Origin of the sequence: Stenotrophomonas indicatrix (genome assembly GCA_041545745.1) — a bacterium.
GTDB classification, from domain to species: Bacteria; Pseudomonadota; Gammaproteobacteria; order Xanthomonadales; family Xanthomonadaceae; genus Stenotrophomonas; species Stenotrophomonas indicatrix_A.
The window spans coordinates 4,345,738-4,459,665 of sequence record CP168152.1 but is presented as its reverse complement, the minus strand read 5'-3'; the positions used below and the strand labels follow the sequence as shown (position 1 = coordinate 4,459,665).

Sequence of the window (113,928 nt, the reverse complement as noted above, 5' to 3'; positions counted from 1 at the left end):
CAGATCGAACACATCCACCGAGTCGATCAAGCGGTTCGCCTGCTGTTCCAGGCTGCGCGCCGCCGCACTCGCTTCTTCCACCAGCGCAGCATTCTGCTGGGTGGTGCCGTCCATCTGGATGATGGTCTGGCTGACCTGCTCGATGCCGGCCGACTGCTCCTGCGAGGCAGCCGAAATCTCAGCCATGATGTCGGTCACGCGCTGCACCGAAGCGACGATCTCAGCCATGGTGTCGCCGGCCTGGCGCACACGCTGCGCACCGTGGCCCACCTGTTCCACCGACGCCTCGATCAGCGATTTGATTTCCTTGGCCGCTGCCGCCGACCGCTGCGCGAGCGTACGCACTTCACTGGCGACCACCGCGAAGCCGCGGCCCTGCTCACCGGCACGCGCCGCTTCCACCGCCGCATTCAACGCCAGGATGTTGGTCTGGAATGCGATGCCGTCTATCACACTGATGATGTCGGCGATCTGCCGCGACGAGCCTTCGATCGCATCCATCGTCGCCACGACCTGGCCGACCACTTCACCACCATGCGAGGCCACGCTGTGCGCACCGATCGCCAGCTGGTTGGCCTGCCGCGCATGCTCGGCGTTCTGGCGCACCGTAGAGGTCAGTTCTTCCATCGACGCGGCGGTTTCTTCCAGGTTCGCCGCCTGCTGTTCGGTGCGGCGTGACAGGTCGTTGTTGCCGGCGGCAATCTCGGCGGCGGCGGTGTGGATGTTGCCCGAGGCGTGCTTGATGTCGGTGACGATCGTGGCCAGTTGTGCCGCCGTGGTGTTGGCATCGCCGGCAATGCGGGCGAACACGCCCTGGAAATCGCCGTGCATGCGTGCACCCAGGCGGCCATCGGCAATGGCACGCAGCATCGTCGAGACGTCGCCGAGGTTGTATTCGGTGGTCTGCATCAACCGGTTCAGGCCCTCGACCATCGCGCGGAAATCATGCTCGAAGCGCGCGCTGTCGCCGCGCTGGCTGAAGTCGCCTGCGGCAGCGGCTTCGGCCAGGCGGCGGATCTCGCCGTTGATCGCACCGAGGTTGGATTTGACCGCATCCAGCGCTTGGGTGATCACGGCTTTTTCGCCCGGCAGGCGCTCCATGTCCAGGCTGAGATCGCCCACTGCATAGCGGCCCATGATCGTAATCGCGCGCATTTTCACCTGGATGTGGGCATCGACCAAGGTGTTGGTGTCGGCCACCATCGTGCCGTAGGCGCCGGGGAAGGCGCTGCTATCCATGCGGTGGCTGATCGTGCCTGCGTCGTGTGCCCTGGCCATCGCGGTCTGCGCATCAAGCACACCACGCAGGGTGCTCTGCACGGCCTGCATCGCCTGTGCCAGGCGACCGATCTCGTCGCGGCTGCGCACCTGCACCACGTGGTCGAGGTCGCCGGCGGCGACCGCACGCGCGGCCGCTTCCACCGCCAGCACCGGCTGCACCACGGCGCGCCGCAGCCACCAGCCAAGGGCGATCAGCAGCAGCACGGCGGCGCCGATGGTCAGCGCGGCGCACGCCACCAGCACCTGCCGGGAATCCTGCGAACGCGCCGTCACTGCAGCCTCGGCCACCTCGGTGGCACGCACGCTCAAGGCATCCAGTGCACTGGCCACCGGACGGTCCTTGCCACGCACCAGTGAATCGCCCACCGCAGGGTCGTAGCTGGCGTCAGCGAAGGCCTGCAACGCCGCGTGGTAGTCCTGCTGCAACTGTGCGTGCAGTCCGGAAAACGCTTGAGCCAGTTCCCGCGTGCGCGCATCGGGGCTGGCGGCCAGGCCTTTGGCCAGTTTGGCAACGAGGCGGCCTTCGCTGTCGAAGGCCTGCAGGTGGTGCCGGCGCAACGCGTCATCGTGGCCACGCAGCAGCACGTTCTTCCATTCCTGCACCTGCCCGCGGAACTCACGCTGCAGGCGCTCGGCGTCGCGGCTGTGGGCGACCTCCGGAGGGACTTCGGTGGACAGCTTCAACCAGGCCGACGCCAGGCCCGCCAAGGCGCATATCAGGACAACAGCCAGACCAACAGAAACGGCACCGAGCAGCTTCGACTGCAGCCGCGGCGCATGGGAAGAGGCTTTCATGGGACGAGATCTCGGAAGGGGTGCGATGCGGTATCGACCATCCTTTAGGTCTCTGAAGTGCGATGTTTGTCACATTTCCGTTCTGTTTAACGATGTGAAGAATGTGTTTCATAGGACAAATGTGTCCATATGGAACGAAAGCAGACCCTCGACAGCTGGTTTAAATGTAACTATTGTAGTTACATGAAATCCGCGAACCCCCTTTCCGACGCTCTGCACGTGATGGCCCATCTGGTCGGCCAGCCCGGGCCGCGAACCTCCGAACAGCTGGCCACCTGCCTGCCGACCCATCCGGTGGTGATCCGCCGCCTGCTGGCGCAGATGCACAGGGCCGGCCTGGTCCGCAGCACGCGCGGCCACGGTGGTGGCAGCCAGCTCGCCCGCGATGCGGCGACGATCACCCTGCACGACGTCTACCAGGCCATCGGCGCGCCGCCGATGGTCCAGGTCGGTACCCGCGAAGGCATGGGCGGCTGCCCGATCCAGCAACTGGTCAACCAGGCCCTGCTGGAGAGCGCCCGCGAAGCGCAGCGCCTGCTCGAGCAGCGGCTGCAGGCAACCACCCTCGACCAGCTTGGCGCCGACTTCGCCCGCCATCTTGCCCATCACCGTTCCCTGGAAGCTCACCATGAATCCTGATGTCCTCATCGTCGGCGGCAGCTACGCCGGCATCGCCGCCGGACTGATCCTGGCGCGTGCGCGTCGGCCGGTCACGATCATTGACGCGGGTTCGCCGCGAAACCGCTTCGCCAGCCATTCGCACGGCGTGCTGGGCATGGACGGGATCAGTGGCGCCGAGTTGCTGAAGAACGCGCGCCAGCAGTTGCTGGACTACCCGACCGTGCGCTGGCTGAATGCCGAAGCCGTGCGGGCCACGGCCAGCGCCGATGGTGTGGAGGTGCATACCGCCGACGGCCAGGTGCTGACCGCGCGCAAGCTGCTGCTGGCCACCGGCATCGCCGACCAGCTGCCCGAACTGCCCGGCATCGCCGAACGCTGGGGCAGCACCGTGCTGCATTGCCCGTACTGCCACGGTTACGAAGTGGGCGGCGGTTCGATCGGCCTGCTCGGCGGCCATCCGATGTCGGCCGGCAAGGCGCCGCTGTTCGCCGATTGGGGCAACGTCACCTTCTTCAGCCAGGGCCTGCCGATCAGCGACGAGGAGCTGGCCGCCATGCAGCAGCGCGGCGTGCAGATCGAAACCAGGCCGGTGGTGGGCGTGCACGGCGATCAGCCCACCTGGCTGGAGGTCGAACTGGCCGATGGCCGCCGCATCGCCCAGCGTGCGCTGTTCGTGCCTGCCGGCCAAGCGATGGCCACGCCGCTGGTACAGCAACTGGGCTGCGCGTTGGTGGAAAGTCCGCTGGGCGTGCTGATCGAGGTGGACATGATGAAACAGACCTCGGTGCCGAACGTCCATGCGGCCGGTGATGCGACCACAGTCGGCAACATCACCCTGGCCATGGCCGAAGGGGTGCGCGCGGGTATCGGCGTGCACCACGCGCTGGTCGGCGAAGACAGCCTGCCGCGTTGAGCTGCTGCATCCACGCGTGGCGTGGATCTACTGAATGGTGCCGACGTTGGTCGACACCGTCCTTCCTCAACCTTCCACGCTGGCCGCATCCAGCTGCGCCACGTCCTGCGCGCTCAACGCTACGTTCGCTGCCGCCAGCAGGTCGTGCAGCTGTTCCACACTGGTGGCACTGACAATCGGTGCGGTGATCGACGGCCGTGCGATCTGCCAGGCCAGCGCGATCTGCGCGGCAGTGGCGTTGTGCTTGCTGGCCACGTCATCCAGCGCCTGCAGGATGCGCAGGCCGCGCGGGTTCAGATAGCGCTTGACCACCGTGGCGCCACGCGCGCTGCTCTTGCCGGCATCATCCGGTGTGCGGTACTTGCCACTGAGGAAGCCGCTGGCCAGTGCGTAGTAGTTGATCACGCCGATCTGCTCGCGCTGCACCAGCGGTTCCAGTTCCTTCTCGTAGCCGGCGCGGTCGTACAGGTTGTACTCCGGCTGCAGGGTTTCATAGCGCGGCAGCCCGTAGTCGGTAGAGACCTTCAAGGCATCGGCCAGACGCGTGGCGCTGTAGTTGGACGCACCGATCGCGCGCACCTTGCCCGCCTCGATCAGGCGACCGAACGCAGCCAGGGTGGCTTCCAGCGGCGTGGATTCATCGTCCTCGTGGGCTTGGTACAGATCGATCACATCGGTCTGCAGGCGACGCAGCGAATCTTCCACCGCTGCGTTGATGTTGTCCGGGGTGAGGCCGGGCCGCTCGGCCCATTTGGCCACCTTGGTCGCCAGCACCACCTTGTCACGCTTGCCGCTGCGCACGAACCACTTGCCGAGCAGCGTCTCCGACTCGCCACCCTGGTTGCCCGGCACCCACGCCGAGTACACATCGGCGGTGTCGACCAGGTTGAAGCCGGCATCAACGAAGGCATCCAGCAGGGCGAAGCTGGCTTTCTCATCGGCGCTCCAGCCGAACACATTGCCACCGAAGGCGAGTGGAGCTACATGCAGGCCGGAACGGCCCAGTTCGCGAATTGCCGTCATGGGCACGGACTCCTTGGGGGAAGTCCTTCAGGATAGAGCGCGCTGTGTGACCGCGCTGCGGCGCTGACCACAAAACTGTGTTCCGCGACGCGCACGCGGCTAACGTTTTGTGAACACCTGCGGCGCGGCGGCTGCTAGTCTCGCCGCATCTTCCGCTGGAGTCGCCCCGATGATTGCTGCCTCATCCCTGCGTGGTTGCCGCGTGCTGCTTGCCTCGGCGCTGCTGGTCGCCGTTCCCGCATTCGCTGCACCGGCCACGGTCGCACCGGCAAAGATCCAGGTGTCGCCGGCGATCGATGCGGCGGTGAAGGCCTCGACCCGCGACCCGGCCAACGTCAAGCGTGACGGTTTCCGTCATCCTGCGCAGACGCTGGGCTTCTTCGGCGTGGCGCCGGAGAAGACCGTCATCGAGATCACGCCCGGCAATGGCTGGTACTCGGAAATCCTGGCGCCGCTGCTGCGCGACAAGGGTCATTACATCGCCGCGGTGGTCGATCCGCAGGCCGTGGCGGAAGGTCGTGGCCGCGACTACCAGCAGCGCAGCCGCGACAGCCTGGAAAAGAAGTACGCCGCCGCACCGGCACAGTTCGACAAGACCGCCGTGGTCGCCTACGACCCGGCCAAGCCGGTGTTCGGTGCAGCCAACTCGGTCGATGTGGTGCTGACCTTCCGCAACGTGCACAACTGGCGCAAGGCCGGCCAGGCGCAGGGCATGTTCCAGGGCTTCTTCAACGTGCTCAAGCCGGGCGGCGTGCTCGGCGTGGTCGAGCACCGCGCCAAGGCCGACGTGGCCGACGCTGACGACACCGGTTATGTGGGCCAGCAGCAGGTGATCGCGATGGCCGAGGCCGCCGGTTTCAAGCTGGACGCGCGCACCGAGGTCAATGCCAACCCGCGCGATACCAAGGACCATCCGAATGGCGTCTGGACCCTGCCGCCGACCAACCAGCATGACAAGGCGGACGACGCCAAGTACCAGGCCATCGGTGAAAGCGACCGCATGACCCTGCGTTTCGTGAAGCCGTGACCCGGTAGCGCCGGGCCATGCCCGGCGAGCACGCGGCGTGGCATGGGACAATGCCCTGCCCGCCGCCTGCCGTCCCCGCGATGCTGATTGCCTTCAACAAGCCATTCAACGTGCTCTGCCAGTTCACCGACCGCAGCATGCCGCCGCGGCCTACATTGGCCGGTTTCGGCTTGCCGCCGCGCGTCTACGCTGCCGGCCGCCTCGACCATGACAGCGAAGGCCTGCTGCTGCTGACCGACAACGGCACGCTGGCGCACAAGCTGACCGACCCGAAGCACAAGGCGGACAAGCTCTACTGGGTGCAGGTGGAAGGCACGCCCAGCGACGAGCAGCTGCAGCAGCTGCGCGATGGCGTGGTGCTCAATGATGGTCCGACGCTGCCGGCGAAGATCGAGCGCCTCGATCCCGCGCCTGAGCTGTGGCCCCGCGATCCACCGGTGCGTTTCCGCAAGACGGTGCCCGACAGCTGGCTGGCGATCACGATCCGCGAGGGGCGTAACCGCCAAGTGCGGCGGATGACCGCTGCGGTGAACCTGCCGACGCTGCGGCTGGTACGCGCTGCAATGGGGCCGTACCGGCTGGATGACCTGCAGCCGGGGCAGTGGCGGCAGATAGGCTGAAAGAAAAAAGGCCGGAGGCCTTGCGGCGTCCGACCCTCGTGCAGCGTCATGGGGTCAGAGCCCTTCCTGCGGAAGGCATCCGACCCCGGACAATCAGGCGTCGCTGCCGATATCGCTGTGCTCGTCGACCACGGTGTCATTGCGGCGGTCGCGCGCATTGATGCGCTGGGCCTGGCCGTTCACGACATGGCCATTGGCGGCCTTCTTCTTCTGCTGCTTGCGGTACAGCGCGTAGCCCAGCAGGCCCACGCCCACGGCAGCTGCCGCGATGGTCACCGCCGGATTGCGACGGGCGAACTTGGTGGCGACCTTGCCGCCGGTCTTCACGGCGCCAAGTGCAGCGCCGGTCTTGATCCAGTCGCTGGCCTGCGGGCCGAGGTGACGCAGGCTGCCGCCAGCGCTCTTCAGGCCATCGCCCGCGGTGTGGGCCAGGTCGAGGGCGCGCTCCAGGGCGCGGTCGGTGATTACGGTCAGTTTGCTCATGCGGGGGTGTCCTTGCCTCGGGTCGAAGTCCAGTGTCGCCTGTTGCCCGTAAACGGTATGTCAGTCAGGCGGGCGCGTGGTGTGACTCTACCGCAGCCATTCAGGAACGGGCGGGCTGGGGTCGGATCCCTTTCCGTTGGGAAAGGGCTCTGACCCCGGCGCGCATCCTTGGGGTCAGAGCCCTTTGCCATGCAAAGGGATCCGACCCCGCCACTCAGGTCCCGCGTGGCTTGGCCCGGTGGGTCGCCGTGGCCGTCCACGGATCGTCCGGCCACGGGTGGCGCGGGTAACGGCCCTTCATCTCCTTCTTCACCTCGGCGTAGGTGTTCTCCCAGAAATTGCGCAGATCCTGGGTCACCTGCAACGGCCGGCCACCCGGTGACAGCAGGTGCAGGGTCAGCGGCACCCGGCCATCGGCGATGCGCGGCGTGTCGGCCAGGCCGAACAACTCCTGCAGCTTTACCGCCAGCACGGGCAGCAGCGGCTCGCCGGTTTCACCGTCCAGCGCGTAGGTGACCGGCCGCTCCAGCCCTGACGGCACGGTGATCCGGGTGGGCGCGTGGCGTTCGATCAGCTGCCGCTGCGACCACTCCAGTGGCGCCTTCAGTGCTTCACCGAAACTGGCCTCGTCCAGCGCATCCAGACGTGTCCTGCCCGCGAACGCCGGCTGCAGCCACTGCGCACGGTTGGCCAGCAATGCGACGTCACTGCAGTCGGGCAGGCCCAGCTCCGGCATCCAGCGCCGCAGCGATTCCACCCGCGCCTGCCACTGGCGCAGGCCCTCGGTCCAGGGCAATGCCTGCAGGCCGAGCTCGGCAACGGCATCGGTCAGCGCCTGTGCCGCCAGCTGCGGATCAACCCGGCCAGCCGAACGGCTGTCCATCACGATGCGGTCGAAGCGTGTTTCGCGCAGCGCGACCAGGGCGCGGCGGGTGTCATCCCAGCGCACCGCGTCTTCGGACACGAAGCGGTCGGGCCAGCTCCGGCGCAGATAGCCTTCATCCACCGGTGCGGCGCGCAGCAGCAGCGCGTCGCGCGCCTCGAAGCGCAGCTCGCTGGCCACCAGCCACGGTTCGCCCCGCAGGTCGCTCAGTTCATGCAGCCTGGCACTGCGGCCGTTGGCCAGCAGGTAGCGCAGCGGATCGTTCGGATGCTGGAAGGCAATGCGGTCGGGGAAGGCATGGGCCAGCAGGTCGCCCAGTTCGTGGGCCTCGATGCTGGCGGGCGGTGTGGCGTCACAACGCAGGCGGCGGCGCCATTGCCTGGCGGCGGCGTCGATGGCGGCCAGGCCACTGCGATTGGCATCGGCCGGCGCACGGCCGTTGCGGAAGGCCGCCAGTGCGCGCCAGCGTGCGGCCAATGCATCACCGCCTTGGCGCAATGGGTCACGAGCTTCCAGCAATGCCGCCAGATCGGCTGCCAACGCCTGCGCGCGGGCATTGGGTGCGGCCAGCAGCATCGCGGCCATCCGCGGATGGGTGCCCAGCGCCAGCACGCGGCGGCCGAGTGCGGTGATCGCGCCGCTGCTGGACAACGCACCCAGACGCTGCAGCAGTTCGCGTGCGGCGGCCATTGGCCCCGTCGGTGGCGGGTCGAGAAAGCGCAGGTCACTGCTGCCCCAGGCGGCCAGTTCCAGCGCAAGGCCGGCCAGTTCAACCTGGTCGATCTCGGCGCGACGCTGCGGTTCCAGCCGTTGCGACTGCGGCCACAGCCGCCACGCCACGCCCTCGGCCACACGGCCGGCACGGCCGGCACGCTGGTCGGCCGAGGCCTGCGCGATGGCCACCACGTCCAAGCGGGTGAAGCCACTGTTGGGGTCGTAGCGTGGCTCGCGTGCCTGACCGCTGTCGATCACCACGCGCACGCCGGGCAGGGTCACCGAGGACTCGGCGACGTTGGTGGCCAGTACCACGCGGCGGCGGCCGTCGTTGGAGGCCTGCAGCACGCGTGCCTGCTGTTCCACCGGCAGTTCACCGTGCAGGGCCAGCACCTCCACCGCAGCGCCATCAAGACTGTCCTGCAGGCCGGCCTGCACGCGTGCGATCTCGCGCTGGCCGGGCAGGAACACCAGCAAGTCACCCGGGTGCTCGGCCAGCACCTGCTGTACCGCGCGCCGCACCTGCAGCTCCAGTGCCTCGTCACGCCGGGCAGGGAAGTGGCTGATCGCCACCGGATAGCTGCGGCCCTCGCTGCTCAACCGTGGTGCATCGAGGAAGCGGGTCAGGCGCTCACCGTCCAGCGTCGCCGACATCACCAGCAACCGCAGGTCGTCGCGCAGCTGCGATTGCACGTCCAGGGCCAGCGCCAGGCCCAGATCGCCGCTGAGGTGGCGCTCGTGGAATTCATCGAACAGGATCGCGCCGACAGTTTCCAGCATCGGGTCATCCTGCAGCATCCGGGTCAGGATGCCTTCGGTGACCACCTCGATGCGGGTGCGCGCCGATACCTTGTTCTCGAAACGGATGCGGTAGCCGACGGTACCGCCGACCTCCTCGCCGAGCTGGCGCGCCATGAACATCGCGGCACTGCGCGCGGCCACCCGGCGCGGTTCCAGCAGGATGATCCTGCGGCCCTGCAGCCACGGCGCATCGAGCAGCGCCAGCGGCACCTGGGTGGTCTTGCCGGCGCCGGGTGGGGCTTCCAGCACCAGCCGCGGGTGCGCGGTCAGGTGCTGCTGGATCTGCGGCAGCAGCGGCGAAATGGGGAATTGCGGGGCGTTCATGTGCAAAGGATAAGGGGCCATGGCGGGCACGGGTACAATGCGCGGGTTTTCCTGTCCCTGCTGCCCCCATGCATCTGATCGATATCGGCGCCAACCTGACCCACGACTCCTTCGACCGCGACCGCGACGCCGTGCTGGACCGCGCTCGGCAGGCCGGTGTGGTGCAGATGATCATCACCGGTGCCAGCCGCGAGCATTCGCCGCTGGCCCTGCAGCTGGCGCAGCAGCACCCGGGGTTCCTGTACGCCACCGCCGGCGTGCACCCGCACCACGCGGTGGAGTACACCGACGAGTGCGATGCGGAGATGCGCGCGCTGCATGCCCACGCTGAAGTCGTGGCGGTGGGTGAGTGCGGGCTGGATTATTTCCGCGATTTCTCGCCGCGCCCGGCGCAGCATCGCGCGTTCGAGCGCCAGCTGCAGCTGGCTGCAGACAATGGCAAGCCGCTGTTCCTGCACCAGCGCGACGCGCATGCCGATTTCATGGCGCAGATGAAGAACTTCGAAGGCCACATCGGTCCGGCCGTGGTGCACTGCTTCACCGGCGAGCGCCAGGAGCTGTTCGATTACCTGGACCAGGACTGGTTCATCGGCATCACCGGCTGGCTGTGCGACGAGCGCCGTGGCGGGCACCTGCGCGAGCTGGTGAAGAACATTCCGGCCAATCGCTTGATGATCGAGACTGATGCGCCGTACCTGCTGCCGCGCACCCTGAAGCCGATGCCGAAGGACCGCCGCAACGAACCGGTGTTCCTGTCGCACATCGTGGAAGAGCTGGCGCGGGACCGTGGCGAGGATGTGCAGACCACGGCGGCGAACGCCACGGCCGCAGCGCGTGCGTTCTTCCGCCTGCCCGACGCTGCCTGATCGGCAAACGGTAGTGCCGGCCGCTGGCCGGCAATCAAATTGTGCTGCCGGCCAGCGGCCGACACTAGCCGTCAGCCGGGAACGCCCGGATCCGGTAGCGCCGGGCCATGCCCGGCGAGCGAAGCGACAAGATCCGTCAGCCCTTCCCGATACGTTGGAAACCGCGGCGTCCACTCCAGCGCCTCGCGCGTGCCCCGGCTGTCGATGCGCTTGTTGCTCTGGTAAAAGCGCCGCAATGTCGCGCTGAGCGATGGATCATCCCAGGCTACCGCGGGTGGCATGGCGAACCCGCCCAGCTGCGCGGCGAAGGCCAGTACATCCTGCGACGGCGCCGGCTCGTCATCGCTCGGCAGATACAGCGCATTGGCCATGGGGCGCCGGATCGCGGCGATCACCACGGCAGCCAGATCTTCGACGTGCAGCCGATTGAACACCAGCCCTGGTCGCACCACGTGCCGCGCGCGGCCTTGGGACAGCTGCAGCAGCGCATTGCGCCCGGGCCCATAGAGGCCGGGCAGGCGGAACACCGCCGATGCGATGCCGCGCGTATCCGCCAGCGCACGCCACTGCGCTTCGGCGAGTTGTCGCTGCATGCCCACGGGTTCTGTGGCATCGGCAACGCTGCTCTCGTCGATCCAGCCACCGTCGCGGTCGCCGTAGACCGAGGTCGATGACAGGTAGCCGAGCCATCGCAATGAATCGCTGTCGCGCAGCGCGGCATGCAGCAGTCGCAGTGCCGGGTCGCCCTCGGCATCGGGTGGCACGCTGCACAGCACCGCGTCGGCGTGTGCGATGGCAGCGAGCAGGGCGGGTGAGAGCGCAGCGTCGGCATGCAGCTGATGGCGCTGCAGGCCATCGTCAGGTGCTGACGCCGGATCGCGCACCGTGCCTTCCACCTGCACGCCCTGGGCCTGAAGGTGCGCAGCCAACACGCGCCCACTCCAGCCCATGCCGAGGATCAGTACCCGCTTCGGCAACGGGCCAGGCATGTTCATCGGCTTCAGCTCGGGCGCTGGGCCTGGTAGGCCTGCAGGCTGCTATACGCCACCTGCAGCAGCAACGCTTCCTGGCCCGCGGCGCGCGCACGCGCCAGCATGTCGCCGACGATCTGAGCGGCTTCCACCTGCTGGCCCGCTTCCAGGTCGCGCAGCATCGACGCCTTCAACGCCGAACCGGCCTGGGTCAGGGTGCCACGCGCGGTGTCCTGCGCAGCGTCCGGCACCGGTTCGCCCGCAGCTTCGGCCACCGCCAGGCATTCGTCGTACAGGCCGCGCACGATAGCCTCGCCGTCGTCGGTAGCCACGATGGTGCCGATGTCCGCACGCAGCAGGCAGGTGGCCGCCGCCAGTGCGGTGAGGAACGTGTACTTGATCCACTGTTCCTGGCCGATGTGTTCGCTGGCCAGATGATCGAGATTCGCCTGTGCACAGGCTGCAGCGAATGCCTGCACGCGCGCGGAGACCGCACCGCCATCGCGTTCGCCGAAGGTCAGCTTGGCCGGCTTGCCCAGGTGCAGCACGGCACCATCGGGCGCCTTGGTCGCACTGATGAAGCACAGCCCACCGAGCACTGCATCGCGACCGAAGCGCGCGTCAAGCGCGTTGTAGTGATGCAGGCCGTTGAGGATCGGCAGCACGGTGGTGTCCGCACCCACGGCCGGTGCGATGGCATCGATGGAGCTGTCCAGGTCGTAGGCCTTGCAGCTGAGGATTACCAGATCGAACGGCGTGTCTGCAGCCAGCGTTGCCAGGGCATCTGCGGTGACATGCTGCACCGGGAACGTGGCATCGCCCACCGGACTGCGCAGCACCAGGCCATCACGATCCAGTTGCGCGGCGCGGGCAGGGCGCACGAGGAAGGTCACGTCCACGCCCGCCTGGGCCAGGCGACCACCGAAGTAACCGCCGGTACCGCCGGCGCCGAGGATCAGGATACGCATTGCACGCTCACCGCAGTTGGGGGATTCACTGCTGTGATTGTGCCGGAGTTTGCAGCCAACGGCTGCGCCCCTCGTGGTGGTTTGAAGCTCAAGCCGTGTTTGGGTCGGGCGGGGTGGGCTCGCGGGGGCGCCGTGAATACGTCCTTGTAGGCTTGGCCGCCGCATCCATGCGGCGGACACCCCCGCGAGCCCACCCCGCCCGACCCCTGACGGTTTCCGTGTGCGTCCACCACGGAAAACAAAGAAGAAAATCAAAAGCAACAGCGGGTCGCTCCGCTCGTTCCACGCGATCATCTTTCCGATGGATCCATATCCATCAGTTCACAAACGAAAAGAGCCGAGCAGATGCTCGGCTCCATCGCGAATGCTTCATCCACGCATGGCGTGGATCTACTGTGTCGACCAGGGTCGACACCCACCAACAGCAGCAAAGACCGCCGTTCCAACAGCATCGGGAAACTGTCGAAGGCGGGGTGGTGTCGGGTTGCGGGGTGTCCGCGCCATGGATGGCGCGGCCAAGCCTACAAGGACGTACTTGCGGCGTCCCCGCCACCCGACACCACCCCGCCAACCCACGGATAGCTCGCTTTTGACGTTGACGTTGACGTTGCCGGCCAGCGGCCAGCACTACCACCGGGGGTGCAGGGCCGCAGGCCCTGCAGAACATCCTCAGCTGCGCATGCCTACGCCACGCTTCAACAACCACAGCGCCAGCGCCGTCAGCACCACCACGAAACCGATCATCAGCGCATACGCCACCACCACCGGCACGTCGCTGCTGCCCAGCAGGCCATAGCGGAACGCGTTGACCATGTAGAAGATCGGGTTCGCGTGCGTGGCCGCTTCCGCCCATGGCGGCAGCAGCTTCACCGAATAGAACACGCCGCCCAGGTAGGTCAGCGGGGTCAGGATGAAGGTCGGCACGATCGCCACGTCATCGAACTTCTTCGCATACACCGCGTTGATGAAGCCGGCCAGCGAGAAGATCGTCGCGCCCAGGATCACCGTGGTCAAGGTCACCAGCGGATGCGGAATGCGCACCGGGGTGAAGAACATCGCGATGATCAGCACGATCACGCCGACCATCAGGCCGCGCAGCACTGCACCGGCCACGTAGCCCCACAGGATTACCCAGTTCGGCATCGGGCTGACCAGCAGCTCTTCCACGTGGCGGCCGAACTTGGCGCCGAAGAACGACGAACTGATGTTGCCGTAACTGTTCTGGATCACACTCATCATCACCAGGCCCGGCACGATGAACTGCATGTAGGTGTAGCCGCCCATGTCGCCCACGCGCGAACCGATCAGGCCGCCGAAGATCAGGAAGTACAGGGTCATGGTGATCGCCGGCGGCACCAGGGTCTGGCCCCAGATGCGCATGATGCGGGCGACTTCGCGGCGCACGATGGTCATCAGTGCGATGCGGTTGCGCTGGCCGTCGGTCAGGACCGGGGTCGGGGTGCTGCTCATGCGGACGTCTCCTGGTTGCCGGTGAGGCGCACGAACAGTTCCTCCAGGCGGTTGCTCTTGGTACGCATCGAACGCACGCGGATGCCCGCTGCGTTCAGTGCCTCGAACACGCGGTTCAGATCCATCGCGCGCGGCATGTCGATGTCCAGCGTATGACTGTCGGTGGCGATCAGGGTCGCACCCTCGATCACCGGCAGCTGGGCGGGCAGGGCGCCGTCGATGTCCAGCAGGAAGCCTTCCACATCAAGCTTGGCCAGCAGCTCGCGCATCGGGCCCTGGGTGACGATCTGGCCATGGTCGATGATGGCCAGGTTGCGACACAGATGCTCGGCTTCTTCCAGGTAGTGGGTGGTGAGGATGATCGTGGTGCCGGCGGCGTTGATCTCCTTCAGCACCCGCCACATGTCGCGGCGGATTTCGATGTCCACGCCGGCGGTCGGTTCGTCCAGGATCAGCAGGCGCGGCCGGGTCATCATCGCGCGGGCGATCATCAGCCGGCGCTTCATGCCACCGGACAGGGTGCGGCTCATCACCTGCGCTTTCTCCCACAGGTGGGCGCGCTTGAGTTCGACCTCGGCCATCTGCTCGGCTTCCGCGCGCGGCACGCCGTAGAAACCGGCGTAGTTCACCAGGATGTCGAAGGGCTTTTCGAACAGGTTGAAGTTGATTTCCTGCGGCACCAGCCCGATCAGGCGCATGGTGGCGCTGCGGTTGCGCACCAGGTCGCTGCCGAACACGTCCACCTGGCCCTCGCTGAGGTTGACCAGGGAGCTGATGATGCCGATCAGGGTGGACTTGCCGGCGCCGTTCGGGCCCAGCAGGGCGAAGAAGTCGCCCGGGGCCACTTCCAGCGAGACCCCTTTCAGGGCCTGGGTGCCGTTGTCATAGGTTTTACGCAGGTCGCGCACGCGCAGGGCGGGCGCCGTATCGTTCTGGGAAGCCAAGCTCGAAGCCTTCGCGCCCATGGGCTGGCGCTGGAGAGGGGCGGGGAAGGTCTATTATAGAAGACCCCGAGGGCTTGCCCCGGCTACACACTGTCCCGAAAAGTCGTGCCTGTCCAATTCCCCATCAAACTGGTCGACCGCCGCATGCTGGCGCCCTCCATCGGCCATTACCAGTTCGTGCGTGACGACGGCCAGCCGCTGGATTTCCAGCCCGGCCAGTTCATCCAGGTCCATTTCAGCTACGCCGATGGCACCGAAACCAAGCGCAGCTATTCGCTGGCGACCATCCACGACCACGCGCTGGGGCCAGGCGAGGCGGTGGATATCGCGGTCAGCTTCGTACCCGGTGGCGCCGCCACGGCGCTGTTCGAGGCGCTGGACATCGGCGGCCAGGTCAGCGCGTCCGGTCCCTACGGTCGGTTCTGCCTGAACCCGGGCGACCACAACGGCCGCTACCTGCTGATCGCCACCGGTACCGGCGTCACCCCGTACCGCTCGATGCTGCCGTTGCTGGCAACGGCGATGGCCGAGCGTGGCGTGCAGGTGGTCCTGCTGCAGGGCGCACGCAGCCCGGGGGAACTGCTGTACAGCGAAGACTTCTACAGCTTCGCCGAAAAGTACCCGAACTTCCGTTATGTGCCTTGCCTGTCGCGGGAACTGCCGGCCGAGCCGCACCCGGACGTACACCATGGCTATGTGCAGCAGGCGCTGGCGGCGTTCACGCCGGACCCGGCCACCGACATCGCCTACCTGTGCGGCAACCCGGACATGGTCGACGCCTGCGCCGAAGCGCTGAAGGCGGCGGGCCTGGGCAATCCGCAGATCCGCCGCGAGAAGTACGTCAGCAGCAAGTAGGCCGAAGGGTAGTGCCGGCCGCTGGCCGGCAATCCCACGAACCCGGGTAGTGCCGTCCGCTGGCCAGCAACCCCAGCCGAGGCGGCCCTTCACCGCCCCCTGGACCATGCCTCAGTACGGCACCCAGGCATCGCGCCAGGCCGAACCCACACCCGGCCGGTACGCCTCGGCATTGACGTTGCACCACGCGCCTTCCGGGAACGGGCGGCAGGCGTACAGCTTGCCGTCGCTGCTCTTCACCACGGTCTGCCCGGGCACGTAGCTGCCGATACCGGCCGGATACACATGGTCGAAATCACCGCCGGGTGACGGCGTACCCGGATCTGGCACCTTGGTGTCCAGCTGGAAGCGATTGCCATCCTTCAGGTACACGCGGTTGTCGGTGGCCGAGGCGGTGGGCGTGATCGCGCCGTTGCTGAGTACGCCGACGCGCGCATGCTGGGCAATGGCGTTGACCTTGCGCGCAAGCGCCAACGGCCACTGCGCCGGCGTGGTCTGGCCTGCGGCCAAGGTGGCTTCCACGCGTTCCACGTCGTTGCCGTTGGCATTGAACACACGCAGCGCCAGGGTGGTGCCCACCGGCAGCTCGGTACGTGCAGTCACCGGCCCGGCATCCTGCCACTGCGGCACCGGCGTGGTACCGCCGCCGCCATCAAAGCGCACGTCCATGCAGGTATAGAACGCTTCGGTCGAATCGGCGCGCTGCCAGGTGTTGTAGATCACATGCTGGCCGCTGCGCTGCGGCAGCGTGCACTGCAGCTTGTAGGTGCCATCGGCCGACAGCGGCGTATTGCCCAGCGAGCAGAATTCCTGCAGGTCGGCCCAGCGCAGCGGGCTGCCCGGCTGCCAGCCGGCGCGGGTGACGAAGAACTTCCAGTCACGCGTGGCATGCGGGGCGGTGGCCTTGAACACGAAGGTGAACTTGCCGTTCGCATCGGGCTGGATCGGCGTGGTCTGCCAGTCACTGCGATCCAGGTCCAGGCCGCGGAAGGTCGGGTTGTTGCCGCTGCACAGCTTGCCGTCGGGCACCACGGCCTGATGGTTGCCGTTGGCATTGGCCTGGTTGATGCCGTTCCAGTCGTAGAACGCCTGCGAGCCGGCCACTGCCTTGGCGGCCGCGCAGGCCGGGTTGGTGGGGTTCTCCGGGTTGCCCTGGAAGCAGGCATAGACGCGGCTGACCGGGGTGATCATCGTGCCGTGTGCAGCGGCGTTGCCGGCAACGCCAACACCGGCGCCAACGAAGACGGTGGCCAACAGCAATGGGGTGTATCGCAGAGACATGGCGCATCCTTGTGGTCGTCGAAGGGAGCGGTGACCGCAGCACCCACGCCGTATCGCGCGACGGACGATGAGCGGTACCGCCGCGAGTATCGAGCTGCAACACGCAGTGGGAAACCACGTCAACGCCGATCCGTGACTACGTGTGTGAAGCCCTTCCCGCAGGCTTCACGCCACACTGAACGAATGCGTTGGCGGTCACGCCGGCAGCGCGGCAACGATCACGTTCGCGCGCACCGTCATGACCGTTGATTGCCGACCCGATCCACCTGGCACGAAAAGCATCCATGCCCTGCGTTGTGCAGTTGCACGAAGGCGACCGTTGTATCGGCGAACAGCCGGTCCAGGTGCGCGGCAACCTCGGTGCCCTGGCAGACCAGGCCGCTCAGCATGAAGTCCGCGCTGTCATAGGCGCGCACTGACATCAGCCGACGGTGCACGTAGGCAGGTACCACGCCTGCCGGCAGCACGCAGCGGGTGGCACCGCGCTGCACGAAGATCGGGCCCGAGGCGCGGTATGGCGAATGCGTGGCCAGGTGTGTGTAGGGCAGCAGAAGCAGTTCCGCACCCGCAGGCGCGTCGGTCAGGCTGACCCTGCAGGGGTAGCCACCACTGTCGCCGGCGCGCCGGCGCACGATTCCCCGCGCGGCCAGCGCATCGTCGCTGGATTCGAAAAGCGTCTCGAACGGCTGGTGGTCGATGCCACTGAGTTGCCACGGATGCATGGAGTGTCTCCTGGTTCTGCGCGCATTCTGCCGGCGCCACGGGCCGCCTGCTCGCCATTTTCCGCCACCTGATCGCGCTGGCCGATACCGCCCTGTACCGGGCCAAGGCCGAGGGCCGCAACCGCCTGGTGGCGGTGCCGACGCCGGCCCAGGGCATCCGCCTGTCGCCGCCAGCGCCCGGCGCGTGTAAGTTGGGTCACATCTGTTTGGTCACATCTGCCGCGGCACACCGTCGTGGTGGGCAGGAACATTCCCAGGGGAATCACGCACGATGCAACGACACCATTTCGCGCGGGCCGGGTTGCTGGCCAGCATGCTGATTGCCGGCTGCAGTGCACCGCCGCAGGCAGGGTCCGACGGCGCGGGCGATACACCCAGCCGCCGCTACGGCCAGATCGATTTCCGCCCCTGCACGCTGGCCACCGAAGGTGCCAATGCCAACGTTGAGGCGCAGTGCGGGACGTTCCAGGTGCCCGAAGACCGGAGCAGGCCGGATGGCCGCAGGATCGATCTGCGCGTGGCCTGGCTGGAGTCGGGCAACAGCGGTTCGGGCCTGCCGGACCCGGTGTTCTTCCTGGCCGGCGGACCTGGCCAGGCGGCCAGCGAGGTGGCCGTCATCGTCGATACGGCACTGCGCCAGGTGCGCAAGCAGCGCGACATTTTCCTGATCGACCAGCGCGGTACCGGCGGCTCCAATCCGCTCAGCTGCCTGGGCGCGGACGGCAAGGAGCTGCCGATGGATGAAGACGCTGCGCCCAGCGAGGCACTGCTGCGCGAGTACGCGGAGCGCTGCGCTGCGTCGCTTAAGGGCCGTGCCGACCCGCGTTTCTATACCACCGCCGAGGCCATCGCCGATCTGGACGCGGTACGCCAGGCGCTCGGCGCCGATACGCTCAACCTGGTGGGTGGCTCGTATGGCACCCGCGTTGCCCAGCGCTACGCGGCCACTTATCCGCAGCACACCCGCAGCATCGTGATCGATGGCGTGGTACCGAACGATCTGGTGGTAGGCGGTGATTTCGCCAGTACCTTCGACAACGCGATCACCCTGCAGTCCGAGCAGTGCCGCAAGGACGCTGTCTGCAGCAAGCGCTTTCCGGTGGACACCCGTGCGCAGCTGCGCAGCGTGGTGGAAACCCTGCGCCGCGCACCGGTCACGGTCGACTACCGCGACCCGGGCACCAACGCACCGCAGCAGGACGTGCTGACCCCGGACAGCGTGGTCGGCCTGGCCTTCGCCTTCTCCTACGTGCCGCAGTACTCCTCGCTGCTGCCGCTGGTGCTGGATGAAGCCGCACAGGGCCGCTATGCACCGCTGGCGTCGCTGGCGCGCGGCGCCACCCGCAGCATGGATTTCCAGATCAACCGCGGCATGCAGTGGTCGGTGATCTGCAGCGAAGACGCTCCGCGCTATCAGGCGCCGGTCGAAAGCAGCGACAGCCTGGTCGGCCCGGAAGTGGCGCGCGCGTTCTTCGCCGCCTGTCCGGTGTGGCCGCACCAACCGGCACCGGCGGCAGCGGCAGTGCCACTGCACAGCGACCTGCCGGTGCTGCTGCTGTCCGGCGAACTGGACCCGGTGACGCCGCCGCGTTACGCCGAACAGGTGCTCAAGGGGCTGCCGAAGGGACGTGCGCTGGTTGCCCGTGGGCAAGGCCACGGCACCCTGACCGCCGGTTGCATGCCGCGCCTGCTTGGCCAGTTCATCGACACCACCGATGCCAAGGCGCTGGATGCCAGCTGCCTGGACACGCTGAGCTACGTGCCGGCGTTCACCTCGTTCAACGGATGGGCCCCATGATCGTCGCCGACAACCTGCACAAGGCCTTCAACACCCGCACCGGCCGTATCCAGGCGGTGGCCGATGTCGGCTTCCGCGCCGAGGATGGCCGCATCACCGGCCTGCTCGGTCCGAACGGCGCCGGCAAGACCACCACCATGCGCATGCTGTACACGCTGATGACGCCGGATGAAGGCAGCATCACCGTCGATGGCATCGACGCAGCCCGCGATCCGGTGGAAGTACGTCGCCATCTTGGCGTGCTGCCCGACGCGCGTGGCGTCTACAAGCGGCTGACCGCGCGCGAGAACATCGCCTACTTCGGCGAGCTGCATGGCCTGTCCGCGTCGCGCATCCGCGAACGCATCGAAGTGCTGTCGCATGCGCTGGACATGGCCGACATCCTCGACCGCCAGACCGATGGCTTCTCGCAGGGCCAGCGCACCAAGACCGCCATTGCCCGCGCGCTGGTGCACGACCCACGCAACGTGATCCTCGACGAACCCACCAACGGCCTGGACGTGATGACCACCCGTGCACTTCGCCGCTTCCTGCTGGGCCTGCGCGAGGAAGGGCGCTGCGTGATCCTGTCCAGCCACATCATGCAGGAGGTAGGTGCGCTGTGTGACCACATCGTGATCATCGCCAAGGGCACGGTGATGGCCGCCGGCAGTGCCGATGAACTGCGCGCGCAGTCCGGCGAGCCCAACCTGGAGGATGCGTTCGTGAAACTGATCGGCAGCGAAGAGGGCCTGCACGCATGAGCATGATGTCGACCATGATGACGGTGATGCGCAAGGAACTGCGCGACCTCTCGCGTGACCGCCGCACCCTGCTGCTGACCCTGCTGTTTGGTCCCCTGCTGTACCCGCTGCTGATCCTCGGCATGGGCAAGCTGGCCGAAAGCCGTGTGCGCATCCAGATTGAACAGCCGCTGCAGATCCCGACCATCGGTGCCGAGAATGCGCCGAACCTGGTGCGCTTCCTGGCGGCGCAGGGGTTGAACACCGCGCCGGCGCCGAAGGATCTGGCCGAGGCGATCCGCTCGCAGGAGATCGACGTGGCCCTGCGCATCAGCCCCGATTTCGGCAAGGACTGGGCCGATGGCAAGCCCGCGCTGGTGGAAGTGATCCGTGACAGCACCCGGCGCGCCGCCGAGGTACCCAGCGCCCGCCTGCAGGCGGCCCTGGCGACCTACAACGGTCAGGTCGGTGCGTTGCGGCTGATGGCGCGTGGGGTCGACGCGCAGGTCGCGCGACCGCTGGATGTAGCCACCCAGGACATGGCCAGTGCCGAGGCCAAGCGCGGCATGATGCTGTCGATGCTGCTGCCGGTACTGCTGACGCTGACCTCGTTCATCGGTGGCGCCTACCTGGTGATGGATGCCACCGCCGGTGAGCGCGAACGGCAATCGCTGGAGCCGCTATTGGCGACACCGGGTTCGCGCAGTGCCATCGTCAGTGGCAAGATCGCCGCCGCGTGCGTGGTCGGCTTCGCCTCGTTGCTGCTGACGTTGATCGCGTTCAAGGCCAGTGCGCAGATCGCGCCCGGCAATGTCGGCCGGCAGCTCAACATGAACATCGGCTCGATGCTGCAGATGCTGCTGGTGATGGTGCCGATGCTGCTGATCGGCACCTCGCTGCTGACCTTCCTCTCGGCCGCCGCCAAGAGCATGAAGGAAGCGCAGAGCCACATGACCTGGCTGGTGCTGCTGCCGATGCTGCCCGGCTACGCGTTGATGGCCTACCCGGTGAAGAGCGAGCTGTGGCAGTACGCCGTGCCATTCCTGTCGCAGAACCAGATGCTGTTGAAGGTGATCCGCCACGAGGCGATCAGCCCGACCATCTGGGCGGTCTATCTCGGCGCAAGCCTGGGCCTGGCCGCAGTGCTGTGGTTCGCTGCCGTGCGTCGTTACCACAACGAACGGCTGGCGATTTCCGGCTGAGCGGAACCGGTAGCGCCGGGCCATGCCCGGCGGATATCGAACGATGCCCGGTCATCCCGGGCTTCGTCCATTTCAGCGCAGTGAAGCGTTTCCGTCCGCATACCGCGCTGGCGTCACTCCCATCTCGCGCTTGAACACGGCGATGAAGGCACTGGGCGTGTCGTAGCCCAATGACAGTGCGACGGTGGTGACCGGTTCGTCGGCCAGCAATCGCGGCAGCGCCAGCAGCACGCGCAGGCGTTGTCGCCAGTGGGTCAGGGTCATGTTGGTCTCGGCCTGCCAGCGGCGGGCGAGGCTGCGACTGGACAGGCCGCTCGCTGCGGCCCAGTCCTCTACGCTGCGTGCATCATGTGGTGTGCGTGCCAGGGCCGAGGCGATGCGGCGCAGGCGGCGGTCGCTGGGTTGTTGCAGGGCCAGCGGCAATGGCGTGCCGGCGGCGATCTCATCGATGATCACCGCGGCCAGGCGCTGTTGCACCGCATCCAACGCCTGCCCGGACCACTGCAGTGCCCGCGGCACCGCCGCCTGCAGCAGGTCGCTGGGCTGGAAGATGCGCGGTGCGGTGGGCAAGCCCGCGCAGGCTTCCCTGCTGAAGTACAGGCTCCAGCCATCGAAGCTGCCGATGCTGGAAAGCGCGTGCGGGTGCTGCGGCGGAAGCCACGCCACGTGCCCCGCCGGAAGCAGCCAGTGGACGTCACTCGCCTCGATCCGCAACAGACCCGTGTGGGCGCCCAGCAGTTGTCCGCGCGCGTGCTGGTGGCGGGCAGTGCGGCGCGCACCCGGCATTGCCAGTTGCGTGCCGAACAGGGCGGGCCCTGCGCTGGCATCAGCCAGTGCTGGATCGATCAGGGGTGTCTGGACTGTCTGTTCTGCCATATCCATTGGCAGTTATACGGCAGAACGGTCGGCCACGAGCGTCGACACTGAGCATCCATTCCCCAGGAGCAGGCTATGCAACCGCAGGACATCCTTCCCGATCACCAGAACGACGTGCACGTGAACGGTGTCACCGTACGAAAAGGCAGTGTCGGTGCCTTCCTCGCCAGCGTCCGCGACTGGCAGGCCCCAGCCAGTGACGATGCCACCCGTGCCGCCGCCGAAGCCGATCTGCGCAGTCTGCTGCCCGGGCTGCACGCACTGGGCCTGTTCCAGGTGCTGGCCGCACGTGATCCGGCGCTGCAACGGTTGATCGACGGCGCAGCCTGAAACGGGCAAGGCCCGGACATGCCGGGCCTTGCTTCAGAACCGCCGGGTGCGGCCGGCGCTACCGCCTTGGGCATCAGCCGCCCGGTGCGAACACCAGCGTGCGGCGGGTGGTGACCGGGGCGTTGACCGGCTCGAAGCGCCAGCGCTTGACCGCGTTGAGTGCTTCGCGATCAAAGACGCGCGAGGGCGTTGCACGCAGCACGCGCGCATTGGTCACCGAGCCGTCGGTGCCGACGGTGATTTCCACCAGTACTTCGCCCGAGGTGCCCGAACGCAGCGCATCGGCGGGGTAACGCGGTGCCGGCGTGCTGACCGGGCGCAGGCTCGGCGCGGCGGCGGTCGCTGCCTGGCGGGCGGCGTTGGCCTGCTGCGCCGCGGCCTGCTGCTGCTTCTGTTCGGCATCGCGGCGGGCGGCGGCCTGGCGCTCGGCTTCCTGGCGCTCGCTGTCACGACGGGCAACATCCTGCTGCGCGGCAATCTGCTTGGCCGCCTCGGCTTCCTTGGCGCGCTGTTCGGTCAGGCGCTGCTGTTCGGCCAGCTGCTTGGTGCGGTCTTCAGCGTCCTTCTTGACCTTCTCGGTCTCGTCTTCGGTGCGCTTGGCCGCAACCTGCACGCCCTTGCTCAGGCCTTCCTTCAGGCGCGGCAGGGCCGGGGCCGAGGCGTCGACCTTTTCGATCAGGGCGACCAGCCGCTGCGCTTCGGCGAAATCTTCGCGGCCCAGGTGCTGCTCGGCGGCGATCAGGGTGTAGGGCAGCAGGTCGGTCAGCGCGCTCTTTACCGAGGCGTCGTCCGGGGTCTTGTCGCGCAGTGCCAGGTAATACTCGATGGCGTTGTCGCCGGCCGGGGCGTACATGCGGTTCTCGCGCAGTGCCTGGCTGGCCGATTCGCGCAGCTGTTCGGTGCCCATCGACTGCACCTTGGCGGCCACGGCCGGTGCGGCAGGCGCCGCAGCGACGGGGGCGGCGGCACCCTGCGCGGCCGGAGCCGGTGTTTCTTCCTTGCCCGAGCAGGCAACCAGGGCCAATGCCAGAGCGACCGGCATCCACCGGCGCGCGGCGGCGATCATTGCGACGTGCGACATCCTGCTCCCCTCTAAGAAGACGACGTTACGACAAACGTAGACAAGCCTGCCGGGACTGGAGGTCCGGGCGCGGTCGATGACGTTTCCCGACGCCATCGCCGATGACGGCGAGGGTGCAATCTAGCATCCCGGCCTCACCTGCGCACAAGGGCAGGTGAGGCCAGGCCGGTGGCGGCACTGGTACCGCCACCGGGATCGGGATCAATGTGCGGCGGACTTGCCGTGGCCTTCCGGCTTGTCGTGGCTGCCGGACATCAGTTTGTCGGTCCATGCGATACCGATCGCCGACAGGATGAACACGCAGTGGATGATGGTCTGCCACAGCACGCCGTCAGCCGTCAGCATCGAGCAGCGGGCCACGCCGATGTTGGCGGCAGCCACGCTCATCTGCTCCGGGGTGCACAGCGGGATACCGCCTAGTGCGCCGGTGGCGATGAACGTCTTCAACAGGTGGATCGAGGAGATGCCGATGATCGCCATCGCCAGCTTCACCTTCAGCACGCTGGCGTTGACGTGGCTCAGCCATTCCGGCTGGTCCGGGTGGCCCTCCAGGCGCAGGCGCGAGACGAAGGTTTCATAGCCGCCGACGATCACCATCACCAGCAGGTTGGAGATCATCACCACGTCGATCAGGCCCAGCACGATCAGCATGATCTGCTGCTCGCCCATCGACACCGAGTGCGAGATCAGGTGCCACAGTTCCTTGCCGAACAGGAACACGTAAACGCACTGGGCAACGATCAAACCCAGGTACAGCGGCAGCTGCAGCCAGCGGGTAGCGAAGATCAGGCTGGACAGCGGGGACAGTAGCGGACGGTTTGCACTCATGCGGAGGATGCTGCGTTTCGGGGGAGAGGCGAGGTTACCGGCCCGCCATGACGGTGCCAAGCCAACGCACGCACTAGACTTCAGGTTCCCTTCCGTACCCCAGAGCCGCCGCCATGATCGATCTGTATTACTGGCCTACCCCGAACGGCCACAAAGTGACCCTGCTGCTGGAAGAAGCCGGCCTGGAGTACCGCATCCACCCGGTCAACATCGGCACTGGCGACCAGTTCAAGCCGGAATTCCTGGCCATTTCACCCAACAACAAGATGCCGGCGATCGTCGACCACGCCCCGGCCGACGGCGGCGCCCCGCAAAGCGTGTTCGAGTCCGGCGCGATCCTGCTGTACCTGGCCGAGAAGACCGGCCGCTTCCTGCCGGCCGACCCGCGTGGCCGCGTCACCACCCTGGAATGGCTGTTCTGGCAGATGGCCGGGTTGGGCCCGATGAGCGGGCAGATGGGCCACTTCAACGTGTACGCGCCGGAGAAGATCCCGTACGCGATCGAGCGCTACGACAATGAAGTGCGCCGCCTGCACGGGGTGATGGACAACCGCCTGGCCGAGCACGCCTTCCTGGCCGGCGAGGACTACACCATCGCCGACATGGCCAGCTACCCGTGGGTTGGCGCCTACGACAAGCTGCCGGCGGACTTCGACGCCTTCCCCCACCTAAAACGCTGGCACCGGGCCATTGCCGACCGTCCGGCCACCCAGCGCGCCTATGCGCTGCGCACGCAGGTGAACCCGGATGCCGGCAAGCCGCTCAGCGACGAAGAGCGCAAGCACCTGTTCGGCAAGCGCTGACCCGGCACGGTGGGTGCCGACCGTTGGTCGGCACTCATCATGGGAAGACCTCATGGGCAGAAGGTCATGCTGTCTTCCCGCACCGGCTTGGTTAGGATGGAGGCTGACCGTCCCGCGCCTGCCGCGGTGACGGACCTGCCGTTTGCCGGGATCCTCCATGCGCCATCTGTTCGCCTCGCTCGCCCTCATGCTCGCCACCAGTACCGTCGCCCACGCTGAAAAACTCACCCTGGAAGCCATCACCGGCCCGCTGCCGCTGTCCGGCCCGACCCTGATGAAGCCGAAGGTGGCGCCGGATGGCTCGCGCGTGACCTTCCTGCGCGGCAAGGACAGCGACCGCAACCAGCTGGACCTGTGGAGCTACGACATCGGCAGCGGCCAGACCCGCCTGCTGGTGGATTCGAAGGTGGTGCTGCCGGGTACCGAAACCCTCAGCGATGAGGAAAAGGCCCGCCGCGAGCGCCAGCGCATCGCCGCGATGACCGGCATCGTCGACTACCAGTGGTCGCCGGACGCGCAGCGCCTGCTGTTCCCGCTGGGCGGCGAGCTGTACCTGTACGACCTCAAGCAGGAAGGCAAGGCAGCGGTGCGCCAGCTGACCCATGGCGAAGGCTTTGCGACCGATGCCAAGCTGTCGCCCAAGGGCGGCTTCGTCAGCTTCATCCGCGGCCGCAACCTGTGGGTGATCGACCTGGCCAGCGGCAGGCAGATGCAGCTGACCGGTGATGGCAGCACGACCATCGGCAACGGTATCGCCGAATTCGTCGCCGACGAGGAGATGGATCGCCATACCGGTTACTGGTGGGCACCCGACGATTCGGCCATCGCTTACGCCCGCATCGACGAAAGCCCGGTGCCGGTGCAGAAGCGCTACGAAGTCTATGCCGACCGCACCGATGTGATCGAACAGCGTTACCCGGCCGCGGGCGATGCCAACGTGCAGGTGAAGCTGGGCGTCATCTCGCCGGCGGAACAGGCGCAGACGCAGTGGATCGACCTCGGCAAGGAGCAGGATATCTACCTGGCCCGCGTCGATTGGCGCGATCCGCAGCACCTGAGTTTCCAGCGCCAATCGCGCGACCAGAAGAAGCTGGACCTGGTGGAAGTCACCCTGGCCTCGAACCAGCAGCGTGTGCTGGCCCACGAAACCAGCCCGACCTGGGTTCCGTTGCACAACAGCCTGCGTTTCCTCGACGACGGCAGCATCCTGTGGTCGTCCGAGCGCACCGGCTTCCAGCATCTGTACCGCATCGACAGCAGGGGCAAGGCCACCGCGCTGACCCACGGCAACTGGTCGGTCGATGAACTGCTGGCGGTCGATGAAAAGGCTGGCCTGGCGTACTTCCGCGCCGGCATCGAATCGGCGCGCGAAAGCCAGATCTACGCCGTGCCGCTGCAGGGCGGCCAGCCGCAGCGCCTGTCGAAGGCACCGGGCATGCACAGCGCCAGTTTCGCACGCAACGCCAGCGTGTACGTGGACAGCTGGTCCAACAACAGCACCCCGCCGCAGATCGAACTGTTCCGCGCCAATGGCGAGAAGATCGCCACCCTGGTCGAGAATGATCTGGCCGATCCCAAGCATCCGTATGCGCGCTACCGCGACGCGCAGCGCCCGGTCGAATTCGGCACGCTGACTGCCGCCGACGGCAAGACCCCGCTGAACTACAGCGTGATCAAGCCGACCGGCTTCGATCCGGCCAAGCGCTACCCGGTGGCGGTATACGTGTATGGCGGCCCGGCCAGCCAGACCGTCACCGACAGCTGGCCCGGCCGTGGCGACCATCTGTTCAACCAGTACCTGGCCCAGCAGGGCTACGTAGTGTTCTCGCTGGACAACCGCGGCACCCCGCGCCGTGGCCGTGACTTCGGCGGTGCGCTGTATGGCAAGCAGGGCACGGTGGAAGTAGCCGACCAGCTGCGTGGCGTGGCGTGGTTGAAGCAGCAGCCGTGGGTGGACCCGGCGCGCATCGGCGTGCAGGGCTGGTCCAACGGCGGCTACATGACCCTGATGCTGCTGGCCAAGGCATCGGACAGCTACGCCTGTGGTGTGGCCGGTGCACCGGTTACCGATTGGGGCCTGTACGACAGCCACTACACCGAGCGCTACATGGACCTGCCGGCGCGCAACGATGCCGGCTACCGCGAAGCACGCGTGCTGACCCACATCGAGGGCCTGCGCTCGCCGCTGCTGCTGATCCACGGCATGGCCGACGACAACGTGCTGTTCACCAATTCGACCAGCCTGATGAGCGCGCTGCAGAAGCGTGGCCAGCCGTTTGAGCTGATGACCTATCCGGGTGCCAAGCACGGTCTGTCCGGTGCCGACGCACTGCATCGCTACCGCGTTGCCGAAGCCTTCCTGGGACGTTGCCTGAAGCCTTGATCATCATCCGGGAAGGAGCCCGCCCATGACCCTGCCGCCGCCGATTCCTGCTCCCTCCGACCTGGCCTCCGGCTGGTGGTGCCGGCATTGGCGCTGGGCGATGCCGTTGGCGGTGCTGCTGTTCCTGGTCGCACTGGGCGGCGCCATCGCCTGGAGCGTGCTGCGCTGGACCGAGGCCGCGCACGACAGTGCACCGATGCGCGAGGCGATGCGTCGTGCCGGCTGCAGCGTCGAACTGGTGCAGGTGTTTGGTGAACCGCTGCAGGCCGGCACGCTGCCGCTGGGTAGCATGCAGACCGCCATCAACGGTGAGCGCGATGTCGGCCTGACCGTGGCACTGGAAGGACCGCATGCGCACGGCCGCTTGTTCGTGAAGGGCACCCGCAGCGACGACGTGTGGGATTACCCGGTGATGTACGTGCTGGCCGAAGACAAGCAGACCTTCGACCTGAGCGCGCTGGATGATGCCGAGGCGGCCGGCGAATGCGAACTGCAGGCCTGTCGCGCGCGCGGAGAGTGTGCGCTGACGGCCGCGCTGTAGAGGGCGTGACCTCCGGCCGATTGTCGACACCGCCATGAGCGCGTAGGGTGCGGGCAACCCTGTCCTGGAGTGCTCCATGAAGCCGATCGCGCTTGCCATCGCCCTGGCCCTGACCGCCGCCCCGCTGCTGTCGGCCCCACCGGCCCTGGCCGCACCGGCCGCCAAGGCCTCCACGCCGGCCAGCCCGGCCTGGGTCGCACGCAGCAACGCGCTGGCGCAGATCCTGCTGGATGCCCAGGGCCCGTTCCAGCCCGAGGAAACCGGCTTCTTCGGCGTGCCCGGCTACGACGACAAGGTTGCCGATCTCGGCCCGGACAATGACCAGCGCTACCGCGCCGCGATGGCCAAGGCCCGCGACGAACTGAAAGCCAAGCTGGCCAGCGAGAAGGATCCCAACGTCCGCCAGGACCTGGAGATCATGATCGCCGCCGCCAACCAGAATATCGAAGGCAGCGAGCTCAACCAGAAGTACCTGCTGCCGTGGCGCGATGCGCCGCAGAGCGTGTTCAGCGGCCTCAACCTGCTGCTGTCCGACCAGGTACCGGCCGAGCGCCGGGCCAAGGCGGTCGATCGCCTCAAGGCATACGCGGGCCTGCAGCCGGGTGGCACCGCGTTCACTACGCTGGCCCGTCAGCGCTACGAAGAGCGCCTGAAGGACAGCACGCTGCTGCAGCCGACGAAGATCGAAGTGCAGCAGTCGCTGGACAACGTCGAGACCTATATCACCGGTATCGAGTCGCTGCTGAAGAAGTACCAGGTCGCCGGTGCCGACGAGGCGATGAAGGCGCTCGCCGCACAGATGAAGGACTACGCCGCATGGACCCGCAAGGAGGTGCTGCCGAAGGCACGTGCCGATGCGCGCCTGCCGGCCCCGCTGTACGCCTATCAGCTCAAGCAGGTCGGCATCGACATCGACCCGAAGCTGCTGATGCAGCGCGCGCAGCTGGAGTTCATGGAAACGCGCTCGGCGATGCGCCAGCTGGCACCGCTGGTGGCGAAAGAGAAGGGCCTGAAGGTCAGCGATCCGAGCGACCCGGTGGCGGTGATCCGCGCGCTGAAGGGCGAGAAGATCGCCGATGACCAGCTTGAGGGCCATTACCGCAAGGTGATCGATGCCATCGATCCGCTGATCCGCGAACACCGCATCGTCGATGTGCCGCAGCGTGCGATGCAGATGCGCCTGGGCTCGGCCGCCGAAAGCGCTGCCAGCCCGGCACCGCACTTCCTGCCCGCGCCGCTGGTCAACAACACCGGGCAGCAGGGCACGTTCGTGCTGCCGCTGGGCAACCCTGCAGCCGGTGCGGGCGCGCAGTACGACGACTTCAACTTCGGTTCGGCGGCTTGGACGCTGAGCGCGCATGAAGGCCGCCCGGGCCACGAACTGCAGTTCACCGCGATGGTCGAGCGCGGCGTGTCGCTGGCGCGCACGATGTTCGCGTTCAATTCGGTGAACGTGGAAGGCTGGGCGCTGTACGCCGAAGCGGAGATGGTGCCGTACGAGCCGCTGGACGGGCAGATGATCGCGCTGCAGTTCCGCCTGCTGCGTGCCGCCCGCGCGATGCTGGACCCGATGCTCAACCTCGGCCTGACCGACCGTGCCAACGGCGAGCGCGTGCTGATCGAGCAGGTGGGTCTGTCCAAGGCGATGGCCACCCAGGAACTGGACCGCTACATGGTGCGCATGCCGGGCCAGGCGGGCAGCTACTTCTACGGCTACACCCGCATCCTCGAACTGCGCATGCAGACCGAGCTGGCACTGGGCGCGAAGTTCGACCGCCTGGCGTTCAACAACTTCCTGCTCGACCAGGGCCTGTTGCCGCCGGACCAGCTGGCTGAAGCGGTGCAGCAGCAGTTCGTGCCGAAGTACCGGTAGCGCCGGGCCACGCCCGGCGAGCGCAGCGGAAGGGAAGAGACGCCGGGCATGGCCCGGCGCTACCTGCGGTGATCCGTGTGGGTCACCGCTGCGGGGTGATCGTCTGCGTCGGCAGGCGTGCCGGCGGCGCCGGATTCGGTACCCAGATCGCCACGCCGGCCGCGCGTTTCTGCGTGGTCGGTATGCCGATGCCCACGCCACCGCCCACGTGTGAACCGTAACTGCCGGCACCCACCGACATGCCGACCGGTGAGCCACTGCTGCCTACGCCCATCAGGATCACGCCGTTGGCACCGAGCGCAGCGGCTTCGCGCTTCAGGCGAGCCACGGCAGCATCGGTCTGGCCCTGCGTACCGAAGCCCACCGCCGAAGACGACTCCAGCTGGGCAATTTCCTGCGAACCGGCGGGCGGCGTCGAATAGATCTGCACCTGGGCCGGATCGATCGGCGCGCGGGCGCGGCCCAGCATGACCTTGGAGGTGCTGGCGCAACCGGCGACGGTCAGCAGCATGGCCGCCAAGGCGACCCAACGGATGTTCATGGCGTATACCCCTGTAGGACTGGTTCGGATCATCAGCCGGGCACTCTGAATCGGCGCCAACATCGCTGCTCGACCCACGGCCGCACGCTAGCACGGTGCCGGTGAGGTTGACGCCAACGGCGGTAGGCGGCGCTGCCGGGAACGGCTATGGTTGGGAGCAAGAACAAACCACGGGAGCGCGCTATGGGTGTGATCAGTCTGTTGTGGGGCGTACTGGCACTGCTGTGGATGATCCTGGCGCTGATACCGCTGCTGGGTTGGGGTAACTGGTTCCTGATCCCGTTCGCCGCGGTCGGCGCGATCATCGCCGCGCTCGGCATCCTGTTCACCCACCCCAGCAAGCGCGGCCGGGCCTGGACCGGGCTGATCCTGAACGGCATCGTGGTGGTGGTCGGCATCCTGCGCCTGGGGCTGGGCGGCGGCGTCATCTGAGCCGGCCGGGCCGGTGCGACCGGGCGTCGCAGGGGCACGGCCGCTGGCCGGGCAGGGAGTAGAATGGGCGGCTGCGCGAGCCCCCCGCGCGCCTGTTGAACTGCGCCCGCGCGGCTGCTCCCATGATCATTCGTTCCCGTCCCCACGGCTGGCAACTGCTGTACATCCTGCGTGGCTCCATCGTTCCGGCGATCGCGCCGAAGGTGCTGGCCATTCTCATCCTGTCCATCGCGGTCGCCGCGGTGGTGGAACTGGCGCCGCCGATCGGCATCGAGCGCGTCTCGGTCACCCCGTTCACCCTGCTCGGCCTGGTCCTGTCGATCTTCCTCAGCTTCCGCAACAGCGCCTGCTACGACCGCTGGTGGGAGGGCCGCAAGCTGTGGGGCCAGCTGGTGTTCGAATCGCGCTCGCTGGCGCGGCAGGTACAGGTGCTGCTGGCCGACGACGCACCGCGCCGCCAGCGCATCGGTTACCTGACCACCGCCTTCGCCCATGCATTGGCCGCGCGCCTGCGCGCCCGCGACGTCGCGGTGGTGGCGGTGCCATGGCTGGACGAGGAGCAGCGCGGGCAGCTCGCCCAGCGCGGGAACGTGCCCGATGCGTTGCTGGCGATGATCGCCGCCGAACTGGCCCAGGCCCGTCGCGAAGGCGCGCTCGATTCCATCCTCTACGTCCAGCTGGAAGAGCGCCTGCACGCGATGTCCTCGATCCAGGCTGGCTGCGAACGCATCCTGACCACCCCGCTGCCGTTCGCCTACACCCTGCTGCTGCACCGCTGCGCGTGGATGTTCTGCGTACTGCTGCCGTTCGGCCTGGCCAGCTCGCTGGGCTGGGCCACGCCGGTGCTGTCGGCGGTGCTGGCCTATGCCTTCTTCGGCCTGGACCAGCTGGGTGAAGAAATGGAAGACCCGTTCGGCCTGGAGCCGAACGACCTGCCGCTGGACGCGCTGGTGCGCACCATCGAGATCGACCAGCTCGACGCCCTCGGCGAACGCCCGTTGCCCACACCCCTGCTGCCGCAGGGCTACCTGTTGCAATAGCCACTCCCCGGAGCCTGCCATGCCTCATCCCCATTACCGCCCGCGGCGCATGCGCCATGACGAATTCTCGCGCCGCCTGATGCGCGAGAACACGCTGACCACCGACGACCTGATCTATCCGGTGTTCGTGCACGAACCGGCCGGCCGCGTCGCGGTGCCGTCGATGCCGGGCGTGGAGCGATTGTCGATCGAAGAACTGCTGAAGGTGGCCGAGGAAGCGCTGGAACTGGGCATCCCGGTGATCGACCTGTTCCCGGTGCTGGATGCCTCGCAGAAGTCGCTGGACGCCTCGGCGGCGTGGGCCGAGGACGGCCTGGCGCAGCGTGCGATCCGCGCGCTGAAGTCGCGCTTCCCGGAGCTGGGGGTGATGACCGACGTGGCCCTGGATCCGTACACCACGCACGGCCAGGACGGCATCATCGATGACAAGGGCTACGTGCTCAACGACATCACCGTCGAAGCACTGGTCAAGCAGTCGCTGTCGCACGCCGAAGCGGGCGCGGACATCATTTCACCGTCGGACATGATGGACGGCCGTATCGGTGCGATCCGTCGTGCGCTCGATGCCGACCACCATCTCAACGTGCGCATCATGGCCTACTCGGCCAAGTACGCTTCGGCGTTCTACGGCCCGTTCCGTGACGCGGTGGGCAGCGCGGCCAGCCTCGGCAAGGCCGACAAGAAGACCTACCAGATGGATCCGGCCAACGGTGACGAGGCGATGCGCGAGATCGCGCTGGACCTGGAGGAGGGCGCGGACATGGTGATGGTCAAGCCGGGCATGCCGTACCTGGACCTGGTGCGGCGGGTGAAGGAGACCTTCGGGGTGCCGACCTTCGCCTACCAGGTCAGCGGCGAGTACGCGATGATGAAGGCGGCGTTCGCCAACGGCTGGCTGGACGAACGCGCCTGTGTGCTGGAATCGCTGCTGGGCTTCAAGCGTGCCGGCGCCGATGGCGTGCTGACCTATTTCGCGCCGCAGGTGGCGCGTTGGCTGCGCGAGCGCTGACAATAGCGCCCACGACGGACGGAGGAACACGCGATGGGACCTGAAATGGGTTGGATGCAATGGTTGATCTGGGGCACCGGTACGCTGGTGTTCGGGGCCATCATCGTCGGCGTGTTCGTCGCTGCCTGGCGTGCCGCACGACGGCCGCCCGAGCAGCTCTCCGCTGCGGCCCGGGTTGCCCGCGAGCAGGCCGTGCCGGAGAGCGTGCAGGCCGAACTGGCCGCGCTGAACCGGCGCAAGGACAACGGCCAGCTCAGCGAAGCGGAATACGAGCAGCAGCGCGCGAAGGTGCTGTCGCGCTGATCTGATGTTCTGGTAGTCGCCAACCTTGGTTGGCGCTCAGGGGGCCGACCAAGGTCGGCACCTACCGGAGGGGGCGATCGGCACCCACCGAACCATCATCCACGCATGGCGTGGATCTACTGGTGGGGCCAACCCTGGTTGGCGGTCCGGAGCGGGGGGCGGTCGGCGCCCTCCAAACGATCATCCACGCATGGCGTGGATCTACCGCACGCACCCCGGCTCTGCCACCACCTTCGGCACCGCCAGCCGGTACACATCCACGCCACCCGCCCGTGGCGACTTCGCCGCACTACTGGCCACCATCATTTCGCCCGGCTTGGCGTTGTCGACCACCGGCGTGCCGGTCCAGCCGCTTTCCTGATTGAACGACAACCCCAACGGCTGCAGGCCAGCGCCCGTCCATGCGCAGCCACTGGTCCAGACCTGCGCAGTGCCACCGCTGCCACGGCTGAAGGCCACCGCGCCAGCACTGCCCAGCCAGTCGCCATCGGTTTCATCGGCAGCGCTGTTCAATGCCTGCAAGGCCGACGCCGGCCCGCGCATGCCCTGCGCGTCCAGCGTGGCCACAAACAGATCCCAGCCGGCACCACGGCCCTGCTGGCGGGCAAACAGCAGCAGCCGCCCGTCCGCGCTCAATGCCGGGCCGCGCTCTTCATGGCGCCCGCCATCGCCAGCCAACAATTGCGGCGTCCCCACGCTGCCATCGGCGGCGATCGCCGTCCGGTACAGCCCCGACCGGCCCTCGCGACCTGCGGCGAACAGCAGCCAGCGGCCGTCGCGGCTGAAATACGGATCGCGCACCTCGCCGGACACCGCCAGCGGCAAGGCCTGCGCCTGCTGCCAGCGGCCATCGACCACGCGCGCCTGCCACAGCCCCCAGCCGGCCTCGCCACGGCGGGCGAAGACGATGCGCTGGCCATCGGCGCTGATCGTGGCCCGGCCTTCATCGGCACGGGTGGAGACCACGCCCATGCCCTCGATGCCGTACTCGTTCAACGCCATCGCCACCGGGGCAGAGAGTAGACTGGCGGCGAGCACCAGCAGGGTCGGGGCGATACGCATCATCCAGGTCCATGCACGAAAGAGCACCAGTCTAGCCAGCTTGAGGATTCCATGACCGATCGTTACGCCGTCTTCGGACACCCCGTCGCCCACTCGAAGTCGCCGCAGATCCATGCGGCGTTCGGTCGCCAGGAAGGCATCTCCCTCGACTACCGCAGCATCGATCTCGCCCCGGACGCATTCCTGGCCGGGCTGGAGGCGTTCGCCTCCGAGGGCGGTGTCGGTGCCAACGTCACCTCACCGCACAAGGAAGCGGCGTTCTCCGTGTGCACCACGCTGACCGCACGCGCGCGCCGCGCCGGCTCGGTCAACACCCTGCTGCGCAAGGGCGACCGCTGGCACGGTGACACCACCGATGGCATCGGTCTGGTGCGCGACCTCACCGACCGCCACAGCCTGGACCTGCGCGGCCGCCGCGTGCTGCTGCTGGGCGCCGGTGGTTCGGCGCGCAGCGTCGCGCCAGCGCTGCTGGATGCCGGCATCACCGAACTGGTGGTGGTCAACCGCACGCCGGAACGCGCCGACGAACTGATCGATGCCATGGGCGAGCCGGGCCGCGCGCTCAGCCGCTACTGGGACGATCTGCGCGACCTCGGTGATTTCGAGCTGATCCTCAACGCCACCTCGGCCGGGCGCGATCGCGACGCCGAGTTCAAGCTGCCGCTGTCGCTGGTCAATTCGATGACCACGGCGGTCGACCTGAACTACGGCGAGGCCGCCATCGCCTTCCTGGCCTGGGCGCGCGCCGCGCAGTGCCGCAACACGGTCGATGGCCTGGGCATGCTGGTCGAGCAGGCGGCCGAGAGCTTCCTGCAGTGGCATGCCGTACGCCCCCAGACTGACGAGGTCTACCAGCAGCTGCGTGCTGGCGCCGGTGCCTTCACAGGGCAGGACTGATCGATGGATACCCAGGCTCTGATGGTCTCCCTGCTGACCATGGTCGGCGTGCGCCTGCCGGTGCTGATTGCCCTGTGCGTCGGCCTGGTCTGGGTGATGGGCGCGCCGCGCGATCCGGCACGTACCGGCGCGCTGACCGGCCTGCTGCTGTTGCTGGCGTCCAGCATGGGCAGCCTGCTGGCCAACCTGGTGCCGATGTGGATGGTCAGCAACGGCGACTTCGGCGCGATCTCGCAGTTGAGCACCGTGCTGGGCGTGGTGCACTTCGGCCTGGCGATGCTGGATGCCGTCGGCACTGTCCTGCTGGTCTGGGCACTGGTACGGTTGCTGCGGCGGCGCGCCGCGACGCCCTGACTCCGATGGCGGCCTTGGCCGCGTCGGTAGTGTTGCGGGGCGCGCATCCAGCCATGGTGCGACGCTGCTGACCCTGTTCAGCGCCCGCGCATCGGAGCCCGTGGCCGGCCATGCGACAATGGCCGGCCTGACCCCGCTACGGTAGTTCTGGCGTGACCGAAACCGTCGCCGCTCCACGCAAGCTCGATGACACCTTGAAGGACGCGATCCGCAAGGCGTACACGACGCTGCAGGCCAATACCCCCGGCTTCTCCACCCGCCGCTCGCAGAGCCAGATGATCGGCGTGGTGTCGCGTGCGCTGTCCACCAGCGGTGGCGTGGGCGTGGTCGAGGCGCCGACCGGCGTTGGCAAGAGCCTGGGCTACCTGACCGCCGGCGTGCCGATTGCCCTGGCCAGCAAGAAGAAGCTGGTGATCAGCACCGGTACCGTGGCGCTGCAGTCGCAGCTGGTCGAGCGCGATATCCCGAACTTCCTCAAGGCAACCGGCCTGGAGGCGACCATCGCACTGGCCAAGGGCCGTACCCGCTACCTGTGCACGCGCAACGCCGCCGAAGCGCATGGCGAGGGCGCGCAGAACGGCATGTTCGACGACGAGCAGCCGCTGTTCGACCGCCCGCTGGCGCCGATCGAGATGGACATCGCCAAGCGCCTCACCGTGGCCTTCAGCAACGGCAGCTGGGACGGCGACATCGACAACGCACCGGAAACCATCAGCCCCGGCCTGCGCGGGCGCATCACCACGCCGGCCTCGGGCTGTGCGGGGCGACGCTGTGCGTACTCGGCGCAGTGCGCGGTGCTGCGTTCGCGCAACACCGTGCGTGATGCGCAGATCGTGGTCACCAACCACGCGCTGCTGCTGTCGGCGCTGTCCATTGGTGACAGCGACAACGGCCAGCCGATGATCGCCGCGCCGTCGGACATGCTGCTGGTACTCGACGAAGGCCACCACGTTGGCAACGTGGCCATCGACCAGGGCGCGGCCAGCCTGGCATTGGATGAAATGGCCAAGCGCACCGGCCGCCTGCAGATCCTGATCGCCGGTGCCTACCGTGCGGTCGACAAGGATCGTCTGGGCAACCTGCTGCCGAACGAAGCCATCGACGCGGCCAGCAACGTGGCCAAGGGCCTGCGCATGTTCCGCGACCACGTGGAAGCGGTGTGGATGCCGGCGCCGGCCGACGAGGAGCCGATGTGGCGCGCCGCCAACGGGCGCCTGCCCGAGGCCTGGCGCGAACCGATCGAGGCGCTGGCCGACGATACCCGCAGCCTCTACAACTGGGCGCACGCGGCCACCGCGCAGGTCGCCAAGGGCAAGCCGGACGATCCGGCACGCGAGCGCCTGCAGCGCAACTTGGGCATGGCGCTGGAGATGATCGAGCAGCAGTACAACCTGTGGCAGGTCTGGCGCCGCGAGGACAAGGAAGGCGCGCCGCCGATGGCGCGCTGGGTGACCGCCACCCGCGACGGCGACCTGGTGCTGCATGGCTCGCCGGTGTCGGCCGCGCACGTGCTGCGCAAGCTGCTGTGGGATGAAGTGGATTCAGTGGTGCTGACCTCGGCGACGCTGACCGGCGGCGGCGATTTCCAGGCGCTGGCGATCGACAACGGCATTCCTGAAACCGCCGAGATGGTCTCGCTGTCTTCCCCGTTTGATCTACCCAACCAGGCCGAGCTGATCGTGCCGCCGTTCCCGGTCACGCCCGATGACCGCGAAGGCCATCCGCGTGAAGTGGCGCGCTACATCGGCAAGGAACTGGATTGGACGAAGGGCTCGATGGTGCTGTTCACCTCGCGCTGGAAGATGGAGAAGGTGGCGGGCCTGATGCCGGCCGCCAAGCGCAAGCAGGTGCTGGTGCAGGGCGAGATGTCGAAGACGCGCATGATCGACGAACACCTGCGCCGGGTGGCTGCCGGCGAGGGCTCGGTGCTGTTCGGGCTGAACTCGTTCGGCGAAGGCCTGGATCTTCCCGGTGAGGCCTGCACCACGGTGGTGATCACCCAGGTACCGTTCGCGGTGCCGACCGATCCGCAGACCGCCACGCTGAGCGAGTGGGTGGAAGCACGTGGCCTCAATGCGTTCAACCTGATCGCGATTCCGCATGCGTTGCGCACGCTGACCCAGTTCGCCGGCCGCCTGATCCGCACCTCCACCGACACCGGGCGCGTGATCATCCTCGACTCGCGGCTGCTGACCCGTCGTTACGGCAAGCGCATCATCGACGCGCTGCCGCCGTTCAAGCGCACCATCGGCTGAGGGCGGGGTCGGATCCCTTCCACAGGAAGGGCTCTGACCCCATGCATCTCAATCACCGAGCAGGGCGGTGTTGCGCACGGCGCCCTTGTCGGCGCTGGTGGCCAGCAAGGCGTAGGCCTTCAGCGCGCTGGTGACCTTGCGCGGGCGCGGTGCACGCGGTTTCCAGCCACGTGCATCGGCGTCGGCGCGGCGTTTTGCCAGCGTGGCGTCGTCCAGCAGCAGATCGATGCGGCGCGCCGGGATGTCGATGCGGATGCGATCGCCATCTTCCACCAGTCCGATCACACCGCCGCTGGCCGCTTCCGGCGAGACATGGCCGATCGACAGGCCCGAGGTGCCACCGGAGAAACGACCATCGGTCAGCAGCGCACACTGCTTGCCCAGCCCCTTCGACTTCAGGTAGCTGGTCGGGTACAGCATTTCCTGCATGCCCGGGCCGCCCTTCGGGCCTTCATAGCGGATCACCACTACGTCGCCGGGCTTCACTTCATCGGCGAGGATGCCGGCTACCGCCGCGTCCTGGCTTTCGAACACGCGCGCATTGCCTTCGAACACGTGGATCGATTCGTCCACGCCGGCGGTCTTCACCACGCAGCCGTCGACGGCGAGGTTGCCGCGCAGCACGGCGAGCCCGCCTTCCTGCGAATAGGCATGCTGCAGCGCACGGATGCAGCCCTCGGCGCGGTCAACATCCAGCGACGGCCAGCGTGTGGCCTGGCTGAAGGCTTCCTGGGTGGGAATGCCGGCGGGACCGGCCTTGAAGAAGGTGTGCAGGGTGTCGTTGTCGCTGCGCATCACGTCCCAGCGATCCAGTGCTTCACCGAGCGTGCTGCTGTGCACGGTAGGCACGGACGTATCCAGCAACCCGGCGCGGTCCAGCTCACCGAGGATGCCGAACACACCACCAGCGCGATGCACATCTTCGACGTGGTACTTGGGTGAGTTCGGCGCCACCTTGCACAGCTGTGGCACGCGCCGCGACAGTGCATCGATGTGGGACAGGTCGAAGTCGACCTCCGCTTCCTGCGCGGCAGCCAGCAGGTGCAGGATGGTATTGGTGGAGCCGCCCATGGCGATGTCCAGGGTCATCGCGTTGGCGAACGCGGCCTGGGTGGCTATGCCACGCGGCAGTGCACGCGGATCCTCGCCGCCATACCAGCGATGGCACAGCTCGACGATCAGGCGGCCAGCACGGCGGAACAGCGCTTCGCGGTCGGCATGCGTGGCCAGGGTGGTGCCGTTGCCGGGCAGCGACAGGCCCAGGGCTTCGGTCAGGCAGTTCATCGAGTTGGCGGTGAACATGCCCGAGCACGAGCCACAGGTGGGGCAGGCGCTGCGCTCGTACTCGGCAACCTTCTCATCCGAGGCGCTGTCATCGGCGGCGACGACCATTGCATCAACCAGATCCAGCTTGTGCTCGGACAGCTTGGTCTTGCCGGCTTCCATCGGGCCGCCGGAAACGAACACCACCGGAATGTCCAGGCGCAGCGCGGCCATCAGCATGCCGGGGGTGATCTTGTCGCAGTTGCTGATGCAGACCAGCGCGTCGGCGCAGTGCGCGTTGACCATGTACTCCACCGAGTCGGCGATGATCTCGCGGCTGGGCAGCGAGTACAGCATGCCGTCGTGGCCCATGGCGATGCCGTCATCCACGGCGATCGTGTTGAATTCCTTGGCGACGCCGCCGACCTGCTCGATCTCGCGCGCGACCAGCTGGCCAAGGTCCTTCAGGTGCACGTGGCCGGGCACGAACTGGGTGAAGGAGTTGGCGATGGCGATGATCGGCTTGTGGAAGTCGCCATCCTTCATGCCGGTGGCACGCCACAGGGCGCGGGCGCCGGCCATGTTGCGGCCGGCAGTGGAGGTGCGGGAGCGGTATTCAGGCATGGCTGGCGGAACGGGCGGGCCGTACGACGTTGGGGGGCGGTTGATGATGGCGGAGATTTTCGGTTGCTGCTGCAACCACCTGCGCCGCTTGCAGCGGCTGGGTGGTCCGCGCATTCCACCTTATCCCCGCGCCGTTGGCGCGCCCCCTTGAACAACAAGGGGGCTCCTGCCCGGACGATGGGCTGCACAGACCAGGCACCCGGTAGATCCACGCCATGCGTGGATGGCGCGGCATGTGGGCGACGAAAATGAAATTTCGTTCATCTTTCCCACTTTGCCGATTCCGGTTGTTGGCCTGGATTTGGCATGATGGGGCATTGTTCCGACTTGAAGGCATGAGGCCATGAAACGTTCCCGCACCACCGCGCTGCTGCTGATGAGCGCTGCGCCGCTGCTGTTCACTGCCTGCCAGAAGGAAGAGCAGGTGCAGGTGCAGGAAGGCCTGTATACCTCGGTGGAGGCCTGCACCACGGCCACCGCTGATCCTTCGGCGTGTCGCAATGCATTTGCCGAGGCGCAGAAGAAGTCCGCCGATGCAGCGCCGAAGTACGCGACCAAGGAAGCCTGCCAACAGGACTACAAGCCTGAGCAGTGCGTGCAGCAGCACACCTCGGCCGGTACCTCGTTCATCGGCCCGATGATGATGGGCTTCTTCATGTCGCAGATGCTGAGCAACCGCGGTGGCCTGGCCCCGCAGGCACCCGCTTCGGCGCCGGCCTACCAGGACAAGAGCGCCGGTTGGGCGCGTCCTGCCCCGGGTGGCAGTGGCGGCCTGAACACCGCCAGCGGCATCGGCGCGGGCAAAGCTGGGCTGACCCCGGTCAGCAGCGAACCGAACCGTGCGGTGACTGCCAGCCGCAGCGGCTTCGGCAGCACCAGTGCGCGCCGCAGCGGCAGCAGCGTGGGCGGCTGATCGACCCATGCAACGTATCCGTATTGCCGAGCGCGCCCAGTGGCGCGCGCGCGCGGAGGAAGCCGGTTTCCGCTTCCACACCATCGACGGCCAGCCATACTGGGATGAAAGCGCGTATTACGCGTTCACCCTGCGCCAGATCGAACAGGACATCGAAGACCCCAGCGCCGAACTGCACCAGATGGCGATGGATCTGGTCGGCGACGTCATTGCCAGCGAGCGCCTGATGGACCAGCTGGCGATCCCCGCGCATTACCGCGACTGGATCGCCGACAGCTGGCGCCAGCGCCAGCCGCACCTGTACGGGCGCCTGGACCTGGCCTACGACGGCACCGGCCCGGCCAAGCTGTACGAACTGAACTACGACACGCCGACCTCGCTGTTCGAGGCCAGCTTCTTCCAGTGGCAGTGGCTGGAGGACCAGCGCAACGCCGGCCGCCTGCCGCAGCATGCCGACCAGTTCAACGCGATCCATGAAGCCCTGGTCGAACGCTTCGGCGAACTGGCCACGCAGCTGCCGCCGCCGCTGTATTTCAGTGCGGTGGGCAGCTCGGACGAAGACCGCGGTACGGTCGAGTATCTGCGCGACTGCGCTTCGCAGACGGGCCTGCATGGGCAGGCCATCGCCATCGAGGACATCGGCCTTTCCGAAGACGGGCGCTTCACCGCGCTGGACGATACGGTGATCGGCACGCTGTTCAAGCTGTACCCGCTGGAAGACCTGATGGCCGAGGAATTCGGCCGCGCGCTGCCGGGCTCGGGCGTGCAGCTGCTGGAGCCGGCATGGAAGGCGGTGCTGAGCAACAAGGGCATCCTGCCGCTGCTGTGGCAGCGCAATGTCGGCCATCCGAACCTGCTGGAAGCACATTTCGATGACGGCAGCGCGCTGGCCTCGGGCTGGGTGCGCAAGCCGCTGTTCTCGCGCGAAGGTGCCAACATCGAGATGCACCTGGCCGACGGCAGCACGCAGCGCAGCGACGGTCCGTACGACGGTCCGTCGATCCTCCAGCGTGCGCATCCGCTCACCCGCTTCGAAGGCGGTTACCCGCTGATCGGCAGCTGGGTGATCGGTGACCATGCCTGCGGCATCGGCATCCGCGAGGACGACAGCGCGATCACCCGCGACAGTGCGCGTTTCGTGCCGCACGCGATCATCGACGAAGCGCCGACGCGGATCTACGTCTGATGGCGGTGCGGCGCCCGCCCGGTCGGCGCGGGCGTCCTGCTCCCGTGCCGGGCCGTCATTTCGACGATGGTCGCGGCCTGAATGCGTTCGCCGACCGCATCGCGGTGCGTTGCCACCGCTGCGATACGCCGGGCTGGGTGCTGGCGAGCTGGCAACCCTACCGTTGGACGGCGCGTTTCCGCTGCACCGGCTGCAGCGTTGCGCTGGACAGTGGTGACTGGGTGGGCGCGGTGTGCATGCAGGGGCGTCGGCCGTGCGGGTACTGTGGGCACCAATGGCTGTACGTGCATCGCCGAATCGCGTCGGGTGTTCGTTCGCCTGCCACCTTTCCAGTGCGATGTGGGCAATGTGGGCGCAGCAGCGATGTCGACGTGTCGGCCACCCCGCTGCGCGATGCCGAGCCGGCTGATCCGCACTTCGGCCTACCGCTGCATCTGGTTGAGCCGACCCGCGCAGGTCTGCTTTGGGCCTACAACGCCGAGCATCTGCAGGCGCTTCATGAGTACGCCGTCGCGACACTGCGTGAAACCAAAGGGCATCATCGCTCGATGTTCTCGCGGCTGCCGCAGTGGATGAAATTGGCGCGGCATCGCGTGCTGCTGCAGCGCGCGCTGGAGCGGTTGCAGAAGCGCTTGCTGCAGGGGTAGTGCCGACCTTGGTCGGCGCCGTTGATGGTGTGCCAACCAAGGTTGGCATCTACCAAGGCGGAGCGTCGAGCGCCGGGCCATGCCGGACGGTTGTGGTGATCCGTCGGCCAGCGGCCGGCACTACCCTTTACAGCAGGCCTTCGCGCTTCACCGCCAGATAGCGCTCCACCAGCGCGGCGGGCAGGGCATCGGCCGTGACGTCCAGCACCATTACCCGTTCGGCACGCAGCGCGTCATGTGCCTGCGCGCGCTGCTGCAGATACAGCGCGGCGGCACCGGCCTGCGCGGCATCTTCCACCGTATGCACCTCGCCCTCCAGCGCAGCATCCAGCTCGCGCTCGCGCAGGCTGGCCACGCACACCAGGTGGCGGCGCTGCAGCAGGCGCACGGCCGCAAGCAGGTCTTCGATGTCTTCATCGCGTACGTTGCTGACCAGCATCACCAGCGCGCGTCGACGCTGGCGCAGCGATACTTCGGTGGCGGCGGCCAGATAATCGGTGGCCACCGCCTGCGGCTGCAGATCGTAGCTGGCGCGCAACAGGTGCTGCACCGTGCCCATGCCGCGCTGCGGCGCCACCCAGCGGCGCTCGCCGCCCACCGCGAACAGGCCGGCGGCATCGCCCTGGCGAAGCGCCAGGTAAGCCACCACCAGCGAGGCGTTCAAGGCATGGTCGAAATGCGAGAGTCCGCCTTCGCTGGCCAGCATGCGCCGGCCGCTGTCGAGCATCAGCAGCAGCTGCTGGTTCTTCTCGTCCTGGTACTCGCGCGAAATCAGCTTGCGCGCGCGGGCGGTCGCCTTCCAGTCGAGCTGGCGCAGGCTGTCGCCGATGCGGTACTCGCGCATCTGGTGGAAGTCGGTGCCTTCGCCACGGCGCCGCTTCACATGGGCGCCGACCAGGCGTGAGGCCTGGTCGGCACTGAACAGCGCGAAGCGGGTGAGCGGCACGAAATTGGGATAGACGCGTACCTCCAGCGCCGGTGGCAGCGTGCGTTGCTGCCACCACAGCCGCCACGGCGAGCGGATGCGCAGCTGCACGCCTTCGAAGGCAAAGCGCCCGCGCTGCTGCGGCTGCACGTGGTAATGCAGCGAACTGGCATGGCCGGCCCGCAACGGCACGCGCTGCGGCAGTGATTCCAGCGGCCAGCCGCCCGGCACCAGATCGAACACGTGCACGTGCATGGCCTGTTCGCTGTGCAGGCGCAGGCCGATCTCGCGACGCACGCCCAGTGCCAGCGCCTCGGGCACGTCGCGCTCGACGCTGGGCGAGGGCCGTCGCCGTTGTCGCCACAGATCAACCAGTGCCAGCACCGCAATCAATGCGCCGGCCAGCGCCCAGCTCCAGCGCGGCAGCAGGCCGCCCAGCACCACGCCTCCCAGCACAGCCCAGGCCAACAGCAACGCCAGCAGCAGCGGCGCAGGCCTCATCGGCGCGGCGCTTCGACCTTGGCCAGCAGCGCACCCAGCACGTCGTCGGCATCCTGGCCTTCGATCTGCAGCTCCGGTGCCAGTGCAATGCGGTGGCGCAGGGCAGGGCGGGCGATGTCACGCACATCATCGGGGGTGACGAAATCACGCCCGGCCAGCACCGCCTGCGCGCGCGAGGCACGCACCAGGGCGATGCTGCCGCGCGGGCCGGCACCGACGGCGATGCCCGGCCACTGCCGGGTGGCGGCCACGATGCGCACCGCGTAGTCGATCACTTCGTCATCGACGGTGATCGCCGCGGTGGCCTGCTGCAGCGCCAGCAGTTCACCGGCTCCGAGTACGCGCGGCACCTGGCTCAGGTCGAAATCGCTGGCGGCACGGCCGCTGGTGATCGCCGCGACCATGCGCTTCTCGTCTTCCAGCTGCGGATAGTCGATCAGCACCTTCAGCAGGAAGCGGTCCAGCTGCGCTTCCGGCAGCGGATAGGTGCCTTCCTGTTCCAGCGGGTTCTGCGTGGCGAGCGCCATGAACGGCGGTGCCAGGGTGAAGGCCTTGCCTTCGATGGTGACCTGACCTTCCTGCATCACTTCCAGCAGCGCGGACTGGGTCTTGGCCGGGGCGCGGTTGATCTCGTCGGCCAGCAGCAGGTTGGTGAACACCGGGCCGCGACGGATCTTGAAGCTCTCGCTCTTCGGGTCGTACACCGCATGTCCGCTGACGTCGCTGGGCATCAGGTCGGGGGTGAACTGCACGCGGCCATAGTCCAGTTCCAGCGCCTGCGCCAGCGCGCGCACCAGCAGGGTCTTGCCGAGGCCGGGTACGCCTTCGATCAGCACGTGGCCACCGGCCAGCAGGGCGACCAGGATCTGGTCGAGCACATCGGCCTGGCCGATGAAGGCGTGGCCGACGGCCTGGCGGATGGCGTCGACGCGTTCGATCAGGCGGGCGGTGGCGGCCGCCGGAAGTTCAGGGGCATCGGTCATAGCAGGGATCTCATCTGGAGCAGCAAGCGGATGCGCTCGCGCAGGGCGGAGGAATCATGCGGCGAAGGCGGCGTGAGTGCACTGGTGACACGACTGACCGGCCATTGCAGCACCGCGGCGATGGCCTGGTCACGCGCAGCACCGTCGAGTGCGGCAGCCACGGGTGCACGCAGGCGCAGACGATGCAGGAACAACGCCTGCACGGCCTGGTAAAGGCGCGCGCCATGACCGAAGCGCAGCAGCAGTTCGCCACTGGCGCGGACGTGTTCCAGCAGCGAACGGCGCTCGACCACCGGCGCGGGCAGGGCACTGCCGAAGCGTTGCGCGCGCGACCACAGCCAGCCGAGGATGGCCAGCAGCAGCGGCACCCACAGCGGCCAGCCCTGGTAGAAGATGCGCGCGCCCAGCGAGGGCGGGCGGCTGCCGTACACCAGCCAGACCGTGCCGCGCCCATAGTTGGGATCGAGCAGGTAGCGGGTCAGGTCGCGGTGTGAGAGGTCATGCAGACCGTCGCGGGCGACAGCATCGACGTCGACCGTGCGGCGGCGCGTTGATGCGGATGGGCCTTCACTGCGCATGACATCCATGTCGGCCAGCACGTCGATGCGACCCTTGCCGTGCGGCAGGCGCGCGAACGCCAGTCCTTCGTTGCCGCCCCATCGGCGCTCGGCCGTGGCGTTGGCCTGGAAGCCCAGGCTGAAGCGCCGGCCGCCGCAGAACTCGACATGGCTGGGATCGTCGACCACATGGAAAGGCTGGCAGTCGCTGCCATGGAACAGGCTGTCCACGCCGATCCTGTCCAGCAATGGCCCCTGCGTGCTGCTGGCATCGTCCTCGGCCGGCGGCTGCGTGCGCAGCAGCAGATGGCCGCCGGTATCTACCCAATCCAGCAGGGCCTGCGCAGTGCGCGGCGGCATGTCGGCGGTGTCCTGCAGCAGCACCAGTGTATCGGTGGCAGCCAGTGGCATCTGTGCCAGGTCCAACCGCTGCCGGGACTGCACCTCGATGCCGTCTGCGCGCAGGGCCTGGCCCAGCACATACAGCGGGTTGTAGCTGGCTTCGCCCTGCGGCGGCAGCACGACGGTCTCGGTCACCTTTTCGTGCGTGCGCAGGAACAGGATGGTCAGCGGCACCCCGAGCAGGACCAGCGCGCCGAGCAGCAACGACCAGAACAGGCGCGGGCTCATGCCTGCCACCCGTACTGCTGGCGCAGCGTGCTGGCCAACGCGTCGAAATCGCTGCGGGTGGGCAGGCGTCCACCGTAGGCGGCGTACTGCCACATGCGCACGATGCGCGCGAACAGTTCACGGTCGGTGCTGTCGGACATGCGCCGCGAGGCACGCAGGCACTGTGCTTCGGTGGCACCGGGCGGCAAAGCGATGCCGGTGCGCTCCACCAGCGTGCGTACGCTGGCGCGGTACAGCAGGGCCAGCGCCTGCCGCGGGCGTCCCTGGTCCCACAGCAACCCGGCCTGGGTCGCCACATCGGGCGGCAGCACCACCGGCATTTCCACCTGCTCTTCGGTGATCTGCGGTGCCTGTTTTTCCTTGCGGCGGCCGGAACCGCGCAACCACGGCAGCCACAGCCGCGCGGTCAACAGCAGCACCAGCAGCAGGACACCCAGCAGCCCCCACAGGCCCCATTCGGCGATCCGTGCCAGCCACAGCTGGCCGCTCCTGCGCGCCTTGCGGTCTGCGTCGCTGCTGCTGTCCTTCTGCAGCTCTTTCTTGTCTTTCTTCTTTTCGGCGGCGTCTTCGATCGGCTTCCATCGGCTGACCTGCCGCGTCGGCCGCTGCAACGGATCTTCGTAGGCGCGGTTCACGGCCTGACGGAAGCCAGCGGTATCCACCGGCGTGTCACCGAAGATCACCGCCGGTGTATTGGCCGGATCGTTTTCCGCAGTGGCCGCTTCTTCGGCTTCTTCAGCGTCTTCCGCTTCTGCGTCTTCATCGACGTTGGCCGTGGCGATCTGTCCGGCGTCCGGCGCGTCGGCGTCCTGTGCGTGCACGGGCGCCAACGGCAGCGCCAGGCACAGCAGCAGCACCAACGAAGTGGCGATGGGCAGCAAGCGTTCGCGCAGGCGGCGCAGGGCGATTTCCACGTCCCAGGCTTCCATCTGCGTGCGTCGGTTCAAGTACAGGCCGAAGCCGGCGCCCACGTAGAACGGCCCGATCAGCGCCGCCGCCAGCCAGCACAACAGGTTGAGGCCAAGCTTGGCCCAGGCAGGCGCCTCCACGCTGACCATCGCCCATGCCGCGCGCCAGGATTCGGGTAGCAGTTCCAAGGGGATGAAGATGAAGATGGTGGCGATCGCGCCCACCACCAGCACCAGCTCGAATGCCAGGCAGATCATCGCCAGCACCAGTGCAGGGCCCGCGGCGCCGGCAGCCACCGCTCGGCGGCGCGCGCCCCGCTGGGCGGGCGCATTGCCCTCCAGCAGATTGACCGGCAGGCACAGGCTGCGCAAACCGCTGAAACGGCGCCAGCCCAGGTAGCCCCAGAAGCCGCTGCCACCCCACTGCCGCTGTGCGCGCAGTGCAGCGCGCGCACCGACCCGTTCGCCGAAGATGCCGCGTGAGAGTACGTACAGCGGCGCGCGCTCGAACAACGGTTTGCACCACCACATCGCCAGCCAGGCCCAGCCGAAGGCATCCAGCCACCAGGCCAGCGCATTGAACAGCACGAACAACGGCGCACTGGCCAGCAACCAGCTGCCCCACACACCGCGCGCATGGCGGCGGGCCAGCGCACTGCCCAGCTCCATCGCTTCCCAGCTGCTGCGCGCGCGCAGCACCACGTCCAGGTGGTCAATCCGCATGGCTGCCTCCGCGTCCACCGCGCCACAGCCACAGCAGCACGCCGGCCCACAGCACCCCGGCCACGCTGAACTTCACGGCAGCCGGGATTTCGGCGATGGAGGACCAGAACGCTTCCACGAACGCTGCCAGCAGCAACATGAAGGCCACGCCCAGGCACAGCCGCGCGCCGATGCGCCCCCCTTCGACCAGCGCATCCAGACGGCGCCGCCGCCCGGGCGCCAGCAGTTTCATGCCCAGCTGCAGGCCGGCACCGCCAGCGATCACGATGGCGGTCAGTTCGAACGCGCCGTGACCGACCACGAAGCGCCAGAACGGGCCACCATGGCCGATGTGCTGCAGATGGCCCGCCACCGAGCCGATGGTGATGCCGTTGAACAACAGCACCAGCAACGTGCCCAACCCCGCCAGCAGGCCGCTGGCGAAGGTGCGCAGGGCGATGCTGATGTTGTTCATGATGTAGTAGCCGAACATCATCCAGTCGGTGCCGCTGTCGCGGCCCAGGCGCTCGGCGGATGGATCGTACATGCGCTCCATCTCGGCGATCTGGCCGTTGTCCATCAGCAGGTGGATGCTGTCCGGGTATACCTGCACCAGCACGAAGCAGGCCAGCGCCGGCACGGCGAACATCGCCAGCGCGGCCCACATGCTGCGCGCCTGGCTGCGTACCAGCAGCGGGAAATCAGCGACCAGGAATTCCAGCGCGCGCCGCCAGCGGGTGGGTGGCGTGCGGTACAGCACGCCATGGCCGTGCTGCATCAGCTGCTGCAGGCGTTGCACCAGCTGCGGGCTGTAGCCGCGTTCGCGGGCCAGCGCCAGCTGCTGGCACAGCCGTCGGTAACGCTGCGGGAAGCTGACATCGCCGGCTTCTTCCGCGCCCGGCCTGCGCCGACGCCGACGCGAGGCACCGGCGCGATGCTGCAGCCACTGCTCTAGGTCATGCCATTCCTGTTGATGGCGGGCGACGAACTGCTCCTGCTTCATCGTCGACCCAGCAACCAGTTGGCCATCGCATACAGGCGCAGCACGCCGACCTGGCCGGACGCACTGGTCAACGGCTCGGCGATGCTGGCGAGTTCCTGCTGGCGCGCGGGTGACAGGCGCGGTGCGCGCTCGGCGAAGGCCATCACCGCCGCCTGTTCCTCCGGCCGCAGCGGTTGCGGCGGGGCCAGCACGCTGTCGATGGTGGTCGGCGGCGGCAGGTAATGCGGTGGCGAGTGCACCACCATCGTGCCGGCAACCAGATCGCCCAGGCGGCGGCCATGCGGATCGAACAGGCTGCTGATCAGGCCCAGCGCGTAGCCGAAGGGCAGCATGTCCACGGTGCGCAGCAGGTTGCGGGTGATCGAGGCCATCCAGCCTACCGGCGCGCCATCCTGTGCCAGTACCCGCAGGCCCAGCACGCGCTTGCCGAGGGTACGGCCCCACAGCGCTTCGCAGACGATGGGGTAGGCCCACATCAGCAGGAACATCAGTGCCATGTACAGGCCGCGGCCGAACTCATCGAGCAGGGCCAGCGGAATGGACAGCGCGGTCAGCGCGCCGAAGCGGACGGCCAGGTCGATCAGCCAGGCCAGCGCACGCGGCATCGGCCCGGCCGCAGGCAACTGCAGAGGCACGCCTTCCGGCGTTACCACCTCGCGGTAGGTATCGAGCATCGGCGCGGCCATCAGCGCGATGGCCGCCGAAGTGGGCGCTGGAGTCCTCTCCGGCGTGCAGCCACGGGCATGGGGGTCTCGACGGTTCCTGGTCGGGCCCAGACTTTAGCAGAGCCCGGCCATTGGCGAGGCGGCCTCAGCCCAGGTATTCGTCCTTCAGCCGCACGTAGTGGTCGGCCGAATAGTGCAGCGACTCGATCTCCTTGTCGCTGAGCGTGCGCGCCGGACGGGCAGGGTTGCCCACCCACAGTTCGCCTTCGCCCACTACCTTGCCGGGGCCGACCACTGCACCGGCACCGACGAAGCCATGGCGCTCGACCCGGGCACCGTCGAGGATGCACGCGCCCATGCCGATCAGGCTGTAATCGCCGATGCTGCAGGCGTGGATGATGCAGCCATGGCCGACGGTGACGCCTTCGCCGATCAGGGTCGGGTAGCCGGCCTTGTTGTACGGGCTGTGGTGGCTGACGTGGATGATGGTGCCGTCCTGCACATTGGTGCGTGCACCGATGCGCACGAAATTGACGTCGCCGCGAATGACCGTGCCCGGCCAGACCGACACGTCATCGGCCAGTTCGACATCACCGATGATGGTGCAGGCCGGATCGACATACACACGCTGGCCGAGTACCGGCATCTTGTCGCGGAAAGGGCGCAGCGGGGTCATCGGTGTCTCCGGCAGATCAGGGCAATCGTGATGATGATACGCGCTCTGCCGATGCCGACCCCGCGGGCACCTGCAGCGGCCGGGATGCTTCATGGATCCGTGTCGACCAAGGTCGACACCTACCAGAGCGGACCGCGAGTAGATCCACGCCATGCGTGGATGGCATTTGCCGATCCCGCGTTACGCCACGCGTCCGCGCCGCGCGCGTTCCAGGTGCACCAGCAGCAGCGAGATCGCCGCCGGGGTCATGCCGGGAATGCGTTGTGCCTGACCGATGGTCTGCGGGCGCACGCGTTCGAGCTTCTGCAGCGCTTCGGCCGACAGCCCGCGCACGATGGCGTAGTCGAAATCGCCGGCAATCGGGGTTGCTTCATGCCGCTGCTGGCGCTCGATCTCCTCGCGCTGGCGATCCAGGTAACCGGCGTACTTCACGCCGATCTCCACCTGTTCGGCCACCTTGCCATCGGCCACGGCCGGGCCGAGCGAGGGTACCCGCATCAGCTGCGCGTAATCCAGTTCCGGGCGCTTGATCAGGTCCAGCACATTGGTTTCGCGGCTGACCGCCACGCCCAGCGTTTCCTGCACTTCGCGGCCCAGCGCATTGGCCGGCGTCGCCCAAAGCGCGCCCAGGCGTGTGCGTTCTGCGGCCACTGCGGCTTGCTTGGTTTCGAAGGCACTCCAGCGACGATCATCGACCAGGCCCATGTCGCGGCCGGCCGGCGTCAGGCGCTGGTCGGCGTTGTCTTCGCGCAGCTGCAGGCGGTATTCGGCGCGGCTGGTGAACATGCGGTACGGCTCGTTGGTGCCGTGGGTGATCAGGTCATCCACCAGCACGCCCAGATACGCTTCGTCGCGGCGCGGGCACCAGCCCTCCAGGCCACGCACCTGGCGAGCGGCATTGAGGCCGGCCAGCAGGCCCTGCGCGGCAGCTTCTTCATAACCGGTGGTGCCGTTGATCTGGCCGGCGAAGAACAGGCCGTTGACCAGCTTGGTTTCCAGCGAGGCCTTCAGGCCGCGTGGATCGAAGAAGTCGTATTCGATGGCATAGCCGGGGCGGGTGATGTGCGCGTTGGCGAAACCACGGATGCTGCGCACCATCGCCAGCTGCACGTCGAACGGCAGCGAGGTGGAAATGCCGTTGGGATAGATCTCGACGATGCCCAAGCCTTCAGGCTCGACGAAGATCTGGTGGCTGGCCTTCTCGGCGAAGCGCACCACCTTGTCCTCGATGGAGGGGCAGTAGCGCGGGCCGATGCCTTCGATCTGGCCGCTGTACAACGGCGAGCGGTGCAGCGCGTCGCGGATGATCTGGTGGGTCTGCTCGCTGGTGTGGGTGATCCAGCAGCTGACCTGCTGCGGATGTTCATCCACCGAGCCGAGGAAGGACATCACCGGGCGCGGCGTGTCGCCGGGTTGCTCGTCCATCACGCTGTAGTCCAGCGAACGGCCGTCGATGCGCGGCGGCGTGCCGGTCTTCAGGCGGTCCACCTGGAACGGCCGCTCGCGCAGGCGCGCAGCCAGCGTGGTGGCCGGCGGATCGCCCATGCGGCCGGCAGCGTACTGGGTCGGGCCGACGTGGATCTTGCCGGCCAGGAAGGTGCCGGCGGTCAGCACCACGGCCTCGGCATCGAAACGCAGGCCGGTCTGGGTGATGACCCCGCGCACGTGGTCGCCCTCGATGACCAGGTCATCCACCGCCGCCTGGAACACGGTCAGGTTGGCCTGGCCCTCGACGATGGCGCGGATCGCCATGCGGTACAGGTTGCGGTCGGCCTGGCAGCGGGTGGCGCGCACGGCCGGGCCCTTGGAGGCGTTGAGGGTGCGCCACTGGATGCCGGCGCGGTCGGCGGCATGCGCCATCGCACCGCCGAGGGCGTCGATTTCCTTGACCAGATGGCCCTTGCCGATGCCACCGATGGCCGGGTTGCAGCTCATCGCCCCCACCGTTTCGATGTTGTGGGTCAGCAACAGGGTGCGCACGCCGGTACGGGCCGCAGCCAACGCGGCCTCGGTGCCGGCGTGGCCACCGCCGATGACGATGACGTCGTAACGATGGAAGGAATCGATCATGGGGGCTGTTCAGCAAGGGGCAGGCGCAGCCGGAGACGGCGCCGGGGTGGCGATTTTAGCGCCAATCGGGGGCAGGGACGCTGGCGCCGGCCGGCCGGCGTCGAAATCAACCCTAAAGTTGGCAGGATTTTTGCAGATAACCCAATAGCACCCACCGTGGCTGGCGCCGCAGGCGCTGGTGACCGGAATTGGAACAGGGGCCGGTACAGGCGCACGGTGGGGAAGCAGAGGGGCCGGCAGTCGGGGGACTGTCCGGCCCTGTTTTTTTTGGGAGGCTGGGAACGCGTCATCCACGCATGGCGTGGATCTACTGCCCGCGTGCGCCCTGGTGTCCCGAACAACAAACGGCCCCGCAGTGCGGGGCCGTTCGTCTTTAAAGGTGCCGACATCCGACAGGGCCGGAACAGGGGGGATCCAGATGTTCCTGTCGGATATCGACGCAGAGCTGTTTGGGACGGGCCCTTAACGCTTTTGTCACTTTGTGACGCTGGCCGTCACCACCTGCGTAGATTGAGGCTTGGACCGTGTGAAATGCAAGATGGAACAAGCGTCAACTGTGCGCTATCTCTCACGATCCATGGCACGCCAGGGGGAACTGTTCATCCTCGGCGCACGCGGAGCCGGAGCCGGACGGGCCTGCGGCGGCGGCGAGGGGCGCTCGACCCGCTGTGCAGGCTGCGGCGGTCGACGCATCGAATCCATGTTGCGCCAGGGCGAGCCGCCATTGTTCTGGCGCGGCGGCGGTGGCGGGCGGTTTTCGCCGCCATTGCCGGGACGCGGTGGCGGGCGGTGGTTGTGGTGCGGCGGGCGGTAGATCGGCCGCTGGTAGTACGGGCCGCCGTAGCCGTAATAGCCGCCGCCACCGTAATACGGGTAGCCGTAGTCGGCCGGGTAGCCATAGGGGTAGCGGTATTCCACCGACGGCGCACCGTGGTAGTAACCGCCGCCGCGGCCACCGACATAGTCATAGGTGGTGCAACCGGTCAGGGCCAGCAACAGGCCACCGGCAAGCATCAGGCGCGTTTTCATGATGGGTCCCCCCAGAGGACGGGTATGCAGGCAGCTTCAGCCGCCGGCGTTGAATCAGCCCTTAATTCCGCCGCCCAGGATGAATGGCGGTGTAGGACTGCATGCTGGCATGACCGATGGCGCCCTCGCCAGCGCGGAGCCATACGTTAATCTTGCGTCATGAGCGATTCACTGTTGCCCCGCGCTGATGACGTCCTCGCCGCCGCCGCGCGGATCGCGCCCCATGCCAGCGTGACTCCGGTGCTGCGCTCGCGCACGCTGGACGCACTGGCCGGTGCGCAACTGGCGTTCAAGGCCGAGCACCTGCAGCGCGGCGGCGCGTTCAAGTTCCGCGGTGCGTGCAATGCGGTGTGGTCGCTGGATGCCGATCACGCCGGTGCCGGTGTGGTGACCCATTCCTCCGGCAATCACGGTGCCGCCTTGGCGCTGGCTGCCCGCACACGGGGCATTCCCTGCCATGTGGTGGTGCCCGAAGGGGCCGTGGCCGCCAAGCTGGCCAATATTGCCCGGCATGGCGCCACCCTCTGGCGCTGCCCGGCCACCATCGCCGACCGCGAGGCCACCTGCGCCAGGGTGCAGGCCGATACCGGCGCCACCCTGGTCCATCCCTACACGAATCCCGCGGTGATGGCCGGGCAGGGTACGGCCGCGCTGGAGCTGCTGCACAGCGAGGGGCCGTTCGACGTGCTGGTGGTGCCGGTGGGCGGCGGTGGCCTGGCCAGTGGCACCGCGTTGGCCCTGCAGCACGCCAGCCCAGGCACGCGCCTGGTGCTGGCCGAGCCGGCCGGTGCCGACGACACCGCCCGTTCGCTGGCGACCGGCACGCGCCAGGAGGCATTTACCCCGGACACGATCTGCGACGGACTGCGCACGCTGATCGGCGCACCCAACTTCGCGCTGCTGCAGTCTGCGGGCGCGGAGGTCATCGTGGTTGACGATGCCGCCACCGTGGCGGCGATGCGCCTGCTGTGGGACGTGCTCAAACAGGTGGTCGAGCCGTCCTCGGCGATCGTGCTGGCGGCAGTGCTTGCCCAGCCCGCGCGCTTTGCCGGCCTGCGCGTGGGACTGGTGCTGTCCGGCGGCAATGTCGATCTGCCTGCCCTGCGTTGGGGAGCACCATGAGCCGAGGCCGCCGTGGTGAACGTACCGGCCTGCTCGGTTGGTTGTGGCGGTTGTTCATACTGCTGGTGATCTGGCTGCTGGGCGTGACCGCCTGGATCGTCTGGGTCGGCGAACGCGACCAGGCGGCCAAGGCGGACGCGATCATCGTGCTGGGCGCGGCCGCCTACGATGCCAAGCCCTCGCCGGTGTTTGAAGAGCGCATCCGCCACGGCCTGGATCTGTACGACGCCGGCTACGCGCCACTGCTGATCTTTACCGGTGGCTATGGCGGCACCGGCGCGCGCTTCTCCGAATCGCAGGTGGCCCGCCGCTATGCGCTCAAGCACGGCATTCCCGATGAGGCGATCCTCATCGAGACCGCCTCGCGCAATACGGTGCAGAACCTGGTCGAGGCCAAGCGGCTGATGGACCAGCGCAAGCTGCATTCGGTGATCATCGTCAGCGACCCGCTGCACATGGCGCGCGCGCTGCGCCTGAGCAAGGCACTGGGCATCCAGGCGTTGGCGTCGTCCACGCCGAGCACGCGCTTCCGCAGCTTCCATACCAGCTGGCGCTTCCTGGTGCAGGAGATCTACTTCTTCCACCGCGACCTGGTGCGGCCGCCGCTGAGCTCACCGGCCAATACCTGAGCGCAGGCGCGCAATGGGGCCGGCCGGGACCTGCTGTTGGTAGTTGCCGACCTTGGTCGGCACGGGAAGCACAGCGCCGACCAAGGTCGGCATCTACCAGTGCAGATTCCGTGCATGAATCGGTAGTCGCCGACCTTGGTCGGCGCATGACCTGCGGCCGCTCGATCAGGTCTGCTTGCGCCGGATCGGGATCGCCGACACCGGTACCGAGGCTACGTCGTGGCCACCTTCGCGGATCGGTGCGCCCGGATCCGGCGCCCAGGCATGGGCGTAGATCACTTCCCAGCTGCTGGGCAGCTTGCCATCGCCACGGCGCATCGGTTCGTACGCCGCCGCGGCCGCCGCGAACCGACCCCGCCCGGTCAACGTATGGCGGCGATCGACCCGTGCGTTGGTCGCGCCCATCGCACGCAGCTCGCGCATCAACGAGGGCAGATCGTCGTAGGTCAAGGTGAACAGGTCGCGGTCGAGTACCGGATCGCGGAAGCCGGCCATCATCAGCGCATCGCCGAACTGGGCGATCTGCGCGAAGCGGCTGACATGCGGCCGGTCATCGGCGGCGGCGAAGGCTTCATTGAGTTCGACCAGCGTTTCCGGCCCGAAGGTTGAACACAGCAGCAGCCCACCGGGCTTGAGCACGCGGCGGAAACCGGCGAACACCGCCGGCAGGTCGTCCACCCACTGCAGGCACAGGTTGCTGAAGATCACGTCCACGCTGTTGTCAGCCAACGGCAGCGCGGTGGCATCAGCGGCCAGGCGCTGGAACGGCTTCCACCAGCCAGCCTGGCGCTTGGCCTGGTCCAGCATCGGCAGCGCCACGTCCAGCGCGATCACCTGCGCCTTCGGCCAGCGCTTCTTCATCAGCGCGCTGGCATGGCCGGTGCCGGCGCCGATATCCAGCACCACCTCCGGCTTGCGCGCCTCCAGGTAGTCCAGCGATTCCAGCAGCCGCGACTGCACCTCGCGCTGCAGGGCGGCGGCAGCGTCGTAGCTGGTGGCGGCGCGGGCGAAGGCGCGGCGGACATGGCGGGCATCGAAGTGGGACGGCATTGCGGAAGTCTCTTAGAACGTACCGGGGTAGGCGCCGCCGTCGATCAGCAGGTTCTGTCCGGTGAGGTAACCCGCCTGTGCACTGCACAGGAAGGCGCAGGTGGCGCCGAATTCGTCCGGCGTACCGAAGCGGCCGGCGGGAATCTGCTGGCGGCGGCGTTCGGCCACAGCCTGCGCATCACCATCCTGCCCTGCGGCGTGAGCGAAGTTGGCGCGCAGGCGGTCGGTATCGAACTGGCCGGGCAGCAGATTGTTGATCGTGACGTTGTGGGCGACAGTGCGCCGCGCCAACCCGGCGACGAAGCCGGTCAGGCCGCTGCGCGCGCCGTTGGACAACGCAAGCGTGTCAATGGGAGCCTTCACCGAAGACGAGGTGATGTTGACGATGCGGCCGAAGCCACGTTCGATCATCGCGTCGACGGTGGCGCGGATCAGCGCGATCGGCGCCAGCATGTTGGCGTCCAGCGCGGCGATCCAGTCGTCGCGCTCAAATGTGCGGAAGTCGCCGGGCGGCGGACCGCCGGCGTTGGTCACCAGGATGTCGACCTGCGGGCAGGCGGCCAGCGCGTGGGCGCGGCCCGCCTCGGTGGTGACGTCGGCACCAGTCGCGCGTACTTCAGCGGCACCGGGCAGCGTGCGCAGTTCTTCAGCCGCAGCCTGCAGCGCAGCATCACCGCGGGCGACGATGACAACGTTCACGCCTTCGCGCACCAGCGCACGTGCGCAGCCCAGGCCAAGCCCCTTGCTGGCGCCGCAGACCAGTGCCCAGCGGCCGGAAATGCCCAGATCCATGCGTCAGTCCTGCAGAAGCGTCGGGAGGCTCATTGTCCGCCATCGGCCGGTGACAGGCCGGCAACGAAGTGTTGCAGGGCGGCTGCCACTTCATCGGCATGGCCGAGGAAGGGGGCGTGGCCGCCATGGGCGACGGTCAGCGACTGCCCGCCCGGCGCCAGCGCGGCAGCGGCCTGCATCGCGGCCGGCGAGACCAGACGGTCGCGCTGGCCGGCAATCCACAGGCTGGGCTTGCCCAGTGCGGGCAAGGCGCCGCGCAGGTCGGTGTTCTCCAGCAGCTGCAGGCCCTCGCACAATGCGCGTTCGGTAGGCGCGCCGCGTTCGACCAGGCGCTGGCGCAGGGTACGCAGTTCCTCGCGGGCATGCGCCGAACCCATCACGTCCAGTGCCAGGAAACGTTCCAGGGTGCCACTGAAGTCCTGCGCCAGGTCACGACCGAACTGCTCGAATACCGATGGCTCCACAGCGTGCGGCCAGTCATCACCGCGCACGAAGCGCGGCGTGGCGGCGATCATCGCCAGACCACGTACCTTTGGCAGCGTGGCCGCCGCGTGCAGCGCGAACAGACCGCCCAGTGACCAACCGCACCACACCGCCGGCGGCGTGGCCGCGGCAATGGCGTTGACCACGAACGGCAGACGCAGCGGCGTGCTGTCGTCCCGGCTGTGGCCATGGCCGGGCAGGTCGACCAGGTGCAGCGTGAACCGATCGGCCAGACGCTGCACCAGTGGCGCAAACACGCCGCCCTGCAGGGCCCACCCGTGGATCAGTACCAGGTCCGGCCCATGGCCGGTCACTTCGATATGCATGGAGAACTACACGATCACTCAGGCCAGCGCCGGCAACGACGGTGGCAGTACTTCGCGCGCGGCAAAGGCCACGCGGTCGCGTGCAACGGCGATGGCTTCGACCAGGCCGCGTACCTGCTCGGTGGTGTGCAGCGCGGACAAGGTGACGCGCAGGCGCGCCTTGCCCTCCGGCACGGTCGGTGGGCGGATCGCGCCGACCAGCCAGCCGGCCTGTTCCAGCGCCTGCGACATCGCCACGGCGGTGTGGTCGTCGCCACACAACAGCGGCTGGATCGGCGTTTCCGATGCCATCAGATCCAGCCCGTGACGTCGCGCTTCGCCGCGGAACAGTGCAATCAGATCGGCCAGCTTCGCGCGCCGCCAATGATCGCGTCGGGCCAGCCGCACCGCTTCCAGCGCAGACGCTGCCAACGCCGGCGCCATGGCAGTGGTGTAGATGTAGGGGCGTGCGGTTTCCGCCAGATGCTCTATCAGGTCGTCGCGGCCGAGCACCAGCGCGCCGGAACCGCCAAGCGCCTTGCCCAGGGTGACCAGCTGCAGCGGCACATCGTCCACGCCCAGGCCGGCGGTGGCGACCGCGCCACGACCATCGCCGAGCACGCCCACGCCATGCGCATCGTCCACGTAGAACAACGCCTGCTGCAGGCGCGCGACCAGCGACAGCGCACGCAGCGGCGCGATATCGCCATCCATGCTGAAGACACCGTCGGTGGCCAGCATCGCTGCGCCATCGGGCGCATGCTTGAGCTGGCGCATCGCACCTTCCGCGTCCAGGTGCGGGTAGCGGCGCAGGCGCGCGCCAGCCAGCCGGGTGGCATCGAGCAGACTGGCGTGGTTGAGCTTGTCCTGCACGCAGACATCGTTCTCTTCGCTCAGCAGCGCCTGCTGCACGGCCAGGTTGGCGATGAAGCCACTGCCGAACAGCAAGGCACGCGGGTAACCGAGCCACTCGGCCACTTCGCGTTCCAATGCGTCGTGCAGCGCGTGGTGGCCGCAGACCAGGTGCGAAGCACCGGCACCGGCACCTTCGCGCGCGGCGGCGTCCTGCAGTGCGTTGACCACGCTGAACTGCTGGGCCAGGCCCAGGTAATCGTTGCTGCAGAAGCCGGTCAGCCAGCGCCCATCGACTTCCAGGCGCACACCATCGCGACGGGTGACCGTGCGCCGCGGGCGGCGACGGCCTTGTGCATCGCGCAGCGCGCGCTGGGCTTGGAGGCGGGCGGTCAGGTCGGGGCGTGCCATGGCGGCTGGATGCGGCGACGGGGCGGCTAGGGTAGCGCGTTGCCGCGACGCCTGCTTGGCCGCCGGCTCAGGCCGCGTGGGCGCAGCCGCAGCCGGGGGCATCGGCGCTGATATCGGCATGCACGGTGCCGCCATGGTCGTGACCGTCGGCGTCTACCTGCACCGCCATCGGCTGCAGGCCCAGGCGTGCGAACAGGGCCATGTCGCGCTCGCTTTCCGGGTTGCCGGTGGTCAGCAGCTTGTCGCCATGGAAGATGGAGTTGGCGCCGGCCAGGAAGCACAGCGCCTGCAGCTCATCACTCATCGCCTCGCGGCCGGCCGACAGCCGCACCATCGAACGCGGCATGGCGATGCGGGCCACGGCGATCATGCGCACGAACTCGAACGGGTCCAGCTCGGCACTGCCATGCAGCGGCGTGCCGGCCACCTGCACCAGTTTGTTGATCGGCACCGAATCGGGATGCGCCGGCAAGGTGGCCAGCGCCAGCAGCAGGCCGACGCGTTGCGCGCGCGTTTCGCCCATGCCGACGATGCCGCCGCAGCAGGTCTTCAGCCCCGCATCGCGCACATGGCCCAGCGTATCCAGGCGATCCTGGTACTGCCGGGTGTGGATGATCGACTCGTAGTAGTCCGGCGCGGTATCGAGGTTGTGGTTGTAGTAGTCCAGGCCGGCGTCCTTCAACGCGCGCGCCTGCTCGCCACTGAGCATGCCCAGCGTGGCGCAGGTTTCCAGGCCCAGCGCTTTCACCCCGGCGATCATCGCTGCCACCTTGGGGATGTCGCGGTCCTTCGGCGAACGCCAGGCCGCACCCATGCAGAAACGTGAGGCACCGGCCGATTTGGCTTGGCGGGCCTTGGCCAGCACCGCATCGGTGTCCATCAGTTTCTGTGCGTTGACCCCGGTGCTGTAGCGCTGCGCCTGCGGGCAGTACGCGCAGTCTTCCGGGCAGCCACCGGTCTTCACCGACAGCAGCGTGGATACCTGCACCTGGGCCGGGTCGAAGTGCTCGCGGTGGACGGCGGCGGCGCGGAACAGCAGTTCCGGGAAGGGCAGGTCGAACAGCGCCTGCAGTTCGTCGTGGTGCCAGTCGTGGCGGATGGCGGTTGCCATGGCGGGACCTTGGAAGGGCTGGAGCGAGGGCGCAGTCTGGGTGGGGTTGGGAACGCTGTCAACTATCTCTATAAAATAATGGTTTACAGGGCGTCGTCGCCAGGTTCAGTTGCAGCGGTGCTAAGTTCGCCGCTACGTATGAAACGTGAGAATCGGCATGGACACGCACAAGAACGCCGCAACCCGTCGCAACGCTGTGCTGTGCAGCCTGGCTGATCTGCCCGATGGAGGTTTGCGCGTGGTAATGGATGACCTACGGAAATCGAACACCGCCGGTATGTGGCAGCACCGCACGTTCGTTACGTTCAAGGACTATCCACCAGGCATGCTTGCCGACCCCGTAGGCCTGTCCGAAGCGGAGTTGGCAGACTTTGGCTTCGTCGTGCTGGTCCGCCTGCTGGCTGTAAATGGCCGGCTGGCTGACACTGACGACGCGCCGGACAGCGATGCGCACCTCACCAACGAACAGCGGCACCGCATCGCAGCGCTGACCGACGAGGATGTCGCGCGGATCGATCAGCAGCTGCTTTCCCTCTGTGACGGTCAGTTCCGCAAAGTCGCCTATATCGTAGGCATGGCGATGTCGTTGGAACCCGAACGTCCGCCGGGAATTCCATATGTGTTCTACGCAGGGCGTGTGCGTAAGCTGGTCGAGCGTGGCGCGCTGCAGGCTGCCGGCGACCTGTCGCGCATGCGCTGCAGCGAAGTGCGCCGGGTCAGCTCTGCTTGAAGACGGTTCTCTGCCCGATCGCGCTGGACTTTCGAACGTCGGACCGGCCCAGCCCGGGAATCAGGAAATCGGCAGGGCTGCGGCCATGCTTGGTCTTCTCGGCAAGCCAGCGCGGCATCCGGCCACGTCCCGACCACGTGTTGCGCTTGTTGTCCGGGTCGCGGTACTTGGCCGCCACCTTGCCCACCTTGCGCCGTGTGGCAGGTTTGCGGACCGGTGCAGCGGCCTCGGCGGGCGCGGCCCCGATCAGCTCTTCAATCGTGTAGCCGCACTGCGCGGCGAAGGCGATCAGCTTGCGACGGACGACGGCCATGGGGCGGCGGCTGGCGACCAGCGCCCTCCGCTGCTCGGCAGCAGTCACAAGGGCGTTCAGTTCCCGCAGGCTCAGGTGTTCAACGTCGATTGTCATGCCGCGAAGGGTCCGGACATCCCGGCAGCCTGTCAAGCAGCGGACGGTTCACCCAACCCGCCCCAACGAGGCCATTGCCGACCGGAATGGCCGGGCGCGGGGCGCGCCCTTCGCTTACGCGCGTATGCTGGCTTCGCCGATGGGCAGCCTGCGCTTGCAGGGTGATGCTGTGGCATGCGCTTCACACTGCCTCCTGTCCTTGGCGAGTCATTGCAGATCGCCTTTCGCCTGCTGCTGCCCCTGCGCTGCCTGGTCTGCAGCGAGCCCGGCCATGACACCCTCGACCTCTGCGTCGCCTGTCTCGCCGAGCTGCCGTGGGCGGGCCGCGCCTGCCTTCGCTGCGCGCTGCCGCTGCCCGATGACGCCCTGCCCATCTGCGGGACCTGCCGCGACGAGCCGCCGCCGCAGACCGCTACCCACGCCAGCCTGTTGTACCTGCCGCCGATCGATCAGCTGCTGGTCCGCTACAAATTCCACCAGGATCTGGCTGCTGGGCGCCTGCTTGCACAATTGATGCTGCGCAACCCGCCGCCGTGGTCGTGCGCGCCACTGGTACCCGCGCCACTGCACCGGAAGCGGCTGCGTCAGCGTGGTTACGATCAGGCTGCCGAGCTGTGTCGTCTGCTGCAGTTGCCGACGTGGCGCGGGTTGTATCGTCGTCGCCACACCGCGCCGCAGTCCGAACGCAGCGCCGAGCACCGCCGCGACAATCTGTTCGATGCCTTCGATGTGCGCGGCGCTGTACCGGCTCGACTGACCATCGTGGACGACGTGATGACCACTGGCAGTACCGTGCTGGAGATTGCAGAGACGCTGCGCCTGGTGGGGGCTGAAGATGTGCGGGCGTGGGTCTGCGCCCGCGTGCCGTGATCGCCCCTTTCATCCGCAAGGGCTAGGATGACCACGAACCCGGATCGAAGGAGTGGTCATGAATTCCCCCTTGTCTCCCCTGTTGTCGGCCGTTGGACGCAGCTGGTGGATCCTGTTGCTGTACGGTCTGGTCGCACTGGGCTTCGGCATCATCGCGATTGGCTGGCCGATGTCGGCGGCCATCGCACTGGCGTGGACGCTGGGTGTGATGGCGATCGTGGAGGGCATCATCAGCCTGCTGGCGCTGATCACCGGTGGCAGCGGCGCCTCGCGCGGCTGGCTGCTGCTGTACGTGGTCGCCTCGCTGGGCTTCGGCGTCCTGGCCGTTATCAATCCGCTGGCCACTGCCAGCGTACTGGTGCTGTTCCTGGCGGCATGGCTGCTGGTGGCTGGCATCTACCGCATCGTCTTCGCCATACGCGTACGCAAGCAGATCCAGGGAGAGTGGCTGCTGATCCTCAGCGGCGTGCTGGCCATCGTGCTGGGCCTGCTGTTCGCGGCCAATCCGTATGCCGGCGTGGCGGTGACCACGCTGTGGATCGGTATCGGCAGCCTGCTTTACGGCGTGCTGCAGGTGCTGGTGGCGTTCAAGCTGCGGAAGCTGCGCTGATGTGGGGTTGGAGCAGATGGCCGCTGCTCGGTGCCGGTCTCGCGGCGTTGCTGCTGGTGGGCTGCAACCGGGTGCCTCCGCCGGAGACGCAGCATCCGCCGCGGCAGGGTGTGCAGGTGCAGATGCGCGTGGTCGATCCCGACGGCCGCGCTACCCTGCAGTGGCAAGGGCGCAGCATCGCCGTGAAAGCGCCGCCGATGCTCACCAGTGCCGATATCCTCGACGTGCGAGCGGAGCTGGACGCCGCCCACCAGCCCGTGCTCGAACTGACGTTTCGCAAGGAGTCCGCCGGCCGGTTGCTGCACGCGACCGAGGCCCTGGTGGGCAAGCAGGTCGCCCTGACCGTCGATGACCACGTGCTGTCCGTGGCCACCATAGCGGGTCCTTTTGGCGAGTCCATGCAGGTAGCCGGCACGAACATGAGTGTGGCCGAAGTGCACGACATGGCGCGCTACATCGTGCACGGCGGCCCTGCGCCGCCACAGCAGCGCTGAATCAGCGCTGCTTTCCTGCAAACCCGGCTTCGATCTCTTCCAGAGAGCGCCCCTTGGTTTCCGGCAGCCACAACGCGGCCACCAGGAAGAACACGAACGTGCAGCCCGCCCAGAACAGGAACATGCTGGCGTAGCCGTAGTGTCCCACCGTCGGCAGGAAGATGGCGGCAATGGTGGTGGACACGAACTGGTTGATCAGCAGCGCGATGCTCATGCCGTTGGAGCGGATGCGGTTGGGCATCAGCTCGGACAGCGCCAGCCACACGCATACGCCGGGGCCGACGGCGAAGAACGCCACGAACACCAGGATGCAGGCGGCGACGGCCCAGCCATGCGCGGGTGGCGGGATCGGGCCGATGCGGGCTTGCTCGATGCGCAGTGGTGCCTGCGCGGCGCTGGCCGGGTCGGCGAACGGATTGAGGTGCATCGTGCGGAAGAACGCGCCGATGACGCTGTCCGGCTGCACGGTACCGGCGCGTTCGATGCGCAGCTCGCGGTCGGTCAGGTTGTCGCTGCGCAGCGCGCGTACGTTGGTGAAGTCGCCATAGGCGTAGGACACGGTCAGCTGCAGCGGCCGGCCCTCGCGGTCGACGCCACCGGCAAGACGCTGCCACTGCGCGTCATCCAGTACCAGTTGCAAGCCATCGCCACTCACTGCGGCCTGCAGGTGCGGCTGCACGTCGGCGCGGCCCCGTTCGGCCTGGAAGAACAGCGTTGCTGCGGCCAGCAGGGCCACGCAGATGCCACCGCTGCCCAGCATCAGCAAGAACTTGCGGCCCTTGCGGTCGACCAGCAGCAGCGCGACCACGGTCATCACCGCGTTGAGCAGTTTGATCGCCACGTCGGCGCCGTTGGCCACCGAGCCGGACAGGCCTGCCTGGTTGAGGATGTTCACCGCATAGGCCAGCACCGAGTTGATGCCGGTGGCCTGGGTGCAGGCCAGCACCACGCAGGCCAACACGAACGGCACCACGTAGCGGCGGCTGAGCAGCGGGTCACGCTTGCCGCTGCTGCCACTCGATTCTGGAGCCTGGATCTGCGCCAGGGTGGGCTCGACGTCGGCAGCGGGCAGCACGCGCTGCAGGCTGCGGCGTGCATCATCGATGCGGCCACGACGCACCAGCCAGCGCGGTGATTCGGACAGCCAGAAGATGCCGGCGCAGAACAGCAGGCCCGGTGCCAGGCAGGTCCAGAAGATGGTGCGCCAGGCGTGGTCCTTCACCGTGAACAGCTCCTGCGCCTGCTGTGTGACCGGCAGCGAGCGCACCGCTTCTGCGGCGGCGTCCACGGCGTGAGCGTGGTACAGCCCGATCAACGCGGCCAGCACCAGGCCGACGGTCAGCAGCAGCTGGAACATCGCCGCGCCCCGGCCACGTCGTTCCGGGCTGAGCACTTCGGCCAGGTACAGGGGAATGACCACGCCGATCAGGCCACCGCTGACACCCTGCAGCAGGCGCCCCAGCAGCAGCGGGGTGTAACCCGAGGCCAGCGCCATGATCGGGATGCTGGCGGTGAACAGCACGCCGGCCAGCAGCATCGCGCCACGGCGGCCGATGAGGTCGGCGATCATGCCGGCGAACAGTGAGGACAGCACGCTGCCCAGCAACACCGCGGCGACGACGAAGCCGAGCTGCTGGCTGCTGAGCTGCCAGGCGTGGCTGGCGGTGGCTTCAAGATAGGGCAGGGCGCCGGCGATGATGCCGATGTCGATGCCGTACAGCAGGCCACCGAGGCCGCCGATGAACAGCAGATAGCGCACGGGCCAGCGCGGGGCGGTGGAAGCGGGTACGGCAGGTGCAGTGGCTGCGGTCATCGGCTCGTTCCTGGACTAACGGGAGGGTGCGTGGCTGATGCAATGCGCTTGCGCGCCTTAGGTGCGGCGTCCGGGCCGCATGGCGTGTGTCAATCCAGATCGATCAATCGACCGCCCACCACCACTTTCTGCAGGCGCAGTTCCGCATCCAGCACCACCAGATCGGCGCGGGCGTCGGGCGCAATGCGGCCGCGATCGCTCAAGCCCAGGTAATCGGCCGGGAAGGTGGACACGCGCTGCGACGCGTCAGCCAGGTCCAATCCCACCCGCACCAGATTGCGCAGCGCCTGGTCCATGGTCAGCGCACTGCCGGCCAGCGAGCCGGTGGCCAGGCGTACGCAGCCGCCGCACTTGTGCACGCGCTGTTCGCCCAGCGCGTACCCGCCATCGGGCATGCCGGTGGCGGCGGTTGCGTCGGTCACCGCATACAGGCGCGGAATCGCGCGCGCGGCCAGGCGGATCACACCGGGATGGATGTGCTGCAGGTCGGGAATGATCTCGGCGTACTGCGCGTGCGCCAAGGCGGCCGCGGCGATGCCAGGCCGGTAGTGGTCGACGCCGGTCATGCCGTTGAACAGATGGGTGAAACCGGAAGCGCCGGCCTGCAATGCGGCCACGCCTTCCTCGTAGGTGCCGGCGCTATGGCCGAGCTGCACGCGGATGCCGAGCGCGGACAGCGCGGGGATCAGCGCGGTGTGCTCGCCGATCTCCGGCGCCAGCGTCATCACCCGGATCGGTGCCAGCGCGTGCAACTGCTGCACCAGCGCCAACGTCGCCTCGATCGTGCGGTTAGGCTGCGCGCCCAGCCGCTGCGGGCTGATGAAGGGGCCTTCCAGGTGCACGCCGGCGATGCAGGCGGCATCGGCATCCGGCGCCGCCATCGTTGTCGCAACGCCCTGCAGCGCGTATTCGATCTCGTCCAGGCCGGCGGTCATGGTGGTCGCCAGCAGCGTGGTGGTGCCGAAGCGCGCATGGGTGCGTGCGATGGTGCGGGCCACGTCGCCGCCCTGCATCAGGTCCACACCGGCCGCGCCATGCACGTGCAGGTCGATGAAGCCGGGCAGGATTACCGGCAGCTGCGGGTCATCGCCGCCGCTGTGGTCGTCCACCTGCAGCTGGCGCACGTGCGAATCGAACTGGACCTGCCCGCGACGCCAGCCCAAGGGGGTGAGGATGCGGCCGTGCAGCGAGCGGATATCGGTCATGCGGGGGGCTCGGCGATGATCACTTCGATGCCCAGCCGCTGCAGCCCCTCGCGGGTCGCCTCGTCGATGCCGGCGTCGGTGATGATGGCGTGGATCTGATCGAGGCGAGCGATGCGGTGCAGGCTGACGCGTCCGAACTTGGAGGCGTCGGTGAGCACCACGATGCGTCGCGCACGTTCGACCATGCGGTGGTTGAGGCGGGCTTCGGCTTCGTCGTGGGTGGTCAGGCCGAACTGCAGGTCCAGGCCATCCACGCCCAGAAACAGCGTGTCGAAGCTGTAGGAGTTGAGGCTGGCTTCGGCCTGGCTGCCCTGCAGCGACAGCGATTGCTGGCGCAGCAGGCCGCCGGTCAGCAGCACGGTGATGCCGGCGGCGTTGGCCAGTTCCCAGGCGATGTTCAGGCCGTTGGTCATCACCGTCACATCGCGATGTCCGCGCAGGTGGCGGGCCAGTGTCATCGTGGTGGAGCCGGAGTCGATGATGATGTTGTCACCGGCCTGCACCAGGCGTGCGGCGGCGGCGCCGATGGACTCCTTCAGCGGCAGGTTAAGCGCATCCTTTTCATGGATGTCCTGTTCCTGCGGCGGCGTACGCACCAGGGTGGCACCACCGTGGGTACGCGTGGCCAGCCCCTGCGCTTCGAAGTGGGTCAGGTCGGTACGGATGGTCACCGCCGACACGCCGAAGCGCTCGACAAGATCGGCCACCTGCACCGAGCCGTGCTCGATCAGCAACTGCAGGATCTGTTGCCGGCGGGAGCGGGTGTTGCGCATGGCCATTCTCGGTTTCGCGGGGAAAGGTAGAGATTAGCCGTTCGCAAGACCGGCGGCAGCCGAACTTTCGTTGTGCTTGCGGAATCCAGCCTGGTTGGCGCTGCAGGCGCGGGCGTATTCGCCCAGGCACAGGCCGATGCGATGCTGCACCAGGGCGGTAGGCGTATTGGCCAAGGTGCCCTCGCGCACGGCGCGGTACTGCTCCGGCAGATACTGGCTGAGCAGCACCAGCGGCGGCGCGTTCTGTTCCAGGTTGGCGAACAGGGTCTGCACGGCCTGCAGCAGCGCCGGCTCGCCCCAGTAGTAGCGGCAGCGGTCGCTGAAGGAATAGCTGCGCAGCAGGCGCAGGCTCGCCTCGTCGCCCTGGTAGTAGGACTGCCAGGACTTCGGCTGCGCCACCATCACCTCGTCCAGCACCTGCGGAAGACGCGAGCACTGCGCGGCCGGCAGCAGCTCGGCTTCGATGGCAGCGAGTGCGAACAGCGCTTCGCGGTAAGCGAAGGTGGCCGCAGGGCCGACCTTGAGGATGGCGAAATGGTCGCGCACCAGGGCATGCAGGCCACTTTCGCGCTGGTAGTCGGTGGAATGCGCTTCGAACACGATGCGCGGCTGCTGTTCGAGGAAGTCGGCCAGCTCGCTGGCGGCGGCTGCGTCGTACTCGTGCACGCTGCTGTGGTCGAAGTCCACGCCCGGCTGCACCACCATGGCCAGCACACGCTGCCATGCATCGCGCAGCTGCGGGGTATCGAAGGCTTGCTGGTGGATGGCCAGGGTCTGTGCGGCGGCGGCCGGAGTGGTCACCTGCAGGCCACCGGCCAGCGAGGCTTCACCACCGGGAATCGGCACTTCGGTACCGATCACATAGACCGGCGGCGGCAGGCCGTGTTCGGCGGCGGCGCGCTCGGCGATTTCGGCCAGTTCGGCCGAACGTGCAGCAACGATGGCATCGGGCAGTGGCACCGGGTCATCGGCGCAGGACATGCTGCAGTCAAGATGGATCTTGTGGAAACCAGCGGCGACGTAGGCCTCGATCAGCACGCGCGCATGGGTCATCGCTTCGGCAGCCGGGCGCTTCTGCCAAGCGTTCGGGCCAAGGTGGTCACCGCCGAGGATCAAGCACTCGCGCGGGAAGCCTTCTTCATCGGCCAAGGTGCCGACGTAGTCGCGGTACTGCGGCGGGGTCATGCCGGTGTAGCCGCCGAACTGGTCGACCTGGTTGGAGGTGGCTTCGATCAGCAGCACGGTATCGTGCGCCAACGCCACGTGCATGGCCGCACGCAGCACCTGCTCGTTGCTGCAGCAGACGCTGTACAGGCCGACGTTGGCACCAGCGCGGTGGGAGGCAAGCAGGGTCTGCAACGGGGACATGGTCAAGCTCCGGTCAATCAGGAAAACGAGGGTTGGCAGGCCAGCAGCGCGGCACCGCGTGCACCACCGGCATCACCGAAGCGCGGCGGCACGATGGGCGGCACCTGCACGCCGTTGAACAGATGCGCGGCGATGGCCGCAGGCAGCAGCTGGTACAGCGGTGCGTACTGGGACAGGCCGCCGCCGAGCACGATCACGTGCGGGTCCAGGGCCAGCACCAGTGCGGCCAGGCTGTGGCCGAGCAGGTCGCGATGGATGTCCAGCGCCTGCCGCGCACGCGCATCGCCGGCCTCGGCCAGGGTGACCACCACGCTGGCATCGGCAGCGCTGCCACCGAGGTGACGCTCGATCATCGCCAGGCCACTCCCGGATACGTAGCGCTCCACGCAGCCTTGCAGGCCACAAGCGCAGTCGATGAGCGGCAGGCCATGTCGCTGCAGCAGGTGACCCGGCACGCTCCAGTGGCCCCATTCGCCGGCCAGGCCGTTGAAGCCGGACAGCAGGCGCCCCCGCAGGCAGAAGCCGCCACCGGCACCGGTGCCGAGGATGGCGCCGAACATGCTGGGGTAGCCATCGGCGGCGCCGCCATGTGCTTCAGAGAGCGCGAAACACTGCAGGTCGTTGCCGAAATGCAGCGGGCGCTGCAGGCGTGCCTGCAGATCAGCCGCCACGCATTGGCCGGTCAGCGCAGGCACATTGGCGCTGAGTTGGCGGCCGTTGCGACGATCACGCACGCCGGGCAGGGCGATGCCGATGGCCGCATCGCTGCGACCCAGCGCAGCATCGGCTTCAGCAACCAATGTCACCACCGCCTGCAGGAAGCCGTCGTAGTCGCCCTGCGGGGTAGCCACGCGGCGGCGCCAGGTGACCTGCATCGCCGCATCGCACACCACCAGCTCGATCTTGGTGCCGCCGATGTCGATGCCGTAGCAGGCGTTGGCGATCAGCTCAGCCATGGTGGATGGTGACACCCTTGACCACGCGGTTGACGGTGCCGTCCGGGAACGGATTGTCCGGGGTCAGGCCAAGTGCGGCCGAACGCTGCAGCGCGTACAGCTGCGCAAAGCCCAGCCACACCGGCGCAAGCCACGGATCGTCCAGCGCGGGCACGGTGAGGGTGTAGTCATCATCGGCGCCGATATCCGCGTGCGGACCGATCGACAGTACCTGCCCGGCCACGCCATCGCGGCGCAGTTCTTCCAGCAGGTCCTGCTCATAGCGGCGCGCCAGCGGCTGCCCGCTGCGCAGCACGACCACCAGGGTGCTGCCGTCCAGCGTGGATTTCGGGCCGTGGCGGAAGCCGAGCGGGGTGTTGGCCAGCGCCAGCACGCGGCCGGCGGTCAGCTCCAGCACCTTCAACGCGGCTTCGCGTGCGAGTGCTTCCAGCGGGCCGCTGCCAAGGTAGATCACCCGGTTGAACGGGCGCTGCGCCAGCGCGGCCACCGGTGCGTCCCACTGCGCCTGGCCTTCGCGGGCGAGACCGGCAATCTGCTGCAGGCGCGCGATGCGCGCATCCCACGGCGAACGGTCGAACACCGTCAATGCGGCCAGCAGCATGCAGGTCAGGCTGCTGGTCATGGCGAAGGCACGGTCGCAGCTGGCCGACGGCATCAGCAGGGTGCAGGTGTCGGCACGGCCGGCGCCACGGCGGGCCAGCTCGCCCTCGGCATTGCAGGTGATGTCGAGGAAGCGCGCATCGTCCACGTCGCTGCGCACGCGGTCGACGGCGGCAACGCTTTCAGGGCTGGAGCCGCTGCGGCCGAACGACACCAGCAGGGTCGGACGGTCGCGCTGCAGGTACAGCGCCGGATGGGTGAGCAGGCTGGTGGTATGCACCACGCGCACCTCGGCAGGCCACTGCGCGTTGATGGCATCGGCCACCATTTCGGCGATGAAGCCGGAACTGCCGGCGCCGGTGAACAGCACGCGCTGGTTCGGGTCGTTGAGGCTGTCGCCGAGGAAGGCCTGCAGGCGGTCGCGCGCACGCGACAGATCCTGTGCAAGGGCTTCCCACAGCGCCGGCTGCTGGGCGATTTCGGTAGCGGTATCGGCTCCGCCGCGGCGCTGCCAGGCGGACACATCGGAAAGCAGGGTGACGTCCATTCGGAGGTTCCAGTTGGGCCAGCGCACCATCTGCGTTTTCTTTCGAAATGTCAAATACCGAAAGTAAAAAGAAAGATATCGCGGTGATGACTTTCCTCGCGCGGCATCACTCTGGAAACGAAAGAAACCGCCAAATGCGGTATCGCACAATGCTTAACAGGGGTCTGCAAGCGCTTACACAAAGTATTGCGCCGCAACAACTTTCGTTTCATGTAAATATATCTTCCTTTTTCCTTTCAATTTGTTGACATCTTTCGAATCGCTGCCCTAGAGTCGGCCCAACCGCTTTCGAAACGCCCGGTGAACGGGTTGGGAGTCTGTGTGGAAATCTGCGTTCGTCGCTCGCCACTGCTGCTGGCCCTGTTGCCGGCATTGCTGTCGGCGTCCCTGTCGGCCCAGGCCGCACCGGTCGGCAACCTGCGCTCGGTCAGCGCCAGTGCCAGCACCGACGGTGCAAATGGCTGGGACCTGCAGACCGACAACGGCACGCGCATCCGCATCGAACTGCCGGCCGCCGACATCATCCGCGTGCAGGCCGGCCGCAACGGCAAATTGACCGGCGCCGGCGACAAGGCCGCGCCGATCGTGCTGCCGCAGCCCAAGGCCAACGTGCAGGCGCAGCTGGAAGAAGACGCGCAGGAGATCCGCGTGCGTACCGCTGCACTCGTGCTGCATGTACAGCGGCAGCCGCTGCGCCTGCGCTTGGAGCGCCTGGACAACGGCCAGCCCACCGCGCTGTGGCAGGAACTGCAGCCGCTGGATCTGGATGCCGCGCAGAGCGTGCAGGTGCTGTCCTCGCAGGCCGATGAAGGCTATTACGGTGGTGGCCAGCAGAACGGTCGCTACCAGTTCAAGGGCCGCGAGCTGGAAGTCTCGTATTCCGGCGGTTGGGAAGAGGGCGATCGCCCGAGCCCGGCACCGATGCTGCTGAGCAGCCGCGGCTGGGGCATGCTGCGCAACACATGGAGCGACGGCAGCTACGACCTGCGCCAGAGCGACCAGGCCACCCTGCTGCATCGCGAAGACCGCTTCGATGCCTACTACTTCGTTGGCGCCGATCTGCCGAAGCTGATCGAGCGCTACACCCAGCTGACCGGCCGCCCGAACATGGTCGCGCGCTGGGCGCTGTCCTATGGCGATGCCGATTGCTACAACGACGGCGACAACAGCAAGAAGCCCGGCACCGTGCCCGAGGGCTGGAGCGACGGCCCGACTGGCACCACGCCGGATGTGATCGACAGCGTGGCCAAGCAGTACCGGGCCAACGACATGCCCGGCGGCTGGATCCTGCCCAACGATGGCTATGGCTGCGGCTACAAGCAGTTGCCGGAGACGGTGAAGGGCCTGGCCGGGTACGGCTTCCGCACCGGCCTGTGGACCGAGAACGGCGTGGACAAGATCGCCTGGGAAGTGGGCAAGGCCGGCAGCCGCGTGCAGAAACTGGACGTGGCCTGGACCGGCAAGGGCTACCAGTTTGCGATGGATGCCAACCGCCAGGCGTTCAACGGAATCCTCGACAATTCCGATTCGCGCCCGTTCCTGTGGACGGTGATGGGCTGGGCCGGCATCCAGCGCTATGCCGTGGCCTGGACCGGCGACCAGAGCAGCAGCTGGGACTACATCCGCTGGCACGTGCCGACCCTGGTGGGTTCGGGCCTGTCCGGCATGGCCTACGCCAGTGGCGATGTGGACGCGATCTTCGGCGGCAGTGCCGAGACCTTCACCCGCGACCTGCAGTGGAAGGCGTTCACGCCCGTGCTGATGGGCATGAGTGGCTGGTCGTCAAACGCACGCAAGCACCCATGGTGGTACGACGAGCCCTACCGCAGCATCAACCGCGATTACCTGAAGTTGAAGATGCGCCTGACCCCGTACATGTATGGGCTGGTGCATGACGCCGCGCAGACCGGTGCACCGCCGGTGCGTGGCCTGATGTGGGACAACCCGCGCGATCCGCACGCGCAGGATGAAACCTACAAGTACCAGTTCCTGCTCGGCCGCGACCTGCTGGTGGCACCGGTGTACCGCAGCCAAGCCGCCAGCCGTGGTTGGCGCCGCGACATCCACCTGCCCGCCGGCGGCTGGATCGACTACTGGGATGGCCGCCGCGTGCAGGCCGCCGACGATGGTCGCCAGCTGGACCGCCAGGTGGACCTGGCCACGCTGCCGGTGTTCGTGCGTGCCGGTGCGATCCTGCCGATGTACCCATCGATGCTGTTCGACGGCGAAAAACCCCTCGATGAAGTGACCTTCGATCTGTACCCGCAGGGCGATTCGCAGTACACGCTGTACGAAGACGATGGCAACACCCGCCGCTACCAGCAGGGCGAGTCGAGCACGCAGCTGATCCGTGTGCAGGCGCCTGCCCAGGGCAGTGGCCCGGTGCAGGTGCAGATCGATCCGGTGCAGGGCCAGTACAACGGCCAGCTGGCGCAGCGCCGCTATGGCCTGCGCGTGCTCAGCCGGCAGGCGCCGCGTGCGGTGCAGGCTGCCGGCCGCATGCTGCCTGCGCTGGCCGACGCGACCGCGTTCAACAGCGCCAACGAGGGCTGGTACTTCGACGCCAAGGAGCGTCGCGGCACCCTGCACGTACGCACCGCTGCGCAGGACATCCGCCAGCCGCTGCAGCTGCAGCTGGACTTCGCCGTCGCCGCAGCGGCCGCCGACGATGCCTACCCGGCCGCACCGGTGCTGGGCCGCGAACTGCCGGCCGACAGCCTGCTGGTGGTCAATCGCCCGGCCGAAGAACCCGGCCATGCGCTGGAAAATGCCTTCGATGATGATCCGGCCACGTGGTTCCGCAGCGTGCGCAACCAGGCCGTGCGCACCGGTGCCCATGAGTGGGTGATCGGCTTCGGCGAACGCAGGATGATCGATGGCATCGACATCGCGCCGCGCAACGACAAGAACTGGAAGCACGGCCAGGTGCGCGACTACGAGGTGTACCTGGGTGACAGCAATGGCGAATGGGGAGAGCCCATCGCCCGCGGCCACCTGCAGCTGAAGGAAGGCGTGCAGCGCATCGACTTCCCGGCCGATGCCGGCCGCCTGCTGCGCTTCCGCGTGCTGAGCGTGCAGAACCCCGAAGGTGATGGCGCCAGCAGTACCGATCCGATGGTGACCGCTGCGCAGGGCAGTGCGCGTGCCTTCGATGCACTGCAACCGCGCGACGTCGGTCCGATTGCGCTGTCCACCTTCCACATCCTCGAACACCAGGAACCGGAGCGACCGGCCCGGCAGCGCTATCTCTCCGAGCTGCCGGTGCCGGCCGCGCTGGCCAGCCAGGTGCGCGCCGACAAGGCGTTCACTGGCGACGCCGGCATGCGCATGAGCGGCCTGCAGTTCCGCCGTGGCCTCGGCGTGGCCGCCAACAGCCGCATCGACCTGCGCCTGCAGGGTGGTTGGCGCTTGCTGCGTGCCGACCTCGGCATCGACGACGCCTGCCGCACGGCCGGCGGCCTGCAGTTCCAGGTCTGGGGTGACAACCATCTGCTGTACGACAGCGGCCTGGTGAAGGCGCCCGGCGTGGTCAAGCCGGAGCTGGACATCCGTGGCCTTTCCACCCTGAGCCTGCGCACGCTGGGTGCGCAGGGCAGCCAACCCGCCCAGGTCTGCGCCAACTGGGCCAACGCCGTGCTGATCGGCCAGGAGGGCGACTCCGCCAGCATCGTCGCCCCATGACCGCCACGTAACACCGCTCCTCCCCCGCCCATTCCGACTACGGCTTCACCACGACTGTGGGGGCCGTGGCCCGGGAGCGTTTTGCCCGCCGATCCACCATTCGCGCCGCACCCCTGCCAGGAGAGAACCCCGATGTTGCCCGCCCGCCACCACCGCCCCCCCTGTCGCTCGATCGCACCGCTGTCGCTGGCCATTGCCGGCGTGCTGCTGTCGGTCGCCGTTCCAGCCTTCGCCCAGGAGAGCAAGGACAAGGCCACCGACCTGGCCCGCATCGAGGTCACCGGTTCCAACATCCGCCGCACCGACGTTGAAACCGCCTCGCCGGTGCAGGTGATCAGCAAGCAGGACATCCAGAACATGGGTGCGCGCACGCTGCTGCAGGTGCTCGACAACCTGCCGGCCGCACGGCCAGCGCAGCAGGATTCGCGCTCGCTGTTCACCGGCTCGGACGGCGCATCGCAGGCCAACCTGCGCGGCCTCGGCGCACAGGGCACGCTGGTGCTGTTGAATGGCCGTCGCCTGTCGTACTACGGCGCGCCAGCCGGCTTCCAGACCCAGTTCGTCAACATCGATGCGATTCCCGCCGCCGCCATCGAACGCATGGAAGTGCTGACCGACGGCGCCTCGGCCGTGTACGGCACCGACGCGGTGGCCGGCGTGATCAACGTGATCACCAAGCGCAACTTCCAGGGCGCGGAGATCAGCTTCACCAATGACACCTCCTCGCGCATCGATTCCTACGGCGAGCGCCAGGCCAGCATCACCGCCGGCTTCGGTGACCTCACCGAGAACCGCTTCAACATCTACGGCGCGGTGAACATGTACCGCCGCGACGCGATCCCGCTGGCCGACTTCTATGACAAGCGCCCGGACCAGTACTACGTCAACAACCCCAACTATCTGAACAACCTGCGCCTGGGCGTGGGCAGCAAGCCGGGCCAGTTCAACCCGGGCAGCTATTTCGCGTTCGATCCGGTGACCGGCCGCCGCGTGCAGGAAGCCGCGCCGGGCTGCCAGAACGTACTGCAGGGTGAAGCCGCCGGCCCGCGTTGCGTCTGGGAAACCTGGATGAACAACGAGATCGACGCGGGCGCCAAATCCGAGCGCAATACCGCCTACCTCAACGGCACCTTCCTGGTGGGTGACAGCACCGAGATCTTCGCCGAGGCCACCTATACCGATATCGACCTGCGTGCCAACGGCGGTACGCCGCGCAGCTACGGCACCACCACCGGCAACCCGACCAGCTGGTTCTCGCGCGATACCGGCAACAACGTCAACCAGTTCCTGTATCCGTTCCTGGGCCCGAACAACGAGTACAACCACGCCAGCCCCGAGCTGAAGGCCATGATGGGTGGCGTGGTCGGCCTGCAGTACCTGCTGCAGGATGCCGGCGCCAACTACTTCGGCCAGCGCAACACCGACAAGAGCTACCGCGTGCTGACCGGCGCGCGCGGCAACGTCGGTGACTGGAACTGGGAAACCGCGTTCGCCACCGCTGGCACGCACTCGACCACCTACCAGACGATCAACGTCAACGTGAAGGGCTTCGAGAAGGCATTCGGTCCGTACAGCGTCGATCCGGGCACCGGCCGGGTGATCATCTCCGACCACCCCGCCTACAAGTTCGGCGAGATCAGCGAAGCCAACGCCGCACTGATCCGCGAGGCCTTCCCGACCTTCGACATCCAGTCGTGGACCCGCCTGCATACCCTGGACGGCAAGATCGAAGGCCCGCTGTTCCAGCTGCCGGCCGGCGACATGCGCGCCGCGTTCGGTTTCAACGCCAGCCGCGAAACCTTCTACACCCCCGGCAACGCCGACGCGGCCGCCGGCCTGATCACCCAGCAGGGTGGCTCGTGGTTCGATGGCGCGCGCAACACCTATGCACTGTTTGCTGAAACGGTGGCGCCGATCACCGAGAAGCTGGAGCTGGATGCGGCCGTGCGCGTGGACAAGTACCCGAACTTCAGCGCCAATGTCGCGCCGAAGATCGGCTTCAAGTACCAGGCCTTCGATCAGCTGATGCTGCGTGGTACCTATTCCACCGGCTTCCGCGCCCCCAGCCTGGCCGAGTCCGGCAACGGCGGCGTGTACGCGCAGCTGGGCGGCTTCCGCGATGAACTGCGCTGCGCCGAGACCAACGCCATCGCCAACCTGCTGCTGAAATCGCAGCGCGGCGGCGATGTTGACCTGGGCAAGAGCCTGCTCAACGTGGACTGCAGCCGCACCGTGGCCCGTATGACCCAGCCGAACCAGAACCTGAAGCCGGAGAAGGCGAAGATTGCCACGCTGGGCTTCGTCTACGAGCCGGCCACCTGGCTGTCGGTGTCGGCCGACTACTGGTTCATCTACCGCGACAACGAAATCGTTGCCCCGGACTACCGCCGCGCTGAAGACATCATCTCCTCGTCGCGCTCGCCGATCACCGACAGCGACCGCGCCAACGTGGCCGCACTGGCGGCGATGTGCGCCGACCCGGCCAGCGGCGTGAGCTGCCCGGGAACGCTGCCGGGCTACTCGGCCGGCAACGTGGCCAGCGTGGTGGGCCAGTACAAGAACCGCGGCAAGACCCTGATCGATGGCTTCGACATTGATGCGCGCAGCCGTTTCTCGCTGGGTGAGTGGGGCGGGCTGAACATCGGCCTGGCCGCCACCATCGCCAACCGCAACCGCTTCTACATGGATGAACAGAACGGCTGGTACTACGGCGACGTGGTGGGCTACTACAACAACCCGCGCCTGCGTGCGACGCTGAATGCCGACTGGACCTACAAGCAGGTCACCACCAGCATGTTCGTCAACTACGTGGGCGGCACCAAGTGGGCCACCGACCAGATCGACGAAGAAAGCAACAACAAGGAAACCTGCACCGGCGGTTACCTGGCCCTGCAGGAGAGCAAGTGCGATGGTGCACCGTCGTGGTGGACCGCCAACATGAGCGTCACCTGGCGCCCGGATGATGCGTGGAACCTGAGCTTCACCGTCAAGAACCTGTTCAACCGCCTGCCGTTCTACGATCCCAACAGCTTCCTGGGTGACTCCAGTGACTACGCCACCATCTTCGGCCGTGGTTACAGTGTGACGATCGGCTACCGGTTCAAGTAATCCCGTTTGCGTGACCAGGCGCGCCGGCCAAGGCTGGCGCGCCTTCAAGAGGAGAGTGATTGCCATGAAGCGTAGGGAATTCATCGCGGCCAGCGCCGCTGTCGCCGCCAGCAGCCTGCTGCCGCAGACCCCGGCATGGGCACGTGGCCGCAAGGTACGCCTGGCCGTGATCGGTACCGGCATGCGTGGCCTGGTGCTGCTGAAGGAACTGGTGCGCCGCGACGACGTGGAGGTCGTTGCCCTGTGCGATATCGCGCCGATCATGCTCGGTCGCGCCGTGGAGATGGTCAGCAAGGCGGGCAAGCCTGCACCGAAGACCTACGGCCAGGACCGTGACATCAATGCCTGGAAGCGCCTGCTGGAGCAGAAGGGCATCGATGGCGTGATCATTGCCACGCCATGGGAGTACCACGCACCGATGGCGATTGCCGCGATGCAGGCCGGCGTGGCCGTGGGCTGTGAAGTGGTGGCCGGCATCACCCTGCAGGACCACTGGGACGTGCTGAAGACCCAGCTGAGCACCGGCACCCCGTACATGCTGCTGGAAAACGTCTGCTACCGCCGCGACGTGATGGCGGCGCTGCAGATGGTGCGGCAGGGTCTGTTCGGCGAACTGGTGCACCTGCAGGCCGGCTACCAGCACGACCTGCGCGGGGTGAAGTTCAACTCCGGCGACCCGAACCAGCCCTACGACAGCGGCGTGGAGTTCGGCCCCAAGGGCTGGAGCGAAGCACGCTGGCGCACCGAGCATTCAGTGGAGCGCAATGGCGAGCTCTACCCCAGCCATGGCATCGGCCCGTGCGCGATGTATACCGGCATCAACCGCGGCAACCGCTTCACCCACATCAATGCGTTCGCCACCAAGGCGCGCGGCCTGCACGAATACACCGTAGCCAAGAGCGGCGGCACCACCCATCCCAGCACCAAGGTGAAGTTCAAGCTGGGCGACATCGTGACCACCACGCTGGCCTGCGAGAACGGCGAGACCATCCTGCTGCAGCACGACACCTCGCTGCCGCGACCGTATTCGATGGGCTTCCGCGTGCAGGGCACCAAGGGCCTGTGGATGGACGTGAACCATTCGATCCACATCGAAGGCCGCAGCCCGCCGCACCAGTGGGAGGAGTTCAAGAAGTACCAGGACCAGTACGAGCATCCGCTGTGGAAGCAGAATGCTGACACTGCTGCGAGTGCAGGGCACGGTGGCATGGACTGGTTCGTGATCCATGCGTTCGTGGAAGCGCTGAAGGCCAAGGCGCCGATGCCGATCGACATCTACGACGCGGTGACGTGGAGTGCGATTACCCCGTTGAGCGAGCAGTCGATTGCCAACAGTTTCCAGACGCTGGAGTTCCCGGACTTCACGGCGGGGCTGTGGCAGAAGCGCAAGCCGATTTTTGCGTTTGACGGAAAGTATTGAGGTTTGCACCCTTCCACGCTGTGACGGAGACGCCGGGTATTGCCCGGCGTTTTTGTTTCTGCCGCCCGTTATCGGTGGCTGGCGACTATCAGAAAACTCTGAAATTCAACCGGTTCCACAGTTTCTGACTTGAATACGTAACCCACATCGGAGATAACGTCCCCATGCGGCCACGCCGCAATCCGGAACAGGGACGATCCGAAGCAGGGCGGGAAAGGGCAATGGCTGCCCGAGCGCCTTCGTTCCTCCCGGTGCGGTAACCGCCCAGGAAGGAGAACAGGGATGTTGAAACGATTGAAGGATCTTTCGCGCGCAGCGCTGGCGATGGCCGCGCTGGGGTGCATGGGGACTACTGCGGTGCAGGCGCAGGAGGTGAAGAAGCGGTGGGATAGCTATCTGTCGATGGGCCAGCCGCGTGCCACCGAGGCCGCCGTCCAGAACGACATCAAGTCATTCTTCGCCCACTACGAGGACGACAAACCCTTTGCCTGGGAGGTAAAGCGACAGCATGTCCAGGCAAACAAGGTTGTATATGACTATCGGGCAAAGCCCGAGGCGATTGTCAGCACTGACTGGGTCTACAAGTTCTCCGGCCAGGAATACACGTCCGAGGACGATACTCGTCTTGCCATCCTTGCCAAGCTTGCGAGCGATCCGGAGTGTCCGGCAACCACGCTGGTCGAGGACGAGTGGACCGATATTCCCAGTCTTGGCCATGGCGACGATGGAAGCGTCACGCACGAGGAAAAGAAATTCCACTATACGATCAATGACTTCTTCGCCGGCACGCAGACGTGCAGCGCGAGGCAGGGTTGGCAAACTGCCTTCCGCGACCGAACGGCAGTGTGCCCGAATCGGTCCGGCATGCTATGGAACGACGCCATCCAGATGTGCTCGCTGATCCAGCAGGACGAGTCAGCGATGGCTCCGATGCTTTCATACACAAGTACACCATTGCCACCTCAAGAGTGCCCGGTTGGCAATCCCTGTGATCCGACTACTGGCGATAAATCCCAGCCGGAGCTCGATTTCGATTTTGGATGGGTAAGCTTTCGTCGCCACTACCATTCCCTTACCAGTACCGCCGGAGGGGCCTTGGGTACGGGGTGGACGCACTCACACAACCTGCGCCTTACAGCGGCTGTGGACAACTCCACCTTCCCTCCAAGTTCGGAGTTGAAAGTAGGCCTGATCGAAGGAGGTGGCGGGCAGATCGCATTCCAGAAGGTGGGGGGCCAGTACGAGGCCATGGATGGAAGGGGGGATCGCGCGGCACCGCAGGGCAGTGGCTGGCTGCTGTCGCGTGCGCAGGAACGCATCCTGTTCAACGCGGATGGACTGATGCAGCGACGCGATTTCGAGGATGGAACGTGGTTGGTCTATGCGCGCGACGCTCGTGGCCGGCTGCTCAGCATCACCCATTCCACCGGCCGTCGTTTGGATATCCAGTACGCTGCGCCTGGCGACGATGCACTGATTTCGACGATTTCGGTGGCCGGTCAGGTCGTGGCGGCGTACGGGTATTCCGCGACAGGCGAACTGACCACAGTCACCTATGTCGACGGTGGGTTAAGGACCTATCACTACGAAGATGCCCGCTTCCCCGGATACCTGACAGGCGTTACCGCCGAGGATAGCCGTCGCTACAGCTGGTATGGCTACGACGCCAAGGGGCGGGTGACCTGTAGCCGCCATTCGGGTGACTGCACACAAGCGGATGTCGGCATTGATGGGGTACGGCTGGATTACACGACTGCCGGCCCGGTCATCGTCACCGATGCACTCGGCAAGCAGAGCACGTACGCGCTTACCGCGAGTGGCAGCAGTGGTCTGCCACGCAAGGTCAACGGCATCACCGACAGCAACGGCACCGCTGGTCGTACCTACCTCCCAGAGGGCACGGACTTCCGCCGTCGCCTGCAGTCCTCCACCGACAGACGCGGCGTGGTTACCCAGTACGCCTACGCCGAGGCCAGCGACCCAACCGCAGGTGCGGTGACCGTGACAACCACCACCGAAGCGGCTGGAACACCCCAGCAACGCATCAGCGAGACGCGTGTCGCGCTCGACAGTAATCGCGTTGTGCAGCAGACGGTAGGCAATCAGGAAACCCGCATCACCCGCAACGCGCGCCTACAGCCGACCAGCGTCACCGTTCGCGATACCACGACCAACCAGACCCGCGTGACCACGCAGAACTACTGCGAGGCCGAAGGTCCGGATTGCCCGCACGTGGGCCTACTGCGAAGCACCGACGGTCCGCGTACGGACGTGGCCGATACCGCGACCTATGCTTGGTACACCGCCGATGATGCGGGGTGTGCGACCAACGGTACCTGTGCGTTCCGCAAGGGTGATCTGCGCAGCATCACCAGTGCGTTGGGCCATACCGTTGAGACCCTCGTTTACGATGCCTTCGGGCGCCCATTGTCAGTGCGTGATGCAAATGGCGTGGTGACCGACTACACCTATCATCCACGTGGCTGGCCCACGTCGGTCACCGTGCGTGGCGCCACTACTACCGAAGACCGAAGCACCCAGCTGAGCTACTGGCCCACCGGCCACGTGCAGCAGGTCACCGAGCCCGACGGCAGCAGCGTCACCTATGTCTACGACGCGGCCCAGCGGCTGACGGACATTGCCGACAGCGCCGGCAACACCATTCACTACACCCTAGACAACGCCGGCAACCGCCTGCAGGAGAACACGGTCGATGCGGGTGGCACGCTGCGCCGCACGCTGGCCCGTGTCTACAACACACTCGGGCAACTGACCACGCTGAAGGATGCGGGCAACAACGCCACCGGCTTTGCCTACGATGCCAATGGCAATCCGCAGTCGGTCAGCGATGCCCTGCAGCGTGAGACGACCCAGCAGTACGATCCGCTGAACCGGCTGGCGCAGACCCTGCAGGACGTGGGCGGTGTCGCTGCGGAGATCCGCAGCCAGTACAACGCGCTGGATCAGGTCACCCAGGTGACCGATCCCAAGGGGCTGCATACCACGTATGCCTACAATGGTTTTGGTGATCTGACCGGGCAGGTCAGTCCGGACAGTGGGAGTGCTACTTTCACTGTTGATGCTGCTGGCAATCGCAAGACCCGCACCGATGCGCGCGGCGTGACTGCCACCTACAGCTACGACGCGCTCAATCGACTGGTCGGTATCGCCTATCCGGACCCCAACCTGGACGTGGGTTATCACTACGACACCGCGCCAGCGGTATGTGCCAATGACGAGCGTTTCGCCAAGGGTCGCCTGGGTCAGGTGCTGCACGCCAATGGCAGCACAGTGTACTGCCATGACCGCTTCGGCCAGGTCACCCGCAAGGTGCAGACGATCAATGGTCTAGCCAGCACGCTGCGCTACGCTTACAGCAAGTCCGGTCGGCTGGCCGCGTTGACCTATCCGGACGGCAGCGTTGCCGACTATGCGCGTGACGCCCAAGGGCGGATCAGCCAGATCGGCCTGACCCGCCCGGGACAGACCCGGCAGGTGGTGGTCAACAACGTGACCTACGCCGCCTTCGGCCCGGCGACCGGCTGGACCTATGGCAATGGGCGCCAACTGCAGCGCCCGCTGGATCTGGACTACCGCCCGCAGGCGGTGCATGACCCTGCGGCAGGCGGTCTGTCACTGGGCTATGGCTACGATCCCGTCGGTTCGATCACCGAGCTGAAGAGCGGTGCAGGTTCTGAGGTGCTGGCCAAATACGCCTACGACACACTCGGCCGCCTGACCCAAACCCAGGATGGCGCCACGGGTACGCCGATTGAAACCTATGGCTACGACGCCACCGGCAACCGTACCTCGCTGACCACCTCGGCCGGGACCGCAAGCTATACCTATCCGGCTGACAGCCATCGCCTGATTGCCGTGGATGGTCAGGCGCGCAACCAGGATGCAGCGGGCAACACCACCAGCATTGGCAGCAAGACATTCGCCTACAACGACGCCAACCGCATGAATGCGGTGAAGCAGGGCGCTGCTGTAGTGGAGAGTTACGGCTACAACCATCGCGGTGAGCGCGTGCTGCGCGCACCGGCCAGTGGCAATGCGCAGGTCACGGTCTATGACGAAGCCGGGCAGTGGGTTGGCAACTATTCGGCGACCGGGCAGGCGCAGCAGCAGGCGATCTGGCTGGACAACTACCCGGTGGCGTTGATCCAGACACCAACTGCAGGCGTGCCGGAGCTGGCCTACATCCAGCCCGATCACCTGGGTACGCCGCGTGTGGTGATCGACCCCGTGCGCGATGTGGCGATCTGGGAGTGGAACAACAGGAGTGAGGTGTTTGGCGATCAGGCACCGGCCAATGACCCCGATGGAGATGGTGTGGCGTTTGATCTGGCACTGCGCTTCCCGGGCCAGCAGGCGACCGATGCGAGTGGGTTGTTCTACAACTACCAGCGGGAGTATGACCCGGCGGTGGGGCGGTACTCGCAGAGTGATCCGATTGGGTTGGCCGGCGGTGCCAACTCCTATGCATACGTGGGAGGGCAAGTGCTATCGTCCGTCGATCCACTGGGACTTATTGCTTACGTCTGTGTGAAAAACGAGACCAATGTGGGAATTTCGATTCCTATCAACTTTCAAGGCGCCTCGAGCGCACAGATCAATACTGCATCACGAGCTATTGAAAAGGCGTGGACCGGACGCTTTGGGAAATATCAGGTGACAACGGTAGTTACGTCGATTGCGCGATACGACGAGGTGTCCACAAATGCGATTGCTCTCCGGCCTGGGACTAGTGAATCATGGGTCAATTGGGCATTCAAAAATGAGGGTGTTTGGTATACGCCGGGCCAGCTGGGTGACACTACGTTCGCACACGAGGCTGGTCATCTTATGGGTCTTCCAGATTACGGGCCGGGTATGATGGGCCGAAAAATATACATGAACTCAGTAAATGAGGAGAATATCAAGGACGTGCTCAAAGCTGGCAACGACGCGATCAGGAAGGGGTGTGGCTGTGAATAGGGTCTTGCCGTTCGTAGTTCTTATTGCACTGCTCTCGGCATGCAGGCAGCCTGAGGAGCAAGTTTTGAGCGCCCGCCACGACGTTTGCGCTGCCCTTGGCAATGCAACCTACTCGGCTTTCGAGCCTGGGCCCGACTATGACGTTGGTGAAATTGTGGAGTCAGGTAGAAGGGTGGAGGTATTGATCGGCGGGCATCCTGGTTTTCCCACTGCTACTCTCGTGAAAGGATATGCCGCCATTGATGGCTTCAAGGTGATAGCAAATTCACGTGATGGAGATTCGGACGTACTGCTTTTTGCTCTGGCCACGGGATCCCCTCGGGGGCCAACCTACGTCAGATTATCGTCTCGTGACGTTAAGGGTGATTGGGGGCCTATCAAGAACGGATTTTTGGTCAGTTGTCACTCAAAGAAGTAGCGTGCTCCACACTCTGTTTCGCGCTATCCAGTTGGGCATAGGATCAGGTCCCGAAGGTGGCCGATCTTAATCGTCTACCCCTCACCTACGTCTACAACGGTTTCATCAATCTGACTGGTGGCTACCTCGTGGCGATGATCAATGTGACCGCAATCGCGCGAAGATCGTTCTGCAGAACGGGTTGCAGATGGTGCTCAGCATTTAGCGGGACCCTTCCAGGCCTCTCATGTCTATTCAAGTAGCGAATATTTCTCTGCGGATCTGGCATCCCTCCATGCGGGCGTCTGATATCGCGTTGGAGTTCGGTCTGACGCCCAGATTCTCAAGGACAGTGGGCGATCCACGCCCGCCATCTTCGGATGGGGGCCGGTACGAGGAAACGTACGTTTCAATGCAGCTTGTGCGCAAGGCGAGTGTTGAGTTGGACGAAGAGCTGCGTAGGTGGTGCGATGTGCTGTCCGCCAAGGCTCGGTTCTTGGATGAGATTGTCGGTGGCGACGGGAAGGCGGAGTTCTATGTAAGTCTCTTTACGGAAGCGTTGGGAGGTTTTGAGCTTGATCACAGCTTGCTCAAAAGAATTGTTGAACTGAGCCTTGGTGTCTCAGTTGAAATCTATCCTCCTGTGGTGGGGTGAAGCTGTTCGCTTGGCCTCTCAACCGGAAAAATCTGGGATGCATCGAAATAGAGGTATTGAATCAGCCGGAAAGCCGCATGGTGGACCGCAGAAGATCGCCGAAGCATGGGTTCAGTTCAATCGACTTCCCATGGGCGCCAGTGAGCGGCAATCGCACATGCAGGTGCTGGATGTTGTCGATGACATCATTCAGCGGGATGCCGACGGAGGATGGGAATTCATTGAGGCCGTCAGGCAGATGGATGTGGATGCACCTCTACTATCCAATCTCGCTGCTGGGCCATTGGAGGACTACTTGGTGGCCCATGGCGAGGCAGAGATCGAGAGGCTGGAGAGCCTGGCAAATCAGGACGCTTCTTTTCGTGAGCTGCTTGGCCGGACGTGGAAGAACTCAATGTCGGAAGAGCTCTGGCGGCGAGTACAGCGTGCCGCCCGGTCAGGCTGATTCCCAGCGCGCCGGGGAAGTTCCCGAGTGCGGACGGCGCTGACGACACCCACCGATGAGCGCCCACGTTCTACAAGCATCGCAGTGAGTACGACCCTTCAGTGAGCTGACACCCACATGGTGCGGAGCCGGCAAGAGTTGTGGTAACTGCAATCGTTCGACTGGAGAGGGTCACGCAATGAAAATGGAGAAGGTGGAACTACAGGCCGATAGTGTGGTGTTCTACTCGCCACGGGACGAAGCGCATTTTTTCGGCTGGCTGGATCAGATGGAGTGCGTCATGGACGTGGTTGGCCGGGGCCGGGTCATCTACATCCAGGTCGACAAGCGACGGGTGGATGCCGAGGCACTACGCGACATATTGGCTTTCTTCCAGCGCTACCGTATTGCCATGAAACAGCTCAGGGTGTTCGATTCAGAAGCCTTCTCGACCTGGTTCAGGCGCAGTGACACCTATTGGTACCGCCGTGTGTTCAGTCCGCCGGCGCCTAGCAAGGAAATTACATGACGGTTGAACGTGCAGAACGGCACAATGGGTGTCTGATGCGCTTGTTCACCTTTGCCTGCCCCATGTGCGCCGCCGATCGGCAGCGCTTTTCGATCCTTTCGGCACTCGCGCGTCGGCCGAAAAAGCTCTGTCGAGGCTGTGGGATCGTGCTTTGTTCACACCCATCAATCGGCGTGTATCTTCTATTCTTGCTATACACGCAATTCATCGGGCTGATCGCGGGCTTGCCGCTGATATGGGCCTACATGGAGCAGCAGTGGATGGCGATGGCCGCGCTCTGGGTAGCCGCGCTTCTGCTATGCCACGTACCAGCGATGGCGATGCATGCGCGAGGAACGATCTGCCGTGACAAGGTGGATCCAGATCGAAGCTACGTACGTGCCAAGAAGCAGGCCTCCACGCATGATCCTTGAGTTCAACGAACTGCCCTGGTCGGACGCCACCTTGGTTGCGGTGTTCGTTGATCGCAGCAAACCGGGTAATCAGGATGAAGTGGTGGTCCACGTGCGCTGGCCCGACGGACGTAACGAGCAGCTGACCTTCGTTGAATGCCGCGGCGCTCGATTGGCGCTCAACTTCGGAGTGCTGGGTGAGGACACGATCGAGCGTGCGTATGTCGATGATGGAAGCGAGGTACTGGCCGACTGCAGACAGCGCTGGGCGGCCTCGGGGGTGTTGCTGCCAGAACTTCGGTGCTTCCGCATCGAAACCTGCACCACCGGCAGTTCGCTCGACATCCTGGCCATGGGCTGGCGAGTCGATCCGCAGTGACGGCCGATGTAGAAAGCTGGGAGTGGAACGGTATGAGTGAGGCGTCCGGTGCCCGGGCACCAGCCAGCGATCCCGATGGGGTGGGACCAGCTACCAGTGGGTATCTGATCGGTCTGTGGCGCGGCAAGCGCAGGAAGATCCCGGGTGCCCCAGGAAGGAACGGCATCACAATGCCGATGGCTGGCATGTTGCGCGCAGCATTGCTTCTCTTGCCAATGCTGGGCGGGTGCAGCATCAACAAATTTCAACGTACGGAATGGAGATCGGATTGGGTAGATGTTTCATCCGACGCGATTTTCCCTGGCAATTCAACGACTCTGCCGCTTGACCGCATTTCCACGCTTGATCCGGATAGTGAAGCCGCCATTGCGGAGTGGATGTTGAAGAATTCACTGGTCGCGGTATCGGCATCAGAGGTTGAAGGGAAGATCGGTTCAAGGCCGTTGAGTGGCCTGAAGCCAGCACCCGGGGAGAGCCTCTATCTCGTCAGGGCCGCTTCGGATGAAGGGAATGGCACGTTCATCGGCTACGTCAACGACAAGGGACTTCTCATCATGTATGGGGTCATGGGTGGGTGCGGCGAGCAGAAGCACCGGGTGGTTGCCGTGAGCCTGCGGGATAAGCCCGCCAACGTGTTCGGCAGATGCTCGGCGGCGCTTTAGTGCGTTGAAGAGTCGAGCAGCGGCAGGGTGCAGGTGCCCTGCCGTCGCTGCCGGATCATCCGGTAGGCGGCACGCGGAACATCAATGGAGGATCTGCGGCGTGACCAAGCATCTCGTCCTCTGTCTGGCCATTGGCCTGACCGCATGCGCTGCCCAAGAACCACGCGCGGACTCATGCCCGACAATCGTCATCACCTATGCCGGCATCGCACGGGTGGATGGCATGACCTACGGCCGCTTCCAGATCAATCCGCATGGTTCTCGGCCACTGCAGCTGTTGCTGGCCAGCGCCGACAGACGCCTGTATGCCAGGGCAGCCACCGTAGAGGTTCGTCGGATTGACGAACAGGCGTGGCGGTCCTTCAATGTCATCCTCGAAGAAGTTGCGCCTCCGGCAGCACGGCTGTCGATCGCCCCTGGCGAGGCAATGACGGTGCTGTTCGACGGCGACGGCGCGTTTCTGTCCGGCGCGATCAGCGCTGGGGAGGAATTCTCGATCATCGTCCGCGACGTGCAGGGCTGCGCCCACCGCTCGGTTCCCTTCCAGCCTGGCGTCAACGGAGCCGCAGCGGGGGATCGGGAAGCCGAATGAATCCACGACCAGCGCGCCACGCCGTGGTGGCAGGCGGGGGCGAAGACTGAGGGAAGATGGCGCGCCCGGAGGGATTCGAACCCCCGACCAATGGCTTCGGAAGCCACTACTCTATCCGGCTGAGCTACGAGCGCGTGGTGGAACCGCCGCGCCGTCGGCCAGGGCCGGGGCGGGCATCGCAACGCAATGAGGCGGTGCGGGATGGGCATTCTATCCAGTTTCGCCGCACAAATCTCCCCCCGCCGGCAAAGTCGGTCCGAAGGCACAGGAGTATCCTAGTGCCATGGCTGATACCCCCCTTTCCGCGCCGCATCCGGCGCCGACGCCGCGCTGGCGTCATTACTGGAGTCTGATGCGCGCCGATCGCCCGATCGGCACGCTGCTGCTGCTGTGGCCCACCTGGTGGGCGTTGTGGCTGGCCGCTGGCGGCCTGCCGCCGCTGTGGACCCTGTTCGTGTTCACCGCTGGCGTCTGGCTGACCCGCTCGGCCGGTTGCGTCATCAACGACTACGCCGACCGCTGGCTCGACCCGCATGTGGAGCGCACCAAGGCGCGGCCGCTGGCCACCGGTGCGATCAGCGGGCGTGCGGCGCTGGCGCTGTTCGCGGCGCTGATGCTGGTGGCCTTCGGCCTGGTGTTGACCCTGAACGGCCTGACCGTCGCCCTCAGCTTCATCGGCGTGTTCCTGGCGGCCAGCTATCCCTACCTGAAGCGCTACACCCATCTGCCGCAGGTCTACCTGGGCATGTCCTTCGGTTGGGGCATTCCGATGGCCTTCGCCGCCGTACAGGGCGAGGTGCCGATGCTGGGCTGGCTGCTGTATGCCGGCAACATCCTGTGGTCCACCGCCTACGACACCTGGTACGCCATGGTCGACCGCGAGGACGACCTGAAGATGGGTTCGCATTCCACCGCGATCCTGTTCGGCGATCTGGACCTGGTCATCCAGGGCGTGCTGTATGCACTTTTCCTGGCCACGATGGCGCTGGTGGGTGTGCGCGGCGGGCTGGGCGGTTACTACCTGGCCGGCGTAGCCGTGGCGACGCTGCTGGTGGTGTACGAGTTCTGGATCTGCCGCAACCGCGAGCGTGGACCGTGCTTCAAGGCCTTCCTGCACAACAACTGGGTGGGCGCCGCGCTGTTTGCCGGTATAGCCGTGGATCTGGCGCTGCGTTGAGCCCAAGGCATGGTAGAGCCGGCCGCTGGCCGGCTGCACCCGTATGCGATCCCGAGGTTGCCGGCCAGCGGCCGGCACTACCGTCATGCCCGCCACCTACGACCAATAGGTGGCTGACAGCCCGCACCCCACCGCCCAGAATCAGGCCATCGAACCTGGGAGGGTAGGTGATGGCCTCGACGGCAGCAGTACAGGACGGCTGGATGGCGCGCGCAGCATTGCGCTCGGCCGCCTGGGCGGAAAAGTGGTTTCCCGATGCGTACGTGTTCGCGGTGCTCGGCGTGGTCATCGTCGCGGTGGCCGCGATCGGCTTCGGCGCCACCCCGCAGGCCACCGCCAGCGCCTTCGGCGACGGATTCTGGAGCCTGATTCCCTTCACCATGCAGATGGCCTTCGTGGTCATCGGTGGCTATGCCTTGGCCACTGCGCCGGTGGTGGCGCGCTTCATCGACTTCCTCGCCCGCGTACCGCGCACCGGTCGCGGCGCAGTGGTGTACGTCGGCCTGGTCAGCATGCTGGCCTCGCTGCTCAGCTGGGGCTTCTCGCTGGTGTTCGGTGGTCTGCTGGTGCGTGCGCTGGCCCGCCGCACCGAGCTGCGCATGGACTACCGTGCTGCCGGTGCCTCAGCCTATCTGGGGCTGGGCGCGGTGTGGGCGATGGGCCTGAGTTCGTCGGCGGCACAGCTGCAGGCCAATCCGGCCAGCATGCCGCCGGGGCTGGTGGAGATCACCGGCGTGCTGCCGTTCACCGAAACCATCTTCCTGTGGCAGTCGATCGCGCTGACCTCGGTGCTGATCCTGGTCTCGCTGCTGATCGCCTGGCTGACCGCTCCGGCTGCCGGCAGCGCGCGCACCGCCGAAGATTTCCCCGGCGCCGCCCAGGCCGAACCGGAGCCGCTGCAGCGCCGTACGCGCCCGGGCGAGTGGCTGGAGTACAGCCCGTTGTTGACCGTGCTGCTTTCGCTGCTGGCCTTCGGCTGGCTGTTCAACGAGTTCGCCAACAAGCCGTTGGTCAGCGCCATCGCCAACCTCAACACCTACAACTTCATGTTCATCTCGCTGGGCCTGCTGCTGCACTGGCGCCCGCGCAGTTTCCTCAACGCGGTGGCCAAGGCGGTGCCGAGCACCACTGGTGTGCTGATCCAGTTCCCGCTGTACGGCGGCATCGCGATGATCCTTACCCACGCTGCCGGTGGCGACGGTGAGACGCTGGCGCACCGTCTGTCGAGCCTGTTCGTGCACGTGGCCAGCACCGATACGTTCGCGCTGGTGATGGGTGTGTACTCGGCGGTGCTGGGCTTCTTCGTACCGTCCGGTGGCGGCAAATGGATCATCGAAGCGCCGTACGTGATGCAGGCCGCGAACGAGCTGAAGGCGCACCTGGGCTGGGCGGTGCAGGTCTACAACGCGGCCGAAGCGCTGCCGAATCTGATCAATCCGTTCTGGATGCTGCCACTGCTGGGCGTGCTCGGCCTGAAGGCCCGCGACATCGTCGGCTTCACCTTCATCCAGTTGCTGGTGCATATCCCGCTGGTGCTGGGCCTGCTGTGGCTGCTGGGTATGACGCTGGCCTACGTGCCGCCGGTGATGCCGTAGCGCAAGCACGGGGTCATGTGGGGTCAGAGCCTCTCCGCTGGAGAGGATCCGACCCCGGGGTCGGATCCCTTTCGAAGGAAGGGCTCTGACCCCGGAGACCCTCAGCCAGCCGCCGCCTGCTTCTCGATCTCGGCCTTGCGCAGCAGGAAGCGCTGCAGCTTGCCGCTGGGCGTCTTCGGTAGTTCCGCCACGAACGCCACCTGACGCGGGTACGCATGGGCGGACAGCCGGCGTCGCACATGCTGCTGCAGTTCCTGCGCCAGCGCGTCGCTGCCGCTGAACCCAGCGCGCAGGATCACGAACGCTTTGACGATCTCGGTGCGCTCTGGATCGGGTACGCCGATCACCGCCGTTTCCGCCACCGCAGGGTGTTCCATCAGCACGCTCTCCACATCGAATGGACCGATGCGATAGCCCGACGAGGTGATCAGGTCATCCGAGCGGCCGATGAAACTGATCGAGCCGTCGTCCTCGCATTCCACCGAATCGCCGGTGAGGTAGTAGCGATCACCCAGCGCCGGTGTGTCGGCACCGTAGTAGCCGGCGAACCACATGATCGGCGACTGCCGCAGGTCCACGGCGAGGATGCCCGGCGTGCGCGGTGGCAGTTCGTTGCCGGCATCGTCCAGTACCGCCACGCGGTAACCGGGCATCGCAACGCCCGATGATCCCGGCCGCACGGCGTGGCCCAGCGCGTGGTGGTTGTTGACCACCATGCCGGTCTCGGTCTGGCCGTAGTGGTCGAGCACCGTGGTGCCCAGATGGGCGGCGAACCAACGGGTGATCTCCGGGTTCAGCGGTTCGCCGGCGCTGCTCACCACCCGCAGCTTGCCGTTGATGGCCGCACTGGCCTCGGGCCCGGCGGCGATGATCTGCCGGTACGCTGTGGGCGAACCGGCAAGATTGGTGACACCCAGCCGCGCGACGATGTCGTTCAGCCCCTGCACGCTGAAACCGGCTTCGCTGAAGGTGGTGGCCTGGCCCAGCAGCAGCGGGCCGATCACCGCGTAATACAGCCCATAGGCCCAGCCGGGATCGGCGATGTTCCAGAACACGTCCTCTGGGCGCAGGTCCACGGCCAACTGCATGTAACTGGCAAAGGCCAGCAATGCGCGCACCGGCACCGGCACGCCCTTGGGGCTGCCGGTGGTGCCGGAGGTGGACAGCAGTGCCATCAGCGCATCGCCGCGCAGCATCACCGGCACGAAATCAGCTGTGGCATCGGCAGTGCGTGCGCTCCAGTCGATGTCGCCGGCACGTAGTGTCTGTCCCGATGCCAGGAGGGTGGCGACCGGCGGGCAGCCATCGACCTCGTCCAGCTTGCTGCGGTTTGCGCTGTCGGTCACCACCAATGCGGTGCGCCCGGTGTTCAACCGTGTTTCGATGGCCTTGGGGCCGAACGCAGTGAACAGCGGCTGGTAGACCGCACCCACCCGCCAGGTGCCGAGGATGGTCGCCAGCAGGTCCGGTGTACGCGGCAGCAGGCCGGCCACCACATCGCCCTTGCCGATGCCCTGCGCGGCCAGCACCTGGGCAACGCGCGCGGAGGCCTCGCGCAGGTCCTCGAAGGTGTACCGATGCAGGGCACCGTGGGCGTCCACCCAGCGCAGCGCCAGCGCATTGCGGCCGCAGTGGCGGTCGCAGCACTCCACGCAGGCGTTGATGCCGGTCTGCAGGTCACCGTGCAACTGTCGCTGTCCGCGCTCGATGCTGAAATCGGCCAGTGCCTGTTCGTAGGTCGGGCGTGCTGCGGTGTCGCGGGCCATGCGCATCTCCGGGGTGATGTCACCCGACGATAGGCGGCGGCCCTGCATGCTGCAAATGGGACCATAGGCGTAGGCCGCCGCTGCGCGCACCGCGACGGACAAGAACACTGAATGCGTTCGTTTCCGGCTGCAGCATGACGACATGCCAAACCCGCATGAATCCTTCAGTCGCTTGTGCCGCAAGGGCTGGCGCCGGTTCATTCACGCACGTACACATGGGTGTAGCCCGCTCACAACGCATGGTTAACCCATCGCTGCGGACGATGGCCCCGTCCACCGCATTCCGCGCGTGGCATTTGGAGATCGGACATGGCACAGCAGAACCAGAACCCGAACCAGAAGCAGCAGGGCCAGCAGAACCAGCAGGATCAGCAGCAGGGGCGCGGCCGAGACCAGCAGCAGCAACAGCAGCAGGAACAGCAGAAGCGCAACCAGAACCAGCAGCAGGGCGGGCAGGACGAGGAAGAGTGATCCTGGCAGCCGCCATCCATCACCGACGAAGCCCCGCCCCGTGCGGGGCTTCGCTTATTCGAGCACGCCGATCCGCTGCAGCACCGTCGCTGCGGCCATGTCGTTGGGGTTGGTACCGGGCAGGCCCTGCGGTACGTCCAGGCCCATGCCGCGATACAGGTCTACCCAATGCCGGGAGATCTCACTGGTCTGCGGGTTGCGGAAGTTCATCGGCTGCAGCGCGAACACATGGTGCGCACGGAACGCGCGCTCGATGAAGTCCGAGCAGTAGTAACTTTCGTCGTTCAATACGTAGGCGGTGTTGTACGGCTTGCCCAGCATCGTGCGTGCGGTGGCCACTGCATCGGTGATGGCATTCCTTGGCGGCGCGCGCAGGCGATAGACCACGATCTGCCGCTGCTTGCCACGCGCATCTTCGCGGAACTGGTCCAGCGTCTGCCGGCGCGAGCCCTTCTCGTCGGCATGCAGCACCTCCCAGCCTTGCGGTGCCGAAGCCACCAGCGCGACATGGTCGAAGCTGGGCGCACCTTGTTTTCCCGTCGCATCGTCGATGGCCGCGCTCAGGCCGGCATGGCCGGCGGTGACGAACAGCAGATCGCCTTCCTGCACCTCCAGTGCGGCCACGCCGCCGGGCCACAGCGCTGGCACCAGCAGGGAGAGGACGAGCAGGAGTGTGCGCATGGGGCCAGGGCAGAAGAGAGGGCGACGTAGTCTAACGGCTGCCGGAATGACGTTGATTTCTATAATAGTGTGATATGAGTCTCAATTCCGGGTGTCAGGATATTCCTGACAGCGGATGTTGAAACTGAATTGACAGAGGCATGGCTATCCTTGCCTCCCTACCGCGCCGGAACCGCGCGCGACCACCCGGAATCAGGAGGATCCCGTGAACCAGCTCCGCCCCGTTGCCCTGCTCGCGCTTGCCTTGGGGCTTGCGCTGTCGGGCTGCAAGCCGGCACCCCAGGCTGCCCCCGCTCCCGCTGACGCCGCCGCACCGGCTCCGACCAGCACGGCTGCGGCCACCACGCCGGCCGCGCCGGTCGCCGCGCCGGCGGCAGACGCCTCTGCCAACTGCCCGCATCCGGTCTTCGACGATTTCCTCAAGCACTTCGGCAACGAGATCGCGCTGCAGGAAACGTCCACCGCCGATCCGTTGCTGGACAGCCACATCGACGGCGAAGCCGAACCGGAGCCACGCAAGGTGGAGGAGAACGTTCCGCTGGCCAAGGTCGAATGGCCGGTGATGCCGGACCCGGCCACGCTGCAGCGCCAGGGCCGCGAGATGCAGGTTACCCGCCTGCCCGATGGCCAGGTGCAGGTGCAGATGCGCACCCCGGATACCAGCGACCAGCAGACCTACACCTTTGCCCAGAAGCCATGCTGGCAGCTGGTCAAGCGTGAGGACGAATCGATCTGATCCTCCGCGCGGCCGCCTGCGGGCGGTCGTGTGGTTTAGCCAAGGAGCACCGCATGCGTCTGTCTCCCGTTGTCCCCGTGCTGGCCCTGATGCTTGCTGCCTGCAGCGGCCCCGAGGCGGCTGCACCGGCGGGGGCCCCCGCTTCCCCTGAGCCGGCCACGACGCCGGCCGCACCTGCGGCCGCCGCTGCGGCCCTTCCCACCTCCCTTACGCGCGACGAGACCGGCATGCATATCGATTGCCAAGGCACCCGCCTGCACCTGGCGGCCCTGCCCACCCAAGACACGGACGCTTCCCGGCTGACCACGCTGGAAATCGAAAAGGACGGCGCACGCCAGGCCATTGCCGTACCCAAGGAGATGGACGGCTATACCGCTGTCGGCCTGGCCTGTGTGCAGGACCGCAGCGGCACGCCGTATTTCGTTGTGCAGTACGGTGAACTGCCGTTCGGCTGCAGCTTCTGCGAGTGGTACTACCTGTACGACGCCAGTGGCCGCCAGCTGACCCACAGCACGCCGCCGTTGCGTGGCACCGAAGGCGAGGAGCAGGAGCCCAACAACGACGAGTACGAGAAGTTGATCGACACGCTCGGCATCAAGCACCCGGAGGTGAACTACATCGAAGACTGAGCGCGGAGGCAGGACGTCGCACGCGCGCTGTGATCGCAGTACCGCAGTACTGGATGTACCAGGAGCAGTACCCCTTAAGGAAATTCCCTTTTTCATAGAATGGATAGCACAGACATGGCAGACATCTACCAGGACATGGTCCAGCCCCGCGGGGCGGCCTACAGCAGTGACCGTATCAAATCGTGGAGCCACTACCGCGAGCCGATCGACCAGAGCGACGGCCGCCTGCATGGCAATTCCCGCCGGTGGGGCGATGCGTCCCCGGAAGTACAGTCACGGGTGATCGACACCCTCATCGAGTCGGCGCGCGAGAAGGGCCTGACCCCGCGCGAAACCGCGCACGTACTGGCCATCGCCCGCGTTGAATCGGGTTTCAACCCTGACGCCGCCGCTGGCACCACCTCGGCCTCGGGCCTGGGCCAGTTCATCGACAAGACCGGCAACCACTACCACCTCAACAACCGCAACCGCTTCGACGTCGGCGCACAGTCCGATGCACTGGTTGACCACTACATCGACAACCGCACCTTGGCGCACAAGCGTGGCCAGGGTGAGGAATACATCTACAAGTACCATCACGACGGCCCGACCCGCGATTACGGCGGCCTGAACCTGTCTGACAAGAAAGTGATGCCGTACGTGGACAAGTACGAGCAGTTCGTGGAGCAGCGCCTGGGTCAGACCCATGGCCAGTCGCATGGCAGCCACGCTGCACCCGCCGTGGCTGCGGCCGCGCAGGCCAAGCCGGCAGCGGCGCATGCCGAAGGCCAGACCCGCACCTTCGAGCAGACCATGCAGGTGATGCTGCCCCCGCAGAACGGGGTCAAGCCGCACGTTACCGGTGAGTTCGGCGAACACCGCGCGCACAAGCCGCACGGCGGCACCGACTTCAACTATGTCGGTGGCCAGCATGGCCGCAACCTGCAGCACCCGACCGTCAACGCGCCGATTTCCGGCACGGTGACCTTCGTCGGCGGCGACTACGGCACGGTGAAGATCAAGGATGCGCAGGGCAACTCGCACGAGATCCTTCACCTGCAGTCGACCCAGGTGAAGGAAGGCCAGCCGATCAAGGCCGGCGAGCCGATCGGCACGATGGGCGGGCGTGGCCCGGGTGGTGCGGGGCAGTACGCCCAGCACGTGCATTACCAGTTGAAGGATCCGCACGGCAAGCTGCTCAGCCCGCAGGATTTCTGGGACCAGGGCAAGCTGAAGGAAACCGGCAAGGGTGGCCATGCGCATGAGGGCGACCACGGCGGCGTGCTGCGCCAGGGCGCCAAGGGCGAGGAAGTAACTGCGCTGCAGAAGGAGCTCAACCGCTTGGGTGTGCGCGACAGCCACGGCAACCGGCTGAGCGAGGATGGCAGGTTCGGCGCCAATACCAAGGACGCAGTGACCGCCTACCAGAAGCAGCAGGGGCTCTCCGCCGATGGCGTGGCCGGTCCGGCAACGATGGGCAAGCTGGCCGAAGGCCGCAGCCATGCCGAGGCGGCGCCGAAGGGGCCGCAACTGGGCGACAAGGCGCATCCGGATACGCCGCTGCACAACGCCATCCGTGGCCACATGCCGGGCATGATCTGCAACGAGATGGCCGCGCATGTGACCGCGCAGGCCAAGGCTGCCGGCATCGATTCGCCGGAGAAGCTGCAGGGTGTGACCCTGCAGGATGGCAAGGCATTCGTGATGGGCACCGTTCCCGGCTTCCGCACTGCAGTGGACATGACCCAGACGGCACCGAGCGTGCAGGAGACCAGTGCTGCCATGCTGGCCAAGCATGAGCCCTCCCAGCAGCACGTGCAGGACGAGCAGCAGCGGGTGGCCATGGGCCGTTGACCGCTGCCTGCCACGAGGTGTGTGGCAAAGGAGGCCGGCCGGGGCGACCCGGTCGGCTTTTCCCTTTCCTGGGCGAGGAAATGCATAGATGTTGTTTTGCAGGATGCGCACCACCCCGCCATTGCCGAGCACGGCACCGGGCGCCCCAGCGGACGTCCCACGCGCAGAGAGTGGTAGCCCCATGAGCAGGGTGCGCCAGTGGCGCGACGCATGGCAGTGGGTTGGGCTCGCGCTGCTGTTCTGCCTGCTGCCGCTGCAGGCGCTGGCGGCAGCCCCGATTCCGGCACTGGATGATCCGGTGGTGGACACCGCCAATGCGCTGTCCGCCAGCACCCGCGCCGCGCTGCGCGAGCAGGCCTTGCAGTTGCAGGCACGCAAGGGCGCACAGCTGCAGGTGCTGGTAGTGCCCAGCGTTGGCGAGGAAGGCATCGAAGCCTATGCGCAGCGCGTCTTCGACCAATGGCAGCTGGGCCGCGCCGGTGTCGATGATGGCGTGCTGCTGCTGGTGGCGGTGCAGGATCGGCGCGTACGCATCCAGACCGGTTATGGCCTGGAAGGCACCATTCCCGATGCCTATGCCGCGCGCATCATTGACAAGGCGATCGTGCCGCGGCTGCGCGAGGGAGACCTGGACCAAGGCGTGCTGGACGGCACCGCGCTGCTGGTGGCGCTGGTCGATGGTGAGGAACTGCCGCCCTGGGAAGATTCATTGGCACGCAACGTGTTGCCGCCGGATTGGCGCACGGGGGATTCGGTCGTCGCGCTGACGTTGCTGGCGGGCTTCCTGGCCGGCCTGTGGCGATCGCCGCCGCGTCTGCTGGCGACCCGCACCGAAGCCGAGTTCACCGGTAGCCGCCGCGAGCGGCGGCGCAAGGCACTGGCAGCCAATGCGGCGGTGCCCAGGCCGACGTGGCCGACATTGCCTGCCTGGGGCCGGCCGCTGCGTGACGGCGGTTATTGCTGCGGGGCTGCTGTCTGCGACGCTGCTGCTGCCGCGCCACGTGCTGCCGGCGTTGTTCTTCGTGATGGTGCCCGCCGTACCGGTGGCAACCCTGCTGGGCTGGTGCTGGCATCGCAGCCGCGGCGTACGCATCGTGCTGTACGGCATGCTGGCCGTCAGCACCGGCTTCTTCGTGGTGATGCTGGTACGTGGCCAGTTGCCGCCCAGCCTTGCGCTGCACACGCTGCTGAACCTGGCGGTCGGCAGCGCGGCCATGCTGGTGTTCTTCCTGGTGCAGGCTGGTCGCGCGCGCTGGCGGAAGAACCGCAACAGCTTCGCCATCCGCGTGGTGGTGCTGGTGCTGCTGACCGCCGGCTATGCGCTGGGCGCACTGCTGGCCATCGATCGTGCCGGCGACGAGAACGCACGCGTGCTGGCGACGATCGTGTCCAGCGTGGGCACGCTGTTCCTGTACTTCATCTGGGTGTTCACCCTGCTGCCCGGCGAAAAAGCCCGCGGCGGCCGCGGTTCGTCCAGAGGCTACCGTTCCTCATCCAGCAGCTCGTCGTCCAGTTCGTCCTCGAGCAGTTCCAGCGACTGGTCCGGTGGTGGTGGCCGCAGCGGCGGCGGTGGCGCCTCGGGCAGCTGGTAGCTCAGGCCGCTCGCACCCGCCAGCCCAGCGCGGCATCCTGCAGTTCACCGCTGCCGCTCACATCGCCCACCTGCAGCTGCAGTCCCTGCGCGTTGGGCAGGTCCTTCAGCTCGGGGAACCAACGGCGATCGGCGGCGACCACGATCAGCAGCCCCTCGTCATCGCCCATCGGCGCGAACTGCGGCGACGACGTGCTGATCGGTTGCAGGCCGAAGCGCTGGCTGGACTGTTCGCGTACCGCATCGACATCATGGCTGGGCAGGCCGACCTCGCTCAGGCAGGTCAGTTCGCTGCCATGGAAGGCACCGCTGCGTTCGCTGGCCGGCAAGCGCCTGCGGCCGATCAGCTCGAGGATCAGGCCATCGGGTCCGGTGAAGTACACCGACTGCGATTGCCAGCTGCTTTCCAGTGCGAAGTAATCGAGGCCTTCCGGGTTGCGTTGGAAGGGCGTGCGTGCACGCAGCCAGCTCATGGCGGCGGCGAAGCGGTTGTCCGGCACATTGAAGGCCAGGTGCACGCCGCCGACAGGGTGGTCGCCGGCAGGTTGCAGCTGGATCGTGCTCCAGCCGATGCGGACCTGGTCGCCGGCCACCTCCAGTTGCAGCACGTCGCGGAAGTACGCGGCGACACTGGCGACATCGGATACCGGCAGGGTGAGGTGCAGCAGGCGCATGGTCGATCCTCCGTGTAGCGCTGGGTGCAGTGTAGTCCCGCGCACCTTCGCGTCGCGTCATCACCTGCGCAACGAATCGTTACTGCCAGCCGCAGCGTCAAACCATGCTCGACAGCTTCTATCGCAGTGCCTCACCGAAGAAGCGCACCGCGTCTTCCACCACCACGGCATGCGTCTGTTCCTTCGGCACCGCAGTAGTGCATAGCGCCGGCAGCCGCTCTTTCGCCAGCGGCGTGCACCCGGACAGGAAATCGTAGTGGCCGACACCTGGCAGTGCGTGCAGCGTTGCTTTCGGAATCAGCGCCGCCGCCACATCACCGTTGGTCGCTGGCGGCGCCACCTCATCAGCAGCGCCCAGTACGATCGCCACCGGCTGCTGCAACGCCTTCAGCTGCTCCGGTGCGAATGCCTGCACGATGGCTGGCGCCAGCACGAAGACTGCGCGGACACCGGGAATCGAACGATCATCCTGTGCGTGCTGCACGTAGGGCTGCAGTTGCGGCGATGCTGCTGCAGCAAGACGCACCTCCATCGTATGCGTGGCCGCTTCCTGCTGCGGTCTGCACACGCCGTCGTCCGCGTGCGCCTTGCAGAACGCCAGCAGCCGCGTCATGTCCGGCCGCGCGCCGGCGCTGAGCAGTGCGGTGAAGCCACCGGCGGAATAGCCAATCACGCCCAGCCGCGACGCATCAATGTGTGGCCTCAACTGCAGGTCGGCCTGCACTGCGGCCAGCGCGGCCTTCAGGTCGTCGGCGCGCAGCCAGGTCAGCACGCTGCCGGCCAGCGTCATCTCATCGGCGCCATTGTTGCCCGGGTGGTCCACGGCGATCACCAGGTAGCCCGCACGCGCAAGCGCAGTGCCCAGCCACCCCATCATGCGCGCGGTGCCGCCATTACCATGCGACAGCAACAGCGTCGGCAGGCGCCCTCCGGTGATGGGGGCGTCCTTCGCGGCGCGCCCCACCTCGAACAGTGGCGCATCCGCTGGCCCGATGGTCAGCGGCGTTTCCTGGCTGCCAGGGCTTGCCGGGTACCACACGGTGAAGCGCAGCACATCGCGGTGCGCGCCATCGCGTATCGCCGCGCTTTCCAGCGTTGTCACGCCGTGGCGTTCACCGGCGGTGATGGGCGCTGCCGCCATCGCCAGCGGTGTCAGCGAAGCCAGCAGCAGGGCCAGGATCCATCGCGTTGCGTGCATCGTCAGTCTCTCCGGGTCAGGCAGTGCGTTGATCGACCGGCAGCCAGATTTCCACGCCACCGTGGCCGCTATGCTCGTCGAATCGGGTGTCGTAGCGTTCAAGGTCCGGCGCGTTGGCCAGGTTGAGGCGGTTGGCGGGCAGATATTGGTCCAGCAGCCAGAACCAGGTCGCGCGGATGGTGGCGATATGGCCAGCATGCCAGGCCACCAGGTAACGGCGTGCAGGAACATCCACCCGCTGCCAGTGTGCCGGCACCGATGGCAGTGCGTTCACCGGCAGCGCTGCGATGTAGTCGAAGCCGCCATCGTCGTCACTGTTGCAGCACACACCGAAACTGACCGGTGCCGGCGTTGGCCATTCGCGATTGAGCTGTGCCCACTGCCCCGGAATCGCACCGCCGCTGTTGCGGGTGTGGCGCATGCCGATGCCAGCCACCTGGAAGGGGGCGCAGTCGATCAGCTTCGGCGCCTCGCTGCAGGGCTGCGGTGCATCGTCGAGGCGGATCGCGTGTACCAGTGCCAGCTCCTGCAGGCCCTGCTCGCGCACGCGCTCCGGGGTCTGCCCGAACTGCTCGCAGAAGGCACGGGTGAAGGCGGCATGGGTGCTGTAGCCCGCCGACAACGCCACCTGCAGGATGTCGCCGGCACCGTTGGCCAGCTGCTGTGCAGCGGCGGTCAGGCGGCGTCCACGCAGGTAGCGCACCACCGAGGTGCCGGTGCGGGCCTGGAACAGGCGCGACAGGTGGAACGGCGACAGTCCGGCGGCGGCCGCGATGTCGGCCAGCGCCAGCGGCTTGTCCGCATGGCTTTCGATGTACCACAACGCTTTGCCTGCCGCGCTCATCGCGCTGTCCCTTGTTCGAATGCCGGGCAGCGTACCGGATCGACGAGGTGGGGCGCTTAGCAGTTCTTGCGCTGGCGGGACTTTGCGTTTGCCGTTGCACCGGCAACAATGAGGCCTTCATGGATACGATCGAGGCCAGGGACATGCCCGAAGTCACCGCTATCAGCCAGACCGCGCAGATCGCCGCATGGTGATGATCATTGCGATTGCCCTGCTGTCGGCGCTGCTGCCACTGGCGCTGCTGGTGATCATGTGGCGGCGGGCACCGCGCTGGCGCGGGGATCCCTGGCTGTACCGTGTGATGTTCTCATTGCTGGCAGCACTGCTGGCGCCCACGTTGTTGATGGCAGGCCATGGCGGCCTGCCGTGCCCCACCATCGGTGGCCTTGTGCTGGTGCTCATGGACCTTGAGTGGATCGGCTATCTGCAGGTGAACCTGATTGCCTTCGGAACCGAGGACACTGCCATCCTCTCCGCGCCTTTCCTGTTCGTTTTCGTGATCGCGCTGTTCATCCCGCTGCGCACGGCGCGGCCAGCCGTCTTCGGCTTCGACGACAACACTGCCGGATAGCGCAGAGCCCGGCATGGGCGGCCCCCGCACCGTAACCGCTGCAACTGTCGTCTCCACGTCATCGCTGCTTCACATCCCGCCCCGAGACTGCGCGCCTTGTCCAGGTCCCACCTGGCCCTGTCGTGCCTTCCCGGAGTCCTGCCGTGCATCGTTCGAAGCTGTCGCGTTCCATCCTCCTCGCCCTTGGTCTGGTCAGCGCAGGAGGCGCGATCGCTGCAGATGCCGGAACGGCAGACACCAGCAGCAGTGGCAACGCCGCTGCGCCCACCCAGCTCGATGCGATGCTGGTCACCGGTACCCGTGCCTCCAACCGCACCCAGTTTGAAACCCTGGCGCCGGTGGACGTGTTCACCAAGCAGGACATCCAGTCGGTCGACTCCACCGATCTGAAGGACGTGCTGGCGCAGCTGGTGCCGTCGTTCGTGGTGCAGCGCCTGCCGATGGCCGATGGCCAAGTGTTCGTACGCCCGGCCACGCTGCGTGGCCTGTCGCCGGACCAGACGCTGGTGCTGGTCAACGGCCGCCGCTTCCATCGCAGTGCCTTGCTTGGCAACCGCGGCGCACAGGCCGCCGACCTGGCGCAGATCCCGACCAGCGCGATCAAGCGCATCGAAGTGCTGCGCGATGGCGCGTCGGCGCAGTACGGCTCGGACGCTATCGCCGGCGTCATCAACATCATCCTGGAAGACAGCCCGGGCACCGAGATCACCGCCGGCTATTCGCAGTACGCGCAGGGCGATGGCGGCTCGCGCGACTTCAGTGCACGCACCGGCTGGGCGCTGGGGGACTACGGCAGCCTGGCCCTGTTCGCCGAATCATCCAACTCCGATGCGACCTCGCGCACCCGCCAGCGTCCCGACGCCATCGCCTTCCAGGCCGCGCATCCGGAGCTGGATGTACCCAATCCGGTGCAGCGCTGGGGCCAGCCGGAGCTGGAAAGCCGCCGCGTGGGCTTCAACCTGAAGGCCAATGCCAGCGACACCCTGGAGCTCTATGCCTTCGGCCTGTACAGCCACAGCGATGGCGTCAGCGATTTCAACTGGCGCAACCCGGATACCACCACCGGTGCGTACCGTACCACCAGCATCTTCCCCGGCTGGAACCTGCGCTCGCTGTATCCGGTGGGCTTCAGCCCGCAGTACGGCAACACGCAGAACGACCTGCAGCTGGTCGCTGGCCTGCGTGGTGAGATCACCCCCAAGCTGCGCTGGGACCTGAGCGCCTCGTATGGCCGCAATGCCATCGACTACAGCCTGAAGAACTCGATCAACGCATCGCTGGGTCCCAACAGTCCGACCGCATTCGATCTCGGTCGCCTGACCCAGACCGAGAAGAATGCCAATGCGGACTTCAACTACGAATGGGACGTGGCTGCGCTGTCGAAGCCGATCAACGTCGCCTTCGGTGCCGAGTTCCGCCAGGAGACCTACGAGGTTCGTGCCGGTGATCCGGCCTCGTACGCGGTGGGCCCGGGCGCGGCGGCGGGCCTGGAGGCGAATTCCAACGGCGCGCCGGGTTTTTCGGCCAGCCAGGCCGGGCAGTGGAGCCAGCGCAGCAAGGCCGCCTACGTGGACATGGAAGTGCCGCTGGGCGAGCGCTGGAGCATCGGCGCGGCCGGTCGCTATGAAGACTTCTCCAGCTTCGGCAGCACGGTGGATGGCAAGCTGTCGGCACGTTTTGCGATCACCCCGGACGTGGCGCTGCGCGGCACCCTGTCCACCGGCTTCCGCGCGCCCACGCCGGCCCAGCTCAACACCACCAGCACCACCCAGGGCCTGGACACGCGCACGCTGCAGATCTTCACCAGCGGCCGCCTGTCGCCGACCGATCCGTTGGCGCAGCTGCTCGGTGCCAAGCCGCTCACCCCGGAAGAATCGCGCACCGCCTCGCTGGGCCTGACCTGGCGCACCGACATCGGCCTGTCCGGTTCGGTGGATGTCTACCGGATCACGCTCAGCGACCGCTTCAGCCAGTCGGCCAGCTTCGCCATTCCGGCCGGCACGCCGAACCCGCTGGGCTATACCTCGGTGAACTACTTCACCAACGATTTCGACACCACCACCACCGGCGTGGATGTGGTCGGCAACTACCTGCGCGACCTCAGCGCAGGGCGGATGACGCTGACGCTGGCTTACAACTACAACCAGACCCGCGTCGACAACGGCAGCACCTCGGTGGCCACCAACGAAACCCAGCGCGTGCTGTTCGAAGACCGTCTGCCCGAGCACAAGGGCAGCTTCACCGGCAGCTGGGACGTCGGCGCCTGGTCGTTGATGGCACGCGTACGCTATTACGGCAAGTGGACCGACTCCACCGGCAATGCGACCGGCGACATCTACCAGCAGTTCGGCGCAATGACCTTCCTGGATCTGGCCGTGGGCTACCGCATCAACGAACACCACAGCCTGCGTGTGGGCGCAGACAACGTGTTCGACCGTTACCCGGACGAAGCGACCTTCCAGGCCAGCCGTGGCCTGATCTATTCCCGTAATGCGCCGTACGACACCGATGGTGCGAATGTGTACGCACAGTACCGGCTGACCTTCTGATGGACGGCCGCCGTCGTTCCCTGCTGCGTGCCGGCGCGCTGCTGCCGGCCGCTGCGGCGTTGTCTTCACTGCCTGCCGCAGGCGTCGCGCGTTACGCTGGGCCCATGCAGATTCCCGCAACGACCGTGGCGCCGGACGTGCTGGCCCGCGACGAAGGCTACTGGGCCACCGTGGCCAGCCACTTCGACATCACCGATGAAGTGAACCATCTGGAAAACGGCTACTGGGGCGCGATGGGCAGGGAGACTCTGGCCAGCTACCAGCGGCACACCGCCGAAGTGAATCGCGGCAACGCCTGGTACGGGCGCCATGCGTTTCCCACGCAGTACATGGCCGTGCATCGGCAGGTGGCCGACATGCTCGGCGTGGGCGCGGATGAGATCGCGCTGACCCGCGGCGCCACCGAGGCGATGCTGGCGCTGATCGGTGGCTACAACCGCCTGCGGCCCGGCGACCAGGTGCTGTACGCCGACATCGACTACGACAGCATGATCAACGCAATGCGCTGGCTGCAGCAGCGTCGTGGCGTGCAGGTCGAGCGCATCGCACTGCCAGCGGTGCCCACCCATCAGCAGATCCTGCAGGCCTACGATGACGCGTTCGCGCGCCTGCCGCGCCTGAAACTGGTGCTGCTGACCCAGGTCAGCCACCGCCATGGGCTGGTGCTGCCGGTGGCGGAGCTCGCCGAGCGTGCGCGGGCACGCGGCATCGATGTGATTGTTGACGCCGCACATGGCTTTGGCCAGATCGACTACGCGGTGCCGAACCTGAAGGCCGATTTCGTTGGCATCAACCTGCACAAGTGGATCGGCGCACCGGTGGGCGTGGGCGCGATGTACGTGCGCAAAGGACGCGTGGCCGACCTGGATCCGTACATGGGTGAGACCGACGACGGCCGCGTGGGCAGCCGCGTGCACACCGGCACGGTCAACTTCGCTGCCTATCTGGCGCTGCCCGAGGCCATCGCATTGCACCAGCGCATCGGTGCAGCCAACAAGCAGGCGCGCCTGCGTTACCTGCGCGAGCGGTGGACGGTGCCAGCGCGACAGATGGCGCATATCGACGTGCTGTCGTCGCCGGATCCGGCATTGGCCAGTGCATTGGCCAGCTTCCGCCTGCGTGGCCATGCCTCGGTGGAAGACAACCAGGCACTGCAGAAACGGCTGCTGGATGAACATCGGATATTCACCACGTATCGCGATGGTCTGGACTCCGGCGCGTGCGTGCGGGTGACGCCATCGGTGTTCACCCGCCCCGCGCAGATGGATGCGCTGGTGCAGGCGCTGGCCGCGCTGGCCTGAACGCCCACCGCGTTGGTAGATGCCAACCTTGGTTGGCACCGCATGCACGCATGGCATGAACGGGCATTGCCAACCAAGGTTGGCATCTACCGAATACCGAAACAGGTCCAGTAGATCCACGCCATGCGTGGATGCTCTCCGCCTACCGCTCGATCGCCGGCAACGCGTCGGACAACAACAACCGATCGATCCGCCGCAGCGCGTTCTCCAGTTGCCGCCGGTCCGCAGCCAATCCCAACGACAACCGCACCCCGCTCGCGAACGCTGCGCCCGGCGGACAGAACGCCGATGAAGGCGCGATCGCCAGTCCCTGCAGCTGCGCCGTCCGCACCAGCGTGGCGTCGGTCCATGGCGCTGGCACCCGGCACCATGCATGCAGCCCATCGGCGCGCTCCAGAAGTGAGGGTGCCAGCAGATATCGCGCCATCCGCGTACGCTCGCGCGCTTCCTCGCGCACCTGCACCAGCAGCGCCTGCGCCGAGCCATCCAGCAGCAGCTGGCTGGCCAGCGCCGATACCAGCGGATGGCCCATCAACCGTGTGGCACGCAGTGCGGCAGCCATCGCCTCGGCGTGGGCGGCGCTCGGGCATTGCACGAACGCGGTACGCAGGCCGGGGCTGATCACCTTCGACAGGGTGGCGACATGGAACACATGTCGAGGTGCCAGCGTCGCCAGCGCAATGGGCGCGGTGATGGCCAGATGCCAGTACGGATCGTCCTCGATCGCCAGCAGGCTTTCGCGCTCCAGTACCCGCGCCAGGGCCTCGCGCCGCGAGGTGGGCACAGTCAGCGCCGTCGGGTTCTGGCAGGTAGGGTTGAGGTAGACCAGGCGTGTGCCACATTCCCGCGCCCGCCGTGCCAGCGCCTCCGGGCACATGCCCTGTTCGTCGCCCTCCACCGTGACCAGCCGCCGCCCCAGTGCGGCAGCGGCCTGCAGCAGGCCCGGATACACCAAGCGGTCGCAGAGGATCGCATCGCCCTCGCGCCCCTGGCTGAGCAGGATCGCCGCCAGCGCCACCTGCGCGCCTTCGGTCAGCAGCAGGCGCGCGTCATCCACCGTGCCCAGCATCGGCTGCAACCAGCGCGCCGCCGCGTGGCGATCGGTCGGGTTGCCACCGCCGAGGTGATAGGTCATCAGGTTCGGCGCATTGCTGCGCGCGAGCACCGCCGCTGCGCCTCGACGCAGCATGTCCGCCAGTGCATCGGCGTCGGGTACCGGCGGCACGTTCATGCTGAGATCGACGGCCTGGTCAAAACCCGCCTTTGGCGGCGCGATGAAGCTGCCCTGTGGCCCACGTGCTTCGATCAGCCCACGCTTGCGCGCTTCATCGAACGCACGGGTCACCGTGGTCAGATCCACGCCCAGCTGCTGCGCCAGTGCGCGCTGCGATGGCAGCCGTTGCCCTGGCGCAAGGCCGCCGCGATTGATGGTGCGTTCCAGCGTGTTGACGATGCGCAGGTAGATCGGACCGCTGTGCACGTGCACGTCCTGCACCCAGCCCAGCCCTGCGACGCCAGGCCCTGCGACATCGGGTCGCGGCATGTACGGAGGATGTCGGGGCGTATCGTTGCTTCCAACGGCGGGAGCCTGTCCATAACCATCGGTCGGTTCGGACAGGTGACCGCCGTTGTTGTTTGTGGCGGCTGCGCCAGCCAGCGTCGATGATGTCATCGCGCGTCCTCAGCGCTGGGCCTGCCAGGGGCAGTAGCAGCCCACGGCAAGCAGTCCTTTCGGGCGCACGGTTTCCCCGCGCACCAGTTTGTCCAGCAGCGGTTCGACGAAGCTGTTGGCCGAATTGCAGACCATGCCGATGCTGTACGGGCCGGCATAGGCCAGGTGGCCCTGGCGGTCCCAGATCGCCACCGCCGGGCTGGCCGGAATGTTCTCGATGCCGTCGATGGTCGGCAGGTCGATCACCTTGTTGCGCAGCGGCTCGGGTAGTTCACCTTGGGTGCCGGGGCGACGGATCGCATAGAAGTCGATGCCGGCGCGGCGGTACATGCTGATCAGGTAGCTCAGGTGCGCACCGGTTTCGCGGTTGCACACGCCGCAGGCCGGGTCCCAGAAATGCACCACGCGGATGCGGCCGGTGTCGCCGGCCAGTTCCGCCGGCAACCGCAGCTGCGAGTCATCGAAGACAATGGCCTGTTCGGCGAACGTGGACTGCTCGCCATAACCGAAGTACTGCCACAGGGCCGCCGCCACGCCGGCCATGAACAGGCAGGCGAGGGCGATCATCACCGGCAGCATCGAACGGCGTGGGCGCGGCGCGGCTGCGCCCATCAGGAGCCGTCCGCGCCGAACTTGTGCACGTACTGCTTGCGCATCTCGCGGCAGGAGTCGGCCTGGGCGCGGCGCTGGATCTCGCTGCGCGCCGCGTCCTCGCTGCGTTGCAGGCACTGTTCGATGGCGTGGCGCTCGGCGGCCTGCACATCCACGGTCTGCGGTTGCAGGCAGACCCAGGCCAGGGCGGCCAGCATCAGCACGACGAAGCCGCCGCAGCCGGCCATCACCAGGTGGAACTTCAGTTTGTCGGCGGCCATCTGCGGCACATCCTTCGTCCATACATTACATACAAGATATCATTTTGTATGGGTATGGCCCACGGGGTGGCTCAGACGATCGCCGAATGCCGCGCGTCGGGTGCCTCGGACAGAATCTCGTTCAGCTTGGCCAGCGCGCCCGCCAAGGCCTCCTGATCCACGGCACCGCCCAGCGACAGGCGGATGGCGTTGCCCGGTGGCGGTTCCTCCACGCTGAAGGCGTCGGAGCTGGCAATGCCCAGGCCCTGTTCCTGCGCGGCCTGGATCAAGCGGTACTGGTCCAGCCGCGGCGGCAACGGCAGCCACACATGCAGGCCGGCCGGATGGGCCTGACGGCGCGCGGGCAGGTAGCGGGCGGCGATGGCCTGGCGCTCGCGCAGTTCCTGCTGGAAGCGCTGCACCATTGCCTGCGCCTGGCCGGTGCGGATCCAGTGCGAGGCCACGGCCACCATCGACTGGGTGGGCATCAGCGCGATCGCGCGCAGGGCGTCCAGCACCGGCTCCATCGGCTCGCCGCCCGGCACCACCAGGTAGGCCGTGCGCAGGCCCGGAGCCAAGCACTTGGACAGGGTGGAGATGTAGTAGACCGGGCAGCCACTGTCGGCCAGCGCGGCCAGCGGCGGGGCGGCATCGCCGGCCAGCAGCCAGTAGGGATCGTCCTCGACCACGGTCAGTTCGTGCCGCCGCGCGACCGCCAGCAGGGCCTGCCGGCGCTGCGCGGACATCGTCGCCGTGGTCGGGTTCTGGATGGTCGGCACCAGGTACAGCAGGCGTGGCCGACGCAGCTGGCAGGCCTCTTCCAGCGCATCGGGCAGCATGCCCTCGGCGTCCATCGCCACCGGCACCACGCCCCGCTGCAGCACCCGCGCGGCGGCCAGCAGGCCCGGATAGGTCAGTTGCTCGGCGGCGATCAGTTCGCCCGGCTGGGTGCGGGCCAGGATCAGTGCGCACAGCGCAGTCTGCGCGCCGGGGCAGATCACCACCCGGTCGGCGCCCACCGGGCCGAGCACCGGCGCCAGCCATTGCACGGCCGCAGCGCGGTCGTCGCGGCTGCCGGCGCCGACGTGGTAGCTCATCAGCTCGCCCTGGCCCAACTGCTGACCCAGGTGCTGGAAACCGGCCTCCATGCCCTGTGCGAACGGCGCGCTGCCCAGCAGCGGCGGGATGTTCATGCTCAGGTCGACCGAAGTGCTGCGGTTGCCGGCGGACATCGCAATGAAGGTGCCGCCGGCCCCCTGTGCATCCAGCAGCCCGGCCTGGCGCAGTTCGGCGAAGGCGCGGGTGACCGTGGTCAGGTCCACGCCCACCTGCTGGGCCAGGTCGCGCTGCGGTGGCAGGCGGTCGCCCGGGCGCAGCACGCCATCGTCCACCGCCTCGCGCACCTGCTGGGCGATCTGCAGGTACAGCGGTCCTGCGCCCTCACGGAAGGGGCGAACCCAGGTGCGGTTGGGGTGTTTCAGGCGGCGGCCGGCAGCAGGAGGCGTCATCGGTCGGATTTTTCCATACGTACAGATGCACATGTCCATACAATGCTGTATCTTGTATGGGCTTGATTGGAGTGGTTCGCCTGCTTGTAGGCGACCTCGTACCCACAGTGTAGCCGCTCCACGCCCGGGCGCTGCGCGCAGGCGAGCCGGTCAAGCGCGCATCTTCAACAGGGTTGACCTCCAATGAATATCTGCTGGAACCGCATCCGCCTGGCGCTGGTCGCCCTGGCCTGCATCGCCCTGACGGGCTGCGATTGGGTGCTGCTGGATTCGAAAGGCATGGTCGGGATCGCCCAACGCGACCTGATCCTGATCTGCATCGGCCTGATGCTGATCGTCGTCGTGCCAGCCATCGTGCTGACCTTCGTGTTCGCCTGGCGCTTCCGCGCCGGCAATACCAAGGCGAAGTACACGCCGGACTGGTCGCACTCCACCAAGGTGGAAGTGGTGGTCTGGGGCGTGCCGTTGATCATCATCGCGGTGCTGGCAGTCATCGTGTGGAAGTCCACCCACGAGCTCGATCCGTACAAGCCGCTGGACGTGGCCGGCGAACCGCTGCACGTGGACGTGATCGCCACCGACTGGAAGTGGGTGTTCGTGTACCCGGACCTGGGCATCGCCACCGTCAACCAGCTCAACTTCCCGGCCAACCGCGCGCTGGCGTTCAACATCACCTCCAACTCGACGATGAACACCTTCTTCATCCCGCAGCTGGGTGGACAGATCTACGCGATGGCCGGCATGCGCACGCAGCTGCACCTGATCGCCAACGAGCCCGGCCAGTTCCGTGGCATGTCCGGCAACTACAGCGGCCATGGCTTCTCGAACATGAAGTTCATCGCCACCGCCAGCAGCAACGAAGACTTCGATCGCTGGGTGGCCGAGGTGCGCAGCGCGCCGGATGCACTCAGCTTCGCGCAGTTCAAGGCGCTGGCCGCACCGTCCAAGAACGCGCCGGTTCAGCACTTCTCCAGCGTTGAACCGCTGCTGTTCAAGAAGGTCATCGACCAGTTCATCGGCGTCGGTGAGAACACCGCTGCTGCGGCCCCGGCCGGTACGGCCGCCGGTGCCCAGGTTTCCCAGGAGTAACGAACATGTTGGGTAAATTGACGTGGGAGGCCGTGCCGCTGCACGAGCCGATCGTCGTGGTCACGTTGGCGGCCATGGTGCTGGGCGGCCTTGCGCTGCTCGGCGCGGTGAGCTATTTCAAGCTGTGGGGCGTGCTCTGGCGCAACTGGTTCACCACCGTGGACCACAAGAAGATCGGCATCATGTACGTGGTCGTCGCGCTGGTCATGCTGGTGCGCGGCTTCGCCGATGCGCTGATGATGCGTGCACAGCTGGCGGCCGCCGGGCCGGGCAGTGATGGCTTCCTGCCACCGGAGCACTACGACCAGATCTTCACCGCGCACGGCGTGATCATGATCTTCTTCGTGGCCACCCCGTTCGTGGTCGGCCTGATGAACATCATCGTGCCGCTGCAGATCGGTGCGCGCGACATGGCGTTCCCGTTCCTCAACGCCTTCAGCTTCTGGATCTTCGTGGTCGGCGCTGCGCTGATGATGATCTCGCTGGGTGTTGGCGAATTCGCGATGACCGGCTGGGTCGCCTATCCGCCGCTGTCGGGCATCGAGTTCAGTCCAGGGGTAGGTGTCGATTACTACATCTGGGCGTTGCAGGCGTCCGGCATCGGTACGTTGCTGACCGGCGTCAACCTGTTCATCACCATCCTGCGCATGCGTGCGCCGGGCATGACCCTGATGAAGATGCCGGTGTTCACCTGGACCGTGCTGGTCACCAGCGTGATCATCATCGCCGCCTTCCCGATCCTGACCGTGGCCTTGGGTGCACTCACCCTGGACCGCTACCTGGACTTCAACTTCTACACCAACACGTTGGGTGGCAACCCGATGATGTACGTGAACCTGGTGTGGGCCTGGGGCCACCCGGAGGTGTACATCCTGGTGCTGCCAGCGTTCGGCATCTTCTCTGAAGTGACCGCCACGTTCTCGCGCAAGAAGCTGTTCGGCTACACGTCGATGGTCGGCGCCACCCTGGCGATCGGCATCCTGTCCTTCATCGTGTGGCTGCACCACTTCTTCACCATGGGCTCCGGTGCCAGCGTCAATGCCTTCTTCGGCATCATGACGATGATCATCGCCATCCCCACCGGCGTGAAGATCTTCACCTGGCTGTTCACCATGTACGGCGGCCGCGTGGAGTTCAGCGTGCCGATGCTGTGGACCATCGCCTTCCTGGTCACCTTCACCATCGGTGGCATGACCGGCGTGCTGCTGGCCATCCCGGGCGCGGACTTCCTGCTGCACAACAGCCTGTTCCTGGTCGCGCACTTCCACAACACCATCATCGGCGGCGCGCTGTTCGGCTACCTGGCCGGCTTCGTCTACTGGTTCCCGAAGGTGTTCGGCTTCACCCTCAACGAGCGCCTCGGCAAGTGGTCCTTCGCCTGCTGGGTGATCGGCTTCTACCTGGCCTTCATGCCGCTGTACATGCTGGGCTTCATGGGCATGACCCGGCGCATGAACCAGTACGACAACCCGGCGTGGACGCCGTACCTGATCGCGGCGTTCATTGGTGCGCTGTTCGTGTTCGCAGGCATCATCCTGATGCTGGTGCAGATCTATGTCAGCGTGCGTGATCGCAAGCGCAACCTCGACCTCACCGGCGACCCGTGGAATGCACGTACGCTGGAATGGGCCACGCCGTCGCCGCCGCCGTTCTACAACTTCGCCGTGGTGCCCAAGGCCGATGAGCTGGATGCCTTCCACGAAGCGAAGAAGCGCGGCCTGCCGCCGCCGCCGAAGAAGTACGCGCCGATCCACATGCCGAAGAACACCGGCGTGCCGTTGATCCTCAACGTCTGGATCCTGGTGCTGTGCTTCGCCCTGGTGTGGCACATCTGGTGGATGGCCGGTGCCAGCTTCATCGCGATGATCGTCACCCTGATCGCGCGCTCCTACAACGAGGATGTGGATTACTACGTCAGCTCCGAAGAGGTGGCGCGTACCGAAGCGGCCAACCACGCCAAGCTGCAGGAGGCAGGCGCATGAACCTGTTGACCCGTCCGCAACTGGACAGCGACGCGCTGGTCCACGACGACCACCATGAGCACGACCACGCCCACGAACAGGGCGGCATGAAAGTGTTCGGCATGTGGGTCTACCTCATGTCCGACCTGGTGCTGTTCGGCTCGCTGTTCGCCTCGTATGCGGTGCTCAGCACCGCCTACGCTGGCGGCCCCACCGGCAAGGAGCTGTTCTCGCTGCCGTTGGTGATGGCCGAGACCTTCATCCTGCTGGTGTCCAGCATCACCTACGGCCAGGCCGTGCTGGCCATGCACCGCCTGGACAAGGCGGCGGTGCTGCGCTGGCTGGGTGTGACCTTCGTGCTCGGTGCCTCGTTCATCGGCATGGAGCTGTACGAGTTCTCGCACCTGATCCATGAAGGTGCCGGGCCCAGCACCAGTGCCTACCTGTCGGCGTTCTTCGCCCTGGTTGCCACCCACGGCCTGCACGTGGCCAGCGGCCTGATCTGGATGGCGGTGGTGATGCACCAGGTGTATCGCCGTGGCCTGACCCCGACCAACATCACCCGCGTGTCCTGCCTGAGCCTGTTCTGGCACTTCCTGGACCTGGTGTGGATCTGCGTCTTCACCTTCGTCTACCTGATCGGAGCCTTCTGACATGGCCCACGTCGAAACCTCGCGCGCCGGCAATGCGCACGGTTCCACCAAGTCCTACCTGATCGGCTTCGTGCTGTGCGCGTTGCTGACGGTGGTGCCGTTCGCGCTGGTGATGAACCCGGTGCTGTCGCGGCCGGTCACGCTGTTCCTGCTGGTCGGCTTCGCGGTCGCGCAGATCCTGGTGCAGCTGGTGTACTTCCTGCACATGGACCGCAAGTCCGAAGGTGGCTGGAACCTCGCCAGCTTCGTGTTCACCCTGGTGATCCTGTTCATCGTGGTCGCGTTGTCGATCTGGATCATCTGGAGCATGCACTACCACATGATGATCAACTGACCGTGGCCGGGGCGATCGGCAAGGAGTGCGCGATCGCCCCGGCACCTCAGCCCTCTCTCCCCCCAGGGCAGGCCTGACCGAGACCGCGCCCACCTCGTGTTGGTGGTACCCGTGATGCGTGTTGCTTCCGTTGTTCGTTCCCTGCGCCTGCCGCTGCTTGCCGCAGGCCTGGCACTCGGCCTGCTGGCCGGCTGCAGCGCGCAGTCGCGCATGGATTTCTATTCCAAGGACATCGCCTGCGAGGAACTGGGCCAGCACTGGACCATGCCCGACAGCGCCGGCACCCTGCGTGGCCCGAAGGACCTGCAGGGGCAGGTGACCTACCTGTTCTTCGGCTTCACCAGCTGCCCGGACGTGTGCCCGACCACCATGGTCGAGCTGAGCCAGGTCAAGCACCTGATGGGCAAGGATGCCGACCAGCTGCAGGTGCTGTTCGTGAGTGTCGATCCGGCGCGCGATACCCCCGAAGTCGCACACACCTACGTGCACGCATTCGACCCGAAGGCGATGGCGCTGATCGGTGATGAAGCACAGCTCTCGGCGATGGCCAGCGATTTCAAGGCGTTCTACGAGAAAGAGCCCGGGCAGCTGCCGGACACCTACACGATGAGCCACATCGCCGGCGGCTACGTGTTCGACCGCCAAGGTCGCCTGCGCCTGTTCGCACCCTATGGCATGCCAGTGGAACAGCTGTTCTCGGACGTGCAGCGGTTGCTGCTGG

The 113,928-nt window shown here is 66.7% G+C and carries 100 protein-coding genes, 1 tRNA gene and 2 pseudogenes (2 of these 103 cut by a window edge); 56 read left to right on the top strand and 47 right to left on the bottom strand.

Going from position 1 to position 113,928, the window contains the following annotated elements; translation table 11 throughout:
• Positions 1-2,076, bottom strand: the 5' portion of a protein-coding gene (locus ACEF39_RS20325) for a methyl-accepting chemotaxis protein (RefSeq protein WP_500286385.1). 45 nt of this gene lie to the left of the window's left edge; only the first 2,076 of its 2,121 coding nucleotides appear in the window; the start codon lies at positions 2,074-2,076; the stop codon falls past the left edge of the window.
• Between the two features lie 183 nt (positions 2,077-2,259).
• Here ACEF39_RS20325 and ACEF39_RS20320 point away from each other — a divergent pair, with 183 nt between their 5' ends.
• Both ACEF39_RS20320 and ACEF39_RS20315 read left to right on the top strand, forming a co-directional pair.
• Positions 2,260-2,715: an Rrf2 family transcriptional regulator gene (locus tag ACEF39_RS20320; RefSeq protein WP_500286384.1), complete on the top strand. Its 456-nt coding sequence runs from the start codon at positions 2,260-2,262 to the stop codon at positions 2,713-2,715.
• Positions 2,705-3,610, top strand: coding sequence for an NAD(P)/FAD-dependent oxidoreductase (locus tag ACEF39_RS20315; RefSeq protein ID WP_500286383.1), 906 nt, complete (start codon positions 2,705-2,707; stop codon positions 3,608-3,610). Before ACEF39_RS20320 ends, ACEF39_RS20315 begins: the two co-directional genes overlap by 11 nt.
• Positions 3,611-3,676: 66 nt before the next feature.
• Here ACEF39_RS20315 and ACEF39_RS20310 read toward each other — a convergent pair whose 3' ends face one another.
• Positions 3,677-4,633 (bottom strand): aldo/keto reductase, encoded by a 957-nt coding sequence (locus ACEF39_RS20310; RefSeq protein WP_500286382.1) that lies wholly within the window; start codon positions 4,631-4,633, stop codon positions 3,677-3,679.
• Positions 4,634-4,802: 169 nt separating this feature from the next.
• On the opposite strand from ACEF39_RS20310, the gene ACEF39_RS20305 reads away from it, so the two are divergent.
• The gene (locus tag ACEF39_RS20305) at positions 4,803-5,660 is read left to right on the top strand and encodes a class I SAM-dependent methyltransferase (RefSeq protein WP_500286381.1); all 858 of its coding nucleotides are present in this window, start codon (positions 4,803-4,805) and stop codon (positions 5,658-5,660) included.
• An 80-nt stretch (positions 5,661-5,740) separates the two neighbouring features.
• On the top strand, positions 5,741-6,280 hold the full coding sequence (locus ACEF39_RS20300) for a pseudouridine synthase (RefSeq protein WP_180165013.1): 540 nt from the start codon (positions 5,741-5,743) through the stop codon (positions 6,278-6,280).
• Between the two features lie 93 nt (positions 6,281-6,373).
• On the opposite strand, the gene ACEF39_RS20295 is transcribed toward ACEF39_RS20300, so the two are convergent.
• Together ACEF39_RS20295 and hrpB are read right to left on the bottom strand one after the other, a co-directional pair.
• Positions 6,374-6,763, bottom strand: a complete 390-nt coding sequence (locus tag ACEF39_RS20295) for a hypothetical protein (RefSeq protein WP_025877588.1) — start codon at positions 6,761-6,763, stop codon at positions 6,374-6,376.
• A 214-nt stretch (positions 6,764-6,977) separates the two neighbouring features.
• The gene (gene hrpB / locus ACEF39_RS20290; protein WP_500286380.1) at positions 6,978-9,485 is read right to left on the bottom strand and encodes an ATP-dependent helicase HrpB; all 2,508 of its coding nucleotides are present in this window, start codon (positions 9,483-9,485) and stop codon (positions 6,978-6,980) included.
• Between the two features lie 68 nt (positions 9,486-9,553).
• On the opposite strand from hrpB, the gene ACEF39_RS20285 reads away from it, so the two are divergent.
• Positions 9,554-10,351, top strand: a complete 798-nt coding sequence (locus tag ACEF39_RS20285; protein WP_500286379.1) for a TatD family hydrolase — start codon at positions 9,554-9,556, stop codon at positions 10,349-10,351.
• A 71-nt stretch (positions 10,352-10,422) separates the two neighbouring features.
• On the opposite strand, the gene ACEF39_RS20280 is transcribed toward ACEF39_RS20285, so the two are convergent.
• The 4 genes from ACEF39_RS20280 to ACEF39_RS20265 all read right to left on the bottom strand — a co-directional run bounded on the left by ACEF39_RS20280 (position 10,423) and on the right by ACEF39_RS20265 (position 14,725).
• A complete protein-coding gene (locus ACEF39_RS20280; protein WP_500288058.1) occupies positions 10,423-11,340 on the bottom strand; it encodes an NAD-dependent epimerase/dehydratase family protein in 918 nt (305 codons plus the stop codon).
• Positions 11,341-11,351: 11 nt separating this feature from the next.
• Entirely contained in the window at positions 11,352-12,290 is a 939-nt protein-coding gene (panE, locus tag ACEF39_RS20275; RefSeq protein ID WP_500286378.1) for a 2-dehydropantoate 2-reductase, read from the bottom strand.
• 669 nt (positions 12,291-12,959) lie between these two features.
• Complete coding sequence (locus ACEF39_RS20270; RefSeq protein WP_099819852.1) at positions 12,960-13,760, bottom strand: ABC transporter permease; 801 nt, start codon at positions 13,758-13,760, stop codon at positions 12,960-12,962.
• A complete protein-coding gene (locus tag ACEF39_RS20265) occupies positions 13,757-14,725 on the bottom strand; it encodes an ABC transporter ATP-binding protein (protein WP_165378407.1) in 969 nt (322 codons plus the stop codon). Before ACEF39_RS20265 ends, ACEF39_RS20270 begins: the two co-directional genes overlap by 4 nt.
• A gap of 84 nt (positions 14,726-14,809) precedes the next feature.
• Between ACEF39_RS20265 and ACEF39_RS20260 the strand changes: the two genes are divergently transcribed.
• Positions 14,810-15,559, top strand: a complete 750-nt coding sequence (locus ACEF39_RS20260; RefSeq protein WP_081794578.1) for a ferredoxin--NADP reductase — start codon at positions 14,810-14,812, stop codon at positions 15,557-15,559.
• Positions 15,560-15,670: 111 nt separating this feature from the next.
• On the opposite strand, the gene ACEF39_RS20255 is transcribed toward ACEF39_RS20260, so the two are convergent.
• Together ACEF39_RS20255 and ACEF39_RS20250 are read right to left on the bottom strand one after the other, a co-directional pair.
• Entirely contained in the window at positions 15,671-16,840 is a 1,170-nt protein-coding gene (locus ACEF39_RS20255) for a lytic polysaccharide monooxygenase (protein ID WP_500286377.1), read from the bottom strand.
• A gap of 236 nt (positions 16,841-17,076) precedes the next feature.
• Positions 17,077-17,562: a DUF1203 domain-containing protein gene (locus ACEF39_RS20250; RefSeq protein WP_500286376.1), complete on the bottom strand. Its 486-nt coding sequence runs from the start codon at positions 17,560-17,562 to the stop codon at positions 17,077-17,079.
• A 271-nt stretch (positions 17,563-17,833) separates the two neighbouring features.
• Between ACEF39_RS20250 and ACEF39_RS20245 the strand changes: the two genes are divergently transcribed.
• From ACEF39_RS20245 to ACEF39_RS20235, 3 genes are read left to right on the top strand one after another with little or no spacing between them, the layout of a single operon-like run.
• Complete coding sequence (locus tag ACEF39_RS20245) at positions 17,834-19,360, top strand: alpha/beta hydrolase (protein WP_500286375.1); 1,527 nt, start codon at positions 17,834-17,836, stop codon at positions 19,358-19,360.
• Complete coding sequence (locus ACEF39_RS20240) at positions 19,357-20,103, top strand: ABC transporter ATP-binding protein (protein ID WP_025877565.1); 747 nt, start codon at positions 19,357-19,359, stop codon at positions 20,101-20,103. The genes ACEF39_RS20245 and ACEF39_RS20240 overlap by 4 nt, the downstream gene beginning before the upstream one ends.
• The gene (locus ACEF39_RS20235) at positions 20,100-21,284 is read left to right on the top strand and encodes an ABC transporter permease (protein WP_500286374.1); all 1,185 of its coding nucleotides are present in this window, start codon (positions 20,100-20,102) and stop codon (positions 21,282-21,284) included. The genes ACEF39_RS20240 and ACEF39_RS20235 overlap by 4 nt, the downstream gene beginning before the upstream one ends.
• A 72-nt stretch (positions 21,285-21,356) precedes the next feature.
• Here ACEF39_RS20235 and ACEF39_RS20230 read toward each other — a convergent pair whose 3' ends face one another.
• Positions 21,357-22,160, bottom strand: a complete 804-nt coding sequence (locus tag ACEF39_RS20230; protein ID WP_500286373.1) for an AraC family transcriptional regulator — start codon at positions 22,158-22,160, stop codon at positions 21,357-21,359.
• Positions 22,161-22,235: 75 nt separating this feature from the next.
• Here ACEF39_RS20230 and ACEF39_RS20225 point away from each other — a divergent pair, with 75 nt between their 5' ends.
• On the top strand, positions 22,236-22,490 hold the full coding sequence (locus ACEF39_RS20225; protein ID WP_500286372.1) for a hypothetical protein: 255 nt from the start codon (positions 22,236-22,238) through the stop codon (positions 22,488-22,490).
• Positions 22,491-22,563: 73 nt separating this feature from the next.
• On the opposite strand, the gene ACEF39_RS20220 is transcribed toward ACEF39_RS20225, so the two are convergent.
• Together ACEF39_RS20220 and ACEF39_RS20215 are read right to left on the bottom strand one after the other, a co-directional pair.
• Positions 22,564-23,571, bottom strand: coding sequence for an energy transducer TonB (locus ACEF39_RS20220; RefSeq protein ID WP_500286371.1), 1,008 nt, complete (start codon positions 23,569-23,571; stop codon positions 22,564-22,566).
• 201 nt (positions 23,572-23,772) lie between these two features.
• On the bottom strand, positions 23,773-24,399 hold the full coding sequence (locus tag ACEF39_RS20215; protein WP_230112884.1) for a TIGR00645 family protein: 627 nt from the start codon (positions 24,397-24,399) through the stop codon (positions 23,773-23,775).
• A gap of 113 nt (positions 24,400-24,512) precedes the next feature.
• Here ACEF39_RS20215 and ACEF39_RS20210 point away from each other — a divergent pair, with 113 nt between their 5' ends.
• From ACEF39_RS20210 to ACEF39_RS20195, 4 genes are all read left to right on the top strand, one after another.
• Positions 24,513-25,202, top strand: coding sequence for a glutathione binding-like protein (locus ACEF39_RS20210; protein ID WP_500286370.1), 690 nt, complete (start codon positions 24,513-24,515; stop codon positions 25,200-25,202).
• A 157-nt stretch (positions 25,203-25,359) separates the two neighbouring features.
• The gene (locus tag ACEF39_RS20205) at positions 25,360-27,585 is read left to right on the top strand and encodes a S9 family peptidase (RefSeq protein WP_500286369.1); all 2,226 of its coding nucleotides are present in this window, start codon (positions 25,360-25,362) and stop codon (positions 27,583-27,585) included.
• A 25-nt stretch (positions 27,586-27,610) separates the two neighbouring features.
• The gene (locus ACEF39_RS20200) at positions 27,611-28,126 is read left to right on the top strand and encodes a cytochrome c oxidase assembly factor Coa1 family protein (protein WP_500286368.1); all 516 of its coding nucleotides are present in this window, start codon (positions 27,611-27,613) and stop codon (positions 28,124-28,126) included.
• A gap of 76 nt (positions 28,127-28,202) precedes the next feature.
• Positions 28,203-29,999 carry a DUF885 domain-containing protein gene (locus ACEF39_RS20195; RefSeq protein WP_500286367.1) on the top strand — a complete coding sequence of 599 codons (1,797 nt, stop codon included), beginning with the start codon at positions 28,203-28,205 and terminating at the stop codon, positions 29,997-29,999.
• A gap of 82 nt (positions 30,000-30,081) precedes the next feature.
• On the opposite strand, the gene ACEF39_RS20190 is transcribed toward ACEF39_RS20195, so the two are convergent.
• Positions 30,082-30,540 (bottom strand): hypothetical protein, encoded by a 459-nt coding sequence (locus ACEF39_RS20190; RefSeq protein WP_099819834.1) that lies wholly within the window; start codon positions 30,538-30,540, stop codon positions 30,082-30,084.
• 183 nt (positions 30,541-30,723) lie between these two features.
• Here ACEF39_RS20190 and ACEF39_RS20185 point away from each other — a divergent pair, with 183 nt between their 5' ends.
• The 4 genes from ACEF39_RS20185 to ACEF39_RS20170 all read left to right on the top strand — a co-directional run bounded on the left by ACEF39_RS20185 (position 30,724) and on the right by ACEF39_RS20170 (position 33,324).
• Positions 30,724-30,972, top strand: coding sequence for a hypothetical protein (locus ACEF39_RS20185; protein ID WP_032952021.1), 249 nt, complete (start codon positions 30,724-30,726; stop codon positions 30,970-30,972).
• A 122-nt stretch (positions 30,973-31,094) separates the two neighbouring features.
• Complete coding sequence (locus tag ACEF39_RS20180) at positions 31,095-32,012, top strand: bestrophin family protein (RefSeq protein ID WP_500286366.1); 918 nt, start codon at positions 31,095-31,097, stop codon at positions 32,010-32,012.
• A gap of 19 nt (positions 32,013-32,031) precedes the next feature.
• Positions 32,032-33,021: a porphobilinogen synthase gene (gene hemB, locus ACEF39_RS20175; RefSeq protein WP_025877543.1), complete on the top strand. Its 990-nt coding sequence runs from the start codon at positions 32,032-32,034 to the stop codon at positions 33,019-33,021.
• Positions 33,022-33,054: 33 nt separating this feature from the next.
• A complete protein-coding gene (locus tag ACEF39_RS20170) occupies positions 33,055-33,324 on the top strand; it encodes a gas vesicle protein GvpG (RefSeq protein WP_025877541.1) in 270 nt (89 codons plus the stop codon).
• Between the two features lie 201 nt (positions 33,325-33,525).
• Here ACEF39_RS20170 and ACEF39_RS20165 read toward each other — a convergent pair whose 3' ends face one another.
• Positions 33,526-34,389, bottom strand: a complete 864-nt coding sequence (locus ACEF39_RS20165) for a hypothetical protein (RefSeq protein WP_500286365.1) — start codon at positions 34,387-34,389, stop codon at positions 33,526-33,528.
• Positions 34,390-34,437: 48 nt separating this feature from the next.
• Here ACEF39_RS20165 and aroE point away from each other — a divergent pair, with 48 nt between their 5' ends.
• The 3 genes and pseudogenes from aroE to dinG all read left to right on the top strand — a co-directional run.
• Entirely contained in the window at positions 34,438-35,283 is an 846-nt protein-coding gene (gene aroE, locus ACEF39_RS20160; RefSeq protein WP_500286364.1) for a shikimate dehydrogenase, read from the top strand.
• A 3-nt stretch (positions 35,284-35,286) separates the two neighbouring features.
• Positions 35,287-35,637, top strand: a complete 351-nt coding sequence (locus ACEF39_RS20155) for a hypothetical protein (RefSeq protein ID WP_089237651.1) — start codon at positions 35,287-35,289, stop codon at positions 35,635-35,637.
• Between the two features lie 197 nt (positions 35,638-35,834).
• A pseudogene (gene dinG / locus ACEF39_RS20150) lies at positions 35,835-37,892 on the top strand (ATP-dependent DNA helicase DinG); the annotation flags it as partial.
• A gap of 48 nt (positions 37,893-37,940) precedes the next feature.
• On the opposite strand, the gene ilvD reads toward dinG, so the two are convergent.
• Positions 37,941-39,779, bottom strand: a complete 1,839-nt coding sequence (gene ilvD / locus ACEF39_RS20145) for a dihydroxy-acid dehydratase (protein ID WP_500286363.1) — start codon at positions 39,777-39,779, stop codon at positions 37,941-37,943.
• A gap of 343 nt (positions 39,780-40,122) precedes the next feature.
• Between ilvD and ACEF39_RS20140 the strand changes: the two genes are divergently transcribed.
• Genes ACEF39_RS20140 through ACEF39_RS20130 form a run of 3 tightly spaced genes read left to right on the top strand, consistent with a single transcriptional unit; the run spans position 40,123 to position 42,525 of the window.
• On the top strand, positions 40,123-40,692 hold the full coding sequence (locus ACEF39_RS20140; RefSeq protein WP_500286362.1) for a DUF1190 domain-containing protein: 570 nt from the start codon (positions 40,123-40,125) through the stop codon (positions 40,690-40,692).
• Between the two features lie 7 nt (positions 40,693-40,699).
• The gene (locus ACEF39_RS20135; RefSeq protein ID WP_500286361.1) at positions 40,700-41,878 is read left to right on the top strand and encodes a glutathionylspermidine synthase family protein; all 1,179 of its coding nucleotides are present in this window, start codon (positions 40,700-40,702) and stop codon (positions 41,876-41,878) included.
• Positions 41,878-42,525 (top strand): hypothetical protein, encoded by a 648-nt coding sequence (locus ACEF39_RS20130; protein WP_500286360.1) that lies wholly within the window; start codon positions 41,878-41,880, stop codon positions 42,523-42,525. The genes ACEF39_RS20135 and ACEF39_RS20130 overlap by 1 nt, the downstream gene beginning before the upstream one ends.
• Positions 42,526-42,652: 127 nt before the next feature.
• On the opposite strand, the gene ACEF39_RS20125 is transcribed toward ACEF39_RS20130, so the two are convergent.
• The 9 genes from ACEF39_RS20125 to ACEF39_RS20085 form a co-directional block, all read right to left on the bottom strand.
• The gene (locus tag ACEF39_RS20125) at positions 42,653-43,951 is read right to left on the bottom strand and encodes a DUF58 domain-containing protein (RefSeq protein ID WP_500286359.1); all 1,299 of its coding nucleotides are present in this window, start codon (positions 43,949-43,951) and stop codon (positions 42,653-42,655) included.
• Complete coding sequence (locus ACEF39_RS20120) at positions 43,948-44,934, bottom strand: AAA family ATPase (RefSeq protein ID WP_089237639.1); 987 nt, start codon at positions 44,932-44,934, stop codon at positions 43,948-43,950. The genes ACEF39_RS20125 and ACEF39_RS20120 overlap by 4 nt, the downstream gene beginning before the upstream one ends.
• The gene (locus ACEF39_RS20115; protein ID WP_500286358.1) at positions 44,931-46,121 is read right to left on the bottom strand and encodes a DUF4350 domain-containing protein; all 1,191 of its coding nucleotides are present in this window, start codon (positions 46,119-46,121) and stop codon (positions 44,931-44,933) included. The genes ACEF39_RS20120 and ACEF39_RS20115 overlap by 4 nt, the downstream gene beginning before the upstream one ends.
• Positions 46,118-47,752 carry a DUF4129 domain-containing protein gene (locus ACEF39_RS20110; RefSeq protein ID WP_500286357.1) on the bottom strand — a complete coding sequence of 545 codons (1,635 nt, stop codon included), beginning with the start codon at positions 47,750-47,752 and terminating at the stop codon, positions 46,118-46,120. The genes ACEF39_RS20115 and ACEF39_RS20110 overlap by 4 nt, the downstream gene beginning before the upstream one ends.
• Positions 47,742-48,734 (bottom strand): stage II sporulation protein M, encoded by a 993-nt coding sequence (locus tag ACEF39_RS20105; protein ID WP_500286356.1) that lies wholly within the window; start codon positions 48,732-48,734, stop codon positions 47,742-47,744. The genes ACEF39_RS20110 and ACEF39_RS20105 overlap by 11 nt, the downstream gene beginning before the upstream one ends.
• The gene (locus ACEF39_RS20100; RefSeq protein WP_500286355.1) at positions 48,731-49,420 is read right to left on the bottom strand and encodes an RDD family protein; all 690 of its coding nucleotides are present in this window, start codon (positions 49,418-49,420) and stop codon (positions 48,731-48,733) included. Before ACEF39_RS20100 ends, ACEF39_RS20105 begins: the two co-directional genes overlap by 4 nt.
• A 124-nt stretch (positions 49,421-49,544) precedes the next feature.
• Positions 49,545-50,075 carry a gamma carbonic anhydrase family protein gene (locus ACEF39_RS20095; protein ID WP_099819819.1) on the bottom strand — a complete coding sequence of 177 codons (531 nt, stop codon included), beginning with the start codon at positions 50,073-50,075 and terminating at the stop codon, positions 49,545-49,547.
• 180 nt (positions 50,076-50,255) lie between these two features.
• A complete protein-coding gene (mnmG, locus tag ACEF39_RS20090; RefSeq protein WP_500286354.1) occupies positions 50,256-52,145 on the bottom strand; it encodes a tRNA uridine-5-carboxymethylaminomethyl(34) synthesis enzyme MnmG in 1,890 nt (629 codons plus the stop codon).
• A 561-nt stretch (positions 52,146-52,706) separates the two neighbouring features.
• Positions 52,707-53,174, bottom strand: coding sequence for a hypothetical protein (locus ACEF39_RS20085; RefSeq protein ID WP_032952020.1), 468 nt, complete (start codon positions 53,172-53,174; stop codon positions 52,707-52,709).
• A 159-nt stretch (positions 53,175-53,333) separates the two neighbouring features.
• Between ACEF39_RS20085 and ACEF39_RS20080 the strand changes: the two genes are divergently transcribed.
• Both ACEF39_RS20080 and ACEF39_RS20075 read left to right on the top strand, forming a co-directional pair.
• Entirely contained in the window at positions 53,334-54,296 is a 963-nt protein-coding gene (locus tag ACEF39_RS20080; protein WP_500286353.1) for a pyridoxal-phosphate dependent enzyme, read from the top strand.
• The gene (locus ACEF39_RS20075; protein ID WP_500286352.1) at positions 54,293-54,925 is read left to right on the top strand and encodes a YdcF family protein; all 633 of its coding nucleotides are present in this window, start codon (positions 54,293-54,295) and stop codon (positions 54,923-54,925) included. Before ACEF39_RS20080 ends, ACEF39_RS20075 begins: the two co-directional genes overlap by 4 nt.
• A gap of 165 nt (positions 54,926-55,090) precedes the next feature.
• On the opposite strand, the gene bioC is transcribed toward ACEF39_RS20075, so the two are convergent.
• From bioC to bioB, 5 genes are all read right to left on the bottom strand, one after another.
• Positions 55,091-55,975 carry a malonyl-ACP O-methyltransferase BioC gene (gene bioC, locus ACEF39_RS20070; protein ID WP_500286351.1) on the bottom strand — a complete coding sequence of 295 codons (885 nt, stop codon included), beginning with the start codon at positions 55,973-55,975 and terminating at the stop codon, positions 55,091-55,093.
• A gap of 12 nt (positions 55,976-55,987) precedes the next feature.
• Entirely contained in the window at positions 55,988-56,767 is a 780-nt protein-coding gene (locus ACEF39_RS20065) for an SDR family oxidoreductase (protein ID WP_500286350.1), read from the bottom strand.
• A 29-nt stretch (positions 56,768-56,796) separates the two neighbouring features.
• Positions 56,797-57,576 (bottom strand): pimeloyl-ACP methyl ester esterase BioH, encoded by a 780-nt coding sequence (gene bioH / locus ACEF39_RS20060; protein ID WP_500286349.1) that lies wholly within the window; start codon positions 57,574-57,576, stop codon positions 56,797-56,799.
• Positions 57,577-57,594: 18 nt separating this feature from the next.
• Positions 57,595-58,818: an 8-amino-7-oxononanoate synthase gene (gene bioF / locus ACEF39_RS20055; protein WP_500286348.1), complete on the bottom strand. Its 1,224-nt coding sequence runs from the start codon at positions 58,816-58,818 to the stop codon at positions 57,595-57,597.
• A gap of 67 nt (positions 58,819-58,885) precedes the next feature.
• On the bottom strand, positions 58,886-59,929 hold the full coding sequence (gene bioB, locus ACEF39_RS20050) for a biotin synthase BioB (protein ID WP_500286347.1): 1,044 nt from the start codon (positions 59,927-59,929) through the stop codon (positions 58,886-58,888).
• A 157-nt stretch (positions 59,930-60,086) separates the two neighbouring features.
• Here bioB and ACEF39_RS20045 point away from each other — a divergent pair, with 157 nt between their 5' ends.
• The gene (locus ACEF39_RS20045) at positions 60,087-60,659 is read left to right on the top strand and encodes a DUF3658 domain-containing protein (protein ID WP_500286346.1); all 573 of its coding nucleotides are present in this window, start codon (positions 60,087-60,089) and stop codon (positions 60,657-60,659) included.
• Here ACEF39_RS20045 and ACEF39_RS20040 read toward each other — a convergent pair.
• The gene (locus ACEF39_RS20040; protein ID WP_500286345.1) at positions 60,646-61,068 is read right to left on the bottom strand and encodes an H-NS histone family protein; all 423 of its coding nucleotides are present in this window, start codon (positions 61,066-61,068) and stop codon (positions 60,646-60,648) included. The two genes, ACEF39_RS20045 and ACEF39_RS20040, sit on opposite strands and share 14 nt — an antisense overlap.
• Positions 61,069-61,242: 174 nt before the next feature.
• Between ACEF39_RS20040 and ACEF39_RS20035 the strand changes: the two genes are divergently transcribed.
• Genes ACEF39_RS20035 through ACEF39_RS20025 form a run of 3 tightly spaced genes read left to right on the top strand, consistent with a single transcriptional unit; the run spans position 61,243 to position 63,042 of the window.
• Entirely contained in the window at positions 61,243-61,938 is a 696-nt protein-coding gene (locus tag ACEF39_RS20035; protein WP_500286344.1) for a ComF family protein, read from the top strand.
• A 58-nt stretch (positions 61,939-61,996) separates the two neighbouring features.
• Complete coding sequence (locus ACEF39_RS20030; protein ID WP_500286343.1) at positions 61,997-62,548, top strand: HdeD family acid-resistance protein; 552 nt, start codon at positions 61,997-61,999, stop codon at positions 62,546-62,548.
• Entirely contained in the window at positions 62,548-63,042 is a 495-nt protein-coding gene (locus tag ACEF39_RS20025; protein WP_500286342.1) for a SecDF P1 head subdomain-containing protein, read from the top strand. The genes ACEF39_RS20030 and ACEF39_RS20025 overlap by 1 nt, the downstream gene beginning before the upstream one ends.
• Before the next feature lies 1 nt (position 63,043).
• Here the strand turns inward: ACEF39_RS20025 and ACEF39_RS20020 are convergent, their stop codons facing one another.
• The 6 genes from ACEF39_RS20020 to ACEF39_RS19995 form a co-directional block, all read right to left on the bottom strand.
• Positions 63,044-64,855, bottom strand: coding sequence for an MFS transporter (locus ACEF39_RS20020; protein ID WP_500286341.1), 1,812 nt, complete (start codon positions 64,853-64,855; stop codon positions 63,044-63,046).
• An 89-nt stretch (positions 64,856-64,944) separates the two neighbouring features.
• Positions 64,945-66,060, bottom strand: coding sequence for an N-acetylglucosamine-6-phosphate deacetylase (locus ACEF39_RS20015; RefSeq protein ID WP_500286340.1), 1,116 nt, complete (start codon positions 66,058-66,060; stop codon positions 64,945-64,947).
• Entirely contained in the window at positions 66,057-66,833 is a 777-nt protein-coding gene (locus ACEF39_RS20010) for a DeoR family transcriptional regulator (RefSeq protein WP_500286339.1), read from the bottom strand. The genes ACEF39_RS20015 and ACEF39_RS20010 overlap by 4 nt, the downstream gene beginning before the upstream one ends.
• A gap of 33 nt (positions 66,834-66,866) precedes the next feature.
• Positions 66,867-68,201: a D-tagatose-bisphosphate aldolase, class II, non-catalytic subunit gene (locus ACEF39_RS20005; protein WP_500286338.1), complete on the bottom strand. Its 1,335-nt coding sequence runs from the start codon at positions 68,199-68,201 to the stop codon at positions 66,867-66,869.
• Positions 68,202-68,218: 17 nt separating this feature from the next.
• Positions 68,219-69,157: an ROK family protein gene (locus ACEF39_RS20000; protein ID WP_500286337.1), complete on the bottom strand. Its 939-nt coding sequence runs from the start codon at positions 69,155-69,157 to the stop codon at positions 68,219-68,221.
• A complete protein-coding gene (locus ACEF39_RS19995) occupies positions 69,150-70,304 on the bottom strand; it encodes an SIS domain-containing protein (RefSeq protein WP_500286336.1) in 1,155 nt (384 codons plus the stop codon). The genes ACEF39_RS20000 and ACEF39_RS19995 overlap by 8 nt, the downstream gene beginning before the upstream one ends.
• Positions 70,305-70,625: 321 nt before the next feature.
• On the opposite strand from ACEF39_RS19995, the gene ACEF39_RS19990 reads away from it, so the two are divergent.
• The 11 genes from ACEF39_RS19990 to ACEF39_RS19940 all read left to right on the top strand — a co-directional run bounded on the left by ACEF39_RS19990 (position 70,626) and on the right by ACEF39_RS19940 (position 87,523).
• Complete coding sequence (locus ACEF39_RS19990; protein WP_500286335.1) at positions 70,626-73,985, top strand: TIM-barrel domain-containing protein; 3,360 nt, start codon at positions 70,626-70,628, stop codon at positions 73,983-73,985.
• A gap of 132 nt (positions 73,986-74,117) precedes the next feature.
• A complete protein-coding gene (locus ACEF39_RS19985; RefSeq protein ID WP_500286334.1) occupies positions 74,118-77,093 on the top strand; it encodes a TonB-dependent receptor domain-containing protein in 2,976 nt (991 codons plus the stop codon).
• 64 nt (positions 77,094-77,157) lie between these two features.
• A complete protein-coding gene (locus ACEF39_RS19980) occupies positions 77,158-78,513 on the top strand; it encodes a Gfo/Idh/MocA family protein (protein ID WP_500286333.1) in 1,356 nt (451 codons plus the stop codon).
• A gap of 282 nt (positions 78,514-78,795) precedes the next feature.
• Positions 78,796-83,493, top strand: a complete 4,698-nt coding sequence (locus ACEF39_RS19975; RefSeq protein ID WP_500286332.1) for an RHS repeat-associated core domain-containing protein — start codon at positions 78,796-78,798, stop codon at positions 83,491-83,493.
• 644 nt (positions 83,494-84,137) lie between these two features.
• The gene (locus tag ACEF39_RS19970; protein WP_500286331.1) at positions 84,138-84,545 is read left to right on the top strand and encodes a DUF4279 domain-containing protein; all 408 of its coding nucleotides are present in this window, start codon (positions 84,138-84,140) and stop codon (positions 84,543-84,545) included.
• Positions 84,517-84,990, top strand: coding sequence for a DUF6869 domain-containing protein (locus ACEF39_RS19965; RefSeq protein ID WP_500286330.1), 474 nt, complete (start codon positions 84,517-84,519; stop codon positions 84,988-84,990). Before ACEF39_RS19970 ends, ACEF39_RS19965 begins: the two co-directional genes overlap by 29 nt.
• 178 nt (positions 84,991-85,168) lie before the next feature.
• Positions 85,169-85,498, top strand: coding sequence for a hypothetical protein (locus ACEF39_RS19960; protein ID WP_500286329.1), 330 nt, complete (start codon positions 85,169-85,171; stop codon positions 85,496-85,498).
• Positions 85,495-85,911, top strand: coding sequence for a hypothetical protein (locus ACEF39_RS19955; RefSeq protein WP_500286328.1), 417 nt, complete (start codon positions 85,495-85,497; stop codon positions 85,909-85,911). The genes ACEF39_RS19960 and ACEF39_RS19955 overlap by 4 nt, the downstream gene beginning before the upstream one ends.
• Positions 85,901-86,269 carry a hypothetical protein gene (locus ACEF39_RS19950; RefSeq protein WP_500286327.1) on the top strand — a complete coding sequence of 123 codons (369 nt, stop codon included), beginning with the start codon at positions 85,901-85,903 and terminating at the stop codon, positions 86,267-86,269. The genes ACEF39_RS19955 and ACEF39_RS19950 overlap by 11 nt, the downstream gene beginning before the upstream one ends.
• 32 nt (positions 86,270-86,301) lie before the next feature.
• Positions 86,302-86,931 (top strand): hypothetical protein, encoded by a 630-nt coding sequence (locus ACEF39_RS19945; RefSeq protein ID WP_500286326.1) that lies wholly within the window; start codon positions 86,302-86,304, stop codon positions 86,929-86,931.
• Between the two features lie 100 nt (positions 86,932-87,031).
• Entirely contained in the window at positions 87,032-87,523 is a 492-nt protein-coding gene (locus ACEF39_RS19940; RefSeq protein ID WP_500286325.1) for an adhesin, read from the top strand.
• A gap of 57 nt (positions 87,524-87,580) precedes the next feature.
• Here the strand turns inward: ACEF39_RS19940 and ACEF39_RS19935 are convergent.
• A tRNA-Arg gene (locus tag ACEF39_RS19935) sits at positions 87,581-87,657 on the bottom strand.
• Positions 87,658-87,806: 149 nt separating this feature from the next.
• Here ACEF39_RS19935 and ubiA point away from each other — a divergent pair.
• Both ubiA and ACEF39_RS19925 read left to right on the top strand, forming a co-directional pair.
• Positions 87,807-88,700 (top strand): 4-hydroxybenzoate octaprenyltransferase, encoded by an 894-nt coding sequence (gene ubiA, locus ACEF39_RS19930; RefSeq protein ID WP_500286324.1) that lies wholly within the window; start codon positions 87,807-87,809, stop codon positions 88,698-88,700.
• A gap of 170 nt (positions 88,701-88,870) precedes the next feature.
• Positions 88,871-90,295: a short-chain fatty acid transporter gene (locus ACEF39_RS19925; RefSeq protein WP_481448556.1), complete on the top strand. Its 1,425-nt coding sequence runs from the start codon at positions 88,871-88,873 to the stop codon at positions 90,293-90,295.
• 101 nt (positions 90,296-90,396) lie between these two features.
• Here ACEF39_RS19925 and ACEF39_RS19920 read toward each other — a convergent pair whose 3' ends face one another.
• Positions 90,397-92,061 (bottom strand): AMP-binding protein, encoded by a 1,665-nt coding sequence (locus ACEF39_RS19920; RefSeq protein WP_500286323.1) that lies wholly within the window; start codon positions 92,059-92,061, stop codon positions 90,397-90,399.
• A 309-nt stretch (positions 92,062-92,370) separates the two neighbouring features.
• Here ACEF39_RS19920 and ACEF39_RS19915 point away from each other — a divergent pair, with 309 nt between their 5' ends.
• Complete coding sequence (locus tag ACEF39_RS19915) at positions 92,371-92,532, top strand: hypothetical protein (RefSeq protein ID WP_164745118.1); 162 nt, start codon at positions 92,371-92,373, stop codon at positions 92,530-92,532.
• Between the two features lie 54 nt (positions 92,533-92,586).
• On the opposite strand, the gene ACEF39_RS19910 is transcribed toward ACEF39_RS19915, so the two are convergent.
• Positions 92,587-93,213, bottom strand: coding sequence for a YiiX/YebB-like N1pC/P60 family cysteine hydrolase (locus ACEF39_RS19910; RefSeq protein ID WP_500286322.1), 627 nt, complete (start codon positions 93,211-93,213; stop codon positions 92,587-92,589).
• A gap of 205 nt (positions 93,214-93,418) precedes the next feature.
• Here ACEF39_RS19910 and ACEF39_RS19905 point away from each other — a divergent pair, with 205 nt between their 5' ends.
• The 4 genes and pseudogenes from ACEF39_RS19905 (at position 93,419) to ACEF39_RS19890 (ending at position 98,003) form a co-directional block, all read left to right on the top strand.
• A complete protein-coding gene (locus tag ACEF39_RS19905; RefSeq protein ID WP_500286321.1) occupies positions 93,419-93,949 on the top strand; it encodes a hypothetical protein in 531 nt (176 codons plus the stop codon).
• Positions 93,950-94,002: 53 nt separating this feature from the next.
• Positions 94,003-94,578, top strand: coding sequence for a hypothetical protein (locus tag ACEF39_RS19900; RefSeq protein WP_500286320.1), 576 nt, complete (start codon positions 94,003-94,005; stop codon positions 94,576-94,578).
• 114 nt (positions 94,579-94,692) lie between these two features.
• The gene (locus ACEF39_RS19895; protein ID WP_500286319.1) at positions 94,693-96,411 is read left to right on the top strand and encodes a peptidoglycan-binding protein; all 1,719 of its coding nucleotides are present in this window, start codon (positions 94,693-94,695) and stop codon (positions 96,409-96,411) included.
• Positions 96,412-96,592: 181 nt separating this feature from the next.
• Positions 96,593-98,003: pseudogene (locus tag ACEF39_RS19890) on the top strand (TPM domain-containing protein).
• Between the two features lies 1 nt (position 98,004).
• On the opposite strand, the gene ACEF39_RS19885 reads toward ACEF39_RS19890, so the two are convergent.
• The 3 genes from ACEF39_RS19885 to ACEF39_RS19875 form a co-directional block, all read right to left on the bottom strand.
• The gene (locus ACEF39_RS19885) at positions 98,005-98,676 is read right to left on the bottom strand and encodes a VOC family protein (protein WP_500286318.1); all 672 of its coding nucleotides are present in this window, start codon (positions 98,674-98,676) and stop codon (positions 98,005-98,007) included.
• 118 nt (positions 98,677-98,794) lie between these two features.
• Complete coding sequence (locus ACEF39_RS19880; RefSeq protein ID WP_500288057.1) at positions 98,795-99,817, bottom strand: alpha/beta hydrolase family protein; 1,023 nt, start codon at positions 99,815-99,817, stop codon at positions 98,795-98,797.
• A 73-nt stretch (positions 99,818-99,890) separates the two neighbouring features.
• Complete coding sequence (locus ACEF39_RS19875; protein ID WP_500286317.1) at positions 99,891-100,718, bottom strand: AraC family transcriptional regulator; 828 nt, start codon at positions 100,716-100,718, stop codon at positions 99,891-99,893.
• Between the two features lie 187 nt (positions 100,719-100,905).
• Here ACEF39_RS19875 and ACEF39_RS19870 point away from each other — a divergent pair, with 187 nt between their 5' ends.
• From ACEF39_RS19870 to ACEF39_RS19860, 3 genes are all read left to right on the top strand, one after another.
• Positions 100,906-101,289 carry a hypothetical protein gene (locus ACEF39_RS19870; protein WP_500286316.1) on the top strand — a complete coding sequence of 128 codons (384 nt, stop codon included), beginning with the start codon at positions 100,906-100,908 and terminating at the stop codon, positions 101,287-101,289.
• 143 nt (positions 101,290-101,432) lie between these two features.
• Positions 101,433-103,838, top strand: coding sequence for a TonB-dependent receptor plug domain-containing protein (locus ACEF39_RS19865; RefSeq protein WP_500286315.1), 2,406 nt, complete (start codon positions 101,433-101,435; stop codon positions 103,836-103,838).
• On the top strand, positions 103,838-105,139 hold the full coding sequence (locus tag ACEF39_RS19860; RefSeq protein ID WP_500286314.1) for an aminotransferase class V-fold PLP-dependent enzyme: 1,302 nt from the start codon (positions 103,838-103,840) through the stop codon (positions 105,137-105,139). Before ACEF39_RS19865 ends, ACEF39_RS19860 begins: the two co-directional genes overlap by 1 nt.
• Positions 105,140-105,281: 142 nt before the next feature.
• Here ACEF39_RS19860 and ACEF39_RS19855 read toward each other — a convergent pair whose 3' ends face one another.
• From ACEF39_RS19855 to ACEF39_RS19840, 4 genes are all read right to left on the bottom strand, one after another.
• Positions 105,282-106,811, bottom strand: a complete 1,530-nt coding sequence (locus tag ACEF39_RS19855; RefSeq protein ID WP_500286313.1) for an aminotransferase-like domain-containing protein — start codon at positions 106,809-106,811, stop codon at positions 105,282-105,284.
• Between the two features lie 9 nt (positions 106,812-106,820).
• Positions 106,821-107,423 (bottom strand): DUF6436 domain-containing protein, encoded by a 603-nt coding sequence (locus tag ACEF39_RS19850; RefSeq protein ID WP_500286312.1) that lies wholly within the window; start codon positions 107,421-107,423, stop codon positions 106,821-106,823.
• Positions 107,423-107,683 (bottom strand): hypothetical protein, encoded by a 261-nt coding sequence (locus ACEF39_RS19845; RefSeq protein ID WP_025877432.1) that lies wholly within the window; start codon positions 107,681-107,683, stop codon positions 107,423-107,425. The genes ACEF39_RS19850 and ACEF39_RS19845 overlap by 1 nt, the downstream gene beginning before the upstream one ends.
• 71 nt (positions 107,684-107,754) lie before the next feature.
• The gene (locus ACEF39_RS19840; RefSeq protein WP_500286311.1) at positions 107,755-109,170 is read right to left on the bottom strand and encodes an aminotransferase-like domain-containing protein; all 1,416 of its coding nucleotides are present in this window, start codon (positions 109,168-109,170) and stop codon (positions 107,755-107,757) included.
• Positions 109,171-109,353: 183 nt separating this feature from the next.
• On the opposite strand from ACEF39_RS19840, the gene cyoA reads away from it, so the two are divergent.
• The 5 genes from cyoA to ACEF39_RS19815 form a co-directional block, all read left to right on the top strand.
• Positions 109,354-110,259, top strand: a complete 906-nt coding sequence (cyoA, locus tag ACEF39_RS19835) for a ubiquinol oxidase subunit II (RefSeq protein ID WP_500286310.1) — start codon at positions 109,354-109,356, stop codon at positions 110,257-110,259.
• A 5-nt stretch (positions 110,260-110,264) separates the two neighbouring features.
• The gene (gene cyoB, locus ACEF39_RS19830) at positions 110,265-112,241 is read left to right on the top strand and encodes a cytochrome o ubiquinol oxidase subunit I (protein WP_500286309.1); all 1,977 of its coding nucleotides are present in this window, start codon (positions 110,265-110,267) and stop codon (positions 112,239-112,241) included.
• Positions 112,238-112,873 (top strand): cytochrome o ubiquinol oxidase subunit III, encoded by a 636-nt coding sequence (gene cyoC, locus ACEF39_RS19825; RefSeq protein ID WP_500286308.1) that lies wholly within the window; start codon positions 112,238-112,240, stop codon positions 112,871-112,873. Before cyoB ends, cyoC begins: the two co-directional genes overlap by 4 nt.
• A gap of 1 nt (position 112,874) precedes the next feature.
• The gene (cyoD, locus tag ACEF39_RS19820; protein ID WP_025877422.1) at positions 112,875-113,207 is read left to right on the top strand and encodes a cytochrome o ubiquinol oxidase subunit IV; all 333 of its coding nucleotides are present in this window, start codon (positions 112,875-112,877) and stop codon (positions 113,205-113,207) included.
• A gap of 114 nt (positions 113,208-113,321) precedes the next feature.
• A protein-coding gene (locus tag ACEF39_RS19815) for an SCO family protein (RefSeq protein WP_500286307.1) crosses the window boundary here: on the top strand, positions 113,322-113,928 show its 5' portion. The gene runs 80 nt beyond the window's last position; the window shows 607 of its 687 coding nt (coding positions 1-607); its start codon is at positions 113,322-113,324; its stop codon lies off the right edge, out of view.

Coding starts and splice junctions, on each gene's coding strand:
- ACEF39_RS20320 (WP_500286384.1), top strand. CDS start 2,260: ATGAAATCCGCGAACCCCCTTTCCGACGCTCTGCACGTGATGGCCCAT.
- ACEF39_RS20315 (WP_500286383.1), top strand. CDS start 2,705: ATGAATCCTGATGTCCTCATCGTCGGCGGCAGCTACGCCGGCATCGCC.
- ACEF39_RS20310 (WP_500286382.1), bottom strand. CDS start 4,633: ATGACGGCAATTCGCGAACTGGGCCGTTCCGGCCTGCATGTAGCTCCA.
- ACEF39_RS20305 (WP_500286381.1), top strand. CDS start 4,803: ATGATTGCTGCCTCATCCCTGCGTGGTTGCCGCGTGCTGCTTGCCTCG.
- ACEF39_RS20300 (WP_180165013.1), top strand. CDS start 5,741: ATGCTGATTGCCTTCAACAAGCCATTCAACGTGCTCTGCCAGTTCACC.
- ACEF39_RS20295 (WP_025877588.1), bottom strand. CDS start 6,763: ATGAGCAAACTGACCGTAATCACCGACCGCGCCCTGGAGCGCGCCCTC.
- hrpB (WP_500286380.1), bottom strand. CDS start 9,485: ATGAACGCCCCGCAATTCCCCATTTCGCCGCTGCTGCCGCAGATCCAG.
- ACEF39_RS20285 (WP_500286379.1), top strand. CDS start 9,554: ATGCATCTGATCGATATCGGCGCCAACCTGACCCACGACTCCTTCGAC.
- ACEF39_RS20280 (WP_500288058.1), bottom strand. CDS start 11,340: ATGCCTGGCCCGTTGCCGAAGCGGGTACTGATCCTCGGCATGGGCTGG.
- panE (WP_500286378.1), bottom strand. CDS start 12,290: ATGCGTATCCTGATCCTCGGCGCCGGCGGTACCGGCGGTTACTTCGGT.
- ACEF39_RS20270 (WP_099819852.1), bottom strand. CDS start 13,760: ATGAGCAGCACCCCGACCCCGGTCCTGACCGACGGCCAGCGCAACCGC.
- ACEF39_RS20265 (WP_165378407.1), bottom strand. CDS start 14,725: ATGGGCGCGAAGGCTTCGAGCTTGGCTTCCCAGAACGATACGGCGCCC.
- ACEF39_RS20255 (WP_500286377.1), bottom strand. CDS start 16,840: ATGTCTCTGCGATACACCCCATTGCTGTTGGCCACCGTCTTCGTTGGC.
- ACEF39_RS20250 (WP_500286376.1), bottom strand. CDS start 17,562: ATGCATCCGTGGCAACTCAGTGGCATCGACCACCAGCCGTTCGAGACG.
- ACEF39_RS20245 (WP_500286375.1), top strand. CDS start 17,834: ATGCAACGACACCATTTCGCGCGGGCCGGGTTGCTGGCCAGCATGCTG.
- ACEF39_RS20240 (WP_025877565.1), top strand. CDS start 19,357: ATGATCGTCGCCGACAACCTGCACAAGGCCTTCAACACCCGCACCGGC.
- ACEF39_RS20235 (WP_500286374.1), top strand. CDS start 20,100: ATGAGCATGATGTCGACCATGATGACGGTGATGCGCAAGGAACTGCGC.
- ACEF39_RS20230 (WP_500286373.1), bottom strand. CDS start 22,160: ATGGCAGAACAGACAGTCCAGACACCCCTGATCGATCCAGCACTGGCT.
- ACEF39_RS20225 (WP_500286372.1), top strand. CDS start 22,236: ATGCAACCGCAGGACATCCTTCCCGATCACCAGAACGACGTGCACGTG.
- ACEF39_RS20220 (WP_500286371.1), bottom strand. CDS start 23,571: ATGTCGCACGTCGCAATGATCGCCGCCGCGCGCCGGTGGATGCCGGTC.
- ACEF39_RS20215 (WP_230112884.1), bottom strand. CDS start 24,399: ATGAGTGCAAACCGTCCGCTACTGTCCCCGCTGTCCAGCCTGATCTTC.
- ACEF39_RS20210 (WP_500286370.1), top strand. CDS start 24,513: ATGATCGATCTGTATTACTGGCCTACCCCGAACGGCCACAAAGTGACC.
- ACEF39_RS20205 (WP_500286369.1), top strand. CDS start 25,360: ATGCGCCATCTGTTCGCCTCGCTCGCCCTCATGCTCGCCACCAGTACC.
- ACEF39_RS20200 (WP_500286368.1), top strand. CDS start 27,611: ATGACCCTGCCGCCGCCGATTCCTGCTCCCTCCGACCTGGCCTCCGGC.
- ACEF39_RS20195 (WP_500286367.1), top strand. CDS start 28,203: ATGAAGCCGATCGCGCTTGCCATCGCCCTGGCCCTGACCGCCGCCCCG.
- ACEF39_RS20190 (WP_099819834.1), bottom strand. CDS start 30,540: ATGAACATCCGTTGGGTCGCCTTGGCGGCCATGCTGCTGACCGTCGCC.
- ACEF39_RS20185 (WP_032952021.1), top strand. CDS start 30,724: ATGGGTGTGATCAGTCTGTTGTGGGGCGTACTGGCACTGCTGTGGATG.
- ACEF39_RS20180 (WP_500286366.1), top strand. CDS start 31,095: ATGATCATTCGTTCCCGTCCCCACGGCTGGCAACTGCTGTACATCCTG.
- hemB (WP_025877543.1), top strand. CDS start 32,032: ATGCCTCATCCCCATTACCGCCCGCGGCGCATGCGCCATGACGAATTC.
- ACEF39_RS20170 (WP_025877541.1), top strand. CDS start 33,055: ATGGGACCTGAAATGGGTTGGATGCAATGGTTGATCTGGGGCACCGGT.
- ACEF39_RS20165 (WP_500286365.1), bottom strand. CDS start 34,389: ATGATGCGTATCGCCCCGACCCTGCTGGTGCTCGCCGCCAGTCTACTC.
- aroE (WP_500286364.1), top strand. CDS start 34,438: ATGACCGATCGTTACGCCGTCTTCGGACACCCCGTCGCCCACTCGAAG.
- ACEF39_RS20155 (WP_089237651.1), top strand. CDS start 35,287: ATGGATACCCAGGCTCTGATGGTCTCCCTGCTGACCATGGTCGGCGTG.
- ilvD (WP_500286363.1), bottom strand. CDS start 39,779: ATGCCTGAATACCGCTCCCGCACCTCCACTGCCGGCCGCAACATGGCC.
- ACEF39_RS20140 (WP_500286362.1), top strand. CDS start 40,123: ATGAAACGTTCCCGCACCACCGCGCTGCTGCTGATGAGCGCTGCGCCG.
- ACEF39_RS20135 (WP_500286361.1), top strand. CDS start 40,700: ATGCAACGTATCCGTATTGCCGAGCGCGCCCAGTGGCGCGCGCGCGCG.
- ACEF39_RS20130 (WP_500286360.1), top strand. CDS start 41,878: ATGGCGGTGCGGCGCCCGCCCGGTCGGCGCGGGCGTCCTGCTCCCGTG.
- ACEF39_RS20125 (WP_500286359.1), bottom strand. CDS start 43,951: ATGAGGCCTGCGCCGCTGCTGCTGGCGTTGCTGTTGGCCTGGGCTGTG.
- ACEF39_RS20120 (WP_089237639.1), bottom strand. CDS start 44,934: ATGACCGATGCCCCTGAACTTCCGGCGGCCGCCACCGCCCGCCTGATC.
- ACEF39_RS20115 (WP_500286358.1), bottom strand. CDS start 46,121: ATGAGCCCGCGCCTGTTCTGGTCGTTGCTGCTCGGCGCGCTGGTCCTG.
- ACEF39_RS20110 (WP_500286357.1), bottom strand. CDS start 47,752: ATGCGGATTGACCACCTGGACGTGGTGCTGCGCGCGCGCAGCAGCTGG.
- ACEF39_RS20105 (WP_500286356.1), bottom strand. CDS start 48,734: ATGAAGCAGGAGCAGTTCGTCGCCCGCCATCAACAGGAATGGCATGAC.
- ACEF39_RS20100 (WP_500286355.1), bottom strand. CDS start 49,420: ATGGCCGCGCCGATGCTCGATACCTACCGCGAGGTGGTAACGCCGGAA.
- ACEF39_RS20095 (WP_099819819.1), bottom strand. CDS start 50,075: ATGACCCCGCTGCGCCCTTTCCGCGACAAGATGCCGGTACTCGGCCAG.
- mnmG (WP_500286354.1), bottom strand. CDS start 52,145: ATGATCGATTCCTTCCATCGTTACGACGTCATCGTCATCGGCGGTGGC.
- ACEF39_RS20085 (WP_032952020.1), bottom strand. CDS start 53,174: ATGAAAACGCGCCTGATGCTTGCCGGTGGCCTGTTGCTGGCCCTGACC.
- ACEF39_RS20080 (WP_500286353.1), top strand. CDS start 53,334: ATGAGCGATTCACTGTTGCCCCGCGCTGATGACGTCCTCGCCGCCGCC.
- ACEF39_RS20075 (WP_500286352.1), top strand. CDS start 54,293: ATGAGCCGAGGCCGCCGTGGTGAACGTACCGGCCTGCTCGGTTGGTTG.
- bioC (WP_500286351.1), bottom strand. CDS start 55,975: ATGCCGTCCCACTTCGATGCCCGCCATGTCCGCCGCGCCTTCGCCCGC.
- ACEF39_RS20065 (WP_500286350.1), bottom strand. CDS start 56,767: ATGGATCTGGGCATTTCCGGCCGCTGGGCACTGGTCTGCGGCGCCAGC.
- bioH (WP_500286349.1), bottom strand. CDS start 57,576: ATGCATATCGAAGTGACCGGCCATGGGCCGGACCTGGTACTGATCCAC.
- bioF (WP_500286348.1), bottom strand. CDS start 58,818: ATGGCACGCCCCGACCTGACCGCCCGCCTCCAAGCCCAGCGCGCGCTG.
- bioB (WP_500286347.1), bottom strand. CDS start 59,929: ATGGCAACCGCCATCCGCCACGACTGGCACCACGACGAACTGCAGGCG.
- ACEF39_RS20045 (WP_500286346.1), top strand. CDS start 60,087: ATGGACACGCACAAGAACGCCGCAACCCGTCGCAACGCTGTGCTGTGC.
- ACEF39_RS20040 (WP_500286345.1), bottom strand. CDS start 61,068: ATGACAATCGACGTTGAACACCTGAGCCTGCGGGAACTGAACGCCCTT.
- ACEF39_RS20035 (WP_500286344.1), top strand. CDS start 61,243: ATGCGCTTCACACTGCCTCCTGTCCTTGGCGAGTCATTGCAGATCGCC.
- ACEF39_RS20030 (WP_500286343.1), top strand. CDS start 61,997: ATGAATTCCCCCTTGTCTCCCCTGTTGTCGGCCGTTGGACGCAGCTGG.
- ACEF39_RS20025 (WP_500286342.1), top strand. CDS start 62,548: ATGTGGGGTTGGAGCAGATGGCCGCTGCTCGGTGCCGGTCTCGCGGCG.
- ACEF39_RS20020 (WP_500286341.1), bottom strand. CDS start 64,855: ATGACCGCAGCCACTGCACCTGCCGTACCCGCTTCCACCGCCCCGCGC.
- ACEF39_RS20015 (WP_500286340.1), bottom strand. CDS start 66,060: ATGACCGATATCCGCTCGCTGCACGGCCGCATCCTCACCCCCTTGGGC.
- ACEF39_RS20010 (WP_500286339.1), bottom strand. CDS start 66,833: ATGCGCAACACCCGCTCCCGCCGGCAACAGATCCTGCAGTTGCTGATC.
- ACEF39_RS20005 (WP_500286338.1), bottom strand. CDS start 68,201: ATGTCCCCGTTGCAGACCCTGCTTGCCTCCCACCGCGCTGGTGCCAAC.
- ACEF39_RS20000 (WP_500286337.1), bottom strand. CDS start 69,157: ATGGCTGAGCTGATCGCCAACGCCTGCTACGGCATCGACATCGGCGGC.
- ACEF39_RS19995 (WP_500286336.1), bottom strand. CDS start 70,304: ATGGACGTCACCCTGCTTTCCGATGTGTCCGCCTGGCAGCGCCGCGGC.
- ACEF39_RS19985 (WP_500286334.1), top strand. CDS start 74,118: ATGTTGCCCGCCCGCCACCACCGCCCCCCCTGTCGCTCGATCGCACCG.
- ACEF39_RS19980 (WP_500286333.1), top strand. CDS start 77,158: ATGAAGCGTAGGGAATTCATCGCGGCCAGCGCCGCTGTCGCCGCCAGC.
- ACEF39_RS19975 (WP_500286332.1), top strand. CDS start 78,796: ATGTTGAAACGATTGAAGGATCTTTCGCGCGCAGCGCTGGCGATGGCC.
- ACEF39_RS19970 (WP_500286331.1), top strand. CDS start 84,138: ATGTCTATTCAAGTAGCGAATATTTCTCTGCGGATCTGGCATCCCTCC.
- ACEF39_RS19960 (WP_500286329.1), top strand. CDS start 85,169: ATGAAAATGGAGAAGGTGGAACTACAGGCCGATAGTGTGGTGTTCTAC.
- ACEF39_RS19955 (WP_500286328.1), top strand. CDS start 85,495: ATGACGGTTGAACGTGCAGAACGGCACAATGGGTGTCTGATGCGCTTG.
- ACEF39_RS19950 (WP_500286327.1), top strand. CDS start 85,901: ATGATCCTTGAGTTCAACGAACTGCCCTGGTCGGACGCCACCTTGGTT.
- ACEF39_RS19945 (WP_500286326.1), top strand. CDS start 86,302: ATGAGTGAGGCGTCCGGTGCCCGGGCACCAGCCAGCGATCCCGATGGG.
- ubiA (WP_500286324.1), top strand. CDS start 87,807: ATGGCTGATACCCCCCTTTCCGCGCCGCATCCGGCGCCGACGCCGCGC.
- ACEF39_RS19925 (WP_481448556.1), top strand. CDS start 88,871: ATGGCCTCGACGGCAGCAGTACAGGACGGCTGGATGGCGCGCGCAGCA.
- ACEF39_RS19920 (WP_500286323.1), bottom strand. CDS start 92,061: ATGGCCCGCGACACCGCAGCACGCCCGACCTACGAACAGGCACTGGCC.
- ACEF39_RS19915 (WP_164745118.1), top strand. CDS start 92,371: ATGGCACAGCAGAACCAGAACCCGAACCAGAAGCAGCAGGGCCAGCAG.
- ACEF39_RS19910 (WP_500286322.1), bottom strand. CDS start 93,213: ATGCGCACACTCCTGCTCGTCCTCTCCCTGCTGGTGCCAGCGCTGTGG.
- ACEF39_RS19900 (WP_500286320.1), top strand. CDS start 94,003: ATGCGTCTGTCTCCCGTTGTCCCCGTGCTGGCCCTGATGCTTGCTGCC.
- ACEF39_RS19895 (WP_500286319.1), top strand. CDS start 94,693: ATGGCAGACATCTACCAGGACATGGTCCAGCCCCGCGGGGCGGCCTAC.
- ACEF39_RS19885 (WP_500286318.1), bottom strand. CDS start 98,676: ATGCGCCTGCTGCACCTCACCCTGCCGGTATCCGATGTCGCCAGTGTC.
- ACEF39_RS19880 (WP_500288057.1), bottom strand. CDS start 99,817: ATGGCGGCAGCGCCCATCACCGCCGGTGAACGCCACGGCGTGACAACG.
- ACEF39_RS19875 (WP_500286317.1), bottom strand. CDS start 100,718: ATGAGCGCGGCAGGCAAAGCGTTGTGGTACATCGAAAGCCATGCGGAC.
- ACEF39_RS19870 (WP_500286316.1), top strand. CDS start 100,906: ATGGTGATGATCATTGCGATTGCCCTGCTGTCGGCGCTGCTGCCACTG.
- ACEF39_RS19860 (WP_500286314.1), top strand. CDS start 103,838: ATGGACGGCCGCCGTCGTTCCCTGCTGCGTGCCGGCGCGCTGCTGCCG.
- ACEF39_RS19855 (WP_500286313.1), bottom strand. CDS start 106,811: ATGACATCATCGACGCTGGCTGGCGCAGCCGCCACAAACAACAACGGC.
- ACEF39_RS19850 (WP_500286312.1), bottom strand. CDS start 107,423: ATGGGCGCAGCCGCGCCGCGCCCACGCCGTTCGATGCTGCCGGTGATG.
- ACEF39_RS19845 (WP_025877432.1), bottom strand. CDS start 107,683: ATGGCCGCCGACAAACTGAAGTTCCACCTGGTGATGGCCGGCTGCGGC.
- ACEF39_RS19840 (WP_500286311.1), bottom strand. CDS start 109,170: ATGACGCCTCCTGCTGCCGGCCGCCGCCTGAAACACCCCAACCGCACC.
- cyoA (WP_500286310.1), top strand. CDS start 109,354: ATGAATATCTGCTGGAACCGCATCCGCCTGGCGCTGGTCGCCCTGGCC.
- cyoB (WP_500286309.1), top strand. CDS start 110,265: ATGTTGGGTAAATTGACGTGGGAGGCCGTGCCGCTGCACGAGCCGATC.
- cyoC (WP_500286308.1), top strand. CDS start 112,238: ATGAACCTGTTGACCCGTCCGCAACTGGACAGCGACGCGCTGGTCCAC.
- cyoD (WP_025877422.1), top strand. CDS start 112,875: ATGGCCCACGTCGAAACCTCGCGCGCCGGCAATGCGCACGGTTCCACC.